This is a genomic window from Vibrio sp. A1-1, from assembly GCF_021728175.1.
In the GTDB taxonomy this organism is placed as follows: domain Bacteria; phylum Pseudomonadota; class Gammaproteobacteria; order Enterobacterales; family Vibrionaceae; genus Vibrio; species Vibrio diabolicus.
Map to the genome: position 1 here is coordinate 115,343 of NZ_JAKKCL010000002.1, position 115,343 is coordinate 230,685.

At 44.6% G+C, this 115,343-nt stretch carries 108 protein-coding genes, 1 riboswitch and 1 other annotated feature (1 of these 110 cut by a window edge); of the genes, 46 read left to right on the forward strand and 62 right to left on the reverse strand.

Annotation, left to right across the window (positions count from 1 at the left end; genetic code table 11):
• Positions 1 to 268 precede the first annotated feature (268 nt).
• Positions 269 to 547 carry a 50S ribosomal protein L25 gene (gene rplY, locus L3V30_RS04575; RefSeq protein WP_005393245.1) on the forward strand — a complete coding sequence of 93 codons (279 nt, stop codon included), beginning with the start codon at positions 269 to 271 and terminating at the stop codon, positions 545 to 547.
• A gap of 147 nt (positions 548 to 694) precedes the next feature.
• Here rplY and L3V30_RS04580 read toward each other — a convergent pair whose 3' ends face one another.
• Positions 695 to 1,210: a GNAT family N-acetyltransferase gene (locus tag L3V30_RS04580; protein WP_225461564.1), complete on the reverse strand. Its 516-nt coding sequence runs from the start codon at positions 1,208 to 1,210 to the stop codon at positions 695 to 697.
• A 748-nt stretch (positions 1,211 to 1,958) separates the two neighbouring features.
• On the opposite strand from L3V30_RS04580, the gene ushA reads away from it, so the two are divergent.
• Together ushA and L3V30_RS04590 are read left to right on the forward strand one after the other, a co-directional pair.
• On the forward strand, positions 1,959 to 3,647 hold the full coding sequence (ushA, locus tag L3V30_RS04585) for a bifunctional UDP-sugar hydrolase/5'-nucleotidase UshA (protein WP_237308432.1): 1,689 nt from the start codon (positions 1,959 to 1,961) through the stop codon (positions 3,645 to 3,647).
• Positions 3,648 to 4,061: 414 nt separating this feature from the next.
• Positions 4,062 to 4,283 carry a hypothetical protein gene (locus tag L3V30_RS04590; RefSeq protein ID WP_005393249.1) on the forward strand — a complete coding sequence of 74 codons (222 nt, stop codon included), beginning with the start codon at positions 4,062 to 4,064 and terminating at the stop codon, positions 4,281 to 4,283.
• 98 nt (positions 4,284 to 4,381) lie between these two features.
• Here L3V30_RS04590 and L3V30_RS04595 read toward each other — a convergent pair whose 3' ends face one another.
• On the reverse strand, positions 4,382 to 4,630 hold the full coding sequence (locus L3V30_RS04595; protein WP_048626242.1) for a DUF1289 domain-containing protein: 249 nt from the start codon (positions 4,628 to 4,630) through the stop codon (positions 4,382 to 4,384).
• A 210-nt stretch (positions 4,631 to 4,840) separates the two neighbouring features.
• Between L3V30_RS04595 and L3V30_RS04600 the strand changes: the two genes are divergently transcribed.
• The 9 genes from L3V30_RS04600 (at position 4,841) to L3V30_RS04640 (ending at position 15,170) form a co-directional block, all read left to right on the forward strand.
• Positions 4,841 to 5,287, forward strand: a complete 447-nt coding sequence (locus tag L3V30_RS04600; protein WP_005393252.1) for an META domain-containing protein — start codon at positions 4,841 to 4,843, stop codon at positions 5,285 to 5,287.
• Positions 5,288 to 5,753: 466 nt separating this feature from the next.
• Entirely contained in the window at positions 5,754 to 6,914 is a 1,161-nt protein-coding gene (locus tag L3V30_RS04605; RefSeq protein WP_237308434.1) for an ABC transporter substrate-binding protein, read from the forward strand.
• A 9-nt stretch (positions 6,915 to 6,923) separates the two neighbouring features.
• Complete coding sequence (locus tag L3V30_RS04610) at positions 6,924 to 8,633, forward strand: ABC transporter permease (protein WP_237308436.1); 1,710 nt, start codon at positions 6,924 to 6,926, stop codon at positions 8,631 to 8,633.
• Positions 8,599 to 9,246 carry an ATP-binding cassette domain-containing protein gene (locus L3V30_RS04615; RefSeq protein WP_237308438.1) on the forward strand — a complete coding sequence of 216 codons (648 nt, stop codon included), beginning with the start codon at positions 8,599 to 8,601 and terminating at the stop codon, positions 9,244 to 9,246. The genes L3V30_RS04610 and L3V30_RS04615 overlap by 35 nt, the downstream gene beginning before the upstream one ends.
• Positions 9,239 to 9,850 carry a CDP-alcohol phosphatidyltransferase family protein gene (locus L3V30_RS04620; RefSeq protein ID WP_237308439.1) on the forward strand — a complete coding sequence of 204 codons (612 nt, stop codon included), beginning with the start codon at positions 9,239 to 9,241 and terminating at the stop codon, positions 9,848 to 9,850. The genes L3V30_RS04615 and L3V30_RS04620 overlap by 8 nt, the downstream gene beginning before the upstream one ends.
• A 125-nt stretch (positions 9,851 to 9,975) precedes the next feature.
• The gene (locus L3V30_RS04625; protein ID WP_012841939.1) at positions 9,976 to 10,455 is read left to right on the forward strand and encodes a glycine zipper 2TM domain-containing protein; all 480 of its coding nucleotides are present in this window, start codon (positions 9,976 to 9,978) and stop codon (positions 10,453 to 10,455) included.
• A 212-nt stretch (positions 10,456 to 10,667) separates the two neighbouring features.
• Positions 10,668 to 12,197: a nitric oxide reductase transcriptional regulator NorR gene (gene norR, locus L3V30_RS04630; RefSeq protein WP_237308441.1), complete on the forward strand. Its 1,530-nt coding sequence runs from the start codon at positions 10,668 to 10,670 to the stop codon at positions 12,195 to 12,197.
• 174 nt (positions 12,198 to 12,371) lie between these two features.
• Positions 12,372 to 14,033 carry a hydroxylamine reductase gene (gene hcp, locus L3V30_RS04635; RefSeq protein WP_114322473.1) on the forward strand — a complete coding sequence of 554 codons (1,662 nt, stop codon included), beginning with the start codon at positions 12,372 to 12,374 and terminating at the stop codon, positions 14,031 to 14,033.
• A gap of 81 nt (positions 14,034 to 14,114) precedes the next feature.
• On the forward strand, positions 14,115 to 15,170 hold the full coding sequence (locus L3V30_RS04640) for a hybrid-cluster NAD(P)-dependent oxidoreductase (protein WP_237308443.1): 1,056 nt from the start codon (positions 14,115 to 14,117) through the stop codon (positions 15,168 to 15,170).
• A gap of 216 nt (positions 15,171 to 15,386) precedes the next feature.
• Here the strand turns inward: L3V30_RS04640 and L3V30_RS04645 are convergent, their stop codons facing one another.
• The 3 genes from L3V30_RS04645 to L3V30_RS04655 form a co-directional block, all read right to left on the reverse strand.
• Entirely contained in the window at positions 15,387 to 16,325 is a 939-nt protein-coding gene (locus L3V30_RS04645; RefSeq protein WP_237308445.1) for a class I SAM-dependent methyltransferase, read from the reverse strand.
• Positions 16,326 to 16,356: 31 nt separating this feature from the next.
• Entirely contained in the window at positions 16,357 to 17,049 is a 693-nt protein-coding gene (locus L3V30_RS04650; RefSeq protein WP_021449260.1) for a TIGR01621 family pseudouridine synthase, read from the reverse strand.
• A gap of 81 nt (positions 17,050 to 17,130) precedes the next feature.
• Positions 17,131 to 18,501: a sodium-dependent transporter gene (locus tag L3V30_RS04655; RefSeq protein ID WP_237308573.1), complete on the reverse strand. Its 1,371-nt coding sequence runs from the start codon at positions 18,499 to 18,501 to the stop codon at positions 17,131 to 17,133.
• 430 nt (positions 18,502 to 18,931) lie between these two features.
• Between L3V30_RS04655 and cls the strand changes: the two genes are divergently transcribed.
• The 4 genes from cls (at position 18,932) to L3V30_RS04675 (ending at position 23,859) form a co-directional block, all read left to right on the forward strand.
• Positions 18,932 to 20,386: a cardiolipin synthase gene (cls, locus tag L3V30_RS04660; RefSeq protein WP_005393277.1), complete on the forward strand. Its 1,455-nt coding sequence runs from the start codon at positions 18,932 to 18,934 to the stop codon at positions 20,384 to 20,386.
• A 240-nt stretch (positions 20,387 to 20,626) separates the two neighbouring features.
• Positions 20,627 to 21,835 carry a cystathionine beta-lyase gene (locus L3V30_RS04665; protein ID WP_085343097.1) on the forward strand — a complete coding sequence of 403 codons (1,209 nt, stop codon included), beginning with the start codon at positions 20,627 to 20,629 and terminating at the stop codon, positions 21,833 to 21,835.
• Positions 21,836 to 22,080: 245 nt separating this feature from the next.
• Entirely contained in the window at positions 22,081 to 22,986 is a 906-nt protein-coding gene (locus L3V30_RS04670; RefSeq protein ID WP_017634669.1) for a triacylglycerol lipase, read from the forward strand.
• 12 nt (positions 22,987 to 22,998) lie between these two features.
• Complete coding sequence (locus L3V30_RS04675) at positions 22,999 to 23,859, forward strand: lipase secretion chaperone (RefSeq protein ID WP_237308447.1); 861 nt, start codon at positions 22,999 to 23,001, stop codon at positions 23,857 to 23,859.
• A gap of 24 nt (positions 23,860 to 23,883) precedes the next feature.
• Here L3V30_RS04675 and L3V30_RS04680 read toward each other — a convergent pair whose 3' ends face one another.
• From L3V30_RS04680 to pspA, 7 genes are all read right to left on the reverse strand, one after another.
• The gene (locus L3V30_RS04680) at positions 23,884 to 24,450 is read right to left on the reverse strand and encodes a DNA-3-methyladenine glycosylase I (RefSeq protein WP_237308449.1); all 567 of its coding nucleotides are present in this window, start codon (positions 24,448 to 24,450) and stop codon (positions 23,884 to 23,886) included.
• Between the two features lie 72 nt (positions 24,451 to 24,522).
• The gene (gene vmeI / locus L3V30_RS04685) at positions 24,523 to 27,633 is read right to left on the reverse strand and encodes an efflux RND transporter permease subunit VmeI (protein WP_048626231.1); all 3,111 of its coding nucleotides are present in this window, start codon (positions 27,631 to 27,633) and stop codon (positions 24,523 to 24,525) included.
• Complete coding sequence (locus L3V30_RS04690) at positions 27,630 to 28,727, reverse strand: efflux RND transporter periplasmic adaptor subunit (protein ID WP_237308451.1); 1,098 nt, start codon at positions 28,725 to 28,727, stop codon at positions 27,630 to 27,632. The genes vmeI and L3V30_RS04690 overlap by 4 nt, the downstream gene beginning before the upstream one ends.
• A 1-nt stretch (position 28,728) precedes the next feature.
• The gene (locus L3V30_RS04695; protein WP_237308452.1) at positions 28,729 to 29,760 is read right to left on the reverse strand and encodes an efflux RND transporter periplasmic adaptor subunit; all 1,032 of its coding nucleotides are present in this window, start codon (positions 29,758 to 29,760) and stop codon (positions 28,729 to 28,731) included.
• Positions 29,761 to 29,921: 161 nt separating this feature from the next.
• The gene (pspC, locus tag L3V30_RS04700) at positions 29,922 to 30,311 is read right to left on the reverse strand and encodes an envelope stress response membrane protein PspC (RefSeq protein ID WP_012841944.1); all 390 of its coding nucleotides are present in this window, start codon (positions 30,309 to 30,311) and stop codon (positions 29,922 to 29,924) included.
• Positions 30,304 to 30,537, reverse strand: a complete 234-nt coding sequence (gene pspB, locus L3V30_RS04705) for an envelope stress response membrane protein PspB (RefSeq protein ID WP_046874790.1) — start codon at positions 30,535 to 30,537, stop codon at positions 30,304 to 30,306. Before pspB ends, pspC begins: the two co-directional genes overlap by 8 nt.
• Before the next feature lie 14 nt (positions 30,538 to 30,551).
• The gene (gene pspA, locus L3V30_RS04710) at positions 30,552 to 31,223 is read right to left on the reverse strand and encodes a phage shock protein PspA (protein ID WP_005393294.1); all 672 of its coding nucleotides are present in this window, start codon (positions 31,221 to 31,223) and stop codon (positions 30,552 to 30,554) included.
• A 232-nt stretch (positions 31,224 to 31,455) separates the two neighbouring features.
• Between pspA and pspF the strand changes: the two genes are divergently transcribed.
• The 6 genes from pspF to L3V30_RS04740 all read left to right on the forward strand — a co-directional run bounded on the left by pspF (position 31,456) and on the right by L3V30_RS04740 (position 37,910).
• A complete protein-coding gene (gene pspF / locus L3V30_RS04715) occupies positions 31,456 to 32,466 on the forward strand; it encodes a phage shock protein operon transcriptional activator (protein ID WP_046874789.1) in 1,011 nt (336 codons plus the stop codon).
• Positions 32,467 to 32,671: 205 nt separating this feature from the next.
• Positions 32,672 to 34,291, forward strand: coding sequence for an ABC transporter substrate-binding protein SapA (gene sapA / locus L3V30_RS04720; protein ID WP_005393298.1), 1,620 nt, complete (start codon positions 32,672 to 32,674; stop codon positions 34,289 to 34,291).
• Positions 34,291 to 35,253 (forward strand): ABC transporter permease subunit, encoded by a 963-nt coding sequence (locus tag L3V30_RS04725; protein WP_237308453.1) that lies wholly within the window; start codon positions 34,291 to 34,293, stop codon positions 35,251 to 35,253. The genes sapA and L3V30_RS04725 overlap by 1 nt, the downstream gene beginning before the upstream one ends.
• Positions 35,240 to 36,127: an ABC transporter permease subunit gene (locus tag L3V30_RS04730; RefSeq protein ID WP_005378123.1), complete on the forward strand. Its 888-nt coding sequence runs from the start codon at positions 35,240 to 35,242 to the stop codon at positions 36,125 to 36,127. The genes L3V30_RS04725 and L3V30_RS04730 overlap by 14 nt, the downstream gene beginning before the upstream one ends.
• A complete protein-coding gene (locus L3V30_RS04735) occupies positions 36,127 to 37,122 on the forward strand; it encodes an oligopeptide/dipeptide ABC transporter ATP-binding protein (RefSeq protein ID WP_005378126.1) in 996 nt (331 codons plus the stop codon). The genes L3V30_RS04730 and L3V30_RS04735 overlap by 1 nt, the downstream gene beginning before the upstream one ends.
• Positions 37,119 to 37,910, forward strand: coding sequence for an ABC transporter ATP-binding protein (locus tag L3V30_RS04740; protein ID WP_006742848.1), 792 nt, complete (start codon positions 37,119 to 37,121; stop codon positions 37,908 to 37,910). Before L3V30_RS04735 ends, L3V30_RS04740 begins: the two co-directional genes overlap by 4 nt.
• A gap of 82 nt (positions 37,911 to 37,992) precedes the next feature.
• Here the strand turns inward: L3V30_RS04740 and L3V30_RS04745 are convergent, their stop codons facing one another.
• Together L3V30_RS04745 and L3V30_RS04750 are read right to left on the reverse strand one after the other, a co-directional pair.
• On the reverse strand, positions 37,993 to 38,382 hold the full coding sequence (locus tag L3V30_RS04745) for a DUF2750 domain-containing protein (protein ID WP_012841946.1): 390 nt from the start codon (positions 38,380 to 38,382) through the stop codon (positions 37,993 to 37,995).
• A gap of 68 nt (positions 38,383 to 38,450) precedes the next feature.
• The gene (locus tag L3V30_RS04750; protein ID WP_005393312.1) at positions 38,451 to 39,356 is read right to left on the reverse strand and encodes a manganese-dependent inorganic pyrophosphatase; all 906 of its coding nucleotides are present in this window, start codon (positions 39,354 to 39,356) and stop codon (positions 38,451 to 38,453) included.
• A 186-nt stretch (positions 39,357 to 39,542) separates the two neighbouring features.
• Here L3V30_RS04750 and L3V30_RS04755 point away from each other — a divergent pair, with 186 nt between their 5' ends.
• Complete coding sequence (locus L3V30_RS04755; RefSeq protein WP_237308454.1) at positions 39,543 to 40,757, forward strand: putative manganese transporter; 1,215 nt, start codon at positions 39,543 to 39,545, stop codon at positions 40,755 to 40,757.
• 77 nt (positions 40,758 to 40,834) lie between these two features.
• Here the strand turns inward: L3V30_RS04755 and L3V30_RS04760 are convergent, their stop codons facing one another.
• The 4 genes from L3V30_RS04760 to torE form a co-directional block, all read right to left on the reverse strand.
• Positions 40,835 to 42,574: an alpha-galactosidase gene (locus L3V30_RS04760; protein WP_237308455.1), complete on the reverse strand. Its 1,740-nt coding sequence runs from the start codon at positions 42,572 to 42,574 to the stop codon at positions 40,835 to 40,837.
• 199 nt (positions 42,575 to 42,773) lie between these two features.
• Positions 42,774 to 45,236: a trimethylamine-N-oxide reductase TorA gene (gene torA, locus L3V30_RS04765; protein WP_041156583.1), complete on the reverse strand. Its 2,463-nt coding sequence runs from the start codon at positions 45,234 to 45,236 to the stop codon at positions 42,774 to 42,776.
• Between the two features lie 25 nt (positions 45,237 to 45,261).
• A complete protein-coding gene (torC, locus tag L3V30_RS04770; protein ID WP_006742852.1) occupies positions 45,262 to 46,446 on the reverse strand; it encodes a pentaheme c-type cytochrome TorC in 1,185 nt (394 codons plus the stop codon).
• A 50-nt stretch (positions 46,447 to 46,496) separates the two neighbouring features.
• Positions 46,497 to 46,676 carry a trimethylamine N-oxide reductase system protein TorE gene (gene torE, locus L3V30_RS04775; protein WP_005378141.1) on the reverse strand — a complete coding sequence of 60 codons (180 nt, stop codon included), beginning with the start codon at positions 46,674 to 46,676 and terminating at the stop codon, positions 46,497 to 46,499.
• A 462-nt stretch (positions 46,677 to 47,138) separates the two neighbouring features.
• Between torE and L3V30_RS04780 the strand changes: the two genes are divergently transcribed.
• Together L3V30_RS04780 and L3V30_RS23950 are read left to right on the forward strand one after the other, a co-directional pair.
• Positions 47,139 to 47,951: an ABC transporter permease gene (locus L3V30_RS04780; protein ID WP_182036701.1), complete on the forward strand. Its 813-nt coding sequence runs from the start codon at positions 47,139 to 47,141 to the stop codon at positions 47,949 to 47,951.
• A gap of 366 nt (positions 47,952 to 48,317) precedes the next feature.
• Entirely contained in the window at positions 48,318 to 48,443 is a 126-nt protein-coding gene (locus L3V30_RS23950; RefSeq protein WP_254903806.1) for a hypothetical protein, read from the forward strand.
• Positions 48,444 to 48,526: 83 nt separating this feature from the next.
• Here the strand turns inward: L3V30_RS23950 and focA are convergent, their stop codons facing one another.
• Entirely contained in the window at positions 48,527 to 49,387 is an 861-nt protein-coding gene (gene focA, locus L3V30_RS04785) for a formate transporter FocA (protein WP_005393324.1), read from the reverse strand.
• Positions 49,388 to 49,686: 299 nt separating this feature from the next.
• On the opposite strand from focA, the gene L3V30_RS04790 reads away from it, so the two are divergent.
• Positions 49,687 to 49,920 (forward strand): TIGR02647 family protein, encoded by a 234-nt coding sequence (locus tag L3V30_RS04790; RefSeq protein ID WP_005378148.1) that lies wholly within the window; start codon positions 49,687 to 49,689, stop codon positions 49,918 to 49,920.
• A 36-nt stretch (positions 49,921 to 49,956) separates the two neighbouring features.
• Here L3V30_RS04790 and L3V30_RS04795 read toward each other — a convergent pair whose 3' ends face one another.
• Complete coding sequence (locus L3V30_RS04795; RefSeq protein WP_237308456.1) at positions 49,957 to 50,415, reverse strand: PACE efflux transporter; 459 nt, start codon at positions 50,413 to 50,415, stop codon at positions 49,957 to 49,959.
• Positions 50,416 to 50,504: 89 nt separating this feature from the next.
• On the opposite strand from L3V30_RS04795, the gene L3V30_RS04800 reads away from it, so the two are divergent.
• The 3 genes from L3V30_RS04800 to L3V30_RS04810 are packed head-to-tail and all read left to right on the forward strand — an operon-like array spanning position 50,505 to position 52,868.
• On the forward strand, positions 50,505 to 51,383 hold the full coding sequence (locus tag L3V30_RS04800; RefSeq protein ID WP_005390908.1) for a LysR family transcriptional regulator: 879 nt from the start codon (positions 50,505 to 50,507) through the stop codon (positions 51,381 to 51,383).
• 22 nt (positions 51,384 to 51,405) lie between these two features.
• Positions 51,406 to 52,233 carry an NAD-dependent epimerase/dehydratase family protein gene (locus L3V30_RS04805; protein WP_161445668.1) on the forward strand — a complete coding sequence of 276 codons (828 nt, stop codon included), beginning with the start codon at positions 51,406 to 51,408 and terminating at the stop codon, positions 52,231 to 52,233.
• Complete coding sequence (locus L3V30_RS04810) at positions 52,230 to 52,868, forward strand: YdcF family protein (protein ID WP_104969280.1); 639 nt, start codon at positions 52,230 to 52,232, stop codon at positions 52,866 to 52,868. Before L3V30_RS04805 ends, L3V30_RS04810 begins: the two co-directional genes overlap by 4 nt.
• Positions 52,869 to 52,928: 60 nt before the next feature.
• Here the strand turns inward: L3V30_RS04810 and L3V30_RS04815 are convergent, their stop codons facing one another.
• Positions 52,929 to 53,507 carry a thymidine kinase gene (locus L3V30_RS04815; RefSeq protein WP_005378154.1) on the reverse strand — a complete coding sequence of 193 codons (579 nt, stop codon included), beginning with the start codon at positions 53,505 to 53,507 and terminating at the stop codon, positions 52,929 to 52,931.
• An 87-nt stretch (positions 53,508 to 53,594) separates the two neighbouring features.
• A complete protein-coding gene (gene cysS / locus L3V30_RS04820) occupies positions 53,595 to 54,977 on the reverse strand; it encodes a cysteine--tRNA ligase (protein ID WP_005390902.1) in 1,383 nt (460 codons plus the stop codon).
• 203 nt (positions 54,978 to 55,180) lie between these two features.
• Here cysS and L3V30_RS04825 point away from each other — a divergent pair, with 203 nt between their 5' ends.
• The 4 genes from L3V30_RS04825 to L3V30_RS04840 all read left to right on the forward strand — a co-directional run bounded on the left by L3V30_RS04825 (position 55,181) and on the right by L3V30_RS04840 (position 58,383).
• Positions 55,181 to 55,675 carry a peptidylprolyl isomerase gene (locus L3V30_RS04825; protein WP_005390900.1) on the forward strand — a complete coding sequence of 165 codons (495 nt, stop codon included), beginning with the start codon at positions 55,181 to 55,183 and terminating at the stop codon, positions 55,673 to 55,675.
• Between the two features lie 60 nt (positions 55,676 to 55,735).
• Positions 55,736 to 56,473 carry a UDP-2,3-diacylglucosamine diphosphatase gene (lpxH, locus tag L3V30_RS04830; protein ID WP_104969279.1) on the forward strand — a complete coding sequence of 246 codons (738 nt, stop codon included), beginning with the start codon at positions 55,736 to 55,738 and terminating at the stop codon, positions 56,471 to 56,473.
• Positions 56,474 to 56,571: 98 nt separating this feature from the next.
• Positions 56,572 to 57,786: an EAL domain-containing protein gene (locus L3V30_RS04835; protein ID WP_005378158.1), complete on the forward strand. Its 1,215-nt coding sequence runs from the start codon at positions 56,572 to 56,574 to the stop codon at positions 57,784 to 57,786.
• Positions 57,787 to 57,867: 81 nt separating this feature from the next.
• Complete coding sequence (locus tag L3V30_RS04840) at positions 57,868 to 58,383, forward strand: YchJ family protein (protein WP_237308457.1); 516 nt, start codon at positions 57,868 to 57,870, stop codon at positions 58,381 to 58,383.
• Positions 58,384 to 58,666: 283 nt separating this feature from the next.
• Here the strand turns inward: L3V30_RS04840 and hisIE are convergent, their stop codons facing one another.
• The 8 genes from hisIE to hisG all read right to left on the reverse strand — a co-directional run bounded on the left by hisIE (position 58,667) and on the right by hisG (position 65,837).
• The gene (hisIE, locus tag L3V30_RS04845) at positions 58,667 to 59,302 is read right to left on the reverse strand and encodes a bifunctional phosphoribosyl-AMP cyclohydrolase/phosphoribosyl-ATP diphosphatase HisIE (protein ID WP_104969276.1); all 636 of its coding nucleotides are present in this window, start codon (positions 59,300 to 59,302) and stop codon (positions 58,667 to 58,669) included.
• Positions 59,299 to 60,072 carry an imidazole glycerol phosphate synthase subunit HisF gene (gene hisF, locus L3V30_RS04850; RefSeq protein ID WP_004749837.1) on the reverse strand — a complete coding sequence of 258 codons (774 nt, stop codon included), beginning with the start codon at positions 60,070 to 60,072 and terminating at the stop codon, positions 59,299 to 59,301. Before hisF ends, hisIE begins: the two co-directional genes overlap by 4 nt.
• Positions 60,054 to 60,791, reverse strand: a complete 738-nt coding sequence (gene hisA, locus L3V30_RS04855; protein WP_005390889.1) for a 1-(5-phosphoribosyl)-5-[(5-phosphoribosylamino)methylideneamino]imidazole-4-carboxamide isomerase — start codon at positions 60,789 to 60,791, stop codon at positions 60,054 to 60,056. Before hisA ends, hisF begins: the two co-directional genes overlap by 19 nt.
• Before the next feature lie 12 nt (positions 60,792 to 60,803).
• Complete coding sequence (hisH, locus tag L3V30_RS04860; RefSeq protein WP_020840387.1) at positions 60,804 to 61,418, reverse strand: imidazole glycerol phosphate synthase subunit HisH; 615 nt, start codon at positions 61,416 to 61,418, stop codon at positions 60,804 to 60,806.
• 26 nt (positions 61,419 to 61,444) lie between these two features.
• Positions 61,445 to 62,518: a bifunctional histidinol-phosphatase/imidazoleglycerol-phosphate dehydratase HisB gene (gene hisB, locus L3V30_RS04865; protein ID WP_203342277.1), complete on the reverse strand. Its 1,074-nt coding sequence runs from the start codon at positions 62,516 to 62,518 to the stop codon at positions 61,445 to 61,447.
• Positions 62,519 to 62,583: 65 nt separating this feature from the next.
• A complete protein-coding gene (gene hisC, locus L3V30_RS04870; protein WP_005390873.1) occupies positions 62,584 to 63,624 on the reverse strand; it encodes a histidinol-phosphate transaminase in 1,041 nt (346 codons plus the stop codon).
• Positions 63,625 to 63,642: 18 nt separating this feature from the next.
• Positions 63,643 to 64,935: a histidinol dehydrogenase gene (gene hisD, locus L3V30_RS04875; RefSeq protein WP_005390871.1), complete on the reverse strand. Its 1,293-nt coding sequence runs from the start codon at positions 64,933 to 64,935 to the stop codon at positions 63,643 to 63,645.
• A gap of 5 nt (positions 64,936 to 64,940) precedes the next feature.
• Positions 64,941 to 65,837 (reverse strand): ATP phosphoribosyltransferase, encoded by an 897-nt coding sequence (hisG, locus tag L3V30_RS04880; protein ID WP_005390869.1) that lies wholly within the window; start codon positions 65,835 to 65,837, stop codon positions 64,941 to 64,943.
• Positions 65,838 to 65,890: 53 nt separating this feature from the next.
• Positions 65,891 to 66,028: a sequence feature (His leader region), on the reverse strand.
• 365 nt (positions 66,029 to 66,393) lie between these two features.
• Here hisG and L3V30_RS04885 point away from each other — a divergent pair.
• The gene (locus tag L3V30_RS04885; RefSeq protein ID WP_237308458.1) at positions 66,394 to 67,347 is read left to right on the forward strand and encodes a sigma-54 dependent transcriptional regulator; all 954 of its coding nucleotides are present in this window, start codon (positions 66,394 to 66,396) and stop codon (positions 67,345 to 67,347) included.
• 326 nt (positions 67,348 to 67,673) lie between these two features.
• Here the strand turns inward: L3V30_RS04885 and tet(35) are convergent, their stop codons facing one another.
• Positions 67,674 to 69,275 (reverse strand): tetracycline efflux Na+/H+ antiporter family transporter Tet(35), encoded by a 1,602-nt coding sequence (gene tet(35), locus L3V30_RS04890; protein ID WP_152812416.1) that lies wholly within the window; start codon positions 69,273 to 69,275, stop codon positions 67,674 to 67,676.
• 109 nt (positions 69,276 to 69,384) lie between these two features.
• Positions 69,385 to 69,567: riboswitch (Lysine riboswitch) on the reverse strand.
• A 582-nt stretch (positions 69,568 to 70,149) separates the two neighbouring features.
• Between tet(35) and L3V30_RS04895 the strand changes: the two genes are divergently transcribed.
• A complete protein-coding gene (locus L3V30_RS04895; protein ID WP_005390863.1) occupies positions 70,150 to 70,557 on the forward strand; it encodes an H-NS family nucleoid-associated regulatory protein in 408 nt (135 codons plus the stop codon).
• Between the two features lie 127 nt (positions 70,558 to 70,684).
• On the opposite strand, the gene L3V30_RS04900 is transcribed toward L3V30_RS04895, so the two are convergent.
• Both L3V30_RS04900 and L3V30_RS04905 read right to left on the reverse strand, forming a co-directional pair.
• Positions 70,685 to 71,989, reverse strand: a complete 1,305-nt coding sequence (locus L3V30_RS04900; RefSeq protein WP_005390861.1) for an inosine/guanosine kinase — start codon at positions 71,987 to 71,989, stop codon at positions 70,685 to 70,687.
• A 117-nt stretch (positions 71,990 to 72,106) separates the two neighbouring features.
• A complete protein-coding gene (locus L3V30_RS04905; protein WP_005390859.1) occupies positions 72,107 to 72,376 on the reverse strand; it encodes a hypothetical protein in 270 nt (89 codons plus the stop codon).
• Positions 72,377 to 72,564: 188 nt separating this feature from the next.
• Here L3V30_RS04905 and mnmA point away from each other — a divergent pair, with 188 nt between their 5' ends.
• From mnmA to purB, 3 genes are all read left to right on the forward strand, one after another.
• Positions 72,565 to 73,689 carry a tRNA 2-thiouridine(34) synthase MnmA gene (mnmA, locus tag L3V30_RS04910; RefSeq protein WP_005390857.1) on the forward strand — a complete coding sequence of 375 codons (1,125 nt, stop codon included), beginning with the start codon at positions 72,565 to 72,567 and terminating at the stop codon, positions 73,687 to 73,689.
• A gap of 10 nt (positions 73,690 to 73,699) precedes the next feature.
• Entirely contained in the window at positions 73,700 to 74,317 is a 618-nt protein-coding gene (hflD, locus tag L3V30_RS04915; protein ID WP_046874772.1) for a high frequency lysogenization protein HflD, read from the forward strand.
• Between the two features lie 147 nt (positions 74,318 to 74,464).
• Complete coding sequence (gene purB / locus L3V30_RS04920; RefSeq protein WP_005390853.1) at positions 74,465 to 75,835, forward strand: adenylosuccinate lyase; 1,371 nt, start codon at positions 74,465 to 74,467, stop codon at positions 75,833 to 75,835.
• 116 nt (positions 75,836 to 75,951) lie between these two features.
• Here purB and L3V30_RS04925 read toward each other — a convergent pair whose 3' ends face one another.
• From L3V30_RS04925 to htpX, 9 genes are all read right to left on the reverse strand, one after another.
• Positions 75,952 to 76,473: a DUF3833 domain-containing protein gene (locus L3V30_RS04925; RefSeq protein WP_237308574.1), complete on the reverse strand. Its 522-nt coding sequence runs from the start codon at positions 76,471 to 76,473 to the stop codon at positions 75,952 to 75,954.
• 11 nt (positions 76,474 to 76,484) lie between these two features.
• Positions 76,485 to 77,078, reverse strand: coding sequence for a chalcone isomerase family protein (locus L3V30_RS04930; RefSeq protein ID WP_041852974.1), 594 nt, complete (start codon positions 77,076 to 77,078; stop codon positions 76,485 to 76,487).
• Entirely contained in the window at positions 77,038 to 77,550 is a 513-nt protein-coding gene (locus tag L3V30_RS04935) for a DUF2878 domain-containing protein (protein ID WP_237308459.1), read from the reverse strand. Before L3V30_RS04935 ends, L3V30_RS04930 begins: the two co-directional genes overlap by 41 nt.
• Before the next feature lie 6 nt (positions 77,551 to 77,556).
• Positions 77,557 to 78,813 carry a cyclopropane-fatty-acyl-phospholipid synthase family protein gene (locus L3V30_RS04940; RefSeq protein ID WP_054867767.1) on the reverse strand — a complete coding sequence of 419 codons (1,257 nt, stop codon included), beginning with the start codon at positions 78,811 to 78,813 and terminating at the stop codon, positions 77,557 to 77,559.
• Positions 78,807 to 79,625, reverse strand: coding sequence for a DUF1365 family protein (locus L3V30_RS04945; protein WP_065645363.1), 819 nt, complete (start codon positions 79,623 to 79,625; stop codon positions 78,807 to 78,809). The genes L3V30_RS04940 and L3V30_RS04945 overlap by 7 nt, the downstream gene beginning before the upstream one ends.
• A gap of 1 nt (position 79,626) precedes the next feature.
• Complete coding sequence (locus L3V30_RS04950; RefSeq protein WP_161443072.1) at positions 79,627 to 80,937, reverse strand: NAD(P)/FAD-dependent oxidoreductase; 1,311 nt, start codon at positions 80,935 to 80,937, stop codon at positions 79,627 to 79,629.
• A 12-nt stretch (positions 80,938 to 80,949) separates the two neighbouring features.
• Positions 80,950 to 81,675 (reverse strand): SDR family oxidoreductase, encoded by a 726-nt coding sequence (locus L3V30_RS04955; protein ID WP_150918416.1) that lies wholly within the window; start codon positions 81,673 to 81,675, stop codon positions 80,950 to 80,952.
• Positions 81,672 to 82,091 (reverse strand): nuclear transport factor 2 family protein, encoded by a 420-nt coding sequence (locus L3V30_RS04960; protein ID WP_237308460.1) that lies wholly within the window; start codon positions 82,089 to 82,091, stop codon positions 81,672 to 81,674. The genes L3V30_RS04955 and L3V30_RS04960 overlap by 4 nt, the downstream gene beginning before the upstream one ends.
• A gap of 224 nt (positions 82,092 to 82,315) precedes the next feature.
• Positions 82,316 to 83,185, reverse strand: a complete 870-nt coding sequence (htpX, locus tag L3V30_RS04965; RefSeq protein WP_005390832.1) for a protease HtpX — start codon at positions 83,183 to 83,185, stop codon at positions 82,316 to 82,318.
• Positions 83,186 to 83,693: 508 nt separating this feature from the next.
• Here htpX and L3V30_RS04970 point away from each other — a divergent pair.
• Positions 83,694 to 83,861: a hypothetical protein gene (locus L3V30_RS04970; RefSeq protein WP_005378215.1), complete on the forward strand. Its 168-nt coding sequence runs from the start codon at positions 83,694 to 83,696 to the stop codon at positions 83,859 to 83,861.
• Between the two features lie 75 nt (positions 83,862 to 83,936).
• Here the strand turns inward: L3V30_RS04970 and bioD are convergent, their stop codons facing one another.
• Genes bioD through bioB form a run of 4 tightly spaced genes read right to left on the reverse strand, consistent with a single transcriptional unit; the run spans position 83,937 to position 87,616 of the window.
• A complete protein-coding gene (gene bioD / locus L3V30_RS04975) occupies positions 83,937 to 84,623 on the reverse strand; it encodes a dethiobiotin synthase (RefSeq protein WP_005390831.1) in 687 nt (228 codons plus the stop codon).
• Positions 84,620 to 85,426, reverse strand: a complete 807-nt coding sequence (gene bioC, locus L3V30_RS04980; protein WP_152812426.1) for a malonyl-ACP O-methyltransferase BioC — start codon at positions 85,424 to 85,426, stop codon at positions 84,620 to 84,622. Before bioC ends, bioD begins: the two co-directional genes overlap by 4 nt.
• Positions 85,426 to 86,577: an 8-amino-7-oxononanoate synthase gene (gene bioF, locus L3V30_RS04985; RefSeq protein ID WP_237308461.1), complete on the reverse strand. Its 1,152-nt coding sequence runs from the start codon at positions 86,575 to 86,577 to the stop codon at positions 85,426 to 85,428. Before bioF ends, bioC begins: the two co-directional genes overlap by 1 nt.
• Positions 86,564 to 87,616: a biotin synthase BioB gene (gene bioB, locus L3V30_RS04990; RefSeq protein WP_086369529.1), complete on the reverse strand. Its 1,053-nt coding sequence runs from the start codon at positions 87,614 to 87,616 to the stop codon at positions 86,564 to 86,566. Before bioB ends, bioF begins: the two co-directional genes overlap by 14 nt.
• 130 nt (positions 87,617 to 87,746) lie before the next feature.
• Here bioB and bioA point away from each other — a divergent pair, with 130 nt between their 5' ends.
• On the forward strand, positions 87,747 to 89,027 hold the full coding sequence (gene bioA / locus L3V30_RS04995) for an adenosylmethionine--8-amino-7-oxononanoate transaminase (protein ID WP_046874762.1): 1,281 nt from the start codon (positions 87,747 to 87,749) through the stop codon (positions 89,025 to 89,027).
• Between the two features lie 35 nt (positions 89,028 to 89,062).
• On the opposite strand, the gene L3V30_RS23955 is transcribed toward bioA, so the two are convergent.
• The 8 genes from L3V30_RS23955 to lrp form a co-directional block, all read right to left on the reverse strand.
• Positions 89,063 to 89,185 carry a hypothetical protein gene (locus L3V30_RS23955; RefSeq protein ID WP_256875561.1) on the reverse strand — a complete coding sequence of 41 codons (123 nt, stop codon included), beginning with the start codon at positions 89,183 to 89,185 and terminating at the stop codon, positions 89,063 to 89,065.
• Between the two features lie 138 nt (positions 89,186 to 89,323).
• Positions 89,324 to 89,764 (reverse strand): hypothetical protein, encoded by a 441-nt coding sequence (locus L3V30_RS05000; protein ID WP_012841959.1) that lies wholly within the window; start codon positions 89,762 to 89,764, stop codon positions 89,324 to 89,326.
• Positions 89,758 to 90,504, reverse strand: coding sequence for an ATPase (locus L3V30_RS05005; RefSeq protein WP_237308462.1), 747 nt, complete (start codon positions 90,502 to 90,504; stop codon positions 89,758 to 89,760). The genes L3V30_RS05000 and L3V30_RS05005 overlap by 7 nt, the downstream gene beginning before the upstream one ends.
• A gap of 191 nt (positions 90,505 to 90,695) precedes the next feature.
• Positions 90,696 to 92,003: a serine--tRNA ligase gene (serS, locus tag L3V30_RS05010; RefSeq protein WP_167426732.1), complete on the reverse strand. Its 1,308-nt coding sequence runs from the start codon at positions 92,001 to 92,003 to the stop codon at positions 90,696 to 90,698.
• A gap of 91 nt (positions 92,004 to 92,094) precedes the next feature.
• Positions 92,095 to 93,450 carry a replication-associated recombination protein A gene (locus tag L3V30_RS05015; protein ID WP_267136911.1) on the reverse strand — a complete coding sequence of 452 codons (1,356 nt, stop codon included), beginning with the start codon at positions 93,448 to 93,450 and terminating at the stop codon, positions 92,095 to 92,097.
• Positions 93,451 to 94,077, reverse strand: coding sequence for an outer membrane lipoprotein chaperone LolA (gene lolA, locus L3V30_RS05020; protein ID WP_012841960.1), 627 nt, complete (start codon positions 94,075 to 94,077; stop codon positions 93,451 to 93,453).
• Between the two features lie 74 nt (positions 94,078 to 94,151).
• The gene (locus tag L3V30_RS05025; RefSeq protein WP_237308464.1) at positions 94,152 to 97,205 is read right to left on the reverse strand and encodes a DNA translocase FtsK 4TM domain-containing protein; all 3,054 of its coding nucleotides are present in this window, start codon (positions 97,203 to 97,205) and stop codon (positions 94,152 to 94,154) included.
• A 152-nt stretch (positions 97,206 to 97,357) separates the two neighbouring features.
• Positions 97,358 to 97,852: a leucine-responsive transcriptional regulator Lrp gene (gene lrp / locus L3V30_RS05030; RefSeq protein ID WP_005378234.1), complete on the reverse strand. Its 495-nt coding sequence runs from the start codon at positions 97,850 to 97,852 to the stop codon at positions 97,358 to 97,360.
• 156 nt (positions 97,853 to 98,008) lie between these two features.
• On the opposite strand from lrp, the gene ald reads away from it, so the two are divergent.
• Positions 98,009 to 99,133, forward strand: coding sequence for an alanine dehydrogenase (ald, locus tag L3V30_RS05035; protein WP_005378241.1), 1,125 nt, complete (start codon positions 98,009 to 98,011; stop codon positions 99,131 to 99,133).
• Between the two features lie 93 nt (positions 99,134 to 99,226).
• Here the strand turns inward: ald and L3V30_RS05040 are convergent, their stop codons facing one another.
• Positions 99,227 to 100,423 carry a methyltransferase gene (locus L3V30_RS05040; protein ID WP_237308465.1) on the reverse strand — a complete coding sequence of 399 codons (1,197 nt, stop codon included), beginning with the start codon at positions 100,421 to 100,423 and terminating at the stop codon, positions 99,227 to 99,229.
• A gap of 53 nt (positions 100,424 to 100,476) precedes the next feature.
• Entirely contained in the window at positions 100,477 to 101,451 is a 975-nt protein-coding gene (gene cysB / locus L3V30_RS05045) for an HTH-type transcriptional regulator CysB (protein WP_006742885.1), read from the reverse strand.
• 313 nt (positions 101,452 to 101,764) lie between these two features.
• Here cysB and L3V30_RS05050 point away from each other — a divergent pair, with 313 nt between their 5' ends.
• Both L3V30_RS05050 and L3V30_RS05055 read left to right on the forward strand, forming a co-directional pair.
• Positions 101,765 to 102,529, forward strand: coding sequence for a hypothetical protein (locus tag L3V30_RS05050; RefSeq protein WP_005390808.1), 765 nt, complete (start codon positions 101,765 to 101,767; stop codon positions 102,527 to 102,529).
• 97 nt (positions 102,530 to 102,626) lie between these two features.
• Positions 102,627 to 103,397, forward strand: a complete 771-nt coding sequence (locus tag L3V30_RS05055) for a tRNA isopentenyl-2-thiomethyl-A-37 hydroxylase MiaE (RefSeq protein ID WP_237308466.1) — start codon at positions 102,627 to 102,629, stop codon at positions 103,395 to 103,397.
• Positions 103,398 to 103,524: 127 nt separating this feature from the next.
• Here the strand turns inward: L3V30_RS05055 and L3V30_RS05060 are convergent, their stop codons facing one another.
• The gene (locus L3V30_RS05060; RefSeq protein ID WP_005390805.1) at positions 103,525 to 105,153 is read right to left on the reverse strand and encodes a methyl-accepting chemotaxis protein; all 1,629 of its coding nucleotides are present in this window, start codon (positions 105,151 to 105,153) and stop codon (positions 103,525 to 103,527) included.
• Positions 105,154 to 105,308: 155 nt separating this feature from the next.
• On the reverse strand, positions 105,309 to 105,575 hold the full coding sequence (locus tag L3V30_RS05065) for a hypothetical protein (RefSeq protein WP_012841963.1): 267 nt from the start codon (positions 105,573 to 105,575) through the stop codon (positions 105,309 to 105,311).
• Positions 105,576 to 105,867: 292 nt separating this feature from the next.
• Here L3V30_RS05065 and L3V30_RS05070 point away from each other — a divergent pair, with 292 nt between their 5' ends.
• Together L3V30_RS05070 and L3V30_RS05075 are read left to right on the forward strand one after the other, a co-directional pair.
• A complete protein-coding gene (locus tag L3V30_RS05070; RefSeq protein WP_237308467.1) occupies positions 105,868 to 107,196 on the forward strand; it encodes a sphingomyelin phosphodiesterase in 1,329 nt (442 codons plus the stop codon).
• Positions 107,193 to 108,161: an ATP-dependent dsDNA exonuclease gene (locus tag L3V30_RS05075; protein ID WP_237308468.1), complete on the forward strand. Its 969-nt coding sequence runs from the start codon at positions 107,193 to 107,195 to the stop codon at positions 108,159 to 108,161. The genes L3V30_RS05070 and L3V30_RS05075 overlap by 4 nt, the downstream gene beginning before the upstream one ends.
• A 71-nt stretch (positions 108,162 to 108,232) precedes the next feature.
• Here the strand turns inward: L3V30_RS05075 and trpS are convergent, their stop codons facing one another.
• A complete protein-coding gene (trpS, locus tag L3V30_RS05080) occupies positions 108,233 to 109,255 on the reverse strand; it encodes a tryptophan--tRNA ligase (RefSeq protein WP_005378260.1) in 1,023 nt (340 codons plus the stop codon).
• Positions 109,256 to 109,856: 601 nt separating this feature from the next.
• On the opposite strand from trpS, the gene L3V30_RS05085 reads away from it, so the two are divergent.
• Positions 109,857 to 110,813, forward strand: a complete 957-nt coding sequence (locus L3V30_RS05085) for an AEC family transporter (protein ID WP_237308469.1) — start codon at positions 109,857 to 109,859, stop codon at positions 110,811 to 110,813.
• Positions 110,814 to 110,857: 44 nt separating this feature from the next.
• Here L3V30_RS05085 and L3V30_RS05090 read toward each other — a convergent pair whose 3' ends face one another.
• The 3 genes from L3V30_RS05090 to L3V30_RS05100 all read right to left on the reverse strand — a co-directional run.
• Complete coding sequence (locus tag L3V30_RS05090; RefSeq protein ID WP_017635039.1) at positions 110,858 to 111,313, reverse strand: MarR family transcriptional regulator; 456 nt, start codon at positions 111,311 to 111,313, stop codon at positions 110,858 to 110,860.
• 187 nt (positions 111,314 to 111,500) lie between these two features.
• Entirely contained in the window at positions 111,501 to 114,662 is a 3,162-nt protein-coding gene (locus L3V30_RS05095) for an efflux RND transporter permease subunit (protein WP_206949121.1), read from the reverse strand.
• 2 nt (positions 114,663 to 114,664) lie between these two features.
• Positions 114,665 to 115,343, reverse strand: partial view of an efflux RND transporter periplasmic adaptor subunit gene (locus tag L3V30_RS05100; RefSeq protein WP_237308470.1) — the 3' portion only. 461 nt of this gene lie beyond the right edge of the window; only the last 679 of its 1,140 coding nucleotides appear in the window; its start codon lies beyond the right edge, outside the window — the gene reads right to left on this strand; its stop codon occupies positions 114,665 to 114,667.

The window sequence follows — 115,343 nt, forward strand, 5'->3', positions numbered from 1 at the left end:
ACTTTGTTCTTCGGACCATGATTAGTAAACCGATGAAAATGAAGCCGATGTGAACAAAATCCAAGCAAAGCGTTAAAAGGGATAGCCTTACACCCAGATAAATCATACCTTTTTGTTGATTTGGGTACGATTTGGGTTGCCCATTTATAAGTGGAATGATAGTATCCGCGCTCGCTTGAACAGTTCCTGTTTCAAGCTTTACCACGAACAACAAGGTCGCATTGTTGATTGTGAACATTTGATTTTTACTAATTTGAGAGTAAATACTATGAAATTCGAAGCAGTAGTACGTACTGAACTAGGTAAAGGTGCGAGCCGCCGCCTACGTCACGCTGGCAAATTCCCTGCAGTTGTATACGGCGGTGAAGAAGCAGCAGTAGCTATCGTTCTTAACCACGACGACATCGTAAACCAAATGGACAAGCCTGAATTCTACGAAGGCCTAGTTCTAGTTATCGATGGCAAAGAAGTTAAAGTTAAGCCACAAGACGTTCAACGTCACGCGTTCAAGCCAAAAGTTGAACACATGGACTTCATCCGTATCTAATTCCCTACCAAGGAATTAATCGGATTAAATCCAAACCTTTTGCATTAAAGATAATCGGACTTACCAACCGAGACATCTAAAAAATTTCAAAACCCCGGAGTCTTACCACCTCCGGGGTTTTACTATATGTGGCATATAACAATTGATTTACGAACGGGCAATGTACTTCACTAAAGTGAGATCCGTCAGCGTCATACGGTCAATGATTTCCGCCTCTTCCTCTCCAGTACGTACAAAACCACACTTCTTGTAGAAGTTAAGCCCCTGTTTATTGGTATCCAGTGCTTTCAGGCTTATCTGCATAACGGATGTAGAGAATAGACGCGTTTCCAGTTCATCTAACAATGCACTCCCTGCCCCTTGCCCATAATGCAAAGGAGAGACATAGCAACATGTTACCCACGCCGTTTTATCTTCACAGGTGTGGTTAGGTAGTTCGTAACTTAAAAAGCCGACGATTTCCCCTTGTCTCTCAACGACGATCAATTGGGCCAGTTGCTCAGTCATGACTCGCGTCCACATCCTTTCTCGGCGCTCAATCGTAAACTGATCGATGTAGCTCTGTGGCATTAACCCTTTGTATGCTACCTGCCACGAATCAACATGTATCTTGGCGATTTGAGTTGCTTCCTCTCTGACTGCGTTCCTTACTGTGTATCTCATTACTATCCTTTCTTAAAATTCGCCACTTACAAATTCTTTCAACCTTACTCTTTGAATCGAAGCTCAAAGCGAGCAGCCACAGATGCAACGCTTTACATTACTCCATTTCATTTTCATTAATTCAATGATACTGCACATCGTAATATTCGAGAAAACGCCACGTTATTTACGTTTCACTTTCGCTCATTAGATTGAATCTATTTGTTTTAACATCCGGGTATCGAAAGCGGGATAAACACGGTAAGGTATCGAATAAGAATAAATAAACGATATCTAAGGCATAAGATTCCTAAACGGTCGCAATTATAGTAAAGAGAGAAATACCATTTCTGGTTGTATTAAACAGAGTAAGCCAAGATAAAACGAGTTTAGGTTTTACAGTGATCATTTTATATACAAAACATTTCCCTCATCATCAGAGCGAAAATTTATAACGATTTGTGTCATAGCTGCTAAGAAAAACATGAACTTGGCAAAATAATCACCAAAATCAGCGCTATACTTCGCAAAAATGCGCATTGATTCACACAAACCACATTCATTCAATTGGCCACTTCACAAAATAACCTCCTCCCTCTAATTTCAATATACTAAAAACTATTTCTGTTTAATTGGAGACGTAGTTTGCAGGCTTATTAATTCATGTCTCCGATAGAAGTATAAATAAGAGATAGATCACTAAAGTTTCACATTAATTCCGTATATTTCACGCCGTAACAATAACAAAATCACAAAGAAAGGATCCCTTATGAAGTTTTCCAAATCTCTTTTGGTAATGGCAGTGGGCGCTGCGCTAGCAGGATGCGGCTCAGACAGCGATAATTCTCCAGTAACCTGCGAGACTGCAGATTCTTGTACTAAGTTCACCGTTCTCCACACTAACGATAACCACGGTCGCTTTTGGCATAACAGCGACGGCGAATATGGCATGGCTGCGCGTCACACTTTAATCGAATCTATTCGCGCAGAAGTCGAAGCAAAAGGCGGTGAAACCATTCTGCTGTCTGGCGGTGATATTAATACCGGCGTACCAGAATCAGACATGCAAGATGCGGTTCCAGACTTCGTAGGGATGAACCTACTTGGTTACGATGCAATGGCTGTCGGTAACCACGAGTTTGATAACTCACTAGATATTCTCGATATGCAAGCTGAGCTAGCTGACTTCCCTATGCTGGCTGCGAATATCTATAAGAAAGATACCAATGAGCGTTACTTCGACCCTTACAAAGTATTTACTATCAACGGCCTTAAGATCGCTGTTATTGGTCTAACCACCCAGGACACAGCGAAGCTAGTTAATCCAGACAACGTATCAAACATCCACTTCGAAGACCCTCAAGTTGAAATCAAAAAAGTACTTAAGGAAATCGAAGAAAACGAAAAAGTAGACCTAGTATTTGCAACGACGCACATGGGTCACTACCAAGATGGTAATAATGGTAGTGAAGCACCAGGGGACGTGAAGCTCGCTCGCTCTCTTGAAGAGGGACAACTAGACGCTATCATCGGTGGTCACTCACAAAACCCAGTGTGTATGGAGCCAGGTACCAATGAGTATGCTGATTTCAAACCTGGTGATGATTGCGCGCCAGACCAACAAAAAGGCACTTGGATTATTCAAGCGCATGAGTGGGGTAAATATGTGGGTCGTGCGGACTTCGAATATTACGACGGCAAGCTTCACTTAGCGAACTACGCACTGATTCCTGTAAACCTTTTGGACGACAACGATGAAGTGATCGGTGAACGCATTCAACAAGATGCGACGGTAAAAGCGTTACTACTGCCATACCAACAGCAAGGTCAAGAGTTATTAGATGAGAAGATTTCTAATACGACGGGTAAGTTAGAAGGTGATCGTAACGTAGTTCGCTCTCAACAAACTAACCTAGGTCATCTACTGGGCGAAGCATACCGTACTTACAAAACGGTAGGTGCTGACTTTGGTGTGATGAACTCTGGCGGTGTGCGTGATTCAATCCAAGATGGTGATATCACTTACCGTGATGTACTAACCGTTCAGCCATTTGGTAACTTCGTGACTAAAGCAACTATGACAGGTAAAGAAGTTAAAGAATACCTAGATGTGGTTGCGACGAAATCTGCAGGCTCTGGTGCTTACGCTCAACTAGATAACATCACTTTAGATGTAAATTGTGATGCTGGCTCAGTAACCATTACCGACATTAACAATAAAGGCTTCGATCTAGACGCAACGTACACATTCTCTGTAATCAGCTTCAGTGCTGCTGGTGGCGATAACTATCCAATCATCGATGTTCAATCTACCCAGCTAACCGATGCATACGTTTTACGTGAGTTCTTCGTAAATAACCCACAGATCTCTGCGGATAGCTACAACAAGAACTTAGAAAACATCAAGTACTTCAGTAACGGTCAAGCTGTGAAAGGTTGCCCGGCAACTAATAGCTAAAAACACCTTACACTCTGACGTGAAGAGCTTTTAGAAGTTGTTCCGTCAGAGCCTCCCTAAAAACCGAAGCGTGACGCTTCGGTTTTTTTATTTTCGTTAAAGTGCTGAAAATTATCGCCCTTCATAAAGTGTTCAAAAATTATTCATTTGTGTTGTTGACGCCCATGTGCTGGGCTTCTATGTTTGATAAGGTCTTTCGAAAATACAGATTCATCAACTAACTTTTCGCTATGAAGTTTCGTAGCTTAGTGGATGATTCTAGGAAAGATGTTAATGGCGTTACAAACACTGCTCTCAAACAATTTGTCTTTTTGACCTAAAACGAAGGTGATTCGCCGCCAAGCGTTCACCAATGAGCAGCGATCTGGACGTCAATATGTTCAAACTGCTGCCATCGAGTTCAGGAGGTCAAAAATGAAACGAGCCAGCAATAGCTACAGACTTCAAATGATCAAAGAAGTGGTTACCCGTAGAGAGCGCGAAGCTTGCACGGATCCTATGGCGAGATACATTCATCAGCTGATGGATGAACGCCCGACAAGTAAATTAGATGTTGAATTCAATCATCGATTTTCAGGAAGCCACTTTGACGAACATGCTGGGGGATGGGTCAGTGACCGTTGGTCAATGAAGTAGCGCTAATTTAACGAGTTTGCCTTACACGCACCGCATAGTAAGAGCTAATACAGTCCCGGCTCATCATTGATTATTGCCGAGCCGGGATAATTCGAAATTTAAAAGAGATTTTGCTGTGGTGATAATTCTTCTTGAGACTCTTCTGCCTTTCCCTTCCCTGCCAGTACCTTTCTTCTATAGCGCTGACGGCATAGCTTAATTACATGCAACTGTTGAGCAGGCGTATAAGTGAGCCAGTTAAATCGCTCTTCTCTTTTACGCATACATCCTTTGCAATACCCTTTTTCGTCCACACTACAAATACCAACGCAAGGGTTTGGGACGGTAAAAAACTCTAGTTGCTCCATGCTCTAACCGTTTTTTGCTCGCTGTGCTGTAATGATATTATAACGACTTCAATATACGCTCCCAACAGTGCTATACATCTTGCACCTTGAAGCCGTGTGAGTATATAAACTGGACTCTGTCACAGTAATACGAAACTATTACCTTATGCTGACAAAAACAGTGTTTTATTACCTATACTTACCACGTTTTCTAAAAACGGAGTCTATAAAATGAAGCTTAGCCTAAAAACGTTAGTTACAGCAATCTCTCTTCCTGTTCTTATGACTGCATGTGCTAGCAACGGTGACAATGTGAAAGAAATTACGGCTCAAGATTTACAGCACCATAATTGGGAGCTGGTTCAGATTGATGGTAAAAACATCGAATTAAAAGAACGTCAGCAAGCGCCTCGCTTAGAAATCGGAGAAAATCTGACTGCAAATGGTAACGCGGGGTGTAACAACTTCTTTGGTCAAGCTGAACTAAAAAACAATCAACTACGCATCGAAAAAATGGGAATGACCATGAAGATGTGTATGGATGACCAAATGAAAATTGAGCAAGCGATGTCTGAAACTCTTACTGAATGGAGTGATATAACGCTAACCAAAGAAGGGCTAATGCTTAAAAATGACGATCACGAACTAACGTTTCAGTTGCGTGATTGGGTAAACTAAGTCCCATTTCATATTCTAAGAGCAGCCATAAGATGGCTGCTTTTTTTATGCCTCCTAATCAATATCAAAGCAGGCTGGATGTCTGTTTCGCACGCTTCGATTAGCAAAATCGTTTAAAACGACAAACTCTTTCCCTCTTTACGCCCTCAACGCCACGTCTACGACGCGGGTTCAGTCTTCCAAATCAACATATCGAAGTTGCTTGAGGACAATAATTTTCAATTACTTGAAAGAATATCGTCAAACAAGCGGTCCGCTCTTGTATACCTAAAACGACACCAGAATTGTCCTTTCTTCGTTTTGCTTCACATTGAGAATAATTCTTTGAATCAATGAGTGATTCCGTTTGGGATTGCCATTGATAATAGAGAGAGATGGATTACTATCCTTGTAACAAAGCGGAGCGACTTGTTTAGACGTCAATAACGCCGGAAACGAGAATAAAAAGACATAACACGGAATAGATATGAAAAAGCTACTCAGTACCGTTGGCATTTTAGCCACCACTTTCGCGACATCTTCTTTTGCCAACTCATCGGTTGCTAGTGAATGGCAAAAAATCGAACAACAAGCCGACGGACAATCCGTCTACTTTCATGCTTGGGGCGGAAGCCAAGAAATTAATCGCTACATCCAGTGGGCGAGTAGAGAGCTAAAATCGCGTTATAACGTGACGCTAAACCACGTTAAAGTCACCGATATTTCTGAGACCACCACTCGACTTATCGCAGAAAAAGCCGCAGGTAAAAACAGCGGTGGCAGTGTTGATATGGTTTGGATCAATGGCGAAAACTTCAAATCAATGAAGGATAACCAATTGCTGTTTGGTCCTTTTGTTGAAGGTTTGCCAAGCTGGCAATACGTCGATAAATCATTGCCAATTGATGTGGATTTCTCAGAGCCGACTGAAGGTCTGGAAGCACCTTGGGGTGTGGGGCAATTAGTGTTTATCCATGATGAGCAAACCCTGCATAACCCTCCTCGATCATTTGCTGAAATGCTGAGTTACGCAAAAGCGTTTCCAAATCGCCTAACTTACCCTCGCCTACCAGAGTTTCATGGCACAAGCTTTATTAAAGCATTACTCATTGAACTGTCTAACAACGCCCCTGCTCTGCAAAAACCAGTTACCGATGACACGTTTGAACAAGTTACTCAACCGCTGTGGGCTTACCTAAATGAGTTCCATAAAGTCGCTTGGCGCGGTGGTAAACAGTTTCCAGGCGGTACAGCAGAAACCCTTCAACTACTGGATGATGGTCAGATTGATCTTGCGATTACCTTTAACCCGAATGCGGTTTTCTCTGCGCAATCGAGCGGTAACCTTGCAGAAACCACCAAAGCGTATGCGATGGACGCAGGTGCACTCTCAAACATTCACTTCTTAGCGATTCCTTGGAACGCAAATGCCAGTGCTGGTGCGCAAGTTGCGATAAACTTTTTATTGAGCCCTGAAGCACAATCTCGCAAAGGTAACCTTAACATCTGGGGCGATCCTTCAGTGCTAAGCAGCCAATACCTAACAGGTTCGGCTAAACATACTCAACAATTCAAATCTATCGCTGAGCCGCATCCAAGCTGGCAATCTGCCTTAGAAAAAGAATGGTTGAAACGCTACGGAAATTAGTAAGAGCCCATGTTAAGAGCGCTATATTTAGTCATTATCGCAGTTTGTATTTTGCCTACCATTCCGGGACTACTCGGAGTGGTGGTCTCTGCGCTCGGTTATGTGCCTCCTATCGGCTTGCACCACTTTTCTTTAGATGGCTTTAACGCTGTTTTTGATTGGGAGGGTGTTTGGACATCCATCGGGCTTACTTTCTACTCTGCCATTTTCAGTAGCTACTTGGCTTGCTTGATCACATTTGCGATTTTGCAAGCATCGTGGGGCAGCAAGTTTTGGCGAAAAATTGAAGTAAGCCTCTCGCCACTTCTTGCCATGCCGCACGTCGCGTTCGCGATTGGCTTTGCGTTCTTGTTTGCCCCAACTGGTATGGGCGTTCGTGTTCTCAACCAACTGTTTGGTTACGATCCCAATGCGCAAACGGTGAATGACTTAGCATTGCTGATTAAAGACCCGCATGCATTCGGTTTGGTCATCATGCTTGCGATTAAAGAAGTGCCGTTTTTATTGTTGATGAGTATTCCTATTCTTCAGCAATTGAAAGTCGATAAGATTGAAAAAGTCAGTCATTCGATGGGCTACAGTTCGGCACAAGCGTGGTGGAAGTGCGTGTTCCCACAATGGATAGCAAAACTGCGCTTTCCAATGCTGGCGGTATTGGCTTACAGCTTGTCGGTTGTCGATGTTGCATTGATTATTGGCCCTACCAACCCACCAACGTTTGCGGTTTTGGTATGGCAGTGGTTTAACGACCCAGATTTATCACTTCTACCAAGAGCTGCCGCAGGCGCGGTAGTGTTGTTTGCGATCGCTAGCCTTTTGATTGGATTTGCACGCTTGATGGAATGGTGTATTACCAAAGGCTTCAAACGCTGGCAGTACTCTGGTCGAAACGGGTTTCGTTTACCCGGTAAGACCCTGTTTTCACTGATTGCGCTACTCGCACTTCTAATGATTCCACTCATGGTGGTGTGGAGCTTTGCTCAACGCTGGCGCTTTCCAGATTTACTACCGAGCCGCTACAGCCTGCGATTTTGGGAATATGAGTGGCACAGCATTCTTGGCACACTGGAGCAGAGCATGCTGATTGCCGTTATCAGCGCGACCGTCGCTCTAGCCCTTGCCTTGATCGCACACGAGTATCGCCTTCGTTATCGCTGGCAGGTGCCCGGTTACATCATCGCCATCCCAATGCTGATTCCTCAGCTATCCGTGCTATTCGGTATGCAAGTAGTAACGCTGTACTTAAACAGTAACGCGTATTTCTTTTGGGTATGCTGGGCGCATGTGTTCTTCGCATTCCCATTTATTTACCTCTCGCTAGACGGTCCGTGGCGCAGCTTCGACAATGGGTTAACTCGAGTCGCACTCAGCTTGGGTAAATCACCGATGCAAGCTTGGTTAAAAGTGAAACTGCCAATTTTACTACCTGCGATTGCATTCGCATGGGCGGTCGGTATTAGCGTAAGTCTGGCGCAATACCTACCGACACTGGTGCTAGGGGCTGGGCGCATTAGCACCATCACAACCGAAGCCGTTGCGCTATCCAGTGGTTTTGACCGACGTGTCACCGCGATTTACGCCATTTGGCAAGCTCTGCTGCCATTCTTGTTCTTCTCTTTTGCGATACTACTAAGCCGCTTACACGTGAAGTATCGCCGCTTGTCTATAAAAGGTTTACTACTGAATGAGTCTTTGTCTCGAAAACCTCGCCATCCGTAAAGCCAATGGCGACACGCTTTTTTCAGCGTTCAACATGACCGTAGAGAAAGGTGAAATTGTTACTCTGATGGGACCAAGCGGCTGTGGTAAATCCACTTTGTTGGATGCCATTGCTGGACATCTCTCCGCCGAGTTCAACTACTCTGGATCCATTACGCTTGATAACGAAAAGTTGGATGCCCTCCCTGCCCATAAGCGTCAGGTCGGCATTCTGTTCCAAGACGATTTGCTCTTCCCTCACTTAACGGTGTGGGAGAATCTTGCATTCGCGCTACCAAACTCAATCAAAGGTGATGAGCGTAAAGCACACGCCATGCAAGCACTGAAGAACATTGCATTGACCAAACTTGCCGAATCCTTCCCAGATCAAATCTCCGGAGGACAACGCGCCCGTATCTCATTGACTCGTATGCTGCTGGCAAAGCCGAAAGTTGCGCTACTTGATGAACCCTATAGCAAGTTGGATAAAGACCTGCGTGTACAATTTCGCAATTGGGTGGTCGAGCAATTACAGCAAGCGAACATCCCTACCTTGATGGTAACGCACGATGAGGATGATATTCCTGATGGCAGCCGCTGCCTAAACTGGCCGTGGGAGACAAACCATGCTTGATAGCCTGAGTATAAAGCTCATCCGCAAACCGCTGGCCATCAGTGCGACATACCTCGATAAATGTGGCATCACCGCAAATCAGACGACAGTATTTGGTTTTGTGCTTGGCTGTTTTGCCCTACCGGCTTTGATCGCCGAACAGTACTTGTTGGCGTCGCTGTTTATTTTGCTGAACAGAATCTGTGATGGATTAGACGGCGCACTGGCGAGGATTCAAGGCATTACCGATGCCGGAGGCTTTCTCGATATCAGCTTGGATTTTCTGTTCTATTCCTTGATTCCTTTTGGTTTTGTGTTGGCAAACCCAGAACAAAATGCCATTGCAGGGGCATTTTTGATTTTTTCCTTCGTCGGTACTGGGAGTAGCTTTTTGGCTTTTGCCATCATGGCAGGAAAACAAGGCATCGATAATCCGGTATATAAACACAAATCTCTCTACTACATGAGCGGCTTAACCGAAGGCACTGAAACCATTGGTTGTTTGGTGCTATTTTGTTTGCTACCACAACACTTTGCCGTCATAGCCTATGTCTTTGGTGCAGCGTGTTGGTTTACCACCTTCACACGTATTTACTCTGGGTTTCATACGCTTAACGACCATTAACACCGCTTGGAAATTCACATTTCCTTGAGAGAAAAGCCGCTAAGTCACTGTTTTATAAAACACTAAAGCACATATTAAATTGGGGTATATACTCTTTGAATGGAGAGAAATCATTCGGAGGCTATATGAAAAAATACGTCAAGCTAGGTATGCTGCTCATCATGTCTTGTATTGTTATGCTTAGCGGCTGTACCTCACCTAACCCGTACGGAGATGCATACGGCTCTTCAGACACACGCAAAGTTCAGCAGGTTTACTACGGAACGATTGAAAAAGTTGAACCAGTAACCATTGATGCCTCTACCCAATCCAACGCCATAGGCACAATCGCTGGTGCCGCCGTGGGTGGTATATTAGGCTCAAAAGTCGGGGGCGGCTCTGGCTCGGATATCGCAGCTATTGGTGGTGGTCTGCTGGGTGGTTATGCCGGCAGTAAAGCCGCTGAAGCAACCGCGAAACGAAATGGTGTGAATCTGACCATTCGCTTAGAGGATGGAAAAATAATCTCTGTCGTTCAAGAAGCAAACCCAAACATGATTTTTCAGCCAGGCCAAGCGGTTCAAATCAACATGTCTGGTAATGACGCAAGGGTTGTACCTCGCTAATTTGAACACGATGACTCCGTTCCATTGGTCTGCTGTTTTGTTTCAAAGAGCTTAATCCGCGCAAGCGTACATTGCTTACTTATCGGCTTGCGCGATTCTATTTGTATCAAGTTTGATCGTCGTCAATGGAACATCAATCTCCCACACCTTTCGATGTTCAAATGACATCAAGTTGCTAGCATGAGCCCATTCCAGATAACTTTGGGCTTGTTATGACTCCGACTGTTGACCACGTACTCCTTAATATCGCGCTAAACCTCAGCTCTAATCGCTCTCACGAACAACAATATCAAAACCTCATTGATGGGGTCGCGCAAGTATTCCCATGTGATGCGAGCTGCCTGTTTATCTTCGATGAGGATGGGTTTCTGACTCCTGTCGCGGTAAAAGGCTTATCCAGCTCGGTCTTAGGTCGTCGCTATTTCCCCAAAGCACATCCACGCTTAGATGCCATTATTCATAGCCGTGAACCAGTGCGTTTCGATGCCGATTGTTCACTGCCTGATCCTTTTGACGGCACACTATTAACCGAAAACCAGTGCATTGATGTTCACGATTGCATGGGCTTTAGCTTGTATGTAGAAGGCCAACTTGTTGGCGCACTAACTATGGATGCCCTAACGGTGGGCGCGTTTGATGATATCGATCCTGTCGCTATCGAAACCTTGGCGGCTTTGACCGCTGCAACATTGCGTAACATTGCTCAATTAAAAGCGCTCAAAGCACAAAACCAAAAGCAGAAAAGCGTCACTCAAACCCTTATCCAGCAAGCCCGTTCTCAACATGGCGAAATGGTGGGTTTGAGTCCGCAGATCAACCAGTTACGAAACAACATTGCGACCGTTGCTCAATCAGATTACGCGGTACTTATCACAGGAGAGACCGGTACTGGTAAAGAACTGGTCGCGCACTCGGTGCACGCGCAATCTCATCGTAGCGATAAGCCGATGATTTACGTCAACTGTGCGGCCCTGCCTGAAGGTCTGGCTGAGAGTGAACTGTTTGGCCATGTCAAAGGCGCATTTACAGGAGCTAATAGCCACCGTGCCGGTAAGTTTGAACTGGCAGACGGTGGAACGATTTTCCTTGATGAAGTGGGCGAACTGCCTTTGATTTTGCAGGCAAAATTGCTGCGCGTAATTCAGCAAGGCGAGCTGCAACGTGTGGGTAGCGATCAGCATTTGATGGTCAATGTGCGCATCATCGCCGCGACCAATCGACAGCTGGAAAAAGAAGTCGAAGCTGGCGCATTTCGAGCAGACCTTTTCCACCGTTTAAACGTATTCCCAATCCAAGTTCCCCCACTTCGTGCCCGTGACGGTGATATTCCCGTTTTAGCCGGATATCTGTTAGAAAAGGTACGCCAACAATTTAATGCGCCCAATCTGCACGTTCACCCTAAAGTGTTGACTCAACTGGAGTCTTTACCTTGGTACGGAAACGTACGCGAGCTCGAACACACTTTAACTCGCGCGGCTTTACACGCCATTCAACAAGGTGCGAGCACGATCATGCTTAACCATTTCGACACCTCACTGGCTCTCGATGATGTAAAAAACACATCGCATTATCTGCCTAAAGAAAGCCAGCCAATGCGAGAGCTAATAGAAAGCTATCAGCGTGATTTAATTGAACATGCTTTGAGCCAAACTGGTGGCGTTTGGGCAAAAGCAGCGGAGTTTTTACAAATGGATCGCGGGAACTTATATCGGATGGGTAAAAAGCTCGGGATCAATAAATAACCAACCACAAGAAGCCGATGTAATTAAGACATCAACTGCGTTGTCTTAATTACATCAATCACTTATCTAAAAACGATACAATTAAATATAAATCAATAAGATAACAACTGGCACGCATTCTGCTCTCTAGTGGTCAACATCACGACTATTAAAACAATCACTGGAGAACCCAATATGTTCTGTATTCAATGTGAACAGACAATTCAAACCCCTGCTGTTAAAGGTTGTTCTTTTGCACAAGGCATGTGTGGCAAAACTTCTGAAGTATCAGACCTACAAGACGTGTTGGTTTACACACTGCAAGGGGTTTCTTTTTGGGCATCAAAAGCACTTGAATTCAATATCATTAACGATGAAATCAACCAATGGGCACCAAAAGCATTTTTCTCTACATTGACGAACGTAAACTTCGACCCTGAACGTGTCCTAGAGCTGACTTCTCAAGCTGCAACGTATAAAGCATTGCTAAAAGAGCAAGTGATGTCTGCAGCCACGCTCGCCGATACCGAAGTCGCTGACATTCCTGCGGTTGCTCACTTTGAGCTGCCAAACAGTGCAGAAGCAATCCTGGCATTTGCTCCTCAAGTCGCGGTTAACCGTGGTAAAGACCAACTGCATGAAGATGTTATTGGCCTGCGCCTACTTTGCCTATACGGCCTTAAAGGTGCCGCAGCGTACATGGAGCACGCACGTGTTCTTGATCAAACCAACAACGATATCTATGCCGAATACCATGAAATCATGGCGTGGTTGGGCACAGACCCTGAAGATCTCGGCGAACTACTTGATTGCTCAATGCGCGTCGGCCTGATGAACTACAAAGTGATGGAAATGCTCGACCAAGGTGAAACAATGACCTTCGGCCATCCAGAACCAACCACGGTGAACGTCAAGCCAGTAAAAGGTAAATGTATTCTTGTTTCTGGCCATGATTTGCATGACCTAGAAAAAATCCTGCAACAGACTGAAGGCAAAGGCATCAACGTTTACACCAACGGTGAAATGCTGCCTGCACACGGCTACCCTGAGCTGAAGAAATACCCTCATCTTGTCGGTAACTACGGCAGCGCATGGCAAAACCAACAGAAAGAGTTCGCAAACTTCCCTGGCGCAATCGTAATGACGTCAAACTGCTTGTTGAATCCAAATGTAGGTCAATACGCAGACCGTCTATTCACCCGTAGTATTGTTGGCTGGCCTGGTGTGGCTCACATCGAAGGCGATGATTTTAGCCAAGTGATTGAATGTGCTCTAGCGCAAGACGGTTTCCAACACGATGAAATCGAACACCACATCACGGTTGGTTTTGGTCGCAATGCACTGATGAACGCTGCCCCTGCGGTTATCGACCAAGTGAAGCAAGGCAACATCAAACACTTCTTCCTAGTCGGCGGCTGTGACGGCGATAAAGCGGAACGCAGCTACTACACCGATTTTACGGCTGAAGCGCCAGAAGATACGCTCATCCTGACGTTGGCGTGTGGTAAGTTCCGCTTCAACAAGAATACGTTTGGCGATATCAACGGTATCCCTCGCCTATTGGATGTGGGCCAATGTAACGATGCTTACTCTGCAATCCAGCTTGCACTTGCACTGGCGAAAGAGTTTGACTGTGACATCAATGAACTACCACTCACGCTTGTGCTTTCTTGGTTCGAGCAAAAAGCGATCGTTATCTTGCTAACGCTATTTGCATTGGGCGTGAAAGGCATTTACACAGGCCCTACTGCACCGGCATTCCTAACGCCAAACCTAATCGCCATCATCCAAGAGAAGTTCGATATGCGCAGTATTGGCAATGTTCAGGATGATCTAAAAGCCATCCTAGCAGCCTAATAAACCTGCTTGTTACGCGCCTCCTTACGTGGAGGCGCTATCTATTTCGAACTAAAAATAGCCACAACCAAAGAGATTGTTATGTTTTTTGAATGGCAAGGTAACCAACCCGTCACACTCCGTTGCATAGACAAATACTTCGAAACACACGACACCGTCAGCATCAAATTGGCTGAACTAACCGAGTCACTTCTGTTTCAGTTTAAGCCTGGCCAGTTTATTAACTTGGGCGTGGAAATTGATGGAAAAATGGAGTTTCGTGCCTATTCAATCAGCTCGATCAATGAAGACGATCACCTTCAACTCACCATCAAACGAGTATCTGGCGGTAAAGTATCGAACTACATCGTTGACTCGCTGCTGCTCGGTGATACTGTTCAAGCATTACCACCAGCAGGAGAATTTAACTGCATTGACCACCCACCCGTGTTATGTGATGGCGAAACAAAAGCCTTGCTTATCAGTGCAGGTTGCGGCGTCACGCCCGTATTTTCGATGGCAAAACACTGGCTGAGCAATCAAGATGAAAACGACAACGATGTGGACATCACATTTCTTCATATCGCACGCAGCCCAGAAGAGACGATTTACTACGATCAACTAGAAACGTTCGACGCTGTGTATCCCAATTTCCATTTAAAGCTGTTGCTGAAAAACCGCGAAGGAACGTCACACCCACAAGGTCGTTTGAATGCCGACTGGCTTAAAGAGCTTGTTCCTGATTTCAAACAGCGCACCGTTTACCTGTGTGGTCCAAGCCAGTTCATGCAAGATGTTCACGGCTATTTGAATGACCTTGGCTTTGACATGAAGAACTTCTACCAAGAGAGTTTTACGCCTGCGACTGGCGCAGAAACATCGGTCTCCGATGAAGTTGTTCGAGTTTCTGTTCCTGACTTTGCTCAAACCATCGATGCGCAAAAAGGTCAGATACTGGCCGATGTGCTTGAAGGCGCAGGTTTACCATTAATCGTCGCTTGTCGTAGCGGCATTTGTGGCTCGTGCAAATGCAAGGTTCGTCAAGGCAGCGTCTCTTCCACCAGCCTAGAAACATTAACGCCAGAAGAAATTGAACAAGGCTATGTGCTCGCCTGCTCATCAACCATCGAAGCGGATCTTGAAGTGCAGATCGGTTAATGCTGCTGGTATCGATCTTTTATTGTTTCCCGTCATTCCGACGAGCCTAGGCGAGAGCAGGAATCTAATATCAGCGTGTTAGGAATAACTCACTCTGAGAATAGACTCTGAATCACACTCCTGTCTCGCTATTCAGATTGACAGGGTATCGCGGAAATGCCAGCCGTACTCAAACGGCTGGTATTATAGATAGGTACAACTTTCGTTTCGTCGTCATTACTTCTCGCTAAATAACAGCACTTTCAATGCTGCTTCGCTGTCTACGTCCATAAACTCAGGTGGGTTATCCAGACGCTCACGGAATGTCAACTCTGGCGCTTCTTCTTTCATGCTTTCAATCAAGAAGTCGCTTGTCACAGATGGTGAGTTCACACATGCCATCACTTGACCACCGTCTGCCAACAAATCCGGCAACCGACGTAAAATCTTTTTGTAGTCTTTAGTAAGCGCAAAGCTGCCTTTCTGGAATGAAGGCGGATCGATAATGATCAAGTCATACTGACCAGATTTCTTAATCTTACCCCACGATTTAAAGATATCGTGCCCCATAAAGCTTACCTGGTTGATGTTATGACCATTTAGCTTGTGGTTCTCACGACCTTTAGACAGCGACGCTTTCGCCATGTCGACGTTAACCACTTTATCCGCGCCACCCGCAATGGCAGCGATAGAAAAGCCACACGTGTAAGCAAACAAGTTAAGCACGTTTTTATGCTTCGCATTTTCCCGTACCCAATCACGACCGTAGCGCATGTCCAAAAACAGACCGAAGTTTTGGTTGCGGCCAATATCCAATTGGTATTTCAAACCGCTTTCTTCAACGACAGGGCGAGCGTCTAATTCACCAACAAGCACTTCTGAAGGCGCACCATCGGCATAACGGTGCTGAAGAACCATAGTGCGACCTTGCTTGTCTGTCCACAGTTGTGATTGTGCCAACGCATTAAGGCCGCTTTTCAGCTCAGCGAGAAACGCGTCGTCGACTTCTTTAAACAAATTGATAATCAACTGACCTTGTAACCAATCACAGGTGATTTGCTCTAGGCCCTCAAAACGGCGGCCACGACCATGAAACAGTCGACGAATTTCATTCGGAGCTTGCGCGAGCTCGGTTTCTAGATGCTGAAAGAACAGCGGAAGTTGTGATGCTTGCATCGAGTTCTCTTATTAGTTTTCTTTGTGACGGTTATTTGATCGTAGGCCAGTTCAGCTCCCAAGGGGAAAGCCAAGTATCCAAGCCCTGAGAGACTATTTCACTGTGCCATTTGCTACCCAGCACTTGGTATTCTCGTGGATCGCAAACAAAGCGATATTGCTCATCTCGGTATTGGAAGCAAAGTGAAAATGCATGCAGATAACCGCGATCAGCCTCATTGCCTGCATTGTAAATCGGGTCGCCAACAATACCTGAGCCAACCGATTTTAATGCCACGCGGATTTGATGCGTTTTACCAGTGTGTGGCTTACATAAAAATAGGCGCTCTCCGGGCTCTGCCGCAAGAGAGAAAAACTGGGTGACGGCTGGGTTGTTTTTGCTGTTGACCAGCTTCCATGATGAACGGCGCGAACGCTCCATATCACCAACGACCAAACCTTGTTTCTTTTTCGGCTTTTTAGAGCCAATCGCCAGATAGAACTTTTCCACTTGGCGGTCAGCGAAGGCTTGCGATAACGCACTGGCCGCTTTGGCGTTGCGTCCGAGGAGCAGAATACCCGATGTCATTTTATCCAAGCGATGGATAAGATAGAGCTGCTCATCACCACTCTGCTTAGCCACTTCTTGCAGCAGCATTGTGTCGCCATCGTCTTTATGAACAGAGACGTTGGGATGCTTATTGATGATCAGAAAATCGGGATGGGTATGTAGAATATCGAACATAAAAAACTGGCTCCACGTTTGGAGCCAGCAGTATACATAAGTTATCGGACAAAGCTATCGAGGCTTGCCCCAAGGCCTGAGCTAGAGCTTTCTAGAGAAAATACCAGCAAGACCAATGATTGCGATACCCAGCAGCATGATTTCACCTTTGCCACTGTCAAAGCCAGACTTAATCCCCATGAAGGCAACAATAGCAATCGCAACAGGAATCAGGTATTTAACTAAGTTGTACCACAATCCAAATAGCTGGAAAGATACTTCGCCGTCATTAGTGATCTCTTTTTCTAGCTCAGCACGGCTTAGGCGCCATCCAGCAAAGATACAAACCAACATACCACCAACCGCTAAGAAGATTTTGTCCGTTAGCAAGTCGAAGATATCAAAGGCACCGGTACCAAACAGCGTTGGTCCCATTCCACCTAACGATAGTGACGCAAAAATACATAATGCCGCCATAACTGCACTTGCAGACAGAACAGCGTTAGAGCGCTTCATGCCTTTCTCATCGATTAGGTAAGACACGACAACTTCCAATAGTGATACTGAAGAAGTTAATGCCGCCACCGTCAAGCCGATGAAAAATAGCAACGCGAATAGCAACCCAATCACACCGCCCATTTCAGCAAATAGCTGAGGAACGACAACGAATACAAGACCAGGGCCTGCTGCAGGCTCCATGCCAAAGGCAAACATTGCTGGGAACATAGCAACACCAGCAAGAATCGCGACACCTGTATCCATCGCAGTAACCATACCGGTTGTTTGAACTAGGTTCTCTTTCTTCTTCAGGTAAGAACCGTACGTCATCATACAACCCATACCTAAGCTAAGTGAGAAGAACGCCTGCCCTAGTGCAGCAAGAACCACGTTGCTGTCGACTTTAGAAAAGTCCGGCATGAATAAGAACTCAAGGCCAGCCATTGCACCTGGCAGCATCAAGCCTTTAACAGAAACAACGATTAGGATTAAGAACAGAAGCGGCATCAGAACCTTACCGGCTTTCTCAATACCACCCGAAATCCCTTTCATCACAATCATGACGTTAAGGAACAGGTAAACACCCATCCACATTAAAGGTTGAATCGGATCTGAGATGAAACCGCCAAAGCTGTCACCAATTGCTTCTGGCGCGCTGAGTAGACCACCGCCCACTTTAAAGATGTAGGCCAATGCCCAACCACCAACCACTGGGTAGAAGCCCATGATCAAAAGACCACTGAAGACTCCCATAACGCCAGTGAACGTCCAGCGTCGGTCAGTTGTTTTGAATGCACCTACGGCAGAAAGACCTGTCTTACGACCAATAGCGAACTCTGTCAGCATCACGCTAAAGCCGATAAAAATAACAAAGATAAGGTAGATAGCAACGAATGCACCGCCGCCACTCTCACCCGCTGTGTAAGGGAATTTCCATATATTGCCTAAACCGACAGCGGAACCCGCTGCTGCCATTACGAAGCCTAGTTTAGACCCCCACGTATCACGTGGTGCTGCTGTATTAGTTGTAGCCACGCTTTTTCTCCAAAATTAGTTTGTTGTGTATGCATAGAGATAGGCGCCTAAAAAGTTTATGTAAAAATTATTGTACACTTATAAAATAAGCGTTCGACGCACTATGTCTAGAAAGTAAAGCAGCTCCCCTTTAAAATTGGAACCCCAAAAAAGTACATTTATCGCACAAGTGTCGAGTTACGCAGGTTAAATGCTGCTTTTTTGTTCAAAAGTTAAAGAATGGCCTTATTTTTCACATTAAAATAACAGAATCAGCTGTTATGACATTCGTTCCTCATATAAGGTCAATCCCACGTCTAAATGGGAAATCTATTCCCCCAACCCACTTTTATGCTTAATATCCTAGAAGGGCATATTACTCTGAGCGTATATGGACAAGTTTTATCACTTTCTTACTTTAGCTGGCATCGGGCTATATTGGTTACTGGTCGCAGGTGTGACCATTCGTGTCGTTTTAAAGCGCCGTGCAGTGAGCGTGTCTTTAGCTTGGCTAATGATCATTTATATCCTTCCCGTTCTGGGTGTCGCGTGTTATTTCCTCTTCGGTGAACTGAACTTAGGCAGAAAACGGGCCGAACGCGCAAAAGAGATGTTTACACCATTCGAGAAGTGGTTCAGTCAGTTGAACGACTGTAACGCGCACAACCCAGAAACGATGGGAAGGCACATCTACCGAATTGATGAACTTTGTAACAACCGCCTTGGTCTTCCCGCATTGAGCGGTAATACATTGTCGCTGCAACAGTCACCTAATGAGATTTTACATTCCATTATTGAAGACATCGAAAACGCGCAGAGCAGTATTCGAATGGTATTCTACATTTGGCATCCAGGTGGTTTGGCTGACTCTGTCGCTTCTGCACTTATCCAAGCGGCTAAACGCGGCGTAGATGTCAAACTATTGCTCGATTCAGCAGGTAGTCCACGTTTTTTCAGAAGTCCTTGGTATCGAATGATGCAGGATGCTGGAATTGAAGTTATTCAAGCGCTAGAAGTGAAGATGTGGCGTATTTTCTTACGTCGTCTTGATCTTCGCCAACATCGCAAGATCATCGTAATTGATGATGAAATTGCTTATACAGGTTCAATGAACTTGGTTGACCCGGCTTACTTCAAACAAAACAGTGGCGTCGGGCATTGGGTGGACATCATGGTTCGCATTACGGGACCAACGGTAAACGTATTGAGTGCTATCCACTGTTGGGATTGGGAAGTCGAAACTGGCGAACGTCATTTACCGAGACTACCTGAATGCAAGATCGATGAGAGTGAATTCCAACACCCTATTCAGGTTGTGCCTTCTGGCCCTGGTATGCCGGAATATCTGATCTATCAAGTATTAACATTGGCAATCAACCAAGCCAATCGCTCGGTACGAATTACAACACCATATTTCGTGCCCAATGCAGACTTACTTGAAACGTTAAAGATGACAGCACAACGAGGCATTGATGTTGAACTCATTATTCCACATAAAAATGACTCGATGATGGTGCAATGGGCATCACGCGCGTTTTATAGTGAGCTTTTGTGTGCAGGAGTCAAAATCTATGAGTTTTATGGTGGTTTGCTGCATACGAAATCCGTCGTAATTGACGACCAATTCTGTTTAGTTGGCACCGTAAACATGGATATGCGCAGCTTGTGGCTAAACTTCGAAGTTACCCTCGCCGTTGACGACGAAGAGTTCACGAAGCAAATGTCTTGGTTACAAGATAGCTATATTAAGCAATCTCACACTGTTGTATTGGAAGAATGGGAGAAAAGAAGCCTATTTTCTCGATTCTTAGAGCGAGTGTTCTATCTCTTCAATCCACTCCTCTAATACCTCAAATACACCGACTAAAAAACCTCCAGCGCTTCAAACATCTTGCTGGAGGTTTGTTCTACTTACGTTTTCCACCTTAGCGATACACTCTAAGACTACAACTCAACCTTTCAGCTTTGACGCCTTCACTCGATAATCTCGGCTATTATTGGGTGATAGTTGACTTTTCCCTTGCAAACGTTATGTCGTCCATGTTTTAAATAATCAAAATCGTAATATTTAAGACAGGGAACTTTTATGTCAGAGGGCAAAAAAACCAAGCTCATTACCGCTGGCCGCGATAAAAAGTGGACAAACGGTGTTGTAAACCCACCCGTTCAACGCGCTTCAACCGTGGTATTCAACACGGTTGCAGAGAAGAACCAAGCCACCATGAACCGCACCAATAAAACATTATTTTATGGTCGCCGTGGCACCAACACGCACTTCGCTTTTCAAGATGCAATGGTTGAGATTGAAGGTGGCTCAGGTTGTGCTCTCTACCCTTGTGGCACGGCAGCAATTTCAAATGCGATTCTTTCTTTCGTCGAAACTGGCGATCACATTCTGATGGTGGACACTTGTTACGAACCAACTCGTGATTTTTGTAATACCATCATGAAGAAAATGGGCATCGAAACTACCTATTATGATCCGATGATTGGAGAAGGTATTCGTGATTTGATTCAACCAAATACCAAAGTCCTTTTCCTAGAATCTCCGGGGTCAGTCACAATGGAGGTGCAGGACGTACCAACATTGGCGCGCATCGCTCACGAGCACGATATTATTGTAATGCTTGATAACACATGGGGAGCTGGCGTGAACTTCTCACCATTTGAACATGGTGTCGATATTTCTATTCAAGCCGCCACCAAATACATAGTTGGTCACTCTGATGTAATGTTAGGTACAGCCGTAGCTTCCGAAAAATACTGGCCCCAACTGCGTGAACAAAGCTACTTGATGGGTCAGTGCGTTTCTCCTGACGACGCATACCTAGGCCTTCGTGGCATTCGCACGCTGGATGTTCGCCTAAGACAACACGCAGAAAGTAGCTTGAAAGTCGCCAAGTGGCTAGCTTCTCGTCCGGAAGTTGATCATGTCCGCCATCCAGCTTTGGAATCATGCCCTGGGCATGAGTTTTTCAAACGCGATTTCACTGGCGGAAACGGCTTATTTTCGTTTGTCCTCAAAACGTCTTATCCAAAAGCGACGACGGCTCTGCTTGACGGTATGAAACACTTCAGTATGGGTTATTCTTGGGGCGGGTATGAAAGCCTTATTCTAGCTAACGAACCAAAGAGCTTTAACAGCTTAAGAACCGTAGCGCACCCACACTTTGAGGGCACTTTAGTTCGAATTCATATTGGCTTAGAAGACGTGGATGACTTGATCGCCGATCTAGAGGCTGGTTTTGCACGCTATAACGCGTTAATTTTAGAAAAAGAAGTCTCTCTAAAATAGTAATTGAATCGCCCTGCTTCGCGGGGCGTTTTTATAACTCGCTGACTTAATTAGAATTACCTAACATTCCCACCACCTATTCGTTAATGTTAATCATTTGTGTTGTTTTTCAATTGAGCAGTCACAGAATGAAATAATGTGCCACAAATAGGCTTTCCAAATTTAGAGTTTCTCTCCTACTTTTTATCATTCATAAGAGGTCATACCACAAGGAGATAGTTTTGAAACTCAAATTCATAGCGCTAATGCTTTTTACCTTAATTACCGTCCCAATAACCTCCGTACACGCCGCAACGGGTTATACCCAAACCAAGTATCCGATTGTTCTGGTTCATGGATTATTTGGTTTTGATACCCTCGCAGGCGTAGATTACTTTTTCGGAATACCACATTCCTTAACGAAAGACGGCGCTAAAGTTTATGTAGCGCAGGTATCCGCGACCAACAGCAGCGAAGTTAGAGGGGAACAACTGCTTGCTCAAGTAGAAACCTTACTTGCTGCAACAGGCGCAGAGAAAGTCAATCTCATCGGTCACAGTCATGGTGGTCCCACAACGCGCTATGTTGCCTCTGTCCGTCCAGACCTAGTTGCATCAGTTACGAGTATCGGCGGCGTTAATAAAGGGTCTAAAGTGGCAGATTTAGTTCGTGGCACCGTATCTGAGGGTTCTGGTAGTGAGCAGCTCGCGGTAAAACTGGCGCAAGGCTTAACCACTCTTATTAATCTTCTATCAGGCGGTTCTGATCTCGACCAAGACCCTTTAGCCTCATTAGCAGCCTTGACCACGGAAGGCTCATTGGCGTTTAACCAGCACTACCCAGAGGGAGTGCCTACTAGCGAATGTGGTAATGGCGACTTGCTAGCTTCAAATGGCGTTTATTACTACTCATGGACCGGATCATCCACTTTTACAAACGTTTTCGATCCGACTGACGCTGCCATGATGGTACTTGGCTTAGCCTTTGATGGGCCGAATGATGGCTTAGTTGGTGCGTGCAGCACACATTTGGGCAAAGTCATACGTGATGATTATCAAATGAACCATTTGGATGAAATTAACGGCCTACTCGGTATTCATCATCTTTTTGAAACCGATCCAGTCACGCTTTATCGCCAACATGCAAATCGTCTCAAACTTCAAGGTTTATAAGAGGTCATGACAATGAAGAAAGTCGCTCTCACCACTTTTATCCTGCTCTCGATGTTTGGCGTGGGAGCGCTTTCTCTGTTGCAAAGCGACAAACAACAAGAGATAACCCCTAACCATTCGCAATCTCAGCAAGATATAGCCGCCGATGTCTCTTCCCCAAAAGACTTCTTCGAATATTCTCTTAGCCGGCTGGGCGAAGAAGATCTCGATACGATCAAAGCGGAAGTCAATGAAGACACTTTAGCAAAACAAACACTGAATATTGATGCCAAACTCTTCCAGACCTACCTTTCCTACAAGCAAGCGCTCTCTGCATTAGAGCCTTTTGACCACAACCAACTAACGCTTGAACAGTTAACCATGCTGAATGAAGCAATACTGAACTTGCAGCTTCAATACTTTAGCGAGGTGCAGATAACCCAATTGTTTGACGAAGAAAACCGACTTCGCCAACTTGCATTAGAAAAGCTGACGATTAAAAAACAGGCATCGGATATCGAGAGTCAGACACACCTTCTCAATCAAGCGTTATCAGAACAACCGGATTACATACGAGAAAGTGAACGCAATAACGCATTGGCAGAGCAGCTCGAGCAAGCTTCTCAGCTTGATTCACAAGACAAGTACATCGCCCGTGTTGCTCTGGTAGGAGACGCTGGAGCGCAAAGGCTGCAAAAGCTTGATGAGCAAAGAGCATCATTTGAGACTCAACTCGCCACTTACTTAAAACAGCGTCAAGATATTCTGAATAGGGATTTTCTAGGGCAAGATGAAAAACAGGCAGAAATCATTGCTTTAAGAAAACAAAGCTTCGATGCTACTCAATGGCGTCGAATCGAAGCTTTGGAACGTATTCATGATAGCCAGAACTAACAACATTAGCTTAATAGCCAAACGTTACTTATTCTGCTTTTTAGGACATCCAACGATATGGTCATCCACCATGCCGACGGCTTGCATGAAAGCATAACAGATGGTTTCACCGACAAACTTGAAGCCTTTCTTTTTTAGGAATTTACTCATGGCTTTGGATTGCTCTGTCGAACCTGGTACGTCACTCATATGTTGCCATTGATTGACGATTGGTTCGCCGTCCACGAACTGCCACAACGCGTCTGATAAACTCCCGTATTCAGCAATTAACGCTTTGGCCGCTTTGGCATTACTGAAAACCGAGTTAATCTTTCCGCGATGCCTTACAACATCGAAGTTTTCCACGATGTATTCAGCGCGTTCTTCATTTCTTTGTTCCAACGCATCTAGGTCGTAGTTCTCGAACGCTTCTCTATATCCTTCGCGCTTTTTAAGAATGGTGATCCAACTAAGCCCAGCTTGTGCACCTTCCAACGTAATAAATTCAAACAGGACTTGGTCGTCATATACTGGCACGCCCCATTCGGAATCATGATATTCGCGCTCTAATGGGTGATTCATCGCCCACGCACACGTTTTTTGTTCTGTCATTATTCTTCCTTAAAAAGCGCCTCTAACTGATGAGCTAGAGGCGCTATACTTTTCATCGTTATATCAGTAGCACTAAGCCTGTTTCGGTACTGCCACTTTATGGAATAAACGATACAACACTGGCACGACAATCAGTGTCAGGACTGTCGCAAAGCCCAAACCAAACATAATCGTAACCGCCATTGGTTTGAAGAAAATATCTGGTAATAGTGGGATCATACCAAGGATCGTCGTGATTGCAGCCATACACACAGGACGAACACGGCTTACCGCAGCATCAACGACCGCATCATAAGCCTCTTTACCCGATTTCATTTCTATTTCAATTTGGTCCAGTAATACGATGCCATTTTTGAGCACCATTCCCGATAAGCTTAAGAAGCCGAGCAATGCCATAAAACCGAACGGCGTGTTGAGTGCCAACAAACCGGTGGTGACACCAATTAACGCCAGCGGCACGGTAAGCCAAACAATGAGTGGCTCTTTGATAGAGTTAAATAGGAATACGGTGATCAAGAACATGAACAAGTACCCCATTGGCATGGTAGTAAACAGCGACTCTTGAGCATCACCTGAAGATTCGTACTCACCACCCCATTCTAGTGAATAGCCAGGAGGCATTTGAATCGCTTCGATTTGGGGCTGTAAACGTTTTTGCAACGTCGATGCGGTTTCTTCACCTAGAATATCAGGGTCTGCCATCACAGTGAGCATGCGCTTACGGTTCTTACGCACGATGATAGGATCCTCCCAGCGCATGTCGTAACCCATTGTAACTTGTTGAAGTGGGATAAACTCACTCTGTGCTGGACTCCATATTTTCATGCCTTCGATGTTACGAATATCAATGCGTTCATCTTCAGGTAAGCGAGCCACGATAGGCATGAGCGTCGTGCCGTCTCGGTATAAACCTATCGTCATTCCAGAGAATGACATGGACAAGAAGTCATCGACGTCCGATTTGGTAATGCCATAGCGACGTGCCTGACTCTCGTTAAACTGAGGTTCAAGAACTTGGGTTCGTTCACGCCAATCATGCCTGATATTTGTTGCCTGAGGATCGGCGTACATGATGTCCTTGACCTGAGCGGCTATCGTACGAAGGACGGTTGGATCTGAGCCAATAATGCGCGCTTCAATTTTTGCACCACCACCAGGGCCTAATTCAATCTGTTTGAGCTTGTAATTGATTTCTGGGTAGTTGGCTTTTAAATACTCTCGAAACTTCGCCATTAATGGTTTTAACGCTTCGTAATTTTCCATACGAGTGGTTATCTCACCATAAGCCGCATAACTTTTCTCTGGCGCGTACGTTAACATGAAGCGCTGTAAGCCTTTACCCGCGGTCGTCGTGATATGGTCAACATGCTCTTGCTTAGCTAACCAACTTTCTAACTCTTTAAGCGTTGTGTTGGTTGCGCGAATATCAGTTCCTTCCGGCATCCATACATCTAACTGAAAAATAGGCGTTGTCGACGATGGGAAAAACGCTTGCTTCACAAAGGTGAACCCATAAACACTTGCCGCTAATCCCGCAATCAGCACCACAACGGTAAACCAAGCACGGCGCATACAGAACTGGAGAAACTTTTTATAAATAACGAAAATAACCCCGTTATATGGATCATTTTCTTCCCCTTCACCTTGTTTAATCTTCTGGCCTTTAAAGAAGATGTCAGCAAAGAACGGTGTCAACGAGATAGCGGTAAACCAACTCAACATCAATGAGATCAGCAGAACCGTAAACAAAGTGCCACAGTATTCACCCGTCGAGTCTTCAGACAGTCCAATGGGCGCAAATGCAGTTACCGCGATCACAGTTGCCCCAAGTAATGGCCACTTGGTTTGGGTAACAATGTCAGTCGCTGCTTGGAGTCGAGTTCGTCCTTTTTGAGTACCAATCAAAATCCCTTCAACCACGACGATTGCATTGTCCACCAACATACCTAACGCGATAACCAAGGCACCTAATGAAATCCGCTGCAAATCTATCGCGAGATACTTCATGAAAATGAACGTACCCAACACCGTCAGCAGTAAAATTAAACCGATAAGCAGACCTGAACGTAGCCCCATAAAGAACAGAAGTACGATAATGACGATACCGACAGCTTGAGCCAAGCTGACAACAAAACCGCTAACCGATTTATCCACCTCTTTAGGCTGACTGTAAATTTCCGAGATTTCGATACCAACAGGTTGTTGGTACTTTAGCTCTGCAAGGCGATGATCAAACGCTTTTCCGACTTCAACGACGTTGACGCCTTCAGCAAAAGAAACACCCACGTTTAGTGCGAGGCTGCCGTTAAAATTAATAATATTATTCGGGACTTCTACGTAACCACGTTTTATTTCCGCCACATCTTTCAAGAAGATGAGCCCCTGAGCACCCGACTCAGTAATCAATAAATCGCCTAGCTCATCCACACTCTGGAACTCGCCAGTCGGCTGAATTCTGATGTACTCGTCACCAATTCTGATCGCCCCTGCGTCAGAAACCACGTTTTGCGTCGAGAGAAGATTAAAGACCGTATCGGGGGAAAGTCCTATACTGCTCAGCTTTTTCATCGATACTTCGATGAAAACTTGCTCTTGCTGTTGCCCGGATACCGAAACTTTACTCACGCCATCAACCAGTTCGAGCTCTCGGCGTAAGTAATCAACGTAATCCAGTAGCTCTTTGTAGCTATAACCGTCGCCAGTCACCGCTAACAAAATCCCGTAAACATCACCAAAATCATCGATCACTTGAGGTTCATTCACACCCGGAGGCAACGTCCCTTTAAGGTCATTCACTTTACGGCGTAACTCATCCCAGATTTGTGGCAGATCATCAGGGCCATAATTGTTCTTCATCGTGACTGTGATTTGCGATAATCCTCGGCTAGAAATCGAATTCACTTCATCAACATAAGTAAGCTGCTGAATCGCTTTTTCGATCGGATAAGTCACTTCTTCTTCGACTTGTTGCGGCGTCGCACCAGGATAAGAGGTCACCACCATGGCATCTTTGATGGTAAAAGCAGGGTCTTCAAGACGCCCTAACCCAAAGAATGCAGCGATACCACCAATCAAAAAGATCAGTGCGACCATCCAACTGATGACACGATTTCGGATGAAGTACGCAGCAATACCGGTCACATCATCATCACTTTGAGGCACTGATTTATTAAGATCGCTCATAGACCGGCCTCCTGCGTAGCCATTTCCTGTATCACTTCCACTTTCATGCCATCCCTTAACCGAGAAACACCGGCAATCACAACTTTGTCTTTGAGCATGAGACCATCAAGGATTTGAATGGACGTTTTAGATGCTTTACCTGCTCGAACCTGTTTGCGCGATACCGTATTGTTATCATTCAGTACCCAAACAAATTTGTTTTCGCGCCCCAGCTCGTCACCGTCCGCATTAAAAATGGCTTCAATAGGAACATTAATTCCTAAATTGAGATCCAAGCCAACATTCTTATCTTTGGAGGTCACTTCAACTGCCATCCCATCTAGGATGTATTCTTCTTCCGGCATAGGAAGCGATAATGTGACGGTAAACGTGCCTGTTGTTGGGTCTGGCTCAGTCGTAAATTCTTTCACGGTCGCGCTGTACTCGTTACCACTAGGCACGCGCACCAATGCCTTTATCGCGGTAAGTCTTTCTTCCGTTGGAGGTTGGTTAACATAGAGCCGGTCTGGAAGTTGAATCAGCACCTCAACTCGCTCCAAACTATGAATATTGACGATATGCTGTCCGACTTGGACATTTTCGAATTGCTCGATATTAACTCGAGAAATGATCCCATCCACAGGCGCCTTTAAGGCAGTAAATGATAAACGGAGTTTCGCTAACTTAAGCTCAGCCAGAGCGATTTGTCGTTGTGCTGCAATTTCATCAAACTGAGACTTAGCTAATAGGCCTTTATCAACCAAAGGACGTGAACGGCGATACTGACTGTCAACAACAGAAAAACGCGCACTCGCATTATCTACATCTAACTCATAGTCCGTAGGGTCCAACGTTGCGATAACATCACCCTTCGTGACTTTATCGCCCTCTTTTACCATGATGCGGCTGACTTCTCCTGCCACTCTGAAGCTCAAATGAGAGCGATCCGCTGCATTCGCAACCGCTGGGAAGTACAAGTTGTCATCCACCTTGTTTCCCGCTAATGACGTAACCCTAACTCGTGGCGTTTCGAGCTCTTTTTCTGGTGCCTTATCGCCACAACCAACAAGAAGAAACGTTGAAAATAATGCCGCTAGAGAGATGATTCCTTTCATATTACAACCCTCTTTCCTTAATCCAGGCTCTTACCTTAATTCCGGGTTCAATTACACTAACACCAGAGATAATGATTTGATCGCCATCGTTAAGCCCAGCTAACACTTGGTTTTTGTCATTCATTTCAATAGCGGCTTTGGACACAATACCTTGCTCATCGACACGCCAAACGTATGTTTTGCCGTTCTCTTCTAGCAGCGCGGAATTAGGAATTTTTGTTGCACCAGCATTTTTAGATAGGAGGGAAGCATTACCAGACATGCCCGGTAAAAGGCCTATTTCTGCTGGTCGCTCCATCACCATAGTGACTTTGTAACTACCGGTTTTAGGATCGGCTTCTGTATCGATTTCTTGAAAGGTCAAGTCAAATGACTGCTCGGGGAAAGCGTCAAAGACCATTCTGGCAGAGACATCGCTACCCTGAGTGTAACGATTTAGCAGATAGTCAGGGACTTGGAATATCACCTTAAGCAGTTGGTTGGATTGAATATTCATCACGCCTTCTTTTGCGGCGACATACTCATGGTTTTCTGCTGGAATATACGAAATCGTACCATCATATGGCGCGACAAGTTTGGTATACCTTAAATTTGCCTTTGCTTGATTCCACTGAGCTTTGGCTGAATTGTGATTCGCTTTTGCCTCATCAAAATCTTGTTCGGACACCACTTGGTCTTTACGTAACTTTTGGTATCGCTTGTACTGCACGTCTGCGAGCGCGAAATTTGCCCGAGCTTGCTGTTCAAGCAGAGAATATTCATCAGGGTTTAATGAAGCCAATACATCGCCTTTGCTGACGACTTGACCTTCATTCACCTCAATCGTTTGAAGAAGTCCAGGAACTCGAAACGTCAGTACCGCTTTATCACCAGCTTCCGTCGTGGCAGGAAAGTGTCGTTCAAATTGGGCATTGCCAACAGATACTGTAAATAGCTTTGCGGGGCGGGATTCAGGTTCTGGAACAGGGGGAAGTTCTTTACCACACCCCGACAACACAGCCGAGATGGCGACAGGAATGAGCAATCTTCTCATTACATTCATCCATAAAAATTAAGGGATTATTTTTAAAGTAGATGAATTCTGGGCGAACTTCCAGAGTTGAAAAGATTAATAGTGCTTTAAAATTAGTAATTTGTGACAAAAAAGCAGGCTTTGCACCTGCTTCGTTTAAATCTTCTTTGGATGCGGAGTGTTTAGAGCTTACTGAACTCCCGATTCACCCTATATGTATCAGACGTAACATACGCTTCCATGTTACGGATTTTGCCATCAAGACGGTCAAAATCGCGTTCCAACACACTGAGCAATTGGTCCGGACTTTGTCCTTTCTGCCAAGGCTTACTTTTAAGTGTGTGCTCTTGTTGCGCTCGGATATTTTCAGAATACGTCACTGGTTGCTTTTCTAACATAAACGCCATCGCGACGTATGCTAACAACACCAAAAACGTACCGCCCAACAGCGCTGCAGAAATCACTACAATACGAATCAACCAAACCTCTGCACCAAAGTAGTTGGCAATTCCGGCGCAAACACCGGAGATTTTGCCATTTACTGGGTCACGATACAGCTCTCGATTAGTCATACTTGCGTCTCCATGTTGGTGACTCAGCATCCAAGATGCGCTCCAATGTATCAACTCGGGACTGCATCGCTTCCGCTTTTTCAGATAGTACCTGAAGGCGCTCTAAATCTTGGCTCGACAGTGCACTATCCGTTTTGCGTTTACTGCGATAGTGTAAGAAGAGCCATAGAGGAGCGACAAAGATCAGAAAGACAATTGCTGGTCCTGCAAATAAAAATGTCGACATAAATGGCTCCTTTATTATTTATCTTTCGATGACATCTGTTCTTTCAGTTTTGCCAACTCTTTTTCGATTTCGTCTTGAGCTTGAAGCTCTGCAAACTCTTGCTCTAGCGATTTTGCATTACCAGTTTGTGCGTACAAATCTGCTTCTGCTTCCATTTCATCCACTTTACGCGAGTACTGCTCAAACTTCGCCATCGCTTCATTAGTACGGCTAGTGTGCAGGTGTTTTTGCACATCACGACGGTTAGAGGCGGTTTGGTTACGAATTGCTAGTGCTTGCTGTTTTGCACGCGTTTCTGCAATTTTGCTTTCTAACTTACCGATCTCGCCTGTAAGCTTGTCGATCGTTTCTTCTACTAACGTCTGCTCAGTGTGAAGACCTTTAATCACTTGCTCAAGCTTTTGCTTTTCAATTAACGCTGCACGAGCCAAATCTTCACGCTGTTTTACCAACGCTAGGCTCGCTTTTTGGCTCCATTCGCCAATTTGCTCTTCTAACGTTTCAACTTTACGAGCCAACTCTTTTTTGTCTGCAATCGCTTTAGCCGAGTTAGTACGCACTTCAACAAGTGTGTCTTCCATTTCTTGAATGATAAGACGGATCATTTTTTCAGGATCTTCCGCCTTGTCCAGTAATGCACTGATGTTTGAGTTAACGATATCTGCAAATCGAGAAAAAATACCCATAACGGAACTCCTCTTTTTTCCTATTAAAACTCGACAAGGTGGTGATTGACCTTGCGTCTCCCTGAATACATTACAAGTAGCATGCCAACTTGAAATTACATTTAAAATCAGCAATTTATGCATTTTGTTGTCGTTATGCACTATTATGCTATGATGTTTTTCACCAACTGTTGGTGAAATTCACCAACTCCATATGTAAATCATGGCTCGGCTGTTAAATAAGAAGGACTTTATGAAGCAAAACCTGATTGGTGAATCACCTGCTTTTCTCGCCGTACTAGATAAAGTATCACAACTTGCGCCTATTGAGCGTCCAGTCCTCATTATCGGTGAACGAGGAACGGGTAAAGAACTCATCGCTCAGCGTTTGCATTATTTATCAAGACGTTGGGATAAGCCACTACTATCACTCAACTGTGCGACCTTAAGCGAAGGACTAATAGATTCAGAGCTATTTGGTCATGAATCCGGTTCTTTTACAGGTTCTAAGGGCAAGCATAAAGGGCGTTTCGAACGCGCCGAAGGCGGCACTTTGTTTCTTGACGAATTGGCCACCGCACCACTTTTAGTTCAAGAAAAGCTGTTGCGTGTCATCGAATATGGTGAATATGAACGAGTTGGCGGTCATACCGCTCTCAATGCGGATGTTCGACTTGTTTGTGCAACCAATGCCGACCTACCAAAGTTGGCAGAGCAAGGTGATTTCCGTGCCGACTTACTCGATCGTTTAGCGTTTGATGTCATCATGCTGCCTCCTCTTCGTGAACGAAAAGAAGACATCCTGTCTTTAGCAGAGCACTATGCGATGAAGATGTGCCGTGAACTTCAGCTCGAATATTTTGTCGGTTTTACCTCAAAAGCACAGCATTCGCTTCTTGAATATGAATGGCCAGGTAATGTCCGTGAACTAAAAAACGTGATTGAACGTGCTATTTACCAACATGGTCTCAATGCCGATCCAATTGATGAACTGATTTTCAATCCTTTTGAAACAGTTTGGAATAACACGCTTGGTCATAATGCCGAGCAAGCCGAACAGCAGCAAGAAGAGGAAGCACCAAGCAGCGCAGTTCAATTCCCTCTAGACTATAAACAGTGGCAAGAAGAGCAAGACATCCACTTACTCAATCGCGCATTAGAAGAGGCCAAGTTTAATCAACGACAAGCAGCCGAGTTACTTGGTTTGAGCTACCACCAATTACGAGGGATGGTTAGAAAATATGGTTTAGTCGGGCAAAGCTAGCTTAGTCGAAGGTGCTTGATCGGTTAGCGAGCGAGAGACAGCGCTCTAATTTGTATGTCTTTCAAGCATAACACCTTACAGTGTATGGATTTTATGTTTGGAGCGAGTTCACAAAGGTGATAAATTAGCGAGATCATTTTCGCTTGTTAGCTCTGAAAGAGTAAGATCAAATGAAACAAGCAAGATCCAATGAACATTTCATATTATGAATGCTTTTATAAGATTATCGCTGAGCCTTATTGGGATTAGCCTACTGACCGCTTGTGGTGATGAAATTGACCACAATGACATTCGCAAAGCTGGCTTTGTGTTTTGCGGACAAGGTAAGCCAACCACGTTTAACCCTCAGCTTATTGATAGCGGTATTACCGCAGAGGCACTGAGCCCGCAGTTGTACGATACGCTGCTCACGCTCGATCCTAAATCACATCAGCCAGTAGCAAATATCGCTGAGAGTTGGTCTGTGAATGAGTCAGGAACGGAATACACGTTTAAGCTTAAACGTAATGTTCAATTCCAAACTACGTCCTGGTTCACTCCCACTCGACCATTGAATGCCAAAGATGTGGTATTTAGCTTCAAGCGAATCATTGATGTAGACCATCCTTTTCACCAAGTTGGTGGTGGTTTTTATCCATGGTTTGCAGGGTTAGATTTTCAAAACCTGTTGCAAGACGTGACTGCGATTGACGAGCATACGGTAAGGTTTACCTTATCTCAGCCAAATTTTTCCTTCTTGGCAAATATTGCCACCAGCCATGCTGTCATATTGTCTGCAGAGTACGGACAGCAACTGGCAGCAAAAGATCATAAAGAAGAAATCGACCAACTTCCTATCGGTACCGGCCCATATCAGCTAAAAGAATACCAAGTGAACGACTTGATTCGTTTGGAACGTCACTCTAACTACTGGAAGTCACCCGCGAAAATGGAACAAGTGGTGTTCGATATCTCTCATCGAGGCACTGGTACCTTGGCGAAACTTTTAAGAAACGAGTGTGATGTGCTCTCTTCGCCTATTTCAAGCCAAATACCCGTTATTCAAGAAAATGACAATCTTGAGTTAACTGCTACGCCAGCCAACAACGTATCCTTTATTGCGATCAACACTGAAACGACCGCACTTAGTGATGCTCGCGTCCGCCAAGCACTTAACTTAGCGATTAACCGTCAGAACATTTTAGATTCGGTTTACTACGGAACTGGCTCGCAAGCTTATACCTTGCTACCACCTAATTCATGGGCTTATCAAAAAGACAGTGTAAAAATTCGTTATGACCGGAATTATGCATTGGCACTACTTCGAGATGCAGGCTACGAAGACGGCCTAGAGCTGACCATGTGGGTACCACTTGAACCACGCGCCTTTAACCCAAGTCCTCGCAAGACCGCGGAGCTAATCCAAGCGAATTTTGCCGATATTGGGGTTGAGTTAACGTTGCTAACCGATGATAGATTCGAACGTGTGGATTTAGAGAACATCAACGACATCGATTTACTTTTAACTGGTTGGATTGGTGATACCGGGGACCCTGACAACTTTTTCCGCCCGTTATTATCTTGTGAGTCTGATCGCGTTGGCCTCAACGTATCGATGTGGTGTAACGATGATTTCGATTTCTTACTCGATTTGGCATTGGAAACTCAAGAACCGCGTTACCGTCTGAACCTATATCGCCAAGCGCAGAACATTTTAAATCAAGAATTCCCGGTAATTCCTCTGGCACATGGTGTGCAATTCCGTGTTCACGACAAATCACTGACAGGCTTCAAATCAAGCCCTTTCAATGCCCAACCGTTTGATAGAGTTGAGAGAATTCACTGATGTTTTGGTATACCGTTCGACGCTTTAACCTATTTTTCATCACTTTGATGATCCTCACATTAGTGGGCTTTTCTCTGCTGCGCCTTGACCCTCTCTCGCACTGGGCAAACGTTGATTTTTGGTCTGGTTGGCAAACTTACTTAATCAACCTTTCTAAGCTTGATTTTGGCATAAGTAAAAATGGTAATGCGATTTATGACGAACTCGCCGTTGTATTCCCTGCCACTTTGGAACTATGCTTTTTTGCCTTTTTGGTGTCCCTTTTGATCGGCATTCCACTTGGAACCGTGGCTGGGATGAAGCAAGGTAAATGGCTCGACACCAGCATTTCATTCATGTCGATGTCTGGTTATTCCGCTCCAATTTTTTGGGTTGCTTTGTTACTTATCATGGTTTTTTCATTGGAATACCAACTCTTTCCCGTGGCAGGACGGTATGACCTGCTTTACGAAATTGATCATGTAACCGGATTTGCCATTATCGACGCTTTCATGGCGAAAGGTGAATACCGCGCTCACGCACTGCAAAGCGTCATTGAGCATATGGTGCTGCCATGTTTGGTGCTCGCTTTGGCTCCAACCACGCAGGTTGTCGGACTAATGCGTTCTTCGGTGGCGGAAGTGATGAGCCAAAACTACATTCGTGCAGCGAGAATCAAAGGTCTCTCTAACCGCGAGATCGTAACTCAACATGTCTTGCGTAATGCGATACCGCCTATCATCCCCAAAGTCGGTGTTCAGCTTTCCAGTATGATTACCTTGGCTATCATCACTGAATCTATTTTTAACTGGCCAGGTATTGGTCGTTGGTTGTTAGATGCATTGGCAAACCAAGATTATGCATCAATCCAAGCTGGCGTGATGGTACTCGCGACTTTGGTTCTCACCGCTAATATTCTCTCTGATTTGATTGGCGCGATGATTAACCCTCTAGTTCGAAAGGAATGGTATGCTAACAAATAACGTTTATCAGGAAGAACGCATTCCAACTCAGTTTGAGCGATTTTGGCGAAGTTACCGCGCCAACGGGCTGGCCATGTTTGGCCTATGGTGCTTGGTATTTATCGTCCTAATTACCATTTTTGCGCCACTGCTTGCGCCGTTTGATGCCCAAGCACAGTCAGGCGAATTGCTTGTGCCGCCATCATGGGCCCCAGCTGGAACGGTTGATTACTTTTTGGGAACCGATGACTTAGGCCGAGACATTCTGTCACGCTTGATCATGGGCTCTCAACTTACATTCGGTGCAGCCGTTGCCATCACTGCGATTGCCGCGGTCGTAGGTTGTTTGATTGGCGTATTAGCAGGTATGACGAAAGGCTTACTGTCGAGTACCCTCAATCACTTGCTCGATACCGTCATGTCGATCCCGTCGCTGTTATTAGCAATCATTTTTGTGGCATTTCTAGGTTTTGGTGGGTTCAACATTTTACTCGCGATCTGCTTGGCATTGATTCCGCGTTTTATTCGTTCTGTTTATATCGCAGTCCACACCGAAGTTGAAAAAGACTACATCATGGCGGCACGCCTTGATGGCGCTAATGATTTCTACTTACTGTGGAGTTCAATTCTTCCCAACATATTGACGGTTATTGCTGCTGAAATCACGCTCGCGCTGTCTGCTGCGATTTTAGATATTACTGCGCTGGGCTTTCTTGGCTTAGGCGCACAAGCACCAAGTACTGAGTGGGGAGCGATATTAGGTGACTCTGTCGAGTTGATTTATATTGCACCTTGGACCGTAACCCTACCCGGCCTAACCATCATGTTTACCGTTATTACCCTAAACTTAGTAGGTGAAGGTGTACGTCAAGCGCTTAATGCGGGGATCGAATAATGCCGTTGTTAGATATTCGACATTTGACTATTGAGATTGAAACCCCTCAAGGGTTGGTCAAAGCCGTGGACCGAATGAGCCTAACTTTGAATGAAGGTGAGATTCGTGGTCTTGTAGGTGAGTCTGGTTCAGGGAAAAGCTTAGTTGCAAAAGCGATTGTCGGGGTAAGTAAAGATAACTGGCGCATTACCGCGGACCGTATGCGCCTTGGCAATATTGACTTGCTTCAGCTTACGCCAAAAGAGCGTCGGCGCGTCATTGCTCGTGATATTGCGATGATTTTCCAAGAGCCTTCAACTTGTCTTGACCCTTCAGAAGAAGTGGGACGTCAATTGATCGAGTCCATTCCATCTCGTGCGTTTGAAGGGAAATGGTGGGAGCGATTTAAATGGCGTAAAAAACAGGCCATCGCGCTTCTGCATAAAGTAGGCATTAAAGATCACAAGCGTTTAATGGGTAGCTATCCTTATGAACTGACCGATGGTGAGTGTCAAAAAGTCATGATTGCCATGGCGATAGCGACCAAACCAAAGTTGCTGATCGCAGATGAACCAACCAACGACTTAGACCCGATTACCCAATCGCAAATATTGCGTTTATTGAGCCGTATGAACCAGCTCAATAACACGACCATTCTGCTTATCGGTCACGACTTAGCGACCATCACACAATGGGCGGGCCGCATTACGGTAATGTATTGTGGTCAGTCGGTAGAGTCTGCCGATACCAGTAAAATCATTGCGGCACCCAAGCACCCGTATACAGATGCCTTGCTGAAAGCGATGCCAGACTTTAATGATTGGGTACCACACAAGCAAAAACTCCAATCCCTACCGGGATCGATTCCGCCATTGCAGCATCTGCCCATCGGTTGTCGACTCGGTCCACGTTGCCCGTATGCGCAGAAACAATGTGTTGAAATTCCACACACCAGACGAATTAAGAATCATAAATTTAACTGCCACTTTCCATTGAACACGGAGAAAAAGTCATGAGTGCGTTACTTGAAGTCGATAATTTATCGAAGCAGTTTGTTACGCGCTCCCGACTATTCAAACGTCAGGTTAATGAGGCTGTCAAACCGGTGAGCTTTACGTTAGAGCCGGGGCAAACTATCGGTTTTATTGGCCAAAACGGTTCAGGAAAATCCACTCTTGCCCGTATGCTTGCAGGCGTTGTAGAGCCAAGCTCCGGAGAGATCCGTGTGAATGGCGAACGGTTGGAGCACAAAGATTACGCGACACGCTGTAAGCTCATTCGCATGATTTTCCAAGATCCAAACACATCGCTCAACCCGCGTATCCAGATTGGCCGTATTTTGGAAGGTCCATTAAAGCGAAACACCAACATGCCGCCAGATGCACGCATGCAGCGTGTGAAGAACACCCTACTCCGCGTCGGATTGTTGCCTGAACACGCCTATTTTTACCCACAAATGTTAGCGGCAGGCCAAAAACAGCGTGTGTGTTTAGCTCGTGCGCTTATTCTTCAACCTTCCATCATTGTCGCTGACGAGGCGTTAAACGGTTTGGATATGGCAATGCGCTCACAGATCATTAACTTATTCCTCGAATTACAAGAAGAGATGGGATTGTCGTTTGTGTATGTATCTCAACACATTGGCATTGTTAAGCACATCACTGACAAAGTGATGGTGATGCATGAAGGTGAAGTGGTCGAGTTTGGCGAAACTAACCAGGTACTCACTAGCCCAGAACATCCGATCACTCAACGCCTAGTCGAAAGCCACTTCTATAAGGCGCCAAGCCACCAAACAAAATAGCCTATCAAAGATGTCATCGTGCAAATGTAAAGAAGCCTGCGTTAAAGCAGGCTTCTTTATTAAATGGACACGAATCGAAAAATTAGCGGCGGCTCGCTTGTTTGCGCAGTTCGAAATCAAACTCATCAGGAAACAAAACCACCCCTTCTTCATTTTGATTTGGGAATACAACAACAGATAATTCGTCATCTTCTAGACCAGATGTCCAACGACTGTGCCACTTGTTTAGAGAGATCGCTTCTGGTTCGCAATCCTCCCAATCACCATTCGCCCATTGCAAAGCAAACTCTTCGTTTGGCCATACTGGTACACAATCATCATCTTCTGTATTTAACATGACACAGCCATGTTCATCTTTCAGAATCCAAACTTTACGATTCGCCACAATCTCTTTTACGCAGTACTTTAAACGTTGCTCTTCGTTGTAACGATTGATGGTATCCATCTGCTCTTGGGTCAGTTGCTCAGACATATTCGTCTCCTATTTCCCATAGAAAAATGCCCGCAGCTAGGCGGGCATTTAAAGTATATGCTAGAAAATTAAGCTAGCTCAGTTTGAAGCCAAGGCCAACCTTGCTTCTTACGGCTTAGCGTGTTTTCCATCATTAGCATGCCGTCTTTTTCGTGCTTAACAAGCTTCTCAGCCCACTCACCTTTGTATAGAAGACGAGTTTGAGCAGTCGTGATGTCTGTTAGCATTACAGCAGCAAATGCAAGGTTGTCTTTTTCGCAACGCGCTTCTAGATCCGCTTCTAGTGCTTCGATCATACCGTCAACTTGCTCTAGTGTTGCAAGCTCAACCTGACCTACTACTACGTCACGACCGTTGAATGGGTAACCTTTAAGGTCTTTCTCAACAAGCTCAGCAGCAGATAGACCTTCGATGTTTGTCTTAGCAATTAGAAGATCTTTAGTGAATGCGTCAACATCTTGTACGTCTGCGATTACCGCTAGCTCAGCAACGGCATCTTTGTCTTTTTGTGTACAAGTTGGAGAAGCGAAGCCTACTGTGTCAGATAGAATTGCTGACATCATTAGCTTAGCGATTTGTGGAGTAATCGCGTGACCTTCAATCTTGAACATGTTGAATAGAACAGTGTTGGTACAACCAACAGGCCAGATCCATGCTTCCATTGGGTTTACTGTCATCACGTCACCTAGGCGGTGGTGGTCAACAATACCCGCAATTTCAGCTTCTGCGATATCGTCTGGTGCTTGTGCTAGATCTGAGTAATCTACTAGCCAAACGGTCTCACCCGCAACTGATGTGCGAAGCTCAGGAACTTCAGCGCCAGCAACTTCTAGGATGTGCTGAGTTTCACGGTTGATTTCGCCTTGGCGAATTGGCATAGCTTCAACGCCACGCGCTTTTAGAAGTTCAGTTGCAACGAGTGCACTACAAATACTGTCACTGTCTGGGTTCTTATGACCTACAACTAGAATCATGTTTCTTCCTATTCAAGTCAATTTTATACGCCGCCTAATACAGTTAATTAGGGCGTGTTTGCTCACAAAGGCCGATACTTTACCTGATTTCAGAGAGTTTGACACGAAGAAAAGTTCACAATGCTATTGCGAATAAATCTCATTTACATATAATGATAATTATTCCTATTTGCATTTGAGTAAACGATGAACGCGACCCAATTTTTACACTCTGCACAACAGTTGTTTCAGCCTACTCAGTTTCGTTTAGCTTATAAGCGATTGCTGATCCCTATCGTCATGCTCATTTTGCTAGGCAATGAAAATACACGAGACGTTGCCGTACAGACGCTATCCGACTCATTCTGGGCGGTGTCATGCTATGTTGCCGCCACCTTGGCAATATATCATTATCTTTCAAACTTTATGTCGAAAACCAATCGAATTACTGAGCTATACCATCGCTCGCGTAATCATCAGGTTTTCTTTGCTTCTTTATTGGGTGCTTTGCCTGGCTGTGGTGGCGCTATTGTTGTGACAACGCAATTTATTAGTGGTCGAGTAGGATTTGGTGCGATTGTCGCAGTACTTACTTCAACAATGGGTGACGCTGCCTTTTTGCTTCTCGCCGCCAAACCTAGTGTTGGGTTAGGCGTGGTTGGATTGGGCATTATCGTGGGTACTCTTTCAGGGTTGGTCGTTAATGCTTTTCATGCTGATAACTTTCTCCGCCCAGAACCAAAAGAAGCGCCTCAGACACATGCTTGTTGCCAACACCAGACAGACCGTCACACGCCACTTGAACAACGTGCAATCAATCTGCAAGGCGCGTTTTGGAAATGGCTTATTGTGCCTGCCAGCGTCGTTGCTGTGTTAATGTCTTTCCAAATCGATATTAATCAGCTGTTGTCTTTGCAGGCTAATACCATTGAATGGCTGGGCGCTATCTTCGCGGTGATCACAATGTCGTTGTGGGCGATGACAAAAGAGCTCGGCGATTATCAGTCAACGGTCTCTGAAGATGAAAAAATTGTGGACTCACACCCGATTCAAAAAGCAGCCCAAGATACGAATTTCGTCAGTGCTTGGGTGATCGTGGCGTTTCTGGCGTTTGAACTGACGACCTATTTTTCTGGAATCAATCTCGTAGAAACCTTTTCTCATTGGGGGATATGGATGCCATTAGCTGGCTTAGCCATTGGTATGCTACCTGGTTGTGGTCCGCAAATTTTAGTCACCAGCCTGTACATCTCTGGTGCAGCCCCACTTTCGGCGCAGCTGGCAAATGCGATTTCCAATGATGGTGACGCCCTATTCCCCGCCATTGCTATGGCACCGAAAGCCGCTTTGGTCGCGACTATTTATTCATCCATTCCTGCTTTTATCGTTGGATACGGGTATTACTTTTTATTCGAGTTCTAACGCTCAGGACGTCAAAACGAAAAAGGAGCCACAGTAGGCTCCTTTCTTGTTTTTATAATCGAACGATTTGGTTCACGTTATGCCGTAACGATCGCTTTCGCATTTAACCCTTTATCAACGCTAACCATTAATAACTGACAAGGTTCTTGGTTTAGCTTTTCTCCTGTCCAGTAATCATACCAATCCATCGGTTGATCAGACGTCAGCGTAAATTCCATCGCCCCGTAGCTGGCATAGTTAAACAAGCAGTGAAGGTCATTCTTCGTCGTTAGTTTTAAAAACGCATGATTTAAACTCAAAGCCGTGAACTTTGCTGACTCTTGGTTACGTTGTTGACGTAGCATGAGCTTAGCCAATGTCTTCTTTGCAAATGGCGTAATCTCAGGGAGCGGATCGCCAGAAAGCAGCAAACCACCACACGCCAATAACACCGTGCGATGAAATTCATACTCTTCTCTGGATGCGGCTTGATTAGCTAATGACGTGAATGTCGCGCAATCCGGATCAATTTGCCACAGTTTTCGATGCTGCCAACTACGGTAAAAGGTTTCTTTGGCTATCTGCTCGAAACGACGACTATGGCGTTCTACGTCATCAGAAACACGCATTGCATCCACAAGCCCTAGAGATGGCCACATTGGCGCGTTGCAACCTAAAAGCCACGCATCACCAGCGCCTTTAGCAATCGCTTCCATTCCTAAGCGATACGCCTCAACGCCTGTAATACCAGATTGTTTACGCACACCTTTCAAGGTGCCCCAATAGTTCGCGTCTAGCTTGAACAATTCAACGCCCCACTCTTGTCTCATGACAGAGACCACATTCGTCAGATGGTCTTGCACTTCTGGATTTGAGGTATCGAGTATGTACCAAGGCGTGCAGCGCCAACCACCGTATGTGACATCTTCTGCTTTAAGTAAGCTTCCATCTTTGTGACGAACAAACCACTCTGGGTGTTGTTTGAAGATCTCCGACTCAGGTTGAGCAATAAAGGGTGCCATCCAAATTGCCGGCTTTTTGCCTTTTGCACGGATACTATGAATGAGCTCTTTCACACCACCAGAAAACTTATCCGATGGGATTAACCAATCGCCCATAAAGGCTTGATAGCCATCATCCAGAAGTACCCACTCTAGGTCTTCAAGCTTATCTTGCATGCAATCAACGTTCTGCATGATGTTTTGCTCTGTCACGTCTGCGTAGTAGGCATACCACGAACACCAACCGACAGGCGCATCTTGTGTCACACCTTGGCGAACAGGATGATGCTCTGCAATCATCTCTCCATAGATTTGATAAAGCTCAGACAGAGATTGGCCGCAGAGTACCGCCACGGATTCAAGTTGATTACTTTCCCAATCCGCCACTTGAGTAAACTCACCATCAATCGCGGCCGATAAAACCCAATGTCCATCACTCAGTACAACATCAAAATAGCCCGCAAAACGGTGACATGAAGTAAAGCCAAACAAGGTATAGCCAGCCGAGCCTTCCACCACTAAATAGTTGTAGTAACGCTTAGGGGCATCTTTGGGATAGATTCGATAAGAAGGGTTGTTGTCTGGACAGCGACCAATATCAACGGGATAGCTAACCGTTCCCGCTGTTTGCGCCAGCATTTGGAAGCCATCGCCAATCACATTGGCCTCGTGCTCGTATAAAAACGGCATCTCAAACAACACTTCACGGTCGGTAAACGTTTTATTGTGAAGCCCAGCAAAAGAAAAATGTAATTGATTCCCCTCAACTTCAACTTGGAGGTCTTTGTTATTCACAGTGATCTCAATGTGATTTGCCAATTGAATGCTCTGAGCCATAAAGAGTCTACTCACTTAATTATTATTGTTTAGCTTGGTTCATTATCCCCTGCTTGTCCCACCCAATTCGTTATCAACGTCACGAATCCTACTGTCGTTTAGCGTCACAAATTTATTATTGAGATAACGCTCACTGAAATTTTGGTTAAAAAAATACCAGCCCGAAGGCTGGTATTTCGATTGATGTGAATTGCATTAATTAAGCAACTTCGATTGGACCACCGAATGAAGTCACTGGCGGTACTTTGCCGGTGAACTTCTCGAAGTCTACGATACATGTGTTCGCAGAAGTCGCCTGCGCAAGTTCAGAAGAGCCAATGTCTTGCGTTAGCGTGTTAGGGTCACCGTAAGTACAGATTGCGCCCTCTTTCTCGTTTAGAGGACCGTACCATGCACCTTCTTCGATACGAATAACGCCACGTGGGTAGCTGTCAGTAAGAACAGCACCAGCTAATAGCTGACCACGACCGTTGAATACGCGCACTAAGTCACCGTCTTTGATGCCTTTCGCTTTCGCATCCGCTGGGTTGATGTAAACAGGCTCACGACCTTGCACCGCGTAAGTTGCACGGAACTCTTCAGATTCACACATCTGAGAGTGCAGACGCTTGTCTGGGTGACAAGACTGCAACCAGAATGGGTATTTATCTGAACCAGGGCCACCGTGTGAACGCTCTGATTTTTCGAACCACATTGGGTGTTCTTGACAGTGTTCGTAGCCGTAACGGCCGATCTTACGAGACGTGATCTCGATGAAACCAGACGGCGTACCTAGTGGGTTAAGCTCAGGGTCTTTACGGAAGTCCGCATGACGAACCCAAGGTTTACCTTCACCGAAGTCTAGTACGCTCTTCTCCCAGAACTCGTTGAATTCTGGCATTTCAAACTTACCTTCGTTCGCTTTCTTACAATCGTTGTATAGGCTTTCGATCCATTCCATCTCGCTCATACCACGAGTGTATTCTTCGCGGCGACCAAAACGCTGAGTTAGTTCACTCATGATTTGGAAGTCAGGCTTAGATTGGAACAATGGATCGACGAGACGATGCATTGCAATCAGACCTTTGTTCGAGTATGAACCGTATACGTCGATGTCGTTACGTTCCCATTGCGTACACGCAGGTAGAACGATATCCGAGAAACGACATGTTGCAGTCCAAGCAAACTCGATCGTTACAACCGTTTGAAGTTTGCGGAACGCTTTCTTCATACGGTTACGATCTTGATGGTGGTGCCATGGGTTACAACCCGAGATCACCATCATCTTGAAGTCTGGCAGTTTCACTTTACCGCCGTTGTAGTTGATCTCTTTGCCTGGCTCAAGCAGACAGTCGATCCAACGTGCAACTGGGATAGTACGGCTGTAACCGTTAAAGTCGTTGTTGTCCCACTTCGGCTTCATACCTTGGTCAAGGTTACGAGGGAAACCACCAGGGCCCGCGAAACCAGTTGAAGGTACACCGATACTTGAGTAGTGGTGACCGTAAGAGATACCACCGCCAGGTAAACCGATTTGACCAACCATTGCCGCAACCACAGCCGCCGCCCAGTATGGTTGCTCACCGTGCTCTTGACGCTGGATACACCAACCCATCAGGATCTGTGTACGGCCACTTACTAGCATACGCGCGAATTCGCGAATCTTGTCCGCTTTCACGCCACAGATAGCCGCAGCCCACTCTGGTGTTTTCTCTACTTTATCTTTTGTCTTACCTTGAACGTATTGAATAAACTCTTCAAAGCCTAGACAGTAAGTATCAATGAACTTCTTATCGTACAAGTCTTCGTTGTACAGTACGTGCGCCACAGCAAGCATGAACGCTACGTCTGTTAGCGGGTTGATGTACAAGTGATCGTTCTCTAAGTAACGCTGAGTCTTGTTCTTCACTGGGTCTACAGACAGAACGTTGATCTCACCTTTCGCTACTTTTTCTTTTAGTTGTGCTAGGTACTTGAACGACTCATGCGTTTCACAGTTCCAACCTACTTGAAGGTTTTTCACTGGATCGTTAGCCCAAAGAACGATGTTGTCAGAGTTCTCTAGGATTTCAGACCAAGACGTACCTTGTGCGTAAACTTCGGTTGAACCAAGTACGTAAGGCATGATGGTTTGACCTGCACCCGTCGAGTAGTCACCTACTTTCGTGATGAAGTTGCCGTGCATACCCACTGCACGTTGCATGTGCGCGGTACAGTTGTTGAATGAACCTGTTTGGTTCCAACCCGTTTGACCTGCGTGTAGCGCCCATGGACCGTAGTCTTTTTGAATACGTTCTAGTTCGCGGTAGAACAAATCTAGCGCTTCATCCCAAGTCACGCGGATGAAACGGTTGTTACCGCGAGTATCCGCGCTGTATTTATGTTTCTTCAACCAATCTAAACGAACCATTGGGTAACGCACACGTGAAGGGCTGTAAATAATGCCCTTGATGCCGTTTAGCATTTCAGTTGGGTTTTTGTCTAGCTCTAGCGGTTTGATCTCTTGAACTTTACCCGCGTAGATGTGGGCGCGGAACGCGCCCCAGTGAGAACCTGTTACTTTCCAAGTACCTGTCGTCTCAACAGCATTGGCAGAGGCGGACGCCAATAAGCTAGGACCAATAACTGACGCTGCACTTGTGGTTGCTACACCTTTAAGAAAACTTCTTCGTGTAATAGCCATTTAAATTACTCCAATCCGACGCTTATTAGTGATGACCTTCAGCATAATCTGAAGAGTGTTTCTGTAGATACTTCAAGATCAGGGCTTCACTGTCTGTATCTAGGTTAACGAACGCCAACATACCGTCGAACATACCTGGCCAGGTGTTCGCGTCGAAGTGCGCTTCCGCAGGTTGAGTGTGACATACAGAACAATTGGTCTTGTACGCTTCACGAGATTTTTCCCAAACAGGATTGATGTCGTTCAGCATAGACTCTTTCTTAATCCATACTTTCGCCGCGACTTTTTCCCAAGGAAGGCCTGTTAGCTCATCCACTTTTTTCTCACCAGTCGTCACAATGTTGCTATCTGTCGCTGCTTCTTTCATCAGAGACGCAGTCGCAATGTTCTTACCGAAGTCTTCTTGAATTACGCGACCAAAGCCTTTCGCTTTACGCCAGCCATCGATTTCGATTTCAACAAACTCGCCTTTGTCTTCAAGAACTTTAACGGTCGATGCTGGGTTAAGAAGACCGGCTTCTTTAGTGCCTTGTGCATCAAAGTAAATAGGTAGGTGACGAACACTCACTAGTTGCTGACCTACTGAGTAATCTGTATTTGAAGTCATACCTTCTAGGTCACCCACGATACCGCCGATGCTGTCCATACCTGCTGGCAGGTTATGCGCGATACCTTTATGACAGTCAACACAGCTTTGATCTTTCTCTGCTGCTTGCTTCATTTGGATACGAGCGGTTGGGGACATTTGCTCGAAATCCATCGATTCGTAGTTGTGGCAGTTCTTACACTCTAAAGATTTGTTTGCCGAGAAACGATCCCATTCGTGTTTCGCAAGTTCGATACGACGCTCTTCGAAAACACCAGGTTCATCGTAGTTGCCAAATACCTGTGCAAATACCTCTTTAGATGCCTGCATTTTACGAGCAATTTTGTCTGTCCAGTTATGAGGAACGTGACAGTCAGGGCAAGTAGCACGAACGCCTGAATGGTTTTTCCAGTGAACCGTTTCTTGCAGCTCAACGTACACGTTGTCACGCATTGTGTGACAACTAATACAGAATTCTTCTGTGTTGGTTGCTTCTAGAGCGGTGTTAAAGCCACCCCAAAAGATAACACCAGCAATGAAGCCGCCCATAGTCAGCACACCTAGGCTGATATGTACAGCTGGGCGCGTCATGGTACGCCACAGTTTAATGATTAATGATTTCATTATTTGCTCTCTTAAAATCTTTTCAAAAGTGTGGTTATGAGCTCACAGGCTTACATGCCGTGCGCGCCTGGAGGTCCAAAGAAGAACACTTGCAACATCCAAACGATGAACCCGTAACCGCCGACAAAAGCCACACTCAGAATTGGGAAGAGAACAACTGCAATGAAGAGGAACGACTTCCACTCCAGGGAGCGTTTTTCACCACTCTCAATTTTATTAACATCACTCATACATTTGCCTATTTTGTATCTAGTGTTATTGAAAAGCCCGCGTCACCAAGCTTAAGTTTTTTACAATCTCTAATGGAAAATGTTAGACCATACTAATAGTAAGGTTCAATCAAATAAGAGCTCTCAGGCCTTGTAATTCAACACTTTTTTGAGCTCATCCAGAGATGTGATTGATTGATGTTATTTATTAAAAAACATGAACAGATGTGACAAAATAAGTCTTTTAACCAATTGTTAAAATGACAACATTTACCAAACATAAGTTACATTTGGATAGTAATTAACGGGTCATAAATTGGCTTAAAAACCCGTCAAAAGATAATCAATTGTGAATAAAATGATGCGAAATAATGACAAGAATAGCGCTAAAGGTTTACGTTGAGAACATCAAAAAATGCACATTGATGTTCATATAAAGGAGGAGCTTAGTTACAATTATTCGCGGATTTTCGAGGAGCGATTATGGATAGCGTGGTGGATATAAGTTGGACCAAACTGGCATTGTTTGGTCTGATTTTGTTGGTTCCCTTCTTTATTAATGCCCGCTACAAATTAGGGATTGCGAAAGACACAATAATTAGTGTTATTCGTATGACACTTCAGCTCATATTGATTGGCGTGTATTTAGAATATCTTTTTCAATTAAACAGCTTACTTGTCAATATACTTTGGCTTGCCATCATGTTACTGATTGGCGCAAGCTCAATTGCAGGAAAAGCTCGCCTGCCTAAAAAGCCACTTATGCTTCCTCTTCTTACAGGCTTAACCTGTGGTCTAATTCCACTTCTTATAGCGATTACCGCAGGCCTAGTGCAGCCATCCCCTATTTACAACGCCCAGTACATGATCCCACTTGCGGGCATGCTATTGGGTAACAGCTTAAGTAGTAACATCATCGCACTGCAGAATTTATTTACGGCTTTTGAACAGAGACAATCAGAATACGAGGCTGCTATCTCACTTGGTGCCTCTCCTCGTTATGCATCATTCCCCTTCATTCAAGAGGCCCTTAGAAAGTCACTTGCTCCAACTTTAGCCTCTATGGCCACTACAGGGCTGGTTACCTTGCCAGGCATGATGACTGGTCAAATTCTAGGTGGCGCAAGCCCGATGGTTGCAATTAAATATCAGTTGGTGATTATGCTGGCTATTTTCGTCATGTTGAGTACCTCCGTCGCTATTACGCTGGAGATGACACTGAGCTGGGTACAAACGAAAGAAGGCCGGATCAAAATAAAAATCCAACAACCAGAATCTACCAAAACTCATAGATAGTTTAAGCGTGTGCACAAAGCCAGTTGAAGGGCTTGTATTATCAAGTCAAACGCACTTTTAACTGAATCACTCATCTATTCTTTCAACATTCATCAAGACGCTTTCTGGAGAAAAGTCAGACAGAATTCTCTCGAGTATAAGCCTCTAATTTTATGAAATTTTCTTTGCAAGTTTAGATACGCACGGCCTTTGAGACAGGTTATCCACAGAAAATGTGGATAAACACCCCAAACCCATACGCAACAAGAAACATAGCAGCATAAGTGATCAATCTAATCGTCATGCTTTGATCACTTGCCTGACATATTCTAATTTTAGAGTAAAGATAGTGACCACAAACTTGGAGAGACGTACATGGATGTCTTAATGATCAAAGAAAATTACGATGAACTCCTATCCGATGCACCTCTGGACTGGCTCGTTCAAGAACCAAAGGAAGTGACTTCTCATTGGCTCCCAACCGATTTTGGCATCAATGAAGAGCTGATTTAACTCGCTCGATTTGTGTGAAACTTATCGACATGAATAAAAGAAAGGCGAACCATTTGGCTCGCCTTTCTTTTATTCTTTTAGATTTATCGTAAATGCTTGTCTTCATCACGTAGATAAATCATCCAATACCACATACCAACGAATACACCGCCACCAATGATGTTCCCTATCGTTACAGGGATAAGGTTATTTACGATGAACCCCATCATGTTTAAGTCCGCATAGTTTGCAATATCCGCCCCTGTCATTTGCCAAAATGCTTCCGGTGCAAAATATTTGATTCCAATCGCCATGGGTACTTGGAACATGTTCGCAATACAGTGCTCGAAACCTGCCGACACGAACATAGCTACTGGCAGAATCATGACCGCTATTTTGTCAGTTAATGTACGTCCACTAAACGTCATCCAAACAGCAATACACACCAGCACGTTACACATGATGCCAAGCGCAACTGCAGCAAAGAAACCATGGTGCAATTTATGTTGAGAGATCGCCATCGCGTTGAGGCCAACTTGGCCGTGATCAAACATATACTGCTTGGTGACCAACATGCATGCTACCAACAAAAGAGCACCAACCATGTTGCCGAAATAAACCACAAACCAGTTTTTGATGAGCGCTTGCCACGAGATCTTTCCACTGGCTCGCGCTACCAATGTTAATACTGAGCTAGTGAAAAGCTCACCACCTGTAACGACAACAAGAATCAAACCAAGGCTGAAGGCTAGGCCACCGATTAGCCTGGTAATACCCCATGGAAGGTCGCCTGCACCGGTTGTCACCGTGGTGTAAAAGATGAACGCAATACCAATATGAAGTCCGGCAGAAATAGCCAATAAAAAAGATTTGATCGGTGCTTTAGTTGCTTTACCTACCCCCACTTCAGCCGCGCGTTCCGCAGCCTGAGGCGGTAATAGTGAGTCAAACTGATTGAAGTTCATTGTGGTGTAACATTTAGAAACAATTAAAGAGGCGCGGATAATCGCTCCATTTCCCTACTTTTTCAAGCGCTATTTGACATGTTTACTAAAAATGTTGTTATCGAGAGATCAACCAATAAAGGTCAACTATCATTCGCAATCGTAACTATCATTGATACTTAACAAGTATTCGGCCTTTCGAACAAAGATCCTGCGTTATATCAGCCTGATAGCGCCATACTTAACACTTCTTATCGTTTAATGTTGCTCAACTCTTCTTTTCAGACTAGCTTGGTAAAAAAAGCGTAAAGGAATCATTTATGAAATATTCAGCTGAACATATCGCCGAATTGAACCTACTTCTTCAGTTCGACTTAAGTAGTGCTGCAACTGGTATTAAAGTTCATACAGACGCGTCAGAAGAAATGCAGGCAGCCGTTGCTCGTCTATACGAGAAGCAACTTTGTACACAGCCTGATGGTGGTTATTTAACAGATGAAGGTATTGAAGTCGCAGAGCATGCGGATAAGATTTTAAGAGTCCTTTCTGTGTAATTTGAACAAAAACGCCACCGAATTCGGTGGCGTTTTTTATTGGTCCCTGCATTTTGTTCCTGCCGAAACCTGCGGTGCTAATCGTTTTTTCATTTTGCTAAATGGCTGAACCTTGTCGTACAACCAATTAAAGCCTGTGGCATAAAATAGGAAGAACACTAGGAAGCCAGCTTCCAACAACAGAGCTTGGAGAAGCGTAATTTCTAAGAACCAAGCAATGACGGGTATAGAGATAAAGATCAACCCTCCCTCGAATCCAATTGTATGCCCAAAACGCATCGCTAAACTTCGTTTAGTTCGATTGCTTCCAAACCACTTATCAAAGTACAAGTTGTAGATGTAATTCCACACAACGGTATACATGCTCAACCCAATCCCAACTAACGCGAGATCACTCGATCCCTTTCCGGTGATCAATGAAGCCGCTGGCACAATGATCGCGAGTGCGATTAACTCAAAAAGTACTGCATGAAAAATTCGTTCGTTACGAGTCATATTTCTCTGTCCAAATAGTTCTACTCAATGCTTAGAATTTTATCTATTATTCAGATAACAAAAAGTTAGATACCATCGGCAAAAGCGATATGTTTACCATCGAACAACTGCAAGCTTTCATTGCTACATCAGAAACCGGATCATTTTCAGGCGCGGCAAGAAAACTGGGGCGAGCTCAATCCGTAGTCAGCCAACACATCATAAATATGGAGGTCGACTGTGGTGTTGATCTATTTGATCGCTCTGGTCGATATCCGAAATTAACCGAGAGTGGCCTCGCGCTCATACCTTATGCACAAGCGGCAATCAGCCAACTAGACCGATTGAACAACAGAGCATCACAGCTTTTTTCAACACCAACTAATAAATTGGTTTTAGCCATTGATGAAGGGATTCCTCTGACTCGCTTGCCCGACGTGCTAAAAAATTTAGAGCAACGCTTTCCACACTTGCAAGTTGAATGCTTAACAGCTTCAAGTCCGGATATCATTGAATTGGTCAAATCGGAGCGCGCCACTACTGGGATTATTTTGAGTGACTTACAAATGCCAAGACATATCGATTTCACTAATCTTGGTAACATTGCGTTCGATGTCTATGTCTCTTCAACACACGCTCTGGCACAGCAACGCGTCACTCACATTGATCAACTCAAACAACATCGTCAACTGGTCATACGCTCCAAAAACGCAGAGCCATGTGGTCTCAATCAAGCATTCAGCCCGGATATCTGGTACGCTGATAACTACTATATTTTGTTGGAATTAGCGAATAAAGGGTTTGGTTGGTGCTTTCTTCCAGAGCACTTAGTCGCGTATTCACCGAACACACTGAAAAGAGTTGGGGATGATTTCACAAAGCTGGCTTGGCAAGTCAATGTTGACCTTATTCAACATCAGAAATGGCATTCAGATCCCCTCCATCAACAAGCCAAAGCAGAGCTGCTCAATCTATTCGAGCAGACATAAATAAGTAAGTAGGAAGACCCAAATGGCAAATACATTGATCGTAGGTGCAGGCTGGCTCGGAACTCCGCTAGCAGAAACTTTGATGAAAGACGGACACCACGTTGTCGTTACTCGTCGTAACCAAGCTCGGTTAAACGAGTTACCCGCTTCATTAACTCACTCCGCATTATTCGATTTTAATCAACTTAACGCGGCGAAACGGCTAGATGAGTTGCTTAAGCAACATCAAATTACTCACGTTGTCGGTGCTTTTCCCCCTGGTTTTCGTAAAGGACGCGGACAAGAATACGCTCAGCAATGGCAAATGCTCGCCAACGCAGCAAAGCAAAACAACGTTGAAAAGCTCGTTATGATTAGCTCTACAACGGTGTATCCCAACCTAGCTTCTGATATGGAAGAAGCAGATGCGTCACTCTCTTTAGCAGCCGACAGCCCTTATTTCTCTGACAATGCACGTATTATGCTACAAGCCGAGCAGCATGTTATCGACTCTAATATTAGCTTCGTCATTATGCGTTGTAGCGGGCTAATTGGCCCAGATAGGCACCCTTCTCGCTTTGCAATGAGACTAAAACAAGTCAGTCGTAAAGCGCCTGCTAATATGCTTCATCAAGATGATGCGGTATCGGCGGTCAAATTTGCTTTAGATAATTTAAGCAACCAAGTTATTAACGTGACCACACCGCATACCGTCAGCAAGGCGGAGTTCTACCAAGCCGCTATAAATAAGAGCGAAAGTGAGATACCTCTTCCACCAGTCACAGAACAAACAGATAAGCGCATTCTCGCAGACAAACTACTCTCACTTGGCTATCAATTTCATTTCAACTCAACTTTGGACGCGCTATGAAACTCTATCGACACATAGAAACACTTTGGGATTACATGCAACTCAAACATGAGCTGAAACCCGCAGACTGTTTGTTTGTGATGTGCAGTAACGATGTGCGTGTAGCAGAGCATGCAGCAAATCTGTACCACCAAAAGTTAGCGCCTTTGATTGTATTTTCAGGGGGAGAAGGTCGTTTTACCGATGGACTGTTTGAAAAAAGCGAAGCGGAAACTTTTGCCGAGATTGCCAAGATGTCAGGTGTGCCCAGTGAAGCAATTTTGCTCGAAACTGAATCCACCAACAGTGGAGAAAACGTTCGCTTTACTGAGCAGCGATTGAAAGAGGAAGGAAAACATTGCTCATCGTTTATTCTGGTGCAAAAACCATTTATGGAACGCAGAGCTATAGCGACATTTGAAAAACAGTGGCAGTCACCCTACTCCCAGCTCCAAGTAAGCTCTACGGCTCATCCGTTTTTTGAGTATATTAATGAAGACATGCCATTAATGATGGTGCTAGAAGCACTAATGGAAGATTTCTCTCGTGTAAAAAGCTATCCAGAGAAAGGATTTCAAACCGAGCAGAACATCCCTCAGCAAGTCGAATCGTCTTACCAGGTTTTGCTAGAGAGATTTGGTTTTGACTTAGTCTAAGCCCTTTCTAGCAGACAAAAAAAGCCACCGATTACGGTGGCTTTTCTGTATTAATACGGATTATTTACCGAGTGCTTCTTTGTAATGCTGACGGCACACGGAGACATATTTGTCGTTACCGCCGATCGCAACTTGATCGCCCTCTTTAATCGCCACGCCATGTTCATCGGTACGAATAACCATATTCGCTTTGCGACCGCAGTGGCAGATCGTTTTGAGCTCAACCAACTTGTCTGCCCAAGATAACAGGTACTTACTGCCTTCAAAAAGTTCGCCTAGAAAATCGGTGCGAAGGCCATAACACAATACTGGAATATGCAGTTTATCAACAACTTCAGTAAGTTGGTAAACCTGCTCTTTCGACAAGAACTGACACTCATCAACAAGAATACAGTGACGTTTCTCAACCTCATTCAGAGCTGCGATCTCTTGATATAAATTGGTATCCTGACGAAACAAGTGTGCGTCAGATTGAAGACCAATACGAGAGCTCACTTTACCGACACCAAAGCGATCATCTAGTGCAGCCGTAAAAATAACTGGTGTCATGCCGCGTTCTTGATAGTTGAAAGAGGATTGAAGAAGCGTTGTTGATTTACCCGCATTCATTGCTGAGTAATAGAAATACATCTGAGCCACAGAGCATTACCTAAAGTTAAAGTTTTAATTTATGGAAATGGAAAATAAAAGGGCTGAATTATCAGCCCTTTAAAATTGAAAATTCAATTACTTACGACGCCACGTTGTGCCTTCTGGACCATCTTCCAGAACAATGCCCATTTCGGTTAGCTTGTCACGAGCCATATCTGCATTCGCCCAATCTTTCGCAGCGCGAGAGTCGTTACGCAGCTTGATAAGAGCTTCGATTTCAGCCACTTCATCATCGTTACCTGCATCACCTTTTAGGAAGGCTTCTGGATCTTGGTGAAGAATACCGATCACATCTGCTAGTTCACGCATTAGCGCACCTAGCTCGCTCGCTTTCTCTAGGTTTTCTGTTTTCAGACGGTTAACTTCGCGCGCCATGTCGAACAGAACTGAGTACGCTTCTGGCGTATTGAAGTCATCGTTCATCGCTGCTGTAAAGCGAGATACATACTCTTCACCACCAGCAGGAGCAGCATTTAGATCCAAACCACGTAGAGAAGTGTATAGACGCTCAAGCGAAGCGCGTGCTTGGTTTAGGTTCTCTTCGCTGTAGTTTAACTGGCTACGGTAGTGACCAGACATAAGGAAGTAACGAACCGTTTCTGCATCGTAGTGACCAAGTACGTCACGGATAGTAAAGAAGTTGCCTAGAGACTTAGACATCTTCTCGCGATCTACCATCACCATGCCACTGTGCATCCAAGTATTTACGTACTTAGTGTCGTGTGCACAGCATGATTGCGCGATTTCGTTTTCGTGGTGTGGGAACTGAAGATCAGAGCCGCCACCGTGAATATCAAAGTGATCGCCTAGGATTGAAGAGTTCATAGCAGAACATTCAATGTGCCAGCCTGGACGACCAGGGCCCCATGGTGATTCCCACGTAGGTTCACCTGGTTTAGACATCTTCCAAAGTACAAAGTCTAGTGGGCTGCGTTTGGCTGTTTCGACATCAACGCGCGCGCCCGCTTGCAACTGATCCAAATCTTGTTTAGACAGTTTGCCGTATTCGTCAAACTTGCGAACCTCAAACATTACATCGCCATTATCCGCAACGTAAGCAAAACCACGTTCAATCAGTTTTTGAACAAGTTCGATGATTTCTGGAATAAACTGGGTTGCACGAGGCTCAATATCAGGACGCTTCATGTTTAATGCGTCGAAGTCTGCGTGCATTTCACCGATCAAGCGCTCAGTCAGTGAGTCACAAGACTCACCATTTTCAGCCGCACGTTTGATGATCTTATCATCGATGTCTGTGATGTTGCGTACAAAGGTTAGATCGTAACCTAGGTAACGAAGGTAACGTGATACCACGTCAAAGGAGACAAAAGTGCGACCGTGACCGATGTGACAGAGATCGTAGATGGTAACTCCACAGACATACATGCCGACTTTGCCAGCTGTAATTGGTTTGAATTCCTCTTTCTGTCTTGTGAGTGTGTTATATATCTTTAACATGATCTCTATCTATGATTGTGAATGAATAAAAGAAGGTCGAGTATATCAACTCCGACTTGGTTAGGTAATAGCAATTAACCGATAAAACGATAATCGGCTAAACTTCAAGCACAAAACGAAGAATTTCCTCTTCCTGAGTTTTTAAAGCACTAGAACTTAGGCTAGAATCTCGGGCTCAACACAACACAGTAAAGGAAAGTAGCATGATCACCCTTCACACTAATTTTGGTGACATCAAGATTCAACTAAACGAAGAGAAAGCGCCAGAGACTAGCGCAAACTTCCTCCAGTACTGCCGCGATGGCTTTTACGACAACACTCTTTTCCACCGTGTTATTGACGGTTTCATGATCCAAGGTGGTGGCATGGAACCTGGTCTACGTGAAAAAGCATCACGTGCACCTATCAAGAACGAAGCAAACAACGGCCTAAGCAACAAAGTGGGTACACTTGCTATGGCGCGTACTATGGAACCGCATTCAGCAAGCTCTCAATTCTTTATCAACGTAAACAACAACACATTCCTAGATTTCCGTAGCGAAAGCCTAGATGGTTGGGGTTACTGTGTATTCGGTGAAGTTGTAGAAGGCATGGACATCGTAAATAAGATCAAAGGCGTTAGCACTGGTTCTTACGGCATGCACCAAGACGTACCTCTAGAGGACGTAGTAATCACTGGTACAACAATTGAAGAATAATTCGTAAGAATTATTTCTAAGAGATAAGTTAATGGGGAGGCATCGCTTCCCCTTATTTCTATGACAACATTATTTATTTCCGATCTTCACCTCACCCCATCGCGTCCGGATATTACGGAATGTTTTGTGACGTTCATGCGAACAGAAGCAACGAAAGCCGATGCACTTTATGTATTAGGCGATCTGTTCGAGTTTTGGGTTGGAGACGATGACAAAACTCCTTTTGCCAATCAAATCCGTACAGAGTTCCAGCAACTAACACAGACTGGCGTTCCTGTTTATTTCATTCAGGGCAATCGCGACTTCCTATTGGGAAAACGCTTCTGTAAAGAGACAGGCATTACATTACTGGATGAAGTTAGCCTCATAGACCTTTATGGTACTAAAGCGGTTATTCTCCACGGTGACACCCTGTGTACTGACGATATTGATTATCAAAAATTCCGTAAGACTGTTCATCAACCTTGGTTGCAATGGCTGTTTAATCACATTCCTTGGTTTATTAAGAAGAAAATTGTCTCAAAAGTTCAATCCGATATTCGTGATGATAAAATGAGCAAGCCTTTAGATATCATGGACGTCAATCAAAATGAAGTCGAGAAAGTGATGTCTCAGAATTGCGTCAACTTAATGATTCATGGTCACACTCATCGCCCGAATACACATTTTTTTGACGTCGATGGCGTTAAAAAGACCCGGATAGTTTTAGGGGATTGGTATACGCAAGGCTCAGTTTTACAAGTAAATTCTGATGGCTTTGACCTACAAACGAGACCATTCATACAGAATTTGCGTTAAGCATGTAGAGCGTGTAGAAGATTCACGCTCAAGTCGTAGATATTTTGTAAAAAATCGCTATTATCATAATACTAAGTTAAACAGAACGAAGTACCTAATTGAAGTATTCTTACGTAGCTCGCCAACCGATTCTGGATAGAGAAAAACGAACCATAGGTTACGAACTTCTCTTTCGAGACGGTCCTAAAAATACCTTCCCTGAAGTAGAACCAGAGCTGGCTACTAGTCGACTGCTATCCGATCATTTTTTGTCGACGCATTACAACACATTAGGGAACAAACTTGGCTTTGTTAACTTTCCGCATCAAAGCTTGGTGAATCTAGTCCCAACTCTGTTTCCCAAAGAGTCTCTCGTCATTGAAGTCCTTGAAGATTGTGAACCGACAGAAGAGCTGCTAGAAGCCATCAAGCACCTTCATGAGTGCGGATACAAAATTGCTTTAGATGATTTTGTGCCGACGAAGGCTTGGAAACGTTTTCTTCCATACGTTTCCATGATCAAGTTTGACATTCGACTTGTACCGATCAAGAAAGCCGCTATTTTTATTCAGGCATTAAGCCCATTTAAAATCGACTTTCTTGCTGAAAAAGTTGAGACCTACGAAGAGTTTGAGCAAGCTTTAGAAGCCGGTTTTAACTACTTTCAAGGGTATTTTTTTAGCAAGCCTGAGATGATCCAGAAAAAACGTTTGAATCCCGCATTTCTGACAGTCATCCAGCTGTGTAAAGAGATTGCTGATAAGCCTATCGATTTCAATGAAGTGGAACGTCTGTTTTCGATTGATGTGACGCTATCATACAAGCTGCTTACTTACGTTAATTCAGGCTATACATTAACGACCAAGATTAAGTCGTTCAGACAAGCACTTATTTATCTGGGTGAAGAGCGACTACGACGCTTCATATCCTTAGTTGCCATTGCGTCCGTTCAAGAAGATAAACCAGATTCTCTTTACTCCTTAGCGATTCAGCGTGCAAGAATGTGTGAACTGTTACTTAGTCAAATGAACACTAGGTATGACCCTGGGCAGGCTTTTTTAACGGGAATGTTTTCTCTACTCGGTTCGTTGCTCGATCAACCGCTCTCGGATGTCATTGAAGATATCCCCGTTGACGAAGATATAAAACTCGCATTAACCAGTCGAAAAGGCGTACTTGGCCACTTACTTTCAATGACGATCGCCTACGAACAAGCAGACTGGGAATTAGCTGAGCGGTATTGCACCGTTCTTAAATTAACCGAGCCTCAATTAGCAGACGCTTTTAATCAATCTACCGAGTGGGCTCAAGAACTGCTGTCTCAAACGCCCTAAATCGCTATAATGCCTCACCTCCAGCCTCGCAATTGTGAGGGTTGTTTGTTTTTACCGCTTAATTAATCGAGATTTCATTTTATGGCTTCTTCTTGTCCTTGCGGCTCTAACCGCACCTACCAACAGTGTTGTGAAATTTCCCACAATAACCATGCTGACGTTACCACTCCGGAGCAGTTAATGCGCTCTCGTTACAGTGCGCATGTGTTAGGTCTAGTAGATTACGTGGTGAACACGTACCACCCAAGCTGTAATGCAGAAGAACAACGAGAAGGCATTGCCCAATCTATCGACAGCGATTGGTGCAAACTTGAAGTATTAAAAACAGAAGCTGGCAGTAATGACAATGAAGGCTTTGTCGAGTTTAGCGCTTATTTTGATGAAGACGGCAAACGCTACTGTATGACAGAACGTTCTCGCTTCGTAAAAGAAAATGGGCTTTGGTACTACATTGACGGCACATTTCCTGAAGAAGAGCCAGAAGAAGAACCAGAACAGGATCCACGCTTGAGCCAGCCAGTGAATAGCCTAAAGCTAGGTCGTAACGATCCGTGTATCTGCGGAAGCGGTAAGAAGTTTAAGAAGTGTTGTGGGTAAAGGCATCCACGCTTAGCTTATTGAGCTCGCTTTAATGAGATTCCTGATCTCACCTAAGCTCGTCGGAATAACGTGAATATGTACTTTCGTTTGAAATAGATAACGCGACTTCAAATACCATTAGAAAATATACCGTCATTCTGAACAGCGAGGGACGAGCGTGATTCAGAATCTAATCGCCACCAGCACTGTTGCCGGTTTTTACCCCCGAATCAAGAACACTAAATTAAAAAAAGCCCCTAGACTCGAGAGCATAGGGGCTTTCACTTATCTATAAGCAAGTTTACTTATGACGTTCTTTCAACTTGTTCACTACGTCATTCATCGATAAGCCTTGGTCTTGAAGCAATACCATTAAGTGGTAAATCAAGTCTGCTGATTCACACACTAACTCCGCCTTATCGCCCGACGTCGCCGCAAGCGCGACTTCAACGCCTTCTTCGCCCACTTTTTGCGAAATACGCTTGGTGCCACGGGCATAAAGACTGGCAGTATAAGAGGAATCTGGGTCGGCACTCTTGCGGGCAGCCAATAGCTGCTCAAGTTGATGAAGCCACACCATTTGTGACTCCTCTTGCGGATCTCCATCCCAACAAGTTGTTGTTCCAGTATGGCAAGTCGGACCAATAGGATTCACTTTAACTAGCAGTGTGTCATTGTCGCAATCGAGCTGCATGTTCACCAATTGTAATACATTGCCTGAGGTTTCCCCTTTGGTCCAAAGACGCTCTTTGGTACGAGAGAAAAACGTCACTTGACCCGTTTCGCCCGTTTTTGCCAACGCATCTTGGTTCATGTAACCCATCATCAGCACTTGGCTTGATTGAAAATCTTGTACGATGGCAGGTACCAGACCATCCACCTTTTCCCAGTTGATTCGCTCAGCTAGCGAACTTACTTCGGCGGCTTTCACACTCATAGTCGTACCTCAATGCCTTGTTGTTTCAAATACTGCTTTAGTTCACCAATATTGATGACTTGCTTGTGGAATACCGACGCGGCAAGCGCGCCATCCACATTTGCTTTTTGGTAGGCTTCTGCGAAGTGCTCCATGGCACCTGCACCACCCGATGCAATCAATGGCACGTTACACACTTCACGCACCATATTAAGTTGTTCAATATCGTAGCCGTTACGCACGCCGTCTTGGTTCATCATGTTCAGTACGATTTCACCAGCACCGCGTTTTTGTACTTCTTGCACCCAATCACGCGTTTCCCATTGGGTCGCTTTGGTGCGTTCTTCATCACCAGTAAACTGGTAAACCTGATACTTGCCCGTCTCTTTGTCATAGTATGAATCGATACCAACGACGATACATTGCACACCAAACTTATCAGCAAGGTCAGTAATCAACTGAGGGTTCGCCAAGGCAGGAGAGTTAATAGATACCTTATCTGCACCAAACTCAAGAATGCGCGCCGCGTCCTCTGCTGATTTAATGCCACCAGCCACACAGAACGGAATATCAATCACTTCTGCAACGCGAGCGACCCAACTTTTATCAACGACACGCCCATCACTTGAAGCGGTAATATCGTAGAACACAAGCTCGTCAGCGCCTTCTTCAGCATAACGCTGCGCCAGAGGAACGATGTCACCAATGATTTCGTGGTTGCGGAACTGGACGCCCTTCACCACTTGTCCATCACGAACATCAAGACATGGAATTATTCGCTTTGCCAGCATGCAAACGCCTCCTCTGCTGTGAACTTACCATCTAACAATGCGCGACCAACAATCACACCAGCAACACCGCTGCCTTTTAGTGCTTCGATATCCGCTAATGAGCCAATGCCGCCTGAAGATTGAAACTGCACTTGTGGGTACTGTTTACATAAGTCGACGTAAAGCTCAACGTTTGAGCCTTCTAGCGTACCATCACGAGAAATGTCCGTGCAAAGCACATGCTGTAGACCTACCGTCAGATAATCGTTGATCAAAGCTTCGATAGTCACACCTGAGTCTTCTTGCCAACCAGATATTGCCACTTTACGCGTGCCGTCTTGGTCGATGTTGATATCTAGAGCGAGAACGATTTTCTCCGCGCCATACTTTTCCATCCAACCTTTCACAAGCTCTGGTTGTTTTACTGCTGTAGAACCAACCACAACACGTTGAGCACCGGCTTCTAACAGATCAATCACGTCTTGCTCTGTACGCACTCCACCACCGATTTGGATGTTCGCTGGCGTGCTTGCGAGTAGCTTTGCAATCAAATCAAGTTGACGTGCTGTCGTGTCTTTCGCGCCAGTTAAATCCACCAAGTGCAGCCAGTTGGCACCTGCTTGGTGGTACAAGTTGAACTGCTCTGCTGGGTCGACTTTGTACTCGGTTACTTGGCCGTAATCACCTTGATAAAGGCGAACCACCTGTCCTTCAATTAAATCAAGAGCTGGAATAATCACACTAAATCCCTTTTATAATTCTAAGAAGTTTTGAATAAGCTTCGCGCCCGCTTTTGAAGAACGCTCTGGGTGGAATTGCACACCATAATAGTTCCCGCTTTGAACCGCAGCAGTGAATGGATTTCCGTAATCACATTCAGCAATGGTGTAGTCTCCAACTGGCATCGCAAAGCTGTGCACAAAATAGAAGTACTCACCCTCTTCAATGCCTTTGAACAACGGATTGCCTGCTTTTGCAGAAACGGTATTCCAACCCATATGCGGCAGCGGTAAGTCGCCAGTTTGTAGCAGCTTCACTTCGCCATCACAAAGCCCAAGACACTCAACTAACTCATCTGCTTTCTGCCCTTTCTCTTGGGAAAACTTACCCAATAACTGCATACCTAAACAGATACCAAGCAATGGCTTTTCAACTTGCTTAACGAGATTGATAAGATCACGCTCTTCAAGGTTTTTCATCGCTTCGCTGGCTGTACCCACACCAGGTAGGAACAACTTGTCTGCTGACAACACCACTTGAGGATCTTTTGAAATCGTTACGTCATAGCCTAAGCGTTCAATGGCAAACTTCACCGAAGAAACGTTGGCACAGCCAGTATCGATAATGACAACTTTCTGTTCTGTCACTGTTTTTCTCCTTGCTAACGTTAGCCTTAAAGTACGCCTTTACTACTTGGTAGCTCAGTGCCTTCTACTTTGATTGCTTGGCGCAGAGTGCGACCAAACGCTTTAAATAGGCTCTCAATAATGTGGTGATCGTTGTTGCCCGCAGAAGAAAGGTGCAGTGTACACGCTAGTGTGTCAGTTAAAGAACGGAAGAAGTGAACCACCATCTCTGTTGAAAGGTCCCCCACTTGCTCACGACTAAACTGCGCGTCGAACTTAAGGTAAGGACGACCTGACAGGTCTAGCGCACATTGTGCTAAACACTCATCCATTGGCAGGCTGAAACCAAAGCGACCAATACCACGTTTGTCACCCAGCGCTTCTTTCAACGCCTGACCCAAGGCCAGCGCGGTATCTTCTACTGTGTGGTGATCATCAATGTGTAGATCACCTTCTACTTTGCACACCATTTGGAATCCACCGTGCGTCGCAATTTGATCCAACATGTGATCGAAGAAACCAAGACCCGTTGAGATGTCATTACCGCCTTGCTCATCAAGATTAACCGCAACTTTGATGTCCGTTTCTTTCGTGGTACGAATCACTTCAGCAATACGAGCTTTCACCGTGAGGTCTTTCAGGATCTGTTTCCAACCCATGGTTTCTGGGTTGTATTGAATACCACGAATTGCCATGTTTTCTGCAAGTTGAAGATCGGTTTGACGATCGCCAATCACGACAGAGTTTTGGAAATCAACTTTGCCACCTTGAAGGTACTCTTTCACCATGCCTAGCTTAGGCTTACGGCAAGAGCAGTTATCTTCTTCAAAGTGAGGACAAATCAACACGTCATCGAACTTCACACCTTGAGACTCGAAGATCTCCATCATCATGTTGTGCGGTGCATCAAAATCAGCTTGTGGGTAGCTGTCAGTACCCAAACCATCTTGGTTAGTGACCATCACTAGACGGTATCCAGCATCCTGCAACGACAACAGGCTTGGGATAACAAATGGCTCTAGTTTTAACTTATCCAAGCGGTCAACTTGGAAATCAATCGGTGGCTCAACAATCAGCGTGCCATCTCGGTCGATAAATAGGATTTTTTGTTGCTTGCTCACTCGAACTTCCTTATTACTAATCTTGTTTCGTTCTCGGCATAAACCGAGAACGTTGAGAATTCTATTTATGAATAGTAGTTTCTTATGAAACCCAGTGTCTTTTCACACTCGTCGCGGTTACCAACACTGATACGCACGCAGTTCTCAATTGGCGAGTTACGCAGGATAATGCCCGTATCCCAAGCGGCTTTGAAAAGAGCATCGCCATCTGGGAATTTCACCAATAAGTAGTTACCCCACCCTTCAAAAACCTCCAGACCCGGAATCATCGACAAACCAACTTGTAAGTAAGCTCGGTTCGCGTTCAAATCGAGAACTTGGAACTTCGCTCGCGCTAGGCCTGCTTCAGAGAGCGCTTGAGTAGCAATTTCAGCAACTGGAACCGGTACTGGATATGGTGCGATCACTTTAAGAAGGACGTTAATCAGTTCTTCGTTTGCTAGCGTAAATCCACAACGAAGACCTGCAAGCGCGAAAGCTTTCGACAGAGTACGCAGAATCGCTAGATTTGGATATTCTGCCAATAAATCTACTGTTGACGCTTCTGGACAAAAATCGATGTACGCTTCGTCCATGACCACGATTGCGCGGTCTTTTGTCATCTCAAGCAGAGAGACAATATCGTCACGCTTAACTAAGTTACCCGTTGGGTTGTTTGGCGAGCATACGAAAACCAGTTTCACGTTATCTAGATTCGCTTCGATACCTGCGAGGTCTAGTTGCCAATCTGACGTTAGCGGCACCGTTTTGCGCTCTACACCGATGGTTTCTGCACTGATGGCGTACATACCGTAAGTCGGTGGGCAGTATAAAATCGTGTCTTCACCCGGTTCACAAAAAGCACGAATCAATAACTCAATACCTTCGTCTGCGCCGCGAGAAGTCAGCGTTTGTTCTGGCTTCACTCCAGCATACGCGGCGTAAGCAGAAATCAGTTCTTTCGGCTGGCATTCGCTGTAACGATTAAGACGAGCAAAGTCTGTTTTGTATTCATTGTTGAATGGCGATTCGTTGGCGTTCAGCCATACGTCACCTGTTCCACCAATTCGGCGAGCCGAAAGATAAGGTGTTAGTTGTTGGACTTGTTTACGCGCTAGCTTTTCCATCTCTTTACTCTCTTATTCTTACTTACTTGCTAATTTTTCTACACGGATAGTAACAGCACGTTTGTGGGCGTCCAGACCTTCTGCTTCAGCCATGGTGACAACCGTTGGCGCAAGATTTTTAAGACCGTCAGCTGAAAGCTCTTGAACCGTCATTCGTTTAGAAAAATCAGCCAAACCTAAGCTTGAATATGTCCGTGTGTAACCGTAAGTAGGAAGAACGTGGTTAGTGCCCGATGCGTAATCACCTGCAGATTCAGGCGACCAATCCCCAAGGAAGATCGAACCTGCGTTGTCTAATAGAGGCAGAAGCTCGCGTGGGTTCTTAGTCTGAACAATTAAGTGCTCAGGACCATAATAATTAGAAATAGAGATCGCTTGGGTGATCGATTCAGCAATAATGATTAAACTCGATGCGAGCGCTTTTTCTGCAATCTCTGAACGAGACAACTCTTTCAATTGACGACGAACGGCATCTGTCACCTGATCTGCAATAATGGCTGATGGCGTCACAAGTACAACTTGAGAGTCAGGTCCATGCTCTGCCTGACTTAGAAGGTCCGCCGCAATAAAATCTGGGTCCGCTGTTTCATCCGCAATCACAAGAACTTCCGAAGGACCCGCTGGCATATCAATCGCTGCGCCACGGAAATCATTGCTCACCTGACGCTTTGCTTCCGTCACATAAGCGTTACCCGGGCCAAAAATCTTATCAACTTTTGATACGGTCTCTGTACCATATGCCATTGCAGCAACAGCTTGACCACCACCAACGTTGTACACTTCATCAATGCCACACAATTTTGCTACGTAAAGGATCTCGTCAGCGATTGGAGGCGGAGAGCAAAGCACAACTTTACGACAGCCGGCAATTTTCGCAGGCACGCCCAGCATCAAAACCGTCGATGGCAATGGCGCGCTACCACCAGGAATGTACAAACCCACTTTTTGAATTGGACGTGTTACCTGTTCACAAAGCACACCCGGTTGAGTTTCGACTTTAATTGGCTGTGGCTTTTGCGCTTTGTGGAATTTAGAAATATTGGCATAAGCTTGCTCTAATGCATTTTTCATTGATTCAGACAAGCGCTCTGAAGCGGCTTTAATTTCCTGAGAAGAAACACGAATGGACTCAGGTTTAACGCGATCAAACTTTTCTGTCAGCTCGTTGAGAGCAGAGTCGCCTTCATTTCTAACTTTAGCGATAACCTCAGACACTGCTGCAGTGATATTTGCACCTTCTGCAATAGCAGGACGTTCTAAGATCGAATCTTGCTGCTCTTCACTTAAAGATTGCCAAACGACTGTTCTCATGATGTTTACTCCATCATTTTTTCAATTGGTAGCACTAGGATTGAGCTAGCACCTAACTCTTTTAGCTGTTCCATGGTTTCCCAGAACAGGTTCTCAGAACTCACTAAGTGAACAGCCATTTTCTGCTTATCTGCAGAAAGAGGAAGAACCGTAGGATCCTCAGCACCAGGAAGTAGTGCTTTGATTTGATCGAGCTTTTCAGCTGGCGCGTGAAGCATGATGTACTTAGACTCTTTCGCTTGTTGTACGCCTTGCATGCGAGTCAGTAGTTTTTCAATCAGTGCTGTTTTGTCTGCATCAAACTCACCGATACGTTGAATCAGCGTCGCTTTAGATTTAAAGATCACTTCCGCTTCTTTTAAGCCATTCGCTTCTAACGTTGCGCCAGTCGATACCAAATCAGCAATAGCGTCAGCTAGACCTGCGCGAGGTGCAACTTCTACAGAGCCAGTTAGCATACATGTGGAGAATGGAACGCCTGCTTCATCCATGTAAGCTTTTAGGAGTTGAGGGTAAGTTGTGGCAATACGCTTACCAGCTAAGTCTTGTGGACCGTTGTACTCTTCATCCTTGTCGATAGCGATAGACAAGCGACAACCGCCAAAATCCAGTCGACGAAGTTGAACAAACTCACATGGCTCACCCAAAGCTTTGCGATCTAGACGAACTTCTTCTAGTTCGTTTTCTCCGATGAAACCAAGGTCAACCACTCCATCCATAATCAGACCAGGGATGTCATCGTCACGAACCAAAAGCAAATCAATTGGCATGTTCTCCGAGTGAACCACTAAACGCTCACCCATTACATTAAATTTTACGCCGCACTGTTTTAGCAGAGCTTGGCTCTCTTTGCTAAGGCGACCTTTTTTCTGAATTGCGATTCTTAAGCGTTGTGTTTGCATTGCTTTTTCCCTGTGCAAGATTTTGATATCTAAGTAATTTTTGAATTAATAAAACTAAAAAACCCTCGAGAGATTGGAGTCTCCCGAGGGTTTAAAATCTGCTTTTACTTTGATTTCACCTCCGGGAGTTTCCTGCCTCCCGGGTATGCGTACATCGCCCGAAAGACTAGATTGGGTGATGATGGTGATGAATGTTCATTACAAAATTACGCATACTTATTTAAGGCTCTATTGAGTTGCTTCGTTAGTAACCACACTAACCAAGGATTCTATATTTTTCAATACTGAATTTAGCATTTTCTAACTATTTTTTATAATTATTTGATTTTAAAGGATTTAAATTTAATTTCAGTTGAGTATCAGGGTAGAAATTAGGTTTCTATTCAACCCTATTCTTAAAGAAAAAGAAGAATAGTATGAATTTTCATCAAAACAACTATTTAGATCTCACCGCCCTTAGTAATTGACATCATTCTCAATAAAGAGACATCCACTCACGTTTGAGACGACTCATTCAAAACTATTATTTTAGTGGGGCAAAAAATAGTGATTAACCATGAAACTGCGTAACGGTAGTAACAAACAAGCTGTGGATTTCAGCGATACAGCACTATACCCATTAATCGGCAATAGTGCATGTATCCAAGAACTTCGTACGGCAATCCAAAAGTACGCTCAATGTGATGCTGAAGTACTCATTCAGGGTGAAACAGGGGTGGGCAAAGGTCTCTGTGCTCGTCTTATTCATCAGTTGTCGAACAGACACTCGGCACCTTTTGTTGAAGTTAACTGCGGCGCAATTCCAAGTGGTCTTATTGCGTCCGAACTTTTCGGTCACGAAAAAGGAGCATTTACAGGAGCGATTTCAGATCGTATTGGTTTTATTCAAAAAGCGCATAAAGGTACCCTATTCCTAGATGAGATTGGTGATATGCCGCCGGATCTACAAATCCACCTTCTGCACTTTTTAGAGAGTAAGCAAATCCATAAAGTCGGCGCTGATAAATTCATTGACGTGGACTGTAGAGTCATTGCTGCGAGCCACGTGGATTTGAAAAATGAGGTTGTACAAGGTGGATTCCGTGAAGATTTATTCTATCGGCTTAATATCTTGCCATTAACTATTCCTCCACTGAGAAAGCGTGGGAAAGATATCCTTATGTTATCAGAACACTTCTTAACAGATTTGTCTCATGGTCAGGTACAAAAAATGTCGGATAAAGTGAAAGCCAAGCTCCTCAAGCATCGTTGGCCAGGTAACGTAAGAGAACTGCGAAATGTAATTCAACGAGCGATTGTCATGTGTGAAGATCACACGCTTCTCGTCGCTGACTTGGGCCTTGATAATAATGAAAGGCAATTACTCCCTTCAGTGGACCAAATTGATCTCGACTACCTACTGCAAGCTATCGAAGAAAATAAGCACAATATGAGTGCGGCTGCACGTCATCTTGGTATTTCAAGAACAACGCTTTATCGTCTAATAAAGAAATACAACTTAAATGTTTAGTTGCTGTACAGGTGTAACGTGACACTGTGTAACAGACAACTCATCATATATCATTTACTTAGCCCCTCATCATAAACCTCTTGATATTACCGCCTTTAAAATCAACAACTTAAACTAGGCATAGTCTTTGCTTAGAGCTAAGAAGAAGTCGGTTGATAGATTTTCTATCACAGCACAGAAAGGAGTGCTCAGAACACAAATAGCTCGCTTTTAACACGAAACGATTATCCCCAAAAACGCGATTGCCCCCCTCACCTAAATCGCGTTAAAAAAAAGCTCCGCTAAATTTAGCGGAGCTTCCTCTTTATTAAAAATACTGAGCTGTACTAGACATTTTGGCACGATGCCATTTTAGACTTCGACAACCAAGAAAGTGCTCCACATACAATAATAAATGTGATTGATGCAGCGATGAATGAGAATGCAATTGACGCAGTCATCCCCAAAGTAATGAAGCCAACACAGGAAACTAGCGCCACGGACAATGCATAAGGCAACTGGGTCGATACATGATCAATATGATTACAACGTGCACCAGTCGACGACAGAATAGTGGTATCGGAGATAGGTGAACAATGGTCACCAAAAACGGCACCGGCTAAAACTGCACTTAGCATTGGGAGCATTAGCGCAAGATCGGTTGCACCAGCCATATCACCCGCGATTGGAAGCATAATGCCGAACGTACCCCAAGAAGTACCTGTTGAAAATGCCATTAGACCAGACAACAAGAATAGGATAACCGGTAGCCAATGTGGATTGATATTGCCCTGAGCCATTGTAGAAAGGTAAGAACCCGTCTTCATATCACCGATAACCGAACCGATAGTCCAGGCAAATACTAGGATTAGAATCGCGCCAAACATAGACTTAGCACCAATCCATAGTGTGCGTGCAATTTCACCTATTGGAAGACCTTGCTTCACAACAGTAAATAATGCGACAGCTAAGCCAAGCAAGCTACCGTAGATTAGTGATGTGCCTACATCTGTATTTTCAAACGCACCTAGAAGCGCAAACTCTTTGCCGTCAGCAGCCAATGCTTGGCCACCCGTGTAAAGCATAGAAGCGATAGTCGCAATAATCAGCGTCACGATAGGAAGTACCAAGTCTGACACTTTACCCTTTTCGCTTTCACGGATATCTAGCTCTTCGTTTAGATCATGCGCTTCTTGCGAGTCGTTTTCTTTGTCTTTATCAAAGCCGCGGCCTTGAGATGCAGAGATTTCATGCTCACGCATCTTACCGATATCGAGGCCAAACCACGCCACAGCAAACACCATAAGCAGTGCAAAAACTGCGTAGAAGTTCATTGGAATAAGACGAACGTACGCGCCAAGAGCCGAATACTCAGTGATCCCATGTGAGACTAAGATACCGCCGATAATCGTAATAATGTAAGCACCCCAGCTAGAAGCAGGCATGATCACACACATTGGTGCAGCAGTTGAGTCTAGAATGTATGCAAGCTTCGCGCGAGACACATAAAAACGATCGGTTACTGGACGAGAAATGGCACCAACAGCAAGACTGTTAAAGTAATCGTCGACAAAAATGAATACGCCTAAAAAGGCAGCAAGAAGTTTGGAGCCGCGTTTACTCTTCACTCGAGATTGTGCCCATTCGGCAAATGCACGAGTACCACCAGATAGCGTTAATAATGCAGTTGTCATACCTAATAAGATTAGGAAACCAACAATGCTCATGTTCCAAGTGTTAATTCCGCCATCTTCAATAAAGACAGAAGAAACTTGAGAACTCACGTAACTAACGGTATCACCGATAGACCAGCTATTAAGTAGAACCGCACCCAGCACGATACCTACACCTAAGGAAACTAATACACGTCGAGTCAGAATCGCCAAAGTCAAAGCGACAATAGGTGGCAATAATGAAACAGGAGAACTAGAAAAATCTATTAAATTCATGATCTTCAAAAACCAAAGTTTGGCTAGAGATCTACTGCAGACAAGTCACGTAGCATACGATACGTGCTCATGTTGAACTTAGCGACAGGGAAGCGAACACTCCACCCAACCCTACAGTAGCGCTCCATAGTTTAATGTGAATATATACTATGGCAGTGTTGTTCCTTTCAGATACAACCCCAGCAAGTAACTTTGATGAGTTACTTACTTCGGCAATCTTCGCCTTCCACTATTATTCATTGGCATCACCCCAATAATAGCTACTCTTCGAGACCGCGCCTCTACGGCAACAACAAACAATTAACCACTAACTGTACAAATTAACAACAAATTGTCTGCAATATTGCATCAGGTAGCAGCCATTGTACTTATGATGAGAGTCAATGCAACACATCAAACTAAATTAAACAAATAAATAATGACTGAGATAATTTATAAACCTTGTCTACTTCAAGTTAGTTTTGTGCAACTGAAATCACATCAATTTTGTTATTTATGAAACATTATTACTACCTTAAAAATATCATGGTTTATCTTGTATCAATAAATTAAGGATATATGACACTCCATCAAAGATGGACGCTTCATATTTTTAAGTAATAACTCAACTTTTTTTATAAAAACCAAGCTAGCTCTATCTCTATACAATAACGAGTGTTGATTTCAATTCTCATCTAATAAGATTTATTTCGAGTGTAATAATATTTATTGCTTTAAAAAAATAGCTAAATTTAAACAAAATCTTGATTTAGTATTTGCACATAAGGAAAAGATAAAGTTAAATATAAGGACTCTTTGTTTATTTATAGATTGGCATTATTTAATCGTAACGATAAAAAGTGCCCAACACATTAACCTTTTAATAGGAATCGTTATGTCAGAGCTGACTAAAACCCTTCTAAATATCCGTAGCCTTCGTGCATTTTCTCGTGAGCTGACTCTAGAACAATTGGAAGAAGCTCTAGATAAACTAACTACTGTTGTAGAAGAGCGTCGTGAAGCAGAAGAAGCAGAACGTGCAGCACAAGCTGAGCAAGAAGCTAAGCTAGCAGAGATCGCAGAGAAAATTGCTCAAGACGGTATTGACGTAGAAGCGCTTATTACTGCGCTATCTGGCGAAACTAAGACGAAAGGCAAAGCGAAGCGTGCACCTCGTCCAGCTAAATACAAATACACAGACTCAAACGGTAATGAGAAGACTTGGACAGGCCAAGGTCGTACACCTTCTGCAATTCAAGAGCAACTTGATGCAGGTAAATCTCTGGATGATTTCCTGATCTAAATCCGCGCTATTTTTAAAAGGCTCCCAATGGGAGCCTTTTTTATTTGGTTCATTACAAATAAAAAAGGCGCATTTTTTAATGCGCATTTTACTTTAGTTATAGAATAGTTAATTAAACTACTGTGTATTAACGTTCCCAGTATGCTTCTTCTAGGCTATCTTCTCGCTCAGGAAGCCCACGTGACAAACGTGGAGAATGTTGCACGAGAACTTCGTAGCTCGCACGGTTTGCGTATTTACATACTTGAGAAAAAGAAGAGTAAGTTAAATATTCGTTACTGTGCTTGCTTGAATTAGGCACATTTTCTTTATGGTATTTGTTTGCCGCCATATCATGAAGAACAGCAGATAACGCAGCATCACCAGCACCATTGGTATTCTTGATTTTTTCTGGACCACCCATATATGGCGAGATATGTGAGTACACTTTTATTGGTGTTTCACATGTATCTTTTTTCGCCGGACGACTAAATTCATAGCGATTAAATTCAGCGATTGACCCCGGAAGTAATGGTAAAGAAGTTTCGCGCTTCGCGCTATCTTCCGTATAACCCGCCATAAATAGGCCTACAGGCCCCGCGGTGCACAATACTAGATCTGCCCACTCCAGTGTTTTATCAGATGCAGCAAGTGGGTCTGACTCACCCGTCAGAGCTTCTGCTTCATCTTCATTCATCGCAACGACTGAAACGTTATCTCGAATGAATTCTTGCCAATATTTCGGGTCATCTTGAATAACGAACTTCGTCCCAAGAGTCAGAACAACAGGTACATCATTCTTTTTCGCGTACTCAATCGCTTTCATTGTTGCTTCAGGCATTGGGTCGCCTTCTTTACAACGTACTAAATATGACGTTAGTACAAGCGCCGATGCATTTTTAAAGATTTTTTCTGGAATGCTATCAGGATGCAGTTGGTTCATTTGCCCTTCACTGATCGCAAAAGTACGTTCACCATCTTCTGTAATAAGAGCGAAACAACGACCGATAGCGCCATCAACACCTTGTAGATAGTTCAAGTCCATGCGGCTTGATGTATTACAAAGGTAACGGTAGCCATAGCTACCAATTTTGATATCCTGACTCATCACTCCAAGCAGCGTAGAGCGATCATCTGCTAGCACAGAGTAGTTGTGTAGCGTGTTACCAATTGTGCCACCCGCATACTCATTGGTAATTAAGTTCTCTTCTTTAAGTTGCTGGTACAACTCTTCTGCTCTTTCGTCATCAATAACCAAAGAGTGACCTTTACTCAGACCGTACTTTTCAATCACATCCGTTGTAACTTTAGCTTCAATATCAACCAAAGTTTGGTCAATACCAATGATGTGAGTGCGCGTCATCTTCTTGCTTTCTTGTGCTTGGCTCACCAGCGGGTCACGAGCATGAACAGGAAAATAGTGCTTCGATTTGCGTTGTCCAGGAAATTTCATATTGTCAGTCTGAGTAAGGGGATGAAAAGGAGAACGGATTCTATACCGCTAATAATAAAGCGGCAATAAAAGCAATTATAGCAAACGTTTGCTAGCCACTTTTTTCTTCTAGACTCCTTATTCACCTTCCATAAAACTTAGATCTGGCAGTTGCTCAAGGTGCTCGCAGTAACGCTTTAGGTTGAACTCACCTTCATTTTTCATCACATCGAAAATTTCAATCGACATGGCACATGCCATCATTGCAACCGCTTCTTCTCTAGGTGTCCCTGTCATCATTAAGCGCATTAGCGTCTCTTTAACTTTTAATGGATTGCCGTCCTCAAGTTGGTTTTCAACAATTTCAATCAACTCGGCTTCTTGCATAAACTGGTTTTCTTCGGTCATTTGGACTTTCCTCTTGGATTTTTGCCAACTATGCCATATATACCTCATCTATACTTGCGAAATTGCCCGTTCGAATTTCTGTTGAAGAAAAATGCAGCGAAACGAATTGTGATTTCGATCTCGGATCTGTCACCGGTCTGTGGATTCTGATAGAATCTGCATCCCGTTTATTTAAGTGGTGTTTAGTAATGTCTGATAACAGCCAAAAGAAAGTCATCGTCGGTATGTCCGGCGGCGTTGATTCATCTGTTTCTGCGTATCTTCTCAAGCAACAAGGCTACCAAGTAGAAGGCCTGTTCATGAAGAACTGGGAAGAAGATGACAACGAAGAATATTGTACAGCAGCAGAAGATCTTGCTGATGCTCAGGCAGTATGTGACAAGCTAGGCATTCATCTACACACCATCAACTTTGCTGCCGAATACTGGGATAACGTATTTGAGTACTTCCTTGCTGAATACAAAGCGGGTCGTACACCGAACCCTGACATTCTTTGTAACAAAGAAATCAAGTTCAAAGCATTCCTAGAATTCGCTGATGAAGTGCTTGATGCTGACTACATTGCAATGGGTCACTACGTACGTCGCTCTTTCCCGGATAACGGTGAGAAACCAGCGATGTTGCGTGGCCTAGATGGCAACAAAGACCAGAGCTACTTTCTATATACACTAAGCCACGAACAAATTGGCCGTAGCCTCTTCCCTGTTGGTGATTTAGAGAAACCTGAAGTACGCCGTATTGCGGAAGAGCAAGGTTTAGTAACAGCGAAGAAGAAAGACTCGACAGGTATTTGTTTCATCGGTGAGCGTAAATTTACCGACTTTCTAGGTCGTTACCTTCCTGCTCAGCCTGGTAATATCGAAACGCCAGAAGGCGAAGTGATCGGTCAACACCAAGGTTTGATGTACCACACACTAGGTCAGCGTAAAGGTCTACACATCGGTGGCCGTAAAGGCGGCGGTGGTAACGAAGAGCCGTGGTTTGTTGGTGAAAAAGACCTAGAGCGTAACGTGCTAATCGCAGTCCAAGGTAAAGACCACCCGATGCTAAAATCAGAAGGTCTACTTGCGTCACAACTTCACTGGGTAGATCGTGAGCCAATTCGCGATGTTATGAAGTGCACAGTGAAAACTCGTTACCGTCAGGAAGATATTCCTTGTACAATCATCCCGATCGATGATGAAAATATTAAAGTGATCTTTGATGAACCACAAATTGCAGTGACGCCTGGTCAATCAGCAGTGTTTTATAAAGATGACGTATGTCTAGGTGGCGGCATCATCGAGCAACGCATTAAATATTCTCAAGCTTAGGAGTCGTTACGTGGCGAATACACTTTATGACCGTACTATCGCTTTCGCTGGTATTTGCCAAGCTGTCGCTTTGGTTCAACAAGTTGCGAGAAACGGGCATTGTGATCAAGATGCTTTTGAAACATCAATCAACGCTATTTTGAACACAAACCCTGCTAACACCGTTGGCGTATTCGGTCGCGAAGCCGATCTAAAGCTCGGTCTGGAGTGTCTGGTTAAAGGGATTGATAGCACCCCATCAGGCAGTGAGATCACTCGTTACATCATTAGCTTAATGGCGCTAGAACGTAAGTTAAGTGCTCGCAACGATGCCATGTCCCAGCTTGGTGACCGTATCCAGATGGCCAAGCGCCAGTCAGAGCATTTTGAACTGCTAGATGATCAAATGATCAGCAATTTAGCAAGCATCTACTTGGATGTTGTTAGCCCTATAGGACCACGCATTCAAGTAACAGGCACGCCTTCTGTACTGCAACAAACGGCCAGCCAACACAAAGTCCGTGCTCTACTGCTATCTGGCATTCGTAGTGCTGTTCTGTGGCGCCAAGTAGGCGGTAAACGTCGTCATCTAATTTTTGGCCGAAAGAAAATGGTCGAACAGGCTCAAATCCTGTTAGCCAGAATGTAGAATACTCTGCTAGCTCGCGTTTACCGCGAGCTACTTTTTTTCGAATAAAACAAATCCCGCGCAAACGTTTGCGCAATATTCGTGACAATTGCCACAGTTATTGGTATAACGCTCACGAAATTTAGAAACCCAATTCAGGAGAACATCATGGAACTGTCAGCATTGACTGCTGTTTCACCAGTAGACGGCCGTTACGGAAGTAAGACGATTGCGTTACGCGAAATTTTCAGCGAGTACGGTCTACTAAAATACCGTACTATCGTAGAAATTCGTTGGCTACAGAAGCTAGCTGCTACTGCTGAAATTGCAGAAGTGCCAGCATTCAGCGCAGAAGCTAACCAATTCCTAGACGACCTTGCTGCTAACTTCTCTGAAGAAGATGCACGCCGTATTAAAGAAATCGAGCGTACAACTAACCACGACGTTAAAGCGGTTGAGTACTTCTTAAAAGAGAAAGTAGCAGACGTTCCTGAACTGCACGCTGTTAATGAGTTCTTCCACTTTGCATGTACTTCTGAAGACATCAATAACACCTCTCATGCGTTAATGCTAAAAGAAGCACGTGAGCAAGTGATTCTTCCAGAAATCCGTAACCTAATTGACGCTATCAAAGCACTCGCAGTTGAATACCGCGACATTCCTCTTCTATCTCGTACACACGGCCAGCCTGCTTCTCCATCTACAATGGGTAAAGAAATGGCAAACGTGGCGTACCGTATGGAGCGTCAATTCAAGCAAATCGAAAACGTTGAGATCCTAGCGAAAATCAACGGTGCAGTAGGTAACTACAACGCACACCTTTCTGCTTACCCTGAGCTAGATTGGCACAAGTTCTCTGAAGAATTCATTACAGAGTCTCTAGGCGTAACTTGGAACCCTTACACAACACAAATCGAGCCGCATGATTACATCGCTGAGCTGTTCGACGCTATCGCTCGTTTCAACACTATCCTGATTGACTTCGATCGTGACGTTTGGGGTTACATTGCATTAGGCCACTTTAAGCAAAAAACCATTGCTGGTGAGATCGGTTCTTCAACAATGCCGCACAAAGTTAACCCAATCGACTTTGAAAACTCTGAAGGTAACCTAGGTCTTGCGAACGCAGTATTCGGCCACCTAGCACAAAAGCTGCCTATCTCTCGTTGGCAACGTGACCTAACTGACTCAACGGTTCTACGTAACCTTGGTGTTGGTGTTGGCTACGCTATTATCGCTTACACTTCTACGCTTAAAGGCATCAGCAAGCTAGAAGTAAACCGTGAAGCGCTTCTTGCTGAACTAGATAAAAACTGGGAAGTACTAGCAGAGCCAGTACAAACAGTTATGCGTCGTTACGGCATCGAGAAGCCATACGAGAAGCTAAAAGAGCTAACTCGTGGTAAGCGTGTAGACGGCGAAGCAATGCGCAACTTCATCGACGGTCTTGAGCTTCCAGAACACGAGAAAGCACGTCTGAAAGAGATGACGCCAGCGAACTACATTGGTCAAGCGGTTGAGCTGACAGATAAGCTGTAATCACACCTTGATGATCTGCAATTGAAAAGGTTGACGTGAAAGCGTCAACCTTTTTAGTTAGGAAGAAATAATTTCGGTTATTTGGTAGTAATGCAAGAGGATAAATCCCTCAACTATTATGGCTGTTTTTGGAAGAATAAGGTTATTGTCCCGACCTCTATACCAAACTTTTTAATTTTGGTGAGGTTGAAAACATGCTTCTCGTCCTGACGATAAAGCCAATCATCAAAAGCGACCGTTACTGTTGAGTCATCCATTTGCAACTCAAAGTCATACCGCCACTGCAACGCATTGCCTTGCTCAGCCCCTGTTGCTACACCAATAATATCCTCTGCTTTACCTTCATAGCGTCCATCTTCTAATTTGGTAATAACCCAAATTCGCTGGTCAACCTCTCCATCATCAAACACAAAGTCTTCCACCAGCGTCAACGTGTTACCTTCCACAGTACCCACGATGTCGAGTTCAAAACGACGAGTTTGCTGTTCAGTGTAATCTTGGACCATCCCCCACGCCTTAGTTTCGCCTTCAAAATAGCCGAATAAATCAAAAGTCGGTGTAGATGATTGATAATTATCGATATCTGCTGAGCATGCTGAAAGTAAGGCCGCAGCGGCCAAGGCGACTGATTTTAAAATTCGTTTAAGCACTATCTAACCTGCCCTATTAATTGTTTTCGAAGTTTTGGGAACTCTGTATTAGGTGACAACCATATAGACAAAAACGCATCGTTCATTCGCTCATCTTGAACGAAGCCAACTGTCTTGATTTGTGCAATGCCAGCTTGTCGGTAAAGAAGCTGACCAGTTTTACCATCGGTTAAGTAAGTAAGCTCATCCCCTTTTTTTATATCAGGGAACATACGGTTTAGCTCACTAATCCAACTTTTTCGATATGATTCAGTAAAACCAAGTTTTGCCCATTGCTCATCAGTTACATCAAGCAACTGCTGCTTGCTGATGTCTCTTTGATAGTTAATTTCCAATGCCAGAGGGTGTGGTGATACATCGCCATTTACAATAAACTTTCCATCAGGTGCTCTTAGTCGAGACTGATATATATCGAAGATGAACCATGTGAGTTGTGCCTCACCGACGGTTTTCCACCCCTTCCAACTCGACATCTTATCTGCGTTTTCACTGTTTCCAACTGGCTGAGCTTGTAGAGCAAAGGAGCCCATAACTACTAGAGAAGCAACTACCTTAATCAGCCTCTGGGTTAAATCTCTCTTCAAGCTTTTCATATCCGTATACCTTGAGTATCAAAAGCGTCATGGCAAACCATTCAGCAAATAGAATGACCAACGTAACGCTGGTATTAAATCCATATTCAACGACTTGGAGCTTGTAACCGGCGTAGTAACTGACGGTTCCTCCAACGCCACCTACAATTGATACGTAGATTTTTGGGAAACGGTACAAAACAGACTTGAGCTGATAGGCATACCAAGAGAACAGAACCCAAAGGCACAACAACCAAATGGGTAACCATTGTGTTGGAAAGACAAAAACAGAAAACTGTTGATTGAGCGTATCGAGCACTACACCCGCCAAAACGATACTCGCGATGTGCTTCAAGGCAGAAGCGTCCGTCCTCCAACAATAGACAAGAGTAATAAATGTTAAGATCAGTGTTAGCCACTGCCATTGATAGGTCCCAAGCACTGCAGAGAACCAACAGAGCTGGAACCATGTAGAGGCAATCAGCAACTTCATAACGGTTTAAGGTCGCTGGAATGTCATGTGAACGGCACTGATACTTCGAGCTAAAAACCCACCTTCACAATAACTAAGGTAGTAGCGCCACATGCGGACAAAGCGGTCGTCATAACCGAGAGAGCGTACGTGATCTTCAGCTTGATTAAATCTAGAGTGCCACTCGCTCAAGGTTTTCGCATAGTCCAGACCAATATCAAATAAGTCTCTCACCACCAAGTCACTGTATTTGGTCGCAGCTTGAGTTAAAGATGTAACCGAAGGTAAGAACCCACCTGGAAAGATGTATTTCTGGATAAAGTCAACGTTGTTACTGTAGTAATCATAACGCTGGTCAGCGATAGTGATGGCTTGAATTGCCATTAAACCACCCGGCTTGAGTAATGATTGGCATTGCTTGATGTAGGAAGGCAAAAATTGTTTTCCAACCGCTTCGATCATTTCTATCGAGACTAACTTATCGTAGTGACCCGAAAGGTCTCGATAGTCTTGTTTTAATAGAGTGATCTTGTCGCCCAAATTTCGCTCTCTAATTTTTTGTTCAGCGTAAGCATGCTGCTCTTCAGAAATCGTCGTTGTCGTTACATGACAACCATATTGCTCTGCCATGTAAATGGCCATAGCCCCCCACCCTGTACCGATCTCAATCACTCGATCGGATGGTTGAAGCTCAAGTTGCTGGCACAAACGATCCATTTTGTTGATTTGCGCTTGTTCCAAAGTATCGTTGTCTTGCACATATAAGGCCGATGAGTACAGCATGTTGTCGTCTAAAAATGACTCGTACAAATTGTTGCCCAAGTCGTAATGCGCATGAATGTTTTTACGAGAGTTCTCTTGAGAATTGCGGTTGGTCCAATGACTGAACTTGTACAGTATTTTAGTCAGCCAACTTCCTTTCTCTTCAAGTTTATCTAGCGCTCGCATATTGAGAGCCATAAGTTTCATTAACGAGGTTAGATCCGGGCTGTCCCACCAACCATCCATATAAGCCTCACCCGCCGCAATGCTGCCACCTTGCAAGATTCGCGAGTAAAAGCCAGGATGCTTTACCTCAATCGTCGCCACAACAGGCTGACCGCTGTATTCACCGTTGGGCGCATTAAAGCGCTCGCTTCTTTCTTTCGTTTCCGTCTTAAAGCTTTCAATAACAGTTAAGCAGCCGATTTCCATTTTTTGCAGACATTGAAAAATAACTCCGCGAGCCGCCTTTTGTGTTGTCGTCAATTTGCGCGGCAATGTCATAGAACTGGTATTTAACATGCAGAATTCTCCTTGTGCTTTTTATTTTTTTTGTCTGTTTTTTTAGTGTCGGCTTCTATTTCGTCGTGTGTTGAATATTTAGGATGAGAATAAAAAGGCGCGCCTTTCACCCAAAGTTTTAATGCGTGCCAATAAATACCAACCATTACTTTTACCGTCTGTATTGGCGTAACGATCAAACACTTCGATAAGCTTTTGCTCGAAAACACTTGAGCTTTCATTGTCATCGTCGCATCAAAGTGCTTTTCGCTTTTGTGGCATTCAAGATGAATCCTTAACTTGTCCGTCAGTGGTTTAATCTTCCAGTGATACTGTTGGTCAATTGGATTAAACGGAGAAACATGAAAGGCTTTCTCTTGTTCCCATCCAAAGTTTTCATCGTTTTGCTCAGCAGCGACTGCGTAGTAATGACGCTCGTTCCAAGGTGTATTGCTGACTTCAGCTAAGAGGTATTTCCATTCCCCTTCTTTGTTATAAACGTAGTAGAAATTCACCGGACTAAAATAAAGTCCTAAATAGCGCAAATGACAAACAGCGATGACTTTGCCGGTACAACGAACACCTGTTAACTCTTCAATTTTGTCGTGCACGGCCACCTTTAAGCAGCCCTCACCAACATAGTCACTGCGTTTAAAGCGTGCCCAATGCCACCAACGAGAGCCAAAACCCCAAACTTTTTCCTCTAGTTTTTTTAGCTCATCGACATCAATAGCTGGCATAAACAATGAGTAGTTCAATTCATGTTTTATCGGCGTGAACCTGCGATGTCGAACGTTGCCAACAAACAACTGGCTGTTCATTTGGCTATCCATATCACGCTGCACCTTTTTCTAAGTTGACAGCAGTTTGAACGCGATATTTCTCTTCAAGCCCTTTCACTACGTCCAATGCGCTGCGAACGCCATCCTCGTGGAAACCGTTGTACCAATAAGCGCCGCAGAACCAAGTATTGTTCAGCCCTTGCACCTCTTCTTTACGTTGCTGTGCAGCGATAGAGTCGGTGGAGAACACTGGATGGTGATAGGTAAACGTCCGTAATACTTTGCTCGGTTCGATCTGCTCAGTGCTATTTAGCGTGACACAGAATGTGTGCTCAGATTGAACATGTTGGAGAATATTCATGTTGTAAGTAAGCGAAGGGAGACGTTGCTGTTCGTCTTCACTGCCCTCCAGTAGGTAGTTCCACGAAGCCCACGCCGCTTTACGCTTTGGAAGTAAACTCGTATCAGTGTGAAGCACCACTTCATTCGCTTGATAAGCCATATTACCCAGCACCTCTTGCTCGACTGGGCTAATGTCACCTAACATGTTCATCGCTTGATCACTGTGACAAGCAAAGATGACATCATCAAACCAATGCATTTCACCGTTGACTTTTAAACCCACACCATTCTCACTACGTAGCACTTTTTCTACCGGACTATTGAGTCGAATTTTATCGATAAAACCTTGAGTCAAAGGTGGAATGTACTCACGAGAGCCACCTTTAATTACATACCATTGCGGCCTGTTAGTAACATCAAGCAATCCGTGATTTAAGAAAAAGCGAAGGAAAAACATCAGCGGAAATGCGCGCATGTCCGCTAAAGTCGAAGACCAAATTGCAGCGCCCATCGGCAAAATGTAGTTATCTGAAAAGAAAGTACTGAAGTTGTGCTCATCAAGAAACTCACCTAGCGTCTGAGAATGACTCGATTGTTTGCTAGCGACGCTTTTGGCAAGTTTGTTGAAACGAAGGATCTCGAAGATAAAACGATAGAACTTAGGATTTACCCAATTACGCTTTTGAGCAAATAATGTCGACACGGTGTGACCGTTATATTCCAAACCATTGCCGTCGTTTCTTACACTAAAGCTCATCTGGGTTGGCAACCCTTCGACACCAATCTCGTTCATCATTTTGATGAAATTAGGATAAGTGCGATCGTTGTAAACAATAAAGCCCGTATCAATCGCATATTCTTTACCATCGAGTTTTACATCCACCGTCGCGGTGTGCCCGCCAATGTAATCGTTAGCTTCAAATACGGTGACATCATGCTCTTTATGTAGATAGTAACCACACGTAAGGCCAGAAATTCCGGTTCCCACAATCGCTACCTTCTTTCTTCCTACTGTTTTCATTTTTATTCCTTCTTATGATACGAGTTTAGCAGTTAGACGAGCTTGCCAACTGTATGGAAGTAACGAGATAAAACGTAAAATATTGGTAAACCTCGCGGGGAAATAGATGTGCGTCTTGTTGGCAGCCAACTGTTTTCTGATAGAGTTCGAGGCTTGCTGCGTAGAAATAATCATCGGCATTTCGAAGTCATTTTTGTCAGTTAACGGGGTTTCCACAAAGCCTGGGAACACGGTCACCACTTGAATGCCCTTCTTCTTCAAATCAACAGCTAATGTGCGAGCAAAGTAGCTCACAGCGGCCTTAGAAGCGCCGTAGGCTTCAGCCCTTGGCAACGCGACTTCTGAAGCAATAGAACCCACGATAACGATGCGATGCCCTTTATCTAAGTGTGGTTGGCAACCTTCTACGCAGTTGGCAACACCAACGACGTTTACATTCATCACACGCGCCATGAGTTTCGCGTCAACCACACCGTTGTCCATATACTCACAATCCCCTGCATTAAAAACCCAGGTACTCGGCGTGAAAGGCAAACTGGACAGCGCATGCTGAGTTTGTTCATGGTTTGTCACGTCAAACTGTAATGTATGGATATTAGAAGAAGCAGCCCCCAATTCAGCAAGAACGTCTTTGTTTCGTCCACAAGCAATAACGCTCCAATCAGAGTTCGCGTAATCTAAAGCCAATTGCTTCCCTATTCCGGAGGTAGCGCCAGTGATTAAGATAGTATTGTTCATTGTCCTAACCTCTGCTTGATGATTTTTACGACTGAGCCAAGTAAAGGTAAGTTTTCGTAAAGCATTTCTCCGAGATCAAAGTAATCTCGGTGATAAATAACTTGGCCTTCGCTGAACTTAAGATGCGACACACCATTAACGAGAATAGGTGCACCTTTTTGAAGTTTGGGATGCTGAAGATCCATGGTCCACGTTAGGAAGCCAGTATCTCCGACTTGTTGATGTTCGTGGATAACAAAGTCACAGCTTATGACGTTGGCATATAATGATGTGAAGTAATCTGAAAGTGCAGGCCACCCTTCTAAACGATGAGCAGCATCTTCAAAGACGACATCTTGGTGATATACGTCTTTAAGCAGATGTAAGTTCGCTTTATTCAGCTTTTGATAGATATTGCCAACAGACTGTATGTCCATGTGTTTACTCCTACATGCCCATCAAGTTGTACAAAATTATTATATGTACAAGATAGTTCATTCTTTAAAAGTTGTACAAAAATAATTTTGTATAACTTTGTTTCTGTAGGTAGATACGTGATGGATCTCGCAAGCGATCAATCGATCAAAAAAAAGGCTTGGTCAAAACCAAGCCTTTTCAGGAAATTAACGATTACTTTCGCGTGCGCTGTCAGTTTTTACAACTAGTATTGCTGACTACGTAACGCTGCAATACGTTTATCTAGCGGAGGGTGGCTCATCAGTAGCTCAGTCAATGACTGCTTGCCATTGATACCGAATGCCATCATTGTGCCATCAAGTTGAGATTCGTGACTCATCTTCAAACGTTCCAATGCCGCGATCATTTTCTCTTTACCAACTAAGTGAGCAGCACCTGCGTCGGCATGGAATTCGCGATGACGGCTGTACCACATGGTAATAAAGCTTGCTAAGAAACCAAACACTAGCTCAAGCACCATAGATACACCGAAGTAAACCATCATGTTTGTACCTTGACCTTCTTCATCATCGTTCGATGCCACAATATTGGCGATAAAACGGGATAGGAAGATAACAAACGTGTTCACAACGCCTTGCATCAATGTCATCGTGACCATGTCACCATTTGCAATATGGCTCACTTCGTGGGCCAGTACCGCTTCTGCTTCATCACGAGTCATATTGTGTAAAAGGCCAGTGGAAACCGCGACAAGAGAGTCATCTCGCTTTGCTCCCGTCGCGAATGCATTGATATCTGGTGAGTCATAAATAGCCACCGTTGGCATACCAATACCCGCTTGCTGAGCTTGACGACCCACAGTTTCGACTAACCAATGCTCAGTTTCGTTACGCGGACTTTCAATGACCATACCGCCAACCGAGCGCAGTGCCATGCCCTTTGACATCATCAACGAAATCAGTGCACCACCAAAACCAAATATGGCGGCCATAACTAGCAAACCAGAAAGACTGCCAGGTTGCATTCCAGTGGTAGCGTAAACAATATTCAGAACAACACTAAGCACTAGCACGACAGCTAGGTTAGTTGCTAGGAATAACATAATTCGCTTCATTACTTTTCTCCGAGGAAGCTTATCGTTTTTTTAAAACGGATTGTTATAAGGAACAGGTGGTAATCGCTGTAAAAGCCAATTCCGCTAAGTTTCATGCTCCGTGCGTTATAGATATAGTCTATCCGCGATAAAAACAAGGTTAAGCAATAAATTGCAACATTTGTTTTCGAGACTGAAAGATTATGTTCAAGCGATTTCTAGGCACGTTCTGATAAGAGCCATTACCTCCATTCATATTCATTCCTTTCCGTAATGAAAAGTACTTTGAATCGCACCTCATCTATCAATGGATGACCTTGATGTTAAATCTATCACCTCTAGGCAACTTAGCTAGAAATATTTTACTAGACCAAAAACAGTATGTTAGCCCCGCTATAGACTTTGGTCTTATTGTGCGGTGACATGGACATGCTAGATTCAAACGAGATGAACAAAACAGAGCCACTCTAAGTACATTAAAAAGGTACATTAGGCGAGCTCAAAACTTCCATGTATTGAGGGAAAAACCATGGTAGAAACTAACGACTATCAAATGGCTATTGATTTACTACGTTGTCATCTAGGCATCTCAGAGGATGAGGCGAAGCAACAACTTGGTATTTCAACCGATCATCATATGTCTCAGCGTGTTGCAGAAACTCAGCAAGCATTGATGGGGCTTAGCCAAGATAAGTAATCTGATGTTATAGATTACACCAATAAAAAAGGGCTGCATTACGCAGCCCTTTGGTTTTTAGTATTTTAAACACAATCAGTCAGTATTTAGCAAAGGCTCGACATTAATGTACTTGCCCAGCTCTTTGCGCTTAGCACTTGGAATGTATGGGATTTCGCCAAGCTTAGGCGCACCGATACGCGCTTCAAGCATCTCGATAATATCAGCATAGTGCTCGGTGCCAGGGTTCACTCGGTTTGCCACCCAACCAACAAGATTCAAGCCATCCGCTTTAATACTCTCAGCCGTGAGTAAAGCATGGCTCAAACAACCTAATTTAATACCAACTACCAAGACCACGGGTAACTGCTCTGCTTGTACCCAAGTAGATAAACAGTCGGTATCTGACACAGGCACACGCCAACCACCAGCGCCCTCAACGAGAACGACATCAGCTTGCTGCTTGTGTTGAGCCAGCTTTTCACTGAGGAGTTCGTATTTTATTTCGACATGTTCATGTTTTGCCGCGATGTGAGGAGAAGCTGGCAATTCTAAAGCGTATGGATTCACATCATCATAAGCGACATCAAGTGTCGCGGCCGCTTGTAAATGTAAGGCGTCAGAGTTACGCCATCCAGCTTCAGTCTTATCACTCCCTGCTGCCACTGGTTTATAACCAATAGTGTTTAGTCCTTTTGCTGCCAACGCTTGCAAAATGGCTTTAGACGCTACCGTTTTTCCTACATCAGTATCCGTACCAGCAATAAAAAAAGCATCAATCATAGATGTATTACTCCAAAACAAACCTGATAACTTGCAGGTAGAAGACCTTGATCATTTTTAAACGCTTGGTACTCATGCTCAACTTGCAACAAAGTCTCTCGACTGGTTAAACCATGTGAGCGCCCGCTTACGTGATTTGCACCTATACCTTTGAGGTCACGCATAACTGAAAATGCTGAGTCGTACCAAACTGTGATGGTGGTCAAGTCTAGTTGATGGTTGTCACATCGAGATTGCGCTAACGCAATTTTTACCTGATTGAGCGATAGAAAGTTATTGACGTGTTGATATGCATCAATTTTTTTCCATGATGCACGCAACTCGCACAGTGACCCTTCAGCTAGTGTAGAAAAAGCCGCCTTCCCATTAGCTTTTAGTACACGACGAACTTCTCTCAGGGGATAACTTAAATCGGCACACCATTGCAAAGCCAAGCTAGAGAATACGTAGTCGAAGCTTGTATCGTCGAAAGGCAAGTTTTCTGCGTCGGCTAGCACATAATTCATTCGTTCATGGCCACAGCGCACCATAGCTTTGCTTAACATCTCTTGAGAGATGTCCACACAAAACACTTCAGCGCCACGCTCTTGAAGAAGTTGAGAAAAATAGCCCGTACCACATCCTAAATCCAAAACACGTTGATGAGTTAAGTCATTCGGAAGTTTGTCTAGTAAGCGATGGCCGACATCACGCTGGAAAGCGGCATGTTTGTCGTATGTGTCAGCCGCCTTACTAAAGGAAGCGGCGATCGCTTGTTTATTAGGCAGTAAGCAATCCAACTTCATTTGCTCTGCATTATCCATTACTGCGTTCCTAATGCTTGCTTCAATGCCATTGAAAGCGTTTTAACTTGTTCGTTAGTGTGATTAGCAGTGAGTGTGATTCGCAGACGAGACGTCCCTTTCGGAACTGTTGGAGGACGAATAGCAGTAACCCAAATACCGTTTTGGCGACAAGCACCTGCTACTCGCAAAGCCAAATCAGATTCACCAATCACAAACGGCTTAATCGAAGTTTGAGTCTCAACAAAGCCCTCAACGTCGCTGAGGCTATCTCGATACACTTCACTTAACTCTGTGAGCTTTTCACGTCGCCAAGACTGCTCTTGAACCATCGAGACAGCATGCGTGAGCGCATAGGCTTGTGCCGGAGGCATCGCCGTGGAATACACATGGTGACGAGCAAACTGAGTTAAAAAGTCCCCCGTTGTGTGGTCACATAAAATAGCCGCGCCAGACATACCAAACGCTTTGCCGAAAGTAACGATCAGTATCTCAGGTTTAACCTTTGCTAACTCGCAAGAACCGCCACCGGATTGACCGAGAACGCCAATACCATGAGCGTCGTCTACAGCTAGCCAAGCATCATGATTACCGGTGACGTCAGCTATATCAGCAAGTGGTGCACAATCCCCGTCCATACTAAACACCCCTTCAGTCACGACTAAGTGATTGTCTTCGCTATTCAGCAGCAACTTTAGGTGCTCGATGTCATTGTGCTTGAAGCGCTTCATCTTAGCTGGTGACAACGCCCCCGCTTCCATCAACGAGGCATGGTTCAAACGGTCTTGAATGAGTACGTCTGATTTTTCTAACAAGGTGAACAACAAGGCTTGATTAGCACTGAATCCAGAACCAAACAGAATTGCTCTGTCGTAACCCAGCCATTCGGTCAGTGCGGCTTCTAAATTGCTGTGCGCGGCACTAAAGCCAGTCACCATCGGTGATGCTCCACTGCCACTGCCATATACGCTTAAACCTTGCTGCCAAGCACGAACAAGCGCTTGGTCATTGGCCAAGCCCAAATAATCATTACTTGAGAAATTAATGTAACGTCTACCTTCGTGTTCCAAAACGGACTGGTTACCGGCAAACACCACATTCATAGAACGATTCAACCCTTGCGTTTTACGCTCAGCAAGAGCGGACTCGATACGAGATTTAAACGCTGGCATCGTAGAAAAGGTCGTCTTTTGTCGGACGGGCAGCAACGCGCTCTACGACGCGATCCAGCAACTCGTTTTCTTCGATTTCATCAGGTTTTTGAGACACCTCTTGGCTGTTAATGCCGAGCTTGTTAAACAGCATCATGTCTTTGTCTTCAGAAGGGTTTGGCGTGGTCAGAAGTTTGCAGCCATAGAAGACGGAGTTGGCTCCCGCCATAAAACACAGCGCTTGCATTTGTTCGTTCATGTTTTCACGGCCAGCGGATAAACGAACGGCTGATTGGGGCATCATAATTCGTGCTATTGCAATCAGACGAATAAAGTCGAACGGCTCAACGTCGTCCACTTCTTCCAATGGTGTACCCTTCACCTTAACCAGCATGTTGATTGGCACACTTTCCGGATGTACTGGCAAATTAGCCAGTTCAACCAACAAACCAGCTCGGTCATTGGCACTTTCCCCCATGCCGATGATGCCTCCGGAACAAATCTTCATACCAGCATCACGAACGTGAGAAAGCGTATCTAAACGGTCTTGGTAAGTACGAGTGGTAATGATGTTGCCGTAGAACTCAGGTGAGGTATCGAGGTTATGGTTGTAGTAGTCCAGACCTGCTGTTGCCAATTGCTTAGCTTGATCTGGCGTTAACATGCCTAACGTCATACACGTTTCTAAACCCATGTCTTTCACGCCTTTGATCATATCGGTTAAATGTGGCATGTCACGCTCTTTCGGGTTTTTCCATGCTGCACCCATACAGAATCGAGTAGAACCAGCGTTTTTCGCTTTTTGTGCGGCGTCGAGTACACGCTCTACTTCCATCAGACGCTCTTTTTCAATGTCTGTGGTGTAGCGAGCACTCTGAGGACAGTACTTACAATCTTCTGGACAAGCACCTGTCTTAATCGACAGAAGCGTGCTTACTTGAACATGGTTGGTTTGTTGATATTGACGATGTACAAGCTGCGCTTCGAATAGGAGATCCATGAATGGTTTTTCCATGAGATCGCGCACTTCAGCATGCGTCCAGTTATGACGAACTTCCACGTGTATTCCTTTAGTCACTTTTGTTGTTGTGTTGACAGTCTACTGAGTCTCGATAAACTGTCAACACAACACAAAACAACAAAGTTTACACCTGTTTATTTTTTAATCTTAATTGTTATTGGAATCGCACATGGATCTCGCCTTCGACCGCCAGCATATCTGGCATCCTTACACTTCGACATTGACACCTCTGACCTGCTACCCAGTGGCATCGGCAAATGGTGTTCACATTAAATTGGAAGACGGTACTGAGCTGGTCGATGGCATGTCTTCTTGGTGGTCGACGATCCACGGCTATAACCATCCGCACTTAAATCAAACCGCGCACCAGCAAATCGATCAGGTCTCTCACGTGATGTTTGGCGGGATTACCCACCAGCCAGCAATCAGTTTGTGTAAGAAGTTGCTATCCCTAGCCCCAAGTAATCTTGAGCATGTATTCCTTGCCGATTCAGGCTCCGTTGCCGTAGAAGTCAGCTTAAAAATGGCACTGCAATATTGGCATGCAAAAGGCGAACGCCGACCGAAGTTTCTTACTTTGCGACACGGTTATCACGGCGATACGTTTGCGGCGATGTCGGTTACCGATCCTGACAACTCAATGCACTCTCTCTACAAAGGCTTTTTGCCTGAGCATATCTTTGCGGAGTCACCAACTTGTGGTTATTGGGATAAATGGAAGCCAGAAGACCTTACCGACTTCGAGCACAAGATTGAAACGCACCATCAAGAACTTGCTGCGGTGATCCTTGAGCCTATCGTTCAAGGCGCAGGTGGCATGCGTATCTACCATCCCGAATTTCTCAAAGGCGTGCGTAGACTTTGCGACAAATACGGTTTGTTATTGATTGCAGATGAGATCGCTACCGGTTTTGGACGCACAGGCAGATTGTTTGCCTGCGAACATGCAGATATTCAACCAGACATTCTGTGTGTCGGGAAAGCACTCACTGGCGGCTACATGACCCTCTCTGCGACCCTCGCGAGCAAACACGTAGCAGACACTGTTTGTGGTGGTGATGCTGGTTGTTTTATGCACGGTCCAACCTTTATGGGGAATCCACTCGCTTGTGCTGTAGCTACTGCAAGTTTGGAATTGATCGAGCAAGGTGATTGGAAGCAACAAACCCAACAAATTGAAACGCTGTTTTCTGAGTTACTACCAAAACTTGAAGAATACGACTTGGTGAAAAACACCCGTTGGTTGGGTGCTATTGGCGTAGTGGAGACGCATCGCCCTGTGAATATGGAAACCATCCAGGCTCTCTTTGTTGAGCACGGTGTTTGGATTCGTCCATTTGGCAAACTGATTTATATGATGCCGCCGTTCATCAGCAAGCCGGAAGATATTGAGAAGCTAGTTAACGCGATTGATGCAGCGTTGCAACGTAAAGACTGCTTCGCTTCATAGTCCAACTCAACACGAAAACGGTTTGAGTATGAGACTCAAACCGTCTCTTTATTTACGAGAAAAGCAAAGCTATCGAAGTTGACTGTCTTTACTCGCTCGTCGATGATATGTTGAATTTGTTGGCTGACGCTATCGTCGTTTGCCCACCCTACGGCCACAAGCCCTCCTCGTTACTTGAATGAGAAAAATCTACTTACCGTGTTAAGGTGGATGACTATATCGCCTACAAATAACAAGATAATTAGGGTAAATTCGAAAACACTATTACGATTTGGTAATAATCACTCTGTAATCGATTATTCGGCACTCTCATGGAAAAGCAATGCAAGGTTACTCATACTCCCTTCCTCACATTCAAAATACTGCGTTTGCTCAGGCTCTCTCAAAGTAACACTGAGTATCTTCTCTGCCTCATTAAACTCCTCACTAAAGTACTCACTGACTAATATGACGCGCTCACCAATACTAAATTCCAAAGACTTCTCATCTACCAACGCTCGATGATAATGTTCAACACGATAATCTTGAGGTTTTATCCGCTGTAAAACAGAGCTTTGATTCTCAATGGACTCATTAAAGATAATCCCACCTTTGCCTTGCTCTATAAAAATACTAAAGTTCATAGTTTGGTTCACTGAGCATTCAAAGACTTTTCTGGGCGAGGTGTTAGCAACAGCAAACGTGCTCATCATCGCAACACTTAAACCCAAAGTGACCGCCAATCGTTTCATTACCATTCAGCCAACACTGTAAATAGCGCTTGTTCAGACATACGGGTTAATACATATCCGTGTGAAGATGAATACGAGCCACTGAGTACACTATTCTCTTTCTCAATAACGATATCCTCGATGCCGTCAGCGTTGTAATCACCTTTTGCGGTAACGGTAATAACCTGAAAGCCATCAGTCGAATCGTAATACTCTGCTCTGACTTCACTGATGACCTGAGTTCTTTGGATATGGTCTGCTTCATCCCACGTTGATAGTGTCTTTGCTTTCTCTGCACTTTCGTCAGAAATAACAAAAGCAAGTGCACTTGGAGCGAAATTAGGAAAGGTATCGTCTAACTTAAAGTCTGATATAAATGAACGCTTAGAGGCAGCTAACTTTGCCATCTCACTCCATGTTTGGCACTGAGTTAAATATGCTTTAAACGCGCCGTATTCATAGGCTTTTGCCGCAGTAAAGCCCGTAGAGTTTGCCGTAGCTAAGTCTTGGCAATTAGATACTAGTTTTTCTTCATCAGATGCACGTTTCAATTCAAGTTCATAGCCCCAATCGAGTGAGTTACGAAGTTGCATATTTTCTTTGTAAGGTTGCGCTATTTCGCGCGCGAAAAAGCGATCGGTTCGCTCACTATCTAAGTATTGAGGCTGAATAAGTTCACTTGCGATAACACTCTTACTAACGAGCAAAGTAAGCGCAAAAATAATAAGCAATGAAAGATGATTTACTGGCATAACGTTTAACAACAAGGGCAAATGATGCCATTAGCTTGTCACGTGAAAAACCGTTTAGAAAAATATCATTTGTCTCGTACTGCCAGATTCTGGGCGAGCTCTTCACTATTGCGTGTGCTAATTACATAACAACGTATTTTCACTCGATGCAAATAACAAAAAACCCAGCACTATGGCTGGGTTTTGGTGTTCTAGTGGCTAATGCACTAACCGATGTGCGTTGCGCCGCCCATGTACTTCTGAAGTACTGTAGGGATTGCAATGCGACCGTCTGCTTCTTGGTTGTTTTCTAGGATAGCAACCATTGTACGACCTACAGCTAGACCAGAACCGTTTAGCGTGTGTACAAGCTCAGGTTTCTTCTCGCCTTTACGACGGAAACGCGCTTGCATACGACGAGCTTGGAAGTCCCACATGTTAGAACATGAAGAGATTTCACGGTAAGTTTCTTGAGCAGGAACCCAAACTTCTAGGTCGTAAGTTTTACGAGCGCCGAAGCCCATGTCGCCAGTACATAGAACGACTTTACGGTAAGGAAGTTCAAGAAGTTGTAGAACTTTCTCAGCGTGACCTGTTAGCTCTTCTAGCGCGTTCATTGAATCTTCTGGCTTAGTGATTTGTACTAGCTCAACTTTGTCGAACTGGTGCATACGAATCAGACCACGAGTATCACGACCGTATGAACCCGCTTCTGAACGGAAACATGGCGTGTGAGCTGTCATCTTAATTGGTAGATCCGCTTCGTCAGAAATCGTGTCACGAACTAGGTTCGTTACAGGTACTTCTGCCGTAGGGATTAGCGACAGTTTACGTGGCTCTTCGTCGTTTACTTTTTCCGCTAGAGGCTCTGTGTGGAAAAGGTCTTTACCGAACTTAGGAAGCTGGCCAGTACCGAATAGGCTGTCAGAGTTTACTAGGTAAGGTACGTACATTTCTGTGTAGCCGTGTTCTTCTGTGTGAAGATCTAGCATAAACTGAGCGATTGCACGGTGTAGACGAGCAAATTGGCCTTTCATCACGATGAAACGTGCGCCAGTGATCTTAACTGCGCTTGCGAAGTCTAGACCGCCACCCATTTCACCTAGGTCAACATGGTCTTTCAAATCGAAGTCGTAAGTCTTAGGCTCACCCCAACGAGAGATTTCAACGTTGTCGTTCTCGTCTTTGCCATCTGGCACTTCATCTGCTGGGATATTTGGTACAGAAAGCGTGAATTCGTCTAGTTGAGCCATTACTTGCTCAAGTTCAACTTTCTTCGCGTCAAGATCGCTACCTAGAGTACCGATTTGTTTCTTGATCTCTTCTGCGCCTTCTTTGTCGCCAGCCGCCATTTTTTGGCCGATTTGCTTGGAGATGGAGTTACGCGTGGATTGTAAATTTTCTACTTCTACTTGAATGGACTTACGTTGTTCTTCAAGTTTACGAATAGTCTCTACGTCTAGCTTAAAGCCACGACGCGCCAGTTTAGCAGCTGTTTCATCCAGCTCTGTACGAAGTAATTTAGAATCCAGCATTGTTAATCCTATGCTTTTTGTTGTGAAATCACGCGCACTTTCCAAGCGTACGCGTTAAAAAAATTTACTGAACAAATGTATCCAAAAACGCCTACTTTTCATAGCGCTTTTGTTGGCTATTTGCGTCTAATTTAGCCAAGTAATCTAACTTTTCGCCGATTTTGGTTTCTAGACCGCGATTTGTTGGCTGATAATACTTACGTTCTGCCATTTCTGGTGGCAAATATTGCTCACCCGCTGCATAAGCACCCGGCTCGTCGTGAGCATAACGATACTCTGCGCCATAGCCCATGTCTTTCATCAGACTGGTGGGTGCATTACGCAAGTGATGCGGCACTTCATATTCAGGCAAGTTATGTGCGTCAGTGAGCGCTTGTTTCCAAGCAACATAAACGGCATTACTCTTTGGAGCGCACGCGAGATAAACAATTGCTTGAGCAATCGCACGCTCACCTTCTGCTGGACCAACGCGTGTAAAACAGTCCCACGCGGAGAGTGCAACTTGCATGGCTCTAGGGTCCGCATTGCCGACATCTTCCGATGCTATCGCAAGTAATCGACGGGCAATGTAAAGTGGATCACAACCTGCAGCTATCATACGAGCAGCCCAATACAAAGCGGCATCTGGGTTTGATCCACGAATAGATTTGTGAACTGCAGAGATTAAGTCATACCAGATATCACCTTTGTTATCAAAGCGAGAGACCTTTTCTCCCGCCACTTCCGCAAGCAACTTAAGCGTGATTTCTTTTTCACCTTGCGCATTGTCTTCTGCCATATCGTATAGCAGCTCAAGGTAGTTAAGAGACATGCGAGCATCACCGTTCACTAGCTCTGCTAAGCGATCTAGAACGTTGTCGGCGAAATTTGCTGGTGTATTACCCAAGCCGCGCTCTTTGTCGTTAATCGCTTGATCAAGCGCCAGCGATATTTCGCTCTGGTCAAGAGAAGTCAACTTGTAAACGCGAGCACGTGACAGCAATGCGTTGTTTAACTCAAACGAAGGGTTCTCTGTAGTCGCACCGATAAACGTAACCGTACCGTCTTCAATATGTGGTAAAAACGCATCTTGCTGTGATTTGTTAAAGCGATGCACCTCATCCACGAATAAGATAGTGCGGCGACCTGCCATTTTGTTCTCACGCGCTTTGTCGATCGCAGCACGGATCTCTTTAACGCCAGACGTCACCGCAGATACACGCTCAACTTCGGCGTTGGCATAGTTTGCTGCCACTTCCGCTAATGTCGTTTTGCCTGTGCCTGGTGGTCCCCACAAAATCATCGAGTGAATGTGTCCAGCCTCTAGCGCTCGGCGTAGGGGTTTACCCGGACCTAAAATATGCTGCTGTCCAATATACTGTTCGATAGTTTGTGGTCTCATACGAGCAGCAAGGGGACGAAAATCTTCGTCCCCTGAGAAATCTAACGTGTAATTACTCACTAACAATTAATTCCTTTGGTCATCCACTTCCACGCCATCTGGAATTGTGAATGTAAATCTGTCTACCTTTGGTTTACCAAGCTTAACATTACTAAAAGTAAACAGCCCTTTCTGACCATCTTGCTCAATGACGTTAAAGCCTTTCACTACGCCTTTTGCATCAATATTAATCTGGAATTGGCCTTGAGTAGAGTCAATTGCCGTTGGAATGAGCGTAAACTCATTACCTTTCTGAGAAATCTTATAGTTATCCCAATCGCTTGCTCTATTGCGAGTTAACAGCACAAATGGTGTTTGCTCGGTCGCTTGCTCTTGCCAGTAAATGCTTACTTGTTCAATGAATGGGCTGTAATACCACAACGTCTTACCGTCAGATACTAAAAGGTTTTCATCAGGGAAAGTCGTACTCCAACGGAACAAGCTTGGACGAGCGATTTCAACCGTGCCCTCACCTTCCATTACCGTTTCACCTTCAGGGCTAATCACTTGCTGAGAGAAATCGGCACTGAAACCCTCGTTCATTGCGAGACGTTTATTGAGTTCATCTTTTGGAGATGCTGCATTCGCAGCTGAGAAGAAAGAAACGCTTAAAACTAGCGCTGAGAAAAGTTTCGCTGAAAATCGTTTTTTCATTCAGATACCTATCAGAGGGTCAAAGACCTAAAGTTACTCACCTCAGTTGGACTGAAGTGAGTAAAACAAGTTCATTAATCTTTTGGCGGCGCAGGAGCTAAAACTTCGCGGTTACCGTTGTGACCCGGTGCACTCACGATACCTTGCGCTTCGAGTTGCTCAACAATACGGGCGGCACGGTTGTAACCGATCTTAAATCGACGCTGTACGCCAGAAACAGAGCCTCGACGTGACTGAACTACGTGCTCAACGACTTGATCGAAGAGTGGATCCACATCTTCATCCGCTTCCATTTGCTCACCTGGCAATAAGCTTTCTGGACTTTGATCTCCGCTGATGATCTCTTCAATGTAGTTCGGTTTACCACGCGCTTTCCAGTTGTTTACAACAGCATGAACATCATCATCTGATGCAAATGCACCGTGGACACGAGTTGTATGACTTGAGCCCGGCGGTAGATACAACATATCACCCATACCAAGCAGTGATTCTGCACCACCTTGGTCTAGAATCGTACGGGAGTCTGTTTTAGTCGATACCGTAAACGCAACACGAGTTGGAATATTCGCTTTAATCAGACCCGTGATAACATCCACCGATGGACGCTGAGTCGCAAGAATTAAATGAATACCTGCCGCACGCGCCTTTTGTGCCAAGCGTGCAATCAGTTCTTCTACCTTCTTACCCACCACCATCATCAGGTCAGCAAATTCATCGACAACAACAACGATGTAAGGCAGTTTTTCTAACAATGGCGGTTCCGTATCCATACTGTCGCCTTCTTGCCAGAATGGATCATGAATTGGGTGACCTGCTTCTGCTGCCATCTTCAACTTCTCGTTAAAGCCTTTCACATTACGAACGCCCAATGCCGACATCAATTTATAACGACGTTCCATCTCACCCACACACCAACGTAGAGCGTTTGATGCGTCTTTCATATCAGTCACAACTTCAGAAAGAAGATGAGGGATACCTTCGTAAATAGAAAGCTCTAGCATTTTCGGGTCAATCATGATGAAGCGTACATCTTCTGGGCCAGCTTTATACAGCATGCTCAAAATCATCACGTTCACACCCACCGACTTACCAGAACCGGTTGTACCTGCTACTAGCACGTGAGGCATCTTAGCGAGATCAGCCACAACAGCTTCACCCGCAATGTCTTGACCTAACACAACCGTTGTTGGTGACGTTGCTTGCTCAAACTGAGGACTACTGATTACATCAGATAAATAGACCGTCTGACGACTCATGTTTGGCAGTTCCAAACCGATGTAAGGCTTGCCTGGGATTACTTCTACAACACGTACAGCCATTGCAGACAATGCACGAGCTAAGTCAGTTGAAAGGCCAGAAATACGGCTTACTTTTACCCCCGGCGCCAAATCAAGCTCAAAACGAGTGATCACTGGACCAGGATAAATCCCCACCACGTCGGCTTTGATTTTGTAGTCCGCTAGCTTGCTCTCAACCAATCGAGCGACCTGCTCTAGCGCATCACGGTCGATAAAGTTTTCGCGTTTTTCTGGATGGTAAAGCAACTCGAGCGTTGGAAGTGGTTCTTCTGGAACAGGCAAGTTTTCTTCTTTCTGTACCAAAAATGGGTTCTGTGTCGCTGCTACTTTGGCTTGCGCACTAGAAACCATGTCTTGGAATGCCGCTACATCTTCGTCGCCGTCTTGAACCTCTTCAATCTCCGCTTTTTGAAGTGCAGGTTCAAATGTTGTTGAAGGTGTTGCCACTTGCTGATGAGGTGTTGTTGGAGCTGGCTGTACTTGTTGTACAGACTGTGACTCCACTTCGTCTTCATCGTCTAACACGTCAAAATCAGAGATCGTAGGTTCAATGTGTTGACTCGATTCTGTTTGCTCCGTGATGCTATCTAGCGCAGCGGAATCAATTACAGGCTCTTCATGCACAGGATGCTCAATACTTGGCTGCTGTACTTGCTCTGCTTCAAATTGTTCGTACTCCGCATAATCTGGTTCAACACTGTTCGGTTCTTCTGTAGCTGTATGTTGGTCTACATAGGAAGAGTAAGTGTCTGCAAATGATGGGGCTGCCTGTTCTTCAGTTCCCCAGTCATCTGCTTGTTGCGCTGCAGCTTCAAGCTCTTCTATCGTGACATTCAGCTGCTTGGTACGCTCCAGAAGCGGATCAACGTTATCAGTATTCACCGCATGGACAGGTTGCATTTGGTGCTCAGGTTGAGCATAAACTGGCGCAGCATTAACCGTAGCCTTGTGTTGTGGCGGCGTCGGTTCCACCATCATTTGTTCCGCTGGCTTCTCAGGTTTAGCTTGCGGCATATAAATAGGATACTCATGCGCAGGCGCCGATTCTTTCGGCTCATCGACATCGAACGCCGTTAAATGAGGAAGCGGTTCATCATCAATGTCATGGTCTACGTTATGTCTAGGCGTAGAGACTTTATCTTCCACAAACTCATCAAGCTGAGGTTCTAAAACTTCCTGCTCTGAACCTCTTGCCTTATTTGCAAGCGCGGCAATTAGCGCTAACGCACGATCTCCAAGCCACTCAACGATGTTAAGCCATGAGATGCCAGTAAAGAGCGTAAAGCCCGCTCCCCATAAGAACAGCAGAACCAATGTCGTGCCAAGTACATTCAATGTAGGTAAAGCTAGGCTAGACAACACGTCCCCGACGACACCACCGGACGAGAAATACCAAATATCATCAAAATTAATATCGGCTAGACCACAGCTAGTCATTATAAGGACGACAAGGCCGAGTAACCTCGTACCCCATAACATGAAATCAATTGGCTCATCTTCTCCTCGTTTACGGCAAATCACCCATGCAGCCGCAGCTAGCAAGAAAGGGATGGGATAAGCGAGAGAGCCAAATGTGAAGAATAGTGTGTCCGCAAGCCAAGCGCCGAAAAGGCCACCAGCATTATCGATCTCCCCTCCCCATGCGGTTTGGGACCAGGAAGGATCGGCCGGACTGAAGGTAAATAGTGCAACCGCAAGCAATACCGAGCTAAGAACGCCAACGATAAAGCAGCACTCTTTTAAGCGTTGGAAGCCATTTAAGCGTGAAGACTGGGGCTCTTCACTGGTTTTGATAATGGTTTCGACTTTCTTTGCGTTCTCTTTGAACATAAATCAACTTGAATATGGAAATGAAATAGGAATTTGCAAAACATTCCGAGCGGCATCAAGCCGCTCGGTAAATTGATTTAACCATATCAAAGAGAAAAACCCAATTACTCTCTGGCGAAAGCGGAAGCATATACCGCTTTCTTTGCAAGAAATTAACGAGTTTTGATCACAAGCTGGTTAGATTGTTTCACTTCTTCCATTACAACGTATGTGCGAGTGTCATTTACGCCAGGTAGACGTAGTAACGTATCGCCCAATAGTCGACGGTAAGCACCCATATCTGATACACGGGTTTTAAGAAGATAGTCAAAGTCACCTGATACAAGATGACACTCTTGTATGTCGTCTAGCTTTTGAACAGCTGAGTTAAACTGCTCAAATACATCCGGCGCACCACGGTTTAGTGTAATCTCAACGAATACTAATAGTGACGCATCCAGGAACTGCGGATTCAATAATGCAGTGTATCCTGTGATGTAACCCTGACGCTCTAAGCGACGTACACGCTCCAAACATGGCGTTGGAGAAAGTCCCACACGTTTTGAAAGCTCAACGTTTGAAATACGACCGTCTTTCTGCAGTTCATTAAGAATGTTGCGGTCGATACGGTCTAGTTCCTTGGACGGCTTTTTATAGTTGTCTGCCATTTTTTATTCCACCTTATTACTTCCTTGCAAAAAAATATACTACAACTTTTTAATATTTGGTGCCAAATTTTACAAATCTATAACTATACTAGTTATTAATTCGACAATAACACCCTACAAACAGTTAATACAACCATTATAGAAAGAGGATACAGGATGATCATTGGCGTACCTAAGGAAATCAAGAACCACGAATATCGTGTTGGTATGATCCCAGCAAGCGTGAGAGAACTCATCTCACATGGTCACCAAGTTTTAGTTGAGACCAATGCAGGTGCCGGCATTGGTTTTTCAGACGATGATTACATCGCTGTCGGCGCATCCATTCTCCCTCATGCTGCAGACGTATTCGCGCAAGCAGACATGATTGTAAAAGTAAAAGAACCCCAAGCAGTAGAGAGAGCAATGCTCCGCGAAGGGCAAATTTTATTTACTTATTTACACCTAGCACCAGATTTTCCACAAACTGATGAGCTAATCAAGAGCAAAGCTGTCTGTATAGCCTATGAGACTGTAACAGATAATATGGGTCGTTTGCCACTGTTAGCACCAATGTCAGAAGTGGCAGGTCGGATGTCTATCCAAGCTGGCGCGCAAACATTGGAAAAATCACACGGCGGTCGTGGTCTGCTACTAGGTGGCGTACCTGGTGTTGAGCCAGCGAAAGTCGTCATCGTTGGTGGTGGTGTTGTTGGTGCAAACGCAGCTCGTATGGCTGTTGGTCTTCGCGCTGACGTAACCATTCTAGACCGTAACGTAGATACACTTCGTAAGCTTGACGAAGAATTCCAAGGTCGCGCTAAAGTGGTTTATTCTACTGAAGACGCTATCGAGAAGCATGTTCTAGAAGCTGACCTTGTTATCGGTGCCGTTCTAATTCCTGGAGCAGCAGCGCCTAAGCTGGTAACAAAAGAGCACATTGCTAAGATGAAACCTGGTGCGGCAGTGGTTGACGTGGCTATTGACCAAGGTGGCTGTTTCGAGACATCTCACGCAACAACCCACGCAGATCCAACTTACATCGTTGATGAAGTGGTTCACTACTGCGTAGCAAATATGCCTGGTGCGGTTGCACGTACTTCAACTTTCGCATTGAACAATGCAACACTCCCTTACATTGTGAAACTCGCAAACAAAGGCTACCGTGAGGCACTTCTAGAAGACAAAGGCTTCCTTGAAGGTCTAAACGTTATTCACGGGAAAGTAACATGTAAAGAAGTAGCAGAAAGCTTTGACTTGGAATACGTTGAACCAACTCAAGCTATCGCTATGTTCAATTAATGACAAAATAAAACACAATTTGTCACGTTTTGTTTACAAAAGCCCACGCATAAGTGGGCTTTTTCATATAGAGCGTTTAGCTATAAAAAATAACTAATTCTTATATGCGCAAATTAAAATATTTCTAGGTGTAACTGATTTAGGGCAAAACTCTGACAATCTAACACGATAATCACGTTCTTCAAGATAAAGTGCTTTGTCCAATGCGAGCCAGATCTCCAATGGACGTTGAAAAACCAGTTGCACTAAGCTCATTCTCTCCATTTGCCAGAAGCGTTGTTCGCTTAACTTTTCAAAATGATCGAAATCGATTTCTTGAGAAAGAACGATACCTTTCTGCTCCGCCGCCCAGCGACACAAAGATTCAAAGCCTTCACTTAATTGCGACTTACGAATACTGGGGACAGGTTGATATTCTGCCATGCCTAACGCTCGTCGAGTAATCAAATCGAAGCCAAGACGAAACACCATTTCCTGCTGACGATGGCGACGTACACGCTCCCCCCCAGTCACCGTTTGCTGTAACGGGATACGCAGTTCTTGCTTAGACAATGAGAGAGAAGAAACCCTCCCCGGTTTCGACATCGGCTGGTATTGTTCCGACTGAATCAAGTGATAACAACAAGGTGAGATGGTCATCGCAGCAATCCCATTCTCACTGCCGTACTGCATTAGACGAACATGGAGGTCACCACACGCATGCAGTGCCACCGCGTGTTGCGTTGGCTTGAATACCGCTTTTGCTTTGCTATCAAACGCGTCACCTTGAATAAACGTCATTTTCCAATGGTGTTCATTCGCAGCTTGTTGCCCTGAATCACACAGTGCTTGTTGATATTCGAAACTGGTCACAGGCTGATCGGTTTGTGTTGCCAGGATTCGTCCTAAATAACCTTTCCCTGAACACCACTCTAACCATTCTTCGCCACAGTGTTGTTGAATTGCAGCTTCACCCATCGAGCTGATTTGCTCCAGCTTACGTCCGGGAATGCCGTTGTCTAAACCACGAGCGAGTGCCAAACCATTTAAGGTCAAAGACTCTAAACGCGTGTGATAAGCGAGTTGTTCGAGTTGAGGCACGAACGCGCTTATCGCTTTTAAGGCGAGTTCAGGTTCCGCTTTATACTCTTCGATTTGAGAGGGAGAAAGAGACACTAACCACTGGCACAACTGAGGGTGTTGCTCTTGCCAAGGTAATGAGGTGTGAATGCTACTTTTAAATGGTTCAAACCGCCATAGCGATTCGTTTTCCAATAAGCAGTCATTAATAAATTGAAATTGCGTTTTCATAACTCCCCCTACAACGAGCGCATTGTAGAGGGAATCGAAACATCAATGAAGTGTTATCTCACCGGGAGCTCGATGTCTTTAAACATCTCTTCGATTTCTGCATTAGATTTCAACGAAATCGCCTGCTCTACCACTGGGCGAGTTAAATGAGGAGCAAAGCGTTCCATAAAATCGAACATGTATGAGCGCAGGAATGTGCCGCGACGGAAGCCAATACTTGTCGTACTAGCCCCGAATAAATGGCTCGCATCTATTGCGACTAAATCGCTGTCCTGCTCTTCATCCACAGCCATGCTCGCAATCACACCAACACCAATACCCATGCGAACATACGTTTTAATAACGTCCGCATCAGTTGCAGTGAACACCACTCTCGGGGTTAAACCTTCACGATTAAATGCGGTATCTAACTCTGAACGGCCCGTAAAACCAAACACATAAGTGACCAATGGATAAGCGGCAAGATCGCTGATCGTTACCTTATCTTTCTTCGCTAATGGATGATCTTTAGGCACGACAATTGAACGGTTCCAGTGATAACAAGGCAGCATGATGGCATCTTGATATAAGTGAAGCGCTTCTGTCGCAATCGCAAAGTTCGCCGTACCTTTAGCAATTGCCTCAGACATTTGTGACGGCGTACCTTGATGCATGTGTAATGACACTTTTGGGTAGCGAGAAGTGAAACCTTTGATGACATCCGGCAAAGCATAACGCGCTTGCGTATGTGTCGTGGTGATATTCAGCGTCCCCATTTCTGGGTGGGTGTGCTCCCCTGCTACAGCTTTGATACTTTCTACACGAGCGAGAATTTCTTGAGAGATACGTACAATTTCTTCACCAGCAGGTGTCACCTGTGTTAAGTGCTTACCGCTACGTTCAAAAATCTGAATGCCTAACTCATCTTCCAGCAACCGAACCTGCTTACTGATACCTGGCTGAGAGGTATACAAGCTTTCTGCCGTCGCGGATACATTCAGATTATGGTTTACAACCTCAACAATATACTTCAGCTGCTGCAGTTTCATCGTAATCCCTTACTTGTTCATGAGATAATTTATTGGCCACTCGGACGAGCGATATAATAATTAGTTATAACGCGTTCAAATCGAAATGAACAGTAATTTCTAACTTATACCTCAATCACATACTGATAATCCTCAACATAGAAACAATATGCACAAAGTTGAGCCAATAAATGACTGAAGTTCTATGATGTGACTTCTATCAGTAGCTAAAACGTGGGAGAGACAAAATAATCAAACAAATAGGGTGCCGAGTAAGATAAGATTCATGTATTCTTTAACGCTAGCCGTAGAAAAGTAAAGCAGACGCAAAGATATGAATATTGGTTTAATAATCGCTTTGGTAGCCATCCTACTGGTGTTGATCCTAGGCTATAACATTATGTTGCAGTATAAGGTCAAGGTAGAGACTGCGAAAAGACAGGAGTCCGCACGCTATGTTGCCTTGATTGATGGCACTGAAGAGTTGATTGGTCATGCGCACCATATCCCTTTTAGCAAGGAGCTGTTGCTATGTCTAAACAATCGTATTCTTGACGCGCTAGAAAGCATGCATGAGCTTGACCCGAAGAATAAGCAGCTTGCTCAACGTATCGAAAACATGAAGCAACAGATTGATCAACTGAAAGAGAATGGTCCCACTGGCGAGAGTACCACGTTCAAAATGCCAAGCAGTGATAAACAAGCCATCGTCATGCTTAAGTTGGTGAAGCGCCTTCGCGATACTATCCGTAACGAACACAATAAAGGCCGTATCGACACCCAGACTTATGTCGCTGAAAATGCGCGTTTAGAAACGATGCAGATTCGTATCAACATCGAAAACGTCATCAAAAGAGCAAACGACTCTATTGCTCGAGGTCAACCTGGCACAGCACTTCAACTGCTACGCAAAGGTATCGATGCATTGAGTACAAAGAGCGACCCCTACTCGATTCAAGCGAAACAGAAGCTTGAAGACATGTTGGGCGACCTAGATAAAAAACGCCAAGATAAAAGTGATGCTGAAATGCAGCAGATCGCCGATAAAGAGCGCGACAATGACATGGAAGCACTCTTCGGCGAGAAGAAAAAGTGGTAACATTCACTTAAGGTCAATAAAGGCTGCAATCGCAGCCTTTTTTCTATCCGTAAGATAGCGGATATGCCCAATTAGAATGTGAAGTACTAAAACTAAAATGATGAATCTAGACGCCTATCAAGATCTTCTTGCTCCCATTAACCAATTTCTGCAATGCAGCACACCTGATGAATGGGTAGAGGAAGCAAAGAAACCAGAAAACCTTCAAACCATTTTATTAGACCACCTACTGTGTGAGCTAAAAGCTGGCCAATCTGCGATGTTTTTAATTCGTAAGTATGCCGTTGACCAATCCAGTTCACATGCTCTGCTTGACTGGTTTAAACCCTATGAAGATTTTGCTTATCGCAATGTAGGCTCACTAGAAACTTTAAAAGGTAAGAGCAATATTTCCAAAGCGATCATGGCTAAGTCCAACTCACCTTACAGCCAAGATTTGATCGATAAAATGGTGCTTTTGATTAAAGAGGAGTTACACCACTTTTATCAAGTTTTAGAGATCATGGAAAGTCGTGGAATTGAGTATAAAAATATTCCAGCAAGTCGCTATGCTAAAGGGCTCATTTCGCATATGAAGACTCATGAACCGGAAACACTGATCGATAAGCTCATCATTGGTGCGTACATCGAAGCCCGATCTTGTGAGCGTTTTGCCAAAGTAGCACCACATATGGATGACGATATCGCAAAATTCTACGTTTCTTTACTGCGCTCAGAAGCACGCCACTATCAAGATTATCTTGTATTGGCAGAGCAAATCGCGGGGAAAGACATCAGCGAACGCATAGCCTATTTTGGCCTAGTTGAGGCAGATTTAATTTCTACGCCAGATACAGATTTTAAGTTCCATAGTGGTATTCCAGCCTAGCGAGCATATTCTCCCAAGATTGAGCATGCTCTGAACTTATTTATATAGACAGAGAATAAATAAGTCGGACATTTCGTCCGGCTTATTTTTTGTAGCAGAGGTTAGGAATAAAGCTGAAATACAACAACTAGAGCTGGAATGAACCCATTCGAGTTTTCAAGTTGTGCGCTAGGCTACTAATCTGCTGGCAAGCTACAGCCGTTTGCGAAGCTCCCTCAGCCATCTCTGTTGAAGCACTATTAATATGCTCCACACTTCGATTCAGTTCTTCGGATACAGAATTCTGCTCGCTGCACGCCGTTGCGATTTGTGTACTCATTTGCGCTATGTTATCGACAGAATGTTCAATTTCTTTTATCTGGCTATCAGCGTCATTGACTTGCTCAACACACTGCGAAATGCCCTCCTGACAATCACGGCTTGAATGCCCTATTTTGCTGCTGCTCTCTTGTAGTTGATTAACAATTTCCACAATTTGTGAAGTGGAGTCTTGAGTGCGTTGCGCCAGAGAACGAACCTCATCTGCCACAACAGCAAACCCACGTCCTTGTTCACCGGCCCGAGCAGCTTCAATTGCGGCGTTCAGTGCTAACAAGTTTGTTTGCTCCGCTATCCCGCGGATCACATCTACGACCACATTGATATTGTTTGAGCTAGATTCAAGCTCACGTGCCAGTTCATCTGACTCTTGGATCGTATGTGATACACGCTCAATTACTGCGATAGTTTGTTGTAACGTCGCCGTTCCTTGTTTAGCCACTTCCGTTGCCGAATAAGCAGAGGTCGCGCCAACTTCGGTATTTTGTGCCACTTCACTTACAGCAGCTTGCATTTCTGTCATCGCAGAAGCCACCGAGCTAAGTTCAATTTGTTGATTTTGCATACCAGAAGCGGTCTGAGAAGAAATAGCACTCACCTCCTCTACTGCTGCCGTTAGCTGAATCGTTGAGTCATTAATCTCAGAAACCAGCGAATGTAAGTTTGTTTGCATACCGACAAGCTCTTTGAGCAACGTTCCTAACTCGTCTTTGCTCAATTCACTTTCGTCGATTTGATTATTCAATTGACCCTTGGCGATTTTGGAAGCGAATTCCAATGCTCGATCAACAGGCCCGCAAATGACTCGAGAAAGCAACATGGCAGACATTACCATGACCAATGCGACGACAAGCGCACCAACAGCAGCGCTGTATTGTGTAAATGCCGCTTCATTTTGTACTTCTTCGCCAATCAAATTCACCAACTCATCGTTCAACGCGAGGGTATCATCCAAGCTGCTCAACGCTTTTGAGTAAGTATCGAAACTCGATAAAATCACATCATTTGCACTTTCAGCATCACCTTGGCTTAGCAGTGCGTTGTAAGTCTTCGTTTCTTTGATGTATTGATTCCAGGTTTCTTTAAAAACGTTAAAAGACTGCGTTTCACGCTGATTAAGGTCGAGCTTTTCGTATTCTGCAATACCAGCCTGCACATCAGAACGCCATTGGTCGAGGCCTTTTAACCACTCACCAATTTTGGGATGATTTGCGTTTGGCAATAAAGAGAACTCATCTTTGCGCACTTTAGTAATATCAACTTGGATACCTTTCAAAATCGCAACAGAAGGTAAGCTTTTATCTGTTAGCACTGAGATGTCTTTATTCAGTGTTAACAAACCTTGTACCAACATTACTGACACTAAACCAAACACGGCAAAAACAGTTAAATAACTAACCGATATTTTCTTTACGACACTTAAGTCCTTAATACGCATGCACTTTCTCCCTGCAGCCTTTCCAAACCTCTCACTTAAGTGAAAGCTTAACCTCTAAAACACACTGTTTTTTGCGCTCGATATCATTGAGCACTCTTATATACATCGGCCTGGGAGATCAAATCTTGACCAGTAATTGATATTTTTATCACGTACTATTTTAGAGATAGGCTCGCATGCTCCGTATTGTGTCTACATTTTTTTATGAGCGCTTCCCGGCGCAACTCTAAGATCTCATCGATGAGTTTTTCTTTAGCGTTGATGCCAAAGTGCTGGGCATAATTTTTGACTTTTTCAATCTCATTAGGCTGTAAGCGATATACCTCTTTCTTTAAACGAGCTTCTGCTTCGCTTCTAATCAAACCTTGGTCTTGTAGTAATTTAATGATGGTTTCATCGATTGGATTTACTGCTCTAGCCATGGTGCTCCATCTATCAATTTAAGTTCTAGCCATGTGGCTGGATGAATGACGCCGCACAACTTATAGAGCGAAGATGACAACTTGATTGCAGTGAGTACGATTCGTTAACCATCGCTATTATTTACAGCCGCTTAAGCAGCCATTAACTCTCTACCCCGACTCCTCACCATTGAATAAAGATCACATTCTGATAACAATTTTCAGTACTGGCTTCGATGTCATCCATATTTAACGTGCAAGTAATATTTATAAACAAGAATGATTGCTCTAGTTCAAATGATGGAAAAATAAGATGAAATTATCGCAGTGGGGTCTTTTATTAAGTGGCTTGGTGGCATTGCCAAGCATTGCAGATACAGATGTTTATCTAACCAATAACTCTGATCAGCCTTTAACTATTCAAGTAAAGCACGAAGGCAGTGATTTACTTCAATACGGAGAAGAGTGGCAACAACATGTGCAGGTACTTGGTCCGTGGGAAACTAAATCTGTATTAAGCTTCAACCGCTGGGAGGGCGTGAAATCAAATCAAACTTACCGTTTTGAAACTGTGGTTTCTAGCCCCGAAGGTGAAAGCATAACACTCAATCAAATAATGGAAGGCCATTGGTACAATTCGACCATTGAATACGGCTTATCCGCAGCCGATGTCGAGTTATCTCTCAAAGATGATCGTAACATTCATCGTGCCAACACTAACGCTTTTGGTGCGAGAGAAACCGAACTGGCATTTAAGTCAGACAGTACCGCTCGATATGATGATCTTTACTACACCATCACGCCAAGCAAGGTAGCGGAGTCTGTCGACAACGAAGAGCAAAACCTTAAGTTGATGACTTATAACATCTGGGCGTTGACGGCTATTGCATCGCACATTGGAGATCGTTACGAACTGATTCCTCAACATGTAAAAGGTTACGATGTTTTGGCGCTGCAAGAGGTGTTTGCCAGCGGCCGTGAAGCATTCTTACGTGAGTTAGCCAAGGAATATCCTTACCAAACAAAGATGTTAGATAAAGAAGGCGTTAATATTCATGATGGTGGCGTAATCATAGTTAGTCGCTACCCTATCGTGAATGAAGCGCAATATGTCTTTCCCGATTGCTCTGGTACAGACTGCTTTGCCGATAAAGGCGTAAATTATGCGGAAATAATTAAAGGTGGTCAGGCTTACCATGTGTTTGCTACCCATACCGCATCTTTCGATACAGACACCGCCCGTGAGTATCGTCAGCGCCAGTTCAAACAAATCCGCGCACTCGCCCAATCTCTTAACATTCCTTCAAGCGAAACTGTGGTATACAGCGGCGACTTTAACGTCAACAAAAGAAAGCTCCCTGGTGACTACCAACAAATGATCGCTAACTTAAGCGCCATAGAGCCTCAGTACTCTGGTTACACGGAGTCAACCTTTGATCCCCGTATCAATAACTTCGCAGGTGAAGCGTTATCAGGTGGCGAAAACGTGGAATACCTTGACTATGTTATGGTGAGTAGTGAGTACGGGGTGAAATCATTCAATGACAACCGTGTAGACGTGCCGCGCACAACCGCAGAGAGTTTATGGAAACACTACAACCTTTCTGACCATTTCCCAGTAAGCGCAACAATCAAGCCATGAAGAAAATCGCTTTGATAATCATGTCCGCCATTATGGCGGGCATGATATTTTTAACTTTCAGTCACGATGTTCAAAAAGAAGAGCTCGCTTCCTCTCCTTCCCCTAAGACAAAAAATCAGAGTGTCTCCAGTACATCACCACAAACAAGCAGCATCGTGTCCTATACGGATACTTCACCACAAACAACTAAGCTCCCTTCCACAGTTCAAATAACGACTGAGCGATTAACTCAACTCAAAGGCAGGAAACTTGTCGCTGAACTTGAGACGTTTTGGCATGAGTGTATGTTGAACCGTAGTTGTGAAGAGCAGATCGCCTTGTTTGAGGCGCATTTATCTTTAGCTCGATTCCAGCTTTTGGCGAACTACCCTCAGCTCAGCAGCCAATGGCAAGAGAGTGTAGGAAATTTGTTATTTGATGAGCAACAATCACTGGCGTCGCGTATTGCACAGCTGAAGAACGAAGCAAGAAGCATCTGGGGAGAATTGGCTGATGTTGTTTTCGCGGATGAGTTCGCGCTGTACGATTTCAACTTAGAAGCCCAAAAGCTGGACACTCAAAGCCCAGATAACTTTTTGCGAGCTTTCGAGCAACTTACCATTGACTGGCAAGAACATGCAGATGCTATCGGGCTAACAAGCAACCAGGAAAAATATGAGCGTGCGGTCACCCTGATTCCTAATAGTATGAGCCTACCAGAGCGCTTGGCGATCATCGCAGAGCTAGAACGAACTTACTTAACGAAAGAAGAAACTAAAAACATTCATGCTCGTCAGCAGCAAATTACAGAACAAAAAAAACAAGTCAAAGATTACCAACAAGCATTACAACAACTTGAGTCCAAGCTAAGAACGCAAAGAGCTTCTAGCCATTCACATTTGTCAGAACCGGAATGGCAAAGCTATTACCAACAAGAAGTCGCGGATTTTCGTCGTGAATTTTTTCTTCTTAACAATGCGCTTTGACTGACTGGGAACTTAAAAAGGCACGTTGCTAGCCAGCCGTCGTGCCTTATGTTCAACTCTCTACTTTTAATTCAGAACAAATTTAAACCAAATACATCTTTCACATCAAATAGCACTTTTTCGGTTTTCTCGCGAGAACGCTCACTACCTTGTTTTAAAATATCAATCAGCTGCGCTTTATCATTCAAATACATAGCGCGCTTTTCTCGAATAGGGCGAAGCATCTCTTGTAAGCATTCTTCTAACACTTTCTTGGTCAAACCATCACCTAACCCACCTCGTCGATAATGGTCTTTTAGCTGTTCGACATAATTTTTATCAGGATGAAAAGCATCGAGGTAGATGAATACAATATTCCCTTCGACTTGGCCAGGGTCCTCAATTTTCAGATGATTGGGATCGGTATACATAGATTTCACTGCCGCGGAAATCTCCTTTTCGGAGGCCCCTAAGTTGATTGCGTTCCCCATGCTTTTAGACATCTTATTTTTACCGTCAGTACTCGGCAAACGAGGTGCATCGCTAAGTAATGGACGGCATTCTCTAAGAACCTCTTTTCCACCCAGATGGTTTATTTTTCTCACGATTTCATTAGTTTGCTCTAACATCGGCAGTTGGTCATCACCCACTGGTACTAGCGTCGCATGAAACCCCGTAATATCGGCAGCTTGAGAAATTGGATATGTTAAAAAGCCAGCAGGAATAGAGCGTTCAAAGCCTTTACTTTGAATCTCATTTTTAACCGTGGGGTTTCGCTCTAATCGTGCGATAGAAACAAGATTACTGTAATACATTGTCAACTCGGCTAACGCTGGAATTTGAGACTGCAACGTGATCGTAGTTTGAGCGGGGTTGATACCAACAGCCAAATAATCTGCAACGACATTGAGAATATTAGAGGATACCTTTGATGGATTATGCGCGTTATCCGTCAACCCTTGCATGTCCGCGACCAAGATCGTTTGCTCGTGCTCCGTTTGCAATTTGACTCGTTGTTGCAATGAACCAATATAGTGCCCGAGGTGTAATGGACCTGTTGCTCGATCTCCGGTAAGTATAATTTCACGCTGAGATGTATTTTTATGGGTATTCATATTTGTCTCCAAGTAATTAATAGATCGCTACTGGAGATAAAAAGATCAAACACTCTTAGCTACCATCCAGCAGCTTAAGAATGTAAGCATTCCGCGCCGCTCTATTTAGAGCGCCACCAAGAGAAGGTTGTTAATGAAGGGCGAACGTGTATTTTCATGTTTTTTAAACTAACAGCACATACCGCAGAACTCAATCTGTTTTGTACTGAATTAGTGTGAGTGTTCCAACAGCCAATTAAGAGGATTACATTGGTAAAGACATCGCAATGACCAAAGCCGCACCAAATACCGAACCAGAGACAAACGCACACAGTACAGTTTTGTTGTGTTTCCTTTTCATTGATGAACTCCTATCCATAACTACGATGACCAGCCCTCACATCTAATACGCATGTGGATGCATCACGACAACGAGTTAACCAACATATCGCACGTAGGACCAGTACCGCTTTGTTAAATTGGGACCTCGTCCATAACTTGGAGTGTAAATGACTCCGGAACCTACAACAGAAGAAAATTTCATCACGTTACTGTCCTACCCTCCGGGTTTGTGGCTTAATAGGCAACAGGAACACTTTTTTCTTTTGCTGCGGATACTTACATGGAAGCTGTTTTACATCAGTTGCAATTCTCTTTGTCGATAACCGGACCTATCTGTTTGATGTTGGTACTTGGCGTTCTTTTTAAGCGCTTTGGTCTAATCAACGATAATTTTATCGAAGTAGGCTCTAAACTGGTGTTTCAAGTTACCTTGCCTGCGATGTTATTTGTCAGCATTGTGGCTTCAGAACACGACTTTTCCGCGGCAAGTGGATTCGTCAATTTCGGCGTCATCGCTAGTATTTCGTTTTTCATTTTCACCTACCTTTCCGTCAAACTTCTGTTCAAAGCATCGCCTGACCAAGGCGTTCTCATCCAAGGTGGGTTCCGAGCAAATACAGGTATTATTGGTATCGCTTACGTTGCCAATGCGTATGGTTCTCAAGGTGTGGCGTTAGCGGCTCTCTATGTCGCGGTCACCACATTTATTTATAACGTCCAAGCGGTAATTTGCTTATCGCCCAAGGGGGCAACGTCTGCCTCGCAAGCAGCAAAGATGATGGGGCGAACACTGACTAGGAATCCGCTCATAATCTCCATTGTTCTAGGAATGGCTTTTTATTTACTCGCTATTCCAGTACCGAATGTGGTTATTGACGCAGGAGACTACTTATCCAAAATGACATTGCCTTTGGCGCTGTTGTGTACAGGTGGCTCACTTGACTTTAGCTTGATGAGAAAAGAGAAAGGTCCATCTTGGTTTGCGAGCAGTTACAAGCTCATCGTAGCGCCAGTCATCATCACCATGGGAGCTTACTTAGTAGGATTTCGAGGAATTGAGCTAGGTATTCTTTTCTTTATGAACGCCTCTCCAGTCGCTGCTGCCAGCTATGTCATGGCGCGTTCCATGGGAGGCAATGCCACGTTAGCTGCAAATATCATCGCACTCACTACGGTGCTTTCTTCCGTGACCTGTACGTTGGGCATCCTATTTCTTAAGTTCTACAACTTAATATAATTGGTCCGCGATAAAATAAAGACGCTAAACGGCATTGATGTAAGTTACTGGTCGTGATTCGCAAAAGTGAGCTTTCTTACCAGACGAAAAAATTCACTCGCTTCAGATTCCGACAAACAAGAAAAAAACTCTTTCTGTAAATTCGTCATGATTTGATGAACTTGCTTTAAAGCATTTGCCCCCTCTTTTGTCATGCTTAGCATTTTAAGGCGCTGATTCGATTTACTTTTAGAAACTTGAACAAACCCTCTCTTTTCCAGATTGTCCACCATCCGCTTTGCTACACTTCGCTCAGTTCGAACCGCATCAGCCAACGCTTGCTGGCTCATAGGCTGAAATTCTTCTAAAGCGGCCAGTGCACTTGCCATTTCTAATGTCATCAAATTTTGCCGAGAGAGCTCGGCTTGGGCACGATTGCGGTACATGCGCTGCATCACACCACAAACAAACATAGGGCTTTGATCCAAAACGGAAATTGGGGAAATTTTCTGATCTTTCATCGTCGTTTTTCTTCTTTAGGCTTTCATTCGGCCGAAAAGGCTGTGCTGATACAGCACACAACACGCCGTCTTTCAGGCTCGCGTCATAGACGGTAACCACCAAGTGAAAACATAAAATAAAGAGCGCCGAAGCGCCCTTTAATCGTGTTTATTATCACTAGTATAACTCAGTTAAAACAACCAAGTCCTACTCGCTTTGCTGAGTGGGTTTAGTGCTGGTCTCAGACAGCTCTTCCTCCGACTCTTTTCTCGCACGTCGATCAAACAATCGCTCAACCACTACAAAGAAGATTGGGACGAAGAATATACCCAATATCGTGGCACTGATCATGCCACCAAGTACGCCGGTACCTACTGCGTTTTGACCTGCCGATCCCACACCTGAACTGATGGCAAGTGGTACCACACCCAAACCAAAAGCAAGCGATGTCATGATAATTGGGCGCAGACGAACGCGAACAGCATGTAAGGTTGCTTCGATAAGCCCAGCGCCTTTCTCATAGTAGTCCTTTGCAAACTCAACAATCAGAATCGCGTTTTTGGTTGCCAAGCCGACCGTCGTTAATAAGCTCACCTGGAAGAACACATCGTTATCCATACTGCGCGTCATTACCGCAAGCACAGCACCAAGCACACCAAGAGGAACAACTAACACCACGGCGAAAGGTACTGACCAACTTTCATACAAAGCGGCAAGAACTAAGAATACGACGAGGATAGATAGCGCATATAGCATTGGCGCTTGGTTTCCGGAAAGGCGCTCTTCATACGAAATACCATTCCAGTTCACCGTGAAACCTTCTGGTAGCTTTTCTACCATTGCTTCAATTTCTTCCATGGCTTCACCAGTACTTACACCAGGAGCTGCGCCGCCTTGAATGTTCATTGCTGGCAAACCATCAAAGCGCTGCAAAAGAGGAGAACCATAGGTCCACTCGCCACTCGCAAAAGCAGAGAAAGGCACCATCTCTCCTTTAGCGTTGCGTACGTACCATGAATCGAAGTCTTTTGGCTGCATGCGGTATTCCGCATCACTTTGCACCATCACTTTCTTCACACGACCGCGGTCAATATAATCGTTAATGTAAGCCCCGCCCCATGCAGCTGACAGGATTTGGTTTACGTCATTGATACTGACATCCAAAGCACGAAGTTTGACGTGGTCAATGTTCACTTTGTACATTGGCGCATCTGCCTGACCGTTTGGACGAACACCAACAAGTTTCGGGTTTTGTGCTGCCATGCCCAGAAGTTGCCCTTGAGCCGCAACTAATGCATCGTGCCCTTTATTCAACGAGTCTTGGAGATAGAAATCGAAACCTGTCGAGTTACCTAGCTCTTGAATCGCTGGAGGGGCGAACGCAAACACCAAAGCTTCTTTAATAGTAGAGAAGTACCCCATCGCTCGACCAGTAATGGAAGCTGCATCGGCGCCTGGCGCTTCACGCTCTGACCAATCTTTCAGACCGATAAATGCCATCCCCATGTTTTGGCCTTGGCCTGCAAAACTAAAGCCCGCAACGGAGAAGACGGATTTCACGTTGTCTTTCTCATCCACAAGGTAAAAGTCGCGCATTTTCTCAAGTGTTTTTTCCGTCTGCTCTTGCGTTGAGTTAGGCGGCAAAATAGCCATTGAGAATACTGTGCCTTGGTCTTCATCCGGCAAGAATGACGTCGGAAGGTTCATAAATAGCCAGCCCGCACCTGCACTCATTGCCAAGAATACAACCAACATACGACCTGTACGCTTTAGGAGTTTAGCAACGCCGGTTTCATAGCCAGCTGTCATCGCATCAAACTTGCGGTTAAACCAGCCAAAGAAGCCTTTCTTTTCTAGAAGCTCAGCATCGCCTTTTTTCAGTAATGTTGCACATAATGCTGGAGTCAGAATTATCGCTACCAAAACTGAAAGTGTCATCGCCGCCACAATGGTTATCGAGAACTGACGGTAAATAACCCCTGTAGAACCAGACATAAACGCCATAGGGACGAATACCGCAGAAAGCGTCAGACCCACACCAATCAGAGCACCCGTGATCTGCCCCATCGATTTTTTGGTTGCTTCTTTGGGCTCTAACCCATCCTCATGCATCACACGCTCGACGTTTTCCACCACAACGATGGCATCGTCCACCAGCAAACCGATAGCCAGAACCATCGCGAACATGGTTAACGTGTTTACGCTAAATCCAGTCGCGTACAAAATAGCGAAGGTGCCGAGCAGTACGACAGGCACTGCGATCGTTGGAATGATCGTCGCACGGAAGTTCTGCAAGAACAGGTACATGATTAAGAACACAAGAAGAATGGCTTCTAATAGCGTTTTAACCACTTCTTGAATCGAGGCTTTGACGAATGGCGTCGTTTCAAATGGGTAAGCAATCTGCAACCCTTCTGGGAACGTTGCACTCAGTTGTTCTAAACGCTCTTTCACCGCATTGGCAGTCTCAAGCGCGTTTGCACCAGTACCTAATGAAATACCTAAACCCGATGCTGGGAAGCCATTATATTGGCCTCGAATATCGTAACTTTCTGCACCACGTTCAACACGAGCCACATCTTTCAAATAAACATTCGAACCACTGGCGTCAGACTTAAGAATGATGTCTTGGAACTCTTCCACACTGCTCAAACGACTTGCAGATGAAATCGTTGCATTCAACAGCTGACCTTCCTGCGCAGGTGCTGCACCAAGTTGACCTGAAGAAACTTGCGCGTTCTGTTCACTGATAGCATTTGCTACATCGATTGCGGTCAAGTTGAACTGCGTAAGCTTAAATGGATCCAGCCAAACTCGCATCGCATACTGCGCACCAAACGCCTGTACTTGTCCTACGCCAGTTACACGACTTATCGGGTCTTGAATATTCGTTACAACAAAGTCGCCGATATCGTTTTCTGTAAAGTCAGGATCTTCAGAATAAACTGCCACCACCATGAGAAACGCCGTGTTGGATTTATTCACGACGATACCTTGGTTTTGTACTTCCATCGGCAATGACGTCAAGGCCAATTGCAGTTTGTTCTGCACCTGTACTTGCGCGATATCAGGATCAGCTTCGCTATCAAACGTCAGGGTAATTGTCGCATTACCGAATGCATCACTGCTCGATGATAGGTAGCGAAGATAATCTAATCCCGTCATATTTTGCTCGATAACCTGCGTTACCGAGTCTTCAACGGTTTTCGCTGATGCACCTGGATAACGAGCACTGATGGTGATCGTTGTCGGTGAAATCGTTGGGTATTGCGAGACGGGTAAATTGAATAATGACATTACCCCCGCCAACATCGTTAGAATTGCGAGAACCCAAGCAAATACCGGACGATCGATAAAAAATCGTGCCATGATTACTCCTGTTCACCGTTTTGGATAGTTACAGGGCTGCCTGGACCTACCTTTTGTAACCCAGCAGTAATGACTTTATCGCCCGCGTTTAAACCATCAATAATACGCCATTGATTATTGATCGCTTCGGCTGTCTTCACTGGTCTCGCTTCCACTTTGTTCTCACCATTCACCATCATCACTGTCGCTTTGCCTGTCGCATCGCGAGAAACGGTATTTTGTGGTATCAGAATCGCGTCAGGGTCAACACCAGTAATAACCGTCGCACGAACAAACATTCCTGGTAGCAACAAACCGTCAGGGTTTGGGAATTCAGCACGAAGCGTCACGCTACCCGTGCTTTCGTTCACATTGACCTCGGTAAATTTCATCGTGCCTTTATGTTCGTACGTGCTGCCATCTTCAAGCACCAATGTAACTTGCGCAGAATCATCCTCTTGCATATGACCTTGGGAAAGAGCCGCTTTTAAACGCAGCAGTTGCGCGGATGATTGCACAATATCAACGTTGATAGGATCAAGCTGCTGAATGGTCGCTAATTTGGCTGCTTGGTTAGCCGTAACCAACGCACCCGCCGTCACACTCGATTTACCGATCACACCGCTAATCGGAGCTTTCACTTGCGTGTAATCTAAATTGATTTTTGCCGTATTGATCTTAGCTTTTGCGACTAGGACCTGT

What these genes read in the sequence shown, in the direction of transcription:
- L3V30_RS04655 (WP_237308573.1), bottom strand. Translation starts at nt 18,501, where the DNA reads ATGGCAGCAGCGGGTTCCGCTGTCGGTTTAGGCAATATATGGAAATTC.
- L3V30_RS04895 (WP_005390863.1), top strand. Translation starts at nt 70,150, where the DNA reads ATGTCAGAGCTGACTAAAACCCTTCTAAATATCCGTAGCCTTCGTGCA.
- cysB (WP_006742885.1), bottom strand. Translation starts at nt 101,451, where the DNA reads ATGAAACTGCAGCAGCTGAAGTATATTGTTGAGGTTGTAAACCATAAT.
- L3V30_RS04885 (WP_237308458.1), top strand. Translation starts at nt 66,394, where the DNA reads ATGAAACTGCGTAACGGTAGTAACAAACAAGCTGTGGATTTCAGCGAT.
- lpxH (WP_104969279.1), top strand. Translation starts at nt 55,736, where the DNA reads ATGACAACATTATTTATTTCCGATCTTCACCTCACCCCATCGCGTCCG.
- L3V30_RS04840 (WP_237308457.1), top strand. Translation starts at nt 57,868, where the DNA reads ATGGCTTCTTCTTGTCCTTGCGGCTCTAACCGCACCTACCAACAGTGT.
- L3V30_RS04690 (WP_237308451.1), bottom strand. Translation starts at nt 28,727, where the DNA reads ATGAAAGGAATCATCTCTCTAGCGGCATTATTTTCAACGTTTCTTCTT.
- focA (WP_005393324.1), bottom strand. Translation starts at nt 49,387, where the DNA reads ATGAACTTCAATCAGTTTGACTCACTATTACCGCCTCAGGCTGCGGAA.
- pspC (WP_012841944.1), bottom strand. Translation starts at nt 30,311, where the DNA reads ATGACTAATCGAGAGCTGTATCGTGACCCAGTAAATGGCAAAATCTCC.
- htpX (WP_005390832.1), bottom strand. Translation starts at nt 83,185, where the DNA reads ATGAAGCGAATTATGTTATTCCTAGCAACTAACCTAGCTGTCGTGCTA.
- bioD (WP_005390831.1), bottom strand. Translation starts at nt 84,623, where the DNA reads ATGATTGATGCTTTTTTTATTGCTGGTACGGATACTGATGTAGGAAAA.
- L3V30_RS04795 (WP_237308456.1), bottom strand. Translation starts at nt 50,415, where the DNA reads ATGACTCGTAACGAACGAATTTTTCATGCAGTACTTTTTGAGTTAATC.
- hisD (WP_005390871.1), bottom strand. Translation starts at nt 64,935, where the DNA reads ATGAGAACAGTCGTTTGGCAATCTTTAAGTGAAGAGCAGCAAGATTCG.
- L3V30_RS04640 (WP_237308443.1), top strand. Translation starts at nt 14,115, where the DNA reads ATGTTTTTTGAATGGCAAGGTAACCAACCCGTCACACTCCGTTGCATA.
- L3V30_RS04695 (WP_237308452.1), bottom strand. Translation starts at nt 29,760, where the DNA reads ATGAGAAGATTGCTCATTCCTGTCGCCATCTCGGCTGTGTTGTCGGGG.
- L3V30_RS04780 (WP_182036701.1), top strand. Translation starts at nt 47,139, where the DNA reads ATGGATAGCGTGGTGGATATAAGTTGGACCAAACTGGCATTGTTTGGT.
- L3V30_RS04610 (WP_237308436.1), top strand. Translation starts at nt 6,924, where the DNA reads ATGTTAAGAGCGCTATATTTAGTCATTATCGCAGTTTGTATTTTGCCT.
- lrp (WP_005378234.1), bottom strand. Translation starts at nt 97,852, where the DNA reads ATGGCAGACAACTATAAAAAGCCGTCCAAGGAACTAGACCGTATCGAC.
- L3V30_RS05065 (WP_012841963.1), bottom strand. Translation starts at nt 105,575, where the DNA reads ATGGCTAGAGCAGTAAATCCAATCGATGAAACCATCATTAAATTACTA.
- L3V30_RS04950 (WP_161443072.1), bottom strand. Translation starts at nt 80,937, where the DNA reads ATGAAAACAGTAGGAAGAAAGAAGGTAGCGATTGTGGGAACCGGAATT.
- pspF (WP_046874789.1), top strand. Translation starts at nt 31,456, where the DNA reads ATGAAGCAAAACCTGATTGGTGAATCACCTGCTTTTCTCGCCGTACTA.
- ushA (WP_237308432.1), top strand. Translation starts at nt 1,959, where the DNA reads ATGAAGTTTTCCAAATCTCTTTTGGTAATGGCAGTGGGCGCTGCGCTA.
- trpS (WP_005378260.1), bottom strand. Translation starts at nt 109,255, where the DNA reads ATGAATACCCATAAAAATACATCTCAGCGTGAAATTATACTTACCGGA.
- L3V30_RS04595 (WP_048626242.1), bottom strand. Translation starts at nt 4,630, where the DNA reads ATGGAGCAACTAGAGTTTTTTACCGTCCCAAACCCTTGCGTTGGTATT.
- torA (WP_041156583.1), bottom strand. Translation starts at nt 45,236, where the DNA reads ATGGCTATTACACGAAGAAGTTTTCTTAAAGGTGTAGCAACCACAAGT.
- hcp (WP_114322473.1), top strand. Translation starts at nt 12,372, where the DNA reads ATGTTCTGTATTCAATGTGAACAGACAATTCAAACCCCTGCTGTTAAA.
- bioC (WP_152812426.1), bottom strand. Translation starts at nt 85,426, where the DNA reads ATGGATAATGCAGAGCAAATGAAGTTGGATTGCTTACTGCCTAATAAA.
- L3V30_RS04905 (WP_005390859.1), bottom strand. Translation starts at nt 72,376, where the DNA reads ATGACCGAAGAAAACCAGTTTATGCAAGAAGCCGAGTTGATTGAAATT.
- L3V30_RS04755 (WP_237308454.1), top strand. Translation starts at nt 39,543, where the DNA reads ATGAACGCGACCCAATTTTTACACTCTGCACAACAGTTGTTTCAGCCT.
- L3V30_RS04970 (WP_005378215.1), top strand. Translation starts at nt 83,694, where the DNA reads ATGGTAGAAACTAACGACTATCAAATGGCTATTGATTTACTACGTTGT.
- L3V30_RS04665 (WP_085343097.1), top strand. Translation starts at nt 20,627, where the DNA reads ATGTCAGAGGGCAAAAAAACCAAGCTCATTACCGCTGGCCGCGATAAA.
- L3V30_RS04580 (WP_225461564.1), bottom strand. Translation starts at nt 1,210, where the DNA reads ATGAGATACACAGTAAGGAACGCAGTCAGAGAGGAAGCAACTCAAATC.
- sapA (WP_005393298.1), top strand. Translation starts at nt 32,672, where the DNA reads ATGAATGCTTTTATAAGATTATCGCTGAGCCTTATTGGGATTAGCCTA.
- bioA (WP_046874762.1), top strand. Translation starts at nt 87,747, where the DNA reads ATGGATCTCGCCTTCGACCGCCAGCATATCTGGCATCCTTACACTTCG.
- L3V30_RS05050 (WP_005390808.1), top strand. Translation starts at nt 101,765, where the DNA reads ATGAATATTGGTTTAATAATCGCTTTGGTAGCCATCCTACTGGTGTTG.
- L3V30_RS04750 (WP_005393312.1), bottom strand. Translation starts at nt 39,356, where the DNA reads ATGATTCTAGTTGTAGGTCATAAGAACCCAGACAGTGACAGTATTTGT.
- purB (WP_005390853.1), top strand. Translation starts at nt 74,465, where the DNA reads ATGGAACTGTCAGCATTGACTGCTGTTTCACCAGTAGACGGCCGTTAC.
- ald (WP_005378241.1), top strand. Translation starts at nt 98,009, where the DNA reads ATGATCATTGGCGTACCTAAGGAAATCAAGAACCACGAATATCGTGTT.
- L3V30_RS04680 (WP_237308449.1), bottom strand. Translation starts at nt 24,450, where the DNA reads ATGACAGAACAAAAAACGTGTGCGTGGGCGATGAATCACCCATTAGAG.
- vmeI (WP_048626231.1), bottom strand. Translation starts at nt 27,633, where the DNA reads ATGAGCGATCTTAATAAATCAGTGCCTCAAAGTGATGATGATGTGACC.
- cls (WP_005393277.1), top strand. Translation starts at nt 18,932, where the DNA reads ATGGACAAGTTTTATCACTTTCTTACTTTAGCTGGCATCGGGCTATAT.
- L3V30_RS04930 (WP_041852974.1), bottom strand. Translation starts at nt 77,078, where the DNA reads ATGAAAAGCTTGAAGAGAGATTTAACCCAGAGGCTGATTAAGGTAGTT.
- L3V30_RS04805 (WP_161445668.1), top strand. Translation starts at nt 51,406, where the DNA reads ATGGCAAATACATTGATCGTAGGTGCAGGCTGGCTCGGAACTCCGCTA.
- L3V30_RS04725 (WP_237308453.1), top strand. Translation starts at nt 34,291, where the DNA reads ATGTTTTGGTATACCGTTCGACGCTTTAACCTATTTTTCATCACTTTG.
- L3V30_RS04605 (WP_237308434.1), top strand. Translation starts at nt 5,754, where the DNA reads ATGAAAAAGCTACTCAGTACCGTTGGCATTTTAGCCACCACTTTCGCG.
- L3V30_RS04620 (WP_237308439.1), top strand. Translation starts at nt 9,239, where the DNA reads ATGCTTGATAGCCTGAGTATAAAGCTCATCCGCAAACCGCTGGCCATC.
- L3V30_RS04935 (WP_237308459.1), bottom strand. Translation starts at nt 77,550, where the DNA reads ATGAAGTTGCTGATTGCCTCTACATGGTTCCAGCTCTGTTGGTTCTCT.
- torE (WP_005378141.1), bottom strand. Translation starts at nt 46,676, where the DNA reads ATGAGTGATGTTAATAAAATTGAGAGTGGTGAAAAACGCTCCCTGGAG.
- L3V30_RS05075 (WP_237308468.1), top strand. Translation starts at nt 107,193, where the DNA reads ATGAAGAAAATCGCTTTGATAATCATGTCCGCCATTATGGCGGGCATG.
- L3V30_RS04675 (WP_237308447.1), top strand. Translation starts at nt 22,999, where the DNA reads ATGAAGAAAGTCGCTCTCACCACTTTTATCCTGCTCTCGATGTTTGGC.
- L3V30_RS04730 (WP_005378123.1), top strand. Translation starts at nt 35,240, where the DNA reads ATGCTAACAAATAACGTTTATCAGGAAGAACGCATTCCAACTCAGTTT.
- hisF (WP_004749837.1), bottom strand. Translation starts at nt 60,072, where the DNA reads ATGCTGGCAAAGCGAATAATTCCATGTCTTGATGTTCGTGATGGACAA.
- L3V30_RS04825 (WP_005390900.1), top strand. Translation starts at nt 55,181, where the DNA reads ATGATCACCCTTCACACTAATTTTGGTGACATCAAGATTCAACTAAAC.
- bioF (WP_237308461.1), bottom strand. Translation starts at nt 86,577, where the DNA reads ATGCCAGCGTTTAAATCTCGTATCGAGTCCGCTCTTGCTGAGCGTAAA.
- cysS (WP_005390902.1), bottom strand. Translation starts at nt 54,977, where the DNA reads ATGTTAAAGATATATAACACACTCACAAGACAGAAAGAGGAATTCAAA.
- rplY (WP_005393245.1), top strand. Translation starts at nt 269, where the DNA reads ATGAAATTCGAAGCAGTAGTACGTACTGAACTAGGTAAAGGTGCGAGC.
- hisC (WP_005390873.1), bottom strand. Translation starts at nt 63,624, where the DNA reads ATGGAAAAGCTAGCGCGTAAACAAGTCCAACAACTAACACCTTATCTT.
- L3V30_RS04800 (WP_005390908.1), top strand. Translation starts at nt 50,505, where the DNA reads ATGTTTACCATCGAACAACTGCAAGCTTTCATTGCTACATCAGAAACC.
- L3V30_RS04745 (WP_012841946.1), bottom strand. Translation starts at nt 38,382, where the DNA reads ATGTCTGAGCAACTGACCCAAGAGCAGATGGATACCATCAATCGTTAC.
- L3V30_RS04670 (WP_017634669.1), top strand. Translation starts at nt 22,081, where the DNA reads ATGCTTTTTACCTTAATTACCGTCCCAATAACCTCCGTACACGCCGCA.
- L3V30_RS04955 (WP_150918416.1), bottom strand. Translation starts at nt 81,675, where the DNA reads ATGAACAATACTATCTTAATCACTGGCGCTACCTCCGGAATAGGGAAG.
- L3V30_RS04650 (WP_021449260.1), bottom strand. Translation starts at nt 17,049, where the DNA reads ATGTTCGATATTCTACATACCCATCCCGATTTTCTGATCATCAATAAG.
- pspB (WP_046874790.1), bottom strand. Translation starts at nt 30,537, where the DNA reads ATGTCGACATTTTTATTTGCAGGACCAGCAATTGTCTTTCTGATCTTT.
- norR (WP_237308441.1), top strand. Translation starts at nt 10,668, where the DNA reads ATGACTCCGACTGTTGACCACGTACTCCTTAATATCGCGCTAAACCTC.
- L3V30_RS05070 (WP_237308467.1), top strand. Translation starts at nt 105,868, where the DNA reads ATGAAATTATCGCAGTGGGGTCTTTTATTAAGTGGCTTGGTGGCATTG.
- L3V30_RS05055 (WP_237308466.1), top strand. Translation starts at nt 102,627, where the DNA reads ATGATGAATCTAGACGCCTATCAAGATCTTCTTGCTCCCATTAACCAA.
- L3V30_RS04810 (WP_104969280.1), top strand. Translation starts at nt 52,230, where the DNA reads ATGAAACTCTATCGACACATAGAAACACTTTGGGATTACATGCAACTC.
- L3V30_RS04790 (WP_005378148.1), top strand. Translation starts at nt 49,687, where the DNA reads ATGAAATATTCAGCTGAACATATCGCCGAATTGAACCTACTTCTTCAG.
- L3V30_RS04735 (WP_005378126.1), top strand. Translation starts at nt 36,127, where the DNA reads ATGCCGTTGTTAGATATTCGACATTTGACTATTGAGATTGAAACCCCT.
- pspA (WP_005393294.1), bottom strand. Translation starts at nt 31,223, where the DNA reads ATGGGTATTTTTTCTCGATTTGCAGATATCGTTAACTCAAACATCAGT.
- hisG (WP_005390869.1), bottom strand. Translation starts at nt 65,837, where the DNA reads ATGCAAACACAACGCTTAAGAATCGCAATTCAGAAAAAAGGTCGCCTT.
- L3V30_RS04900 (WP_005390861.1), bottom strand. Translation starts at nt 71,989, where the DNA reads ATGAAATTTCCTGGACAACGCAAATCGAAGCACTATTTTCCTGTTCAT.
- L3V30_RS04940 (WP_054867767.1), bottom strand. Translation starts at nt 78,813, where the DNA reads ATGTTAAATACCAGTTCTATGACATTGCCGCGCAAATTGACGACAACA.
- L3V30_RS04625 (WP_012841939.1), top strand. Translation starts at nt 9,976, where the DNA reads ATGAAAAAATACGTCAAGCTAGGTATGCTGCTCATCATGTCTTGTATT.
- L3V30_RS05085 (WP_237308469.1), top strand. Translation starts at nt 109,857, where the DNA reads ATGGAAGCTGTTTTACATCAGTTGCAATTCTCTTTGTCGATAACCGGA.
- L3V30_RS05095 (WP_206949121.1), bottom strand. Translation starts at nt 114,662, where the DNA reads ATGGCACGATTTTTTATCGATCGTCCGGTATTTGCTTGGGTTCTCGCA.
- hisIE (WP_104969276.1), bottom strand. Translation starts at nt 59,302, where the DNA reads ATGAGTGTGAAAGCCGCCGAAGTAAGTTCGCTAGCTGAGCGAATCAAC.
- L3V30_RS04615 (WP_237308438.1), top strand. Translation starts at nt 8,599, where the DNA reads ATGAGTCTTTGTCTCGAAAACCTCGCCATCCGTAAAGCCAATGGCGAC.
- L3V30_RS04645 (WP_237308445.1), bottom strand. Translation starts at nt 16,325, where the DNA reads ATGCAAGCATCACAACTTCCGCTGTTCTTTCAGCATCTAGAAACCGAG.
- lolA (WP_012841960.1), bottom strand. Translation starts at nt 94,077, where the DNA reads ATGAAAAAACGATTTTCAGCGAAACTTTTCTCAGCGCTAGTTTTAAGC.
- L3V30_RS04600 (WP_005393252.1), top strand. Translation starts at nt 4,841, where the DNA reads ATGAAGCTTAGCCTAAAAACGTTAGTTACAGCAATCTCTCTTCCTGTT.
- L3V30_RS05090 (WP_017635039.1), bottom strand. Translation starts at nt 111,313, where the DNA reads ATGAAAGATCAGAAAATTTCCCCAATTTCCGTTTTGGATCAAAGCCCT.
- L3V30_RS05060 (WP_005390805.1), bottom strand. Translation starts at nt 105,153, where the DNA reads ATGCGTATTAAGGACTTAAGTGTCGTAAAGAAAATATCGGTTAGTTAT.
- L3V30_RS04760 (WP_237308455.1), bottom strand. Translation starts at nt 42,574, where the DNA reads ATGGCTCAGAGCATTCAATTGGCAAATCACATTGAGATCACTGTGAAT.
- L3V30_RS04960 (WP_237308460.1), bottom strand. Translation starts at nt 82,091, where the DNA reads ATGGACATACAGTCTGTTGGCAATATCTATCAAAAGCTGAATAAAGCG.
- L3V30_RS05040 (WP_237308465.1), bottom strand. Translation starts at nt 100,423, where the DNA reads ATGAAAACGCAATTTCAATTTATTAATGACTGCTTATTGGAAAACGAA.
- L3V30_RS04945 (WP_065645363.1), bottom strand. Translation starts at nt 79,625, where the DNA reads ATGGATAGCCAAATGAACAGCCAGTTGTTTGTTGGCAACGTTCGACAT.
- L3V30_RS23950 (WP_254903806.1), top strand. Translation starts at nt 48,318, where the DNA reads ATGATCAAAGAAAATTACGATGAACTCCTATCCGATGCACCTCTGGAC.
- L3V30_RS05025 (WP_237308464.1), bottom strand. Translation starts at nt 97,205, where the DNA reads ATGTTCAAAGAGAACGCAAAGAAAGTCGAAACCATTATCAAAACCAGT.
- L3V30_RS05000 (WP_012841959.1), bottom strand. Translation starts at nt 89,764, where the DNA reads ATGGTAATGAAACGATTGGCGGTCACTTTGGGTTTAAGTGTTGCGATG.
- L3V30_RS04590 (WP_005393249.1), top strand. Translation starts at nt 4,062, where the DNA reads ATGAAACGAGCCAGCAATAGCTACAGACTTCAAATGATCAAAGAAGTG.
- L3V30_RS04740 (WP_006742848.1), top strand. Translation starts at nt 37,119, where the DNA reads ATGAGTGCGTTACTTGAAGTCGATAATTTATCGAAGCAGTTTGTTACG.
- mnmA (WP_005390857.1), top strand. Translation starts at nt 72,565, where the DNA reads ATGTCTGATAACAGCCAAAAGAAAGTCATCGTCGGTATGTCCGGCGGC.
- torC (WP_006742852.1), bottom strand. Translation starts at nt 46,446, where the DNA reads ATGAAATCATTAATCATTAAACTGTGGCGTACCATGACGCGCCCAGCT.
- serS (WP_167426732.1), bottom strand. Translation starts at nt 92,003, where the DNA reads ATGCTGGATTCTAAATTACTTCGTACAGAGCTGGATGAAACAGCTGCT.